The sequence below is a fragment of the Antarcticimicrobium sp. genome (assembly GCF_029212575.1).
Taxonomy (GTDB): Bacteria; Pseudomonadota; Alphaproteobacteria; order Rhodobacterales; family Rhodobacteraceae; genus Antarcticimicrobium.
This window is the reverse complement of sequence record NZ_JARGPK010000036.1, coordinates 1-91,900: the sequence shown is the minus strand read 5'-3', so window position 1 is coordinate 91,900 and position 91,900 is coordinate 1. Positions and strand designations below refer to the sequence as shown.

Below are 91,900 nucleotides of genomic sequence, written 5' to 3'. Positions count from 1 at the left end.
AGCACGCGAACCTCGGGGAACCGGGTGGCGAGGCGGTCCAGATCCTCCCAATGGGTGGTGGCGCCGTGCCCATCGAGCAGCCCGGCGGCGGCGAGCAGCCAAGGCCCGCCGTCGATGCCGGCCAGCGTCGCGCCGCTGGCGGCGATGCGGCGCAGGCTGGCGCGCAGGGCGGGGGTGTCGTGTCGCTCCAGCCCGAAGCCCGCGATCACCAGCAGCAGATCGCAGCGGGCGAGCCGCGCCAGCGGTGGCCCCGGCACCTCGATGCCGCTGGTCAGGCGTGCGGGCCGGCCGGTGGCGGTGACATAGGACCAGTCGAACAGGCGCCGCCCGGCCAGCCGGTTGGCGGCGCGCATCGGGTCGACCCCGGCGGCGAAGGACAGCGTGTTGCAATCGTTTAGAACCAGCACGGCGGTTGTCAGCGCGGCATCCGAGGGGGTGAAGATGTTTCTTGCGTTTTTCATCAAGTATATTTCGTACCATGTGAAGTCTTGCAGGCAAACCCGCGTCATTCTTGGCCCGGAACCAAAGGAGGGATCGAGATGCCGCTTGCCATGAACCGCGAGGTTTTCATCACCTGTGCCGTGACCGGATCGGGCAGCACCCAGGACCGCAGCCCGCATGTGCCGCGCAGCCCGGCCCAGATCGCCGAAAGTGCGATCGACGCGGCCCGCGCCGGGGCGGCGGTGGTGCATTGCCACGTGCGCGATCCCGAGACCGGCGCGCCGAGCCGCCGGTTGGATCTGTATCGCGAGGTGACCGAGCGGATCCGCGAGGCGGAGGTGGACGTGGTGCTGAACCTCACCGCCGGGATGGGCGGCGACATGGTGTTCGGCCCCACCGAAAGCCCTCTGCCGCTCAAGGACGAGGGCACCGACATGATCGGCGCCGCCGCGCGGGTGGAGCATGTGGCGCAATGCCTGCCGGAGATCTGCACGCTGGACTGCGGCACGATGAATTTCGCCGAGGCCGATTACGTGATGACCAACACGCCGGGCATGTTGCAGGCGATGGGCCGGATGATGACCGCGCTGGGGGTGAAGCCCGAGATCGAGGCGTTTGACACCGGGCACCTGTGGTATGCGAAACAACTGGTCAAGGACGGTGTCCTGGACAGCCCGGCGCTGGTGCAGCTTTGCATGGGGGTGCCCTGGGGCGCGCCGGATGACCTCAACACCTTCATGGCGATGGTCAACAACGTGCCCGACGACTGGACCTTTTCCGCCTTTGCGCTGGGGCGCAACCAGATGGGCTATGTCGCTGCCAGCGTGCTGGCCGGCGGCAACGTGCGGGTCGGGCTTGAGGACAACCTCTGGCTCGACAAGGGGGTGCTGGCGACCAATGCGCAACTGGTCGAGCGGGCGGTGACGATCATCGAGACCATGGGCGCGCGGGTGATCGGCCCGCAAGAGGTGCGCGACAAGCTGGGGCTGGTCAAGCGGGCGCCGGCGGCGTCCTGAGGCAGTGAATGGACGGGCCTGGGGGCATCGGGCATGCCCCCGGGGTCGCCAATGTGGAAACGAGAAACGGGGAGTACGGGCATGATACGGGTGGCAAGCATCATTGGCGGGGGCGTGATCGGCGGCGGATGGGCCGCGCGCTTTCTTCTGAACGGTTGGGATGTGCGGGTTTTCGACCCCGATCCGGAGGCGACGCGCAAGATCGGCGAGGTGCTGGCCAATGCGCGCCGGTCGCTGCCGGGGCTGAGCGACGTGGCGCTGCCGCCGGAGGGGAGGCTGAGTTTTCATGACAGCATATCTGACGCAGTTGCCGGTGCGGCCTGGATCCAGGAGAGCGTGCCGGAGCGGCTGGAGATCAAGCACAAGGTCTTCGCCGAGGTTCAGGCCGCTTGCGATCCGCAGGCGGTGATCGGCTCGTCGACCTCGGGGTTCAAGCCCAGCGAGTTGCAGCAGGGCGCGGCGCGGCCGGAACAGATCGTCGTCGCCCATCCGTTCAACCCGGTCTACCTGCTGCCGCTGGTGGAACTGGTGCCCAGCCCGGCCAATGCGCCGGAGCGGATCGAGGCCGCCAAGGCGGTGCTGCAAGGGCTCGGGATGTTTCCGCTGCATGTGAAGAAGGAGATCGACGCCCATATCGCCGACCGGATGCTCGAGGCGGTCTGGCGCGAATGCCTCTGGCTGGTCAAGGACGGGGTCGCCACCACGCAGGAGATCGACGAGGCGATCCGCATGGGGTTCGGGTTGCGCTGGGCACAGATGGGGATTTTCGACACCTATCGCGTGGCCGGCGGCGAGGCCGGGATGAAACATTTCATGGCGCAGTTCGGCCCCTGCCTGGAATGGCCCTGGACCAAGCTGATGGACGTGCCGGAGTTCAACGATGAACTGGTCGACCTGATCGCCGGGCAATCGGATGCGCAATCAGGGCATATGTCGATCCGCGAGATGGAACGCCACCGCGACGACAACCTTGTCGGCATCCTGCGCGCGCTCAAGGCGCAGGGGTGGGGCGCCGGCGCGGTGCTGGCCGAACAGGACGCGCGGCAAAAGGCGGGCAGCAACCTGGAGGGCTATGCCGAGGACATGGCGGATGTCTCTCAGCCCATCGTGACCATGCGCCGGGCGGTGCCGCTGGACTGGACCGATTACAACGGTCACATGAACGAGAGCCGCTATCTGCAGAGCTTCTGCGATGCCTCGGACCGGTTCATGGAACTGGTGGGATGCGATGCGGAGTATATCGCCTCGGGCGGCAGCTATTTCACCGCCGAGACCCATATCCGCCACCTGGCCGAGGCGCACGCGGGCGATCTGATCGAGGTGCGCACGCATCTGCTGATGGGGCAGGGCAAGAAGATGCACCTGTTCCACACCATGTATCGCGGCGACGAACCGGTGGCGACGGGCGAGCATATGCTGATCCACGTCAGCCTTGAAACCCGCCGCCCGTCGCCGCCGAGCGACCGGATTGAGGCCAACATGGCGCGCATCGTCGAGGCCCATGCCAAGCTGCCCAGGCCGGAGGGCGTGGGCCGGTTCATCGGCGCGCCCAGGTGAGCCAGCGGGTTCTGATCACTGCGGGGGCCAGTGGCATCGGTCGGGCGATGGCCGAGGGGTTCACCGCCGCCGGGGCGCGGGTCTGGGTCGCCGACAGCGACGCGGCGGCGCTGGAGACCTGCCCGGAGGCGTGGCGCAAGACCACCCTCGACGTGCGCGACGAGGCCGGGGTCGCCGCGCTCTTCGCCGAGGCGCGGCGGGACTGGGGCGGGCTGGATACGGTTTGTGCCAATGCCGGGATCGCCGGGCCGACCGCGCCGGTCGAGGAGGTGGCGCTAAAGGATTGGCGCGCCTGTCTCGCGGTGAACCTCGATGGGGCCTTTCTGACCGCGAAACATGCCGCGCCACTGCTGAAGGCCGAGCGGCGCGGCGCGATGGTCCTGACCTCCTCGACGGCGGGGCAATACGGCTATCCGAACCGGGCGCCCTATGCGGCGGCGAAATGGGCGGTGATCGGGTTGATGAAGACGCTGGCGATGGAACTGGGTCCGCACGGCATCCGGGTCAACGCGATCTGTCCCGGCGCGGTCGAGGGGCCGCGCATGGAGGGGGTGCTGGCGCGCGAGGCGGTGGCCAAGGGGATGACGCGGGACCAGGTTTATGGCGGATATGCCTCGGGCACCGCGATGGGGCGCTTTGTCGAGGCGCGCGACATCGCGGAAATGGCGGTGTTCCTTGCCTCGGACGCGGCGCGGCTGGTGTCGGGGCAGGTGATCGCGGTGGACGGGTTCACGGTGAACCCCGATCCGAAGCTTTAGGCGACGGTCGCGCCTCAGGCGACGTCGGCGCGCAGCCGGCGCAGGTGGCCGGGCAGGTCACGCGCGGTCAGCGCCGCCTCGCGCACCAGGTGGTCGAAATGGCGCGAAAACACCTCGATCCGGTCGCGGTCGCGAAAGGCCAGGTAATGCCCCCCGGCGTAGAACACGCACAGGAGCGGGCCGAAGATCGTCACCGGCGCGGAGTAGAGACGGCGGGAGTCGAACAGGTAGATGCGCAGGCGCGGGTAAAGCTGTTCGGCGAGATCGAGGAACCGGTCGATCTGTTCGCGGCGCAGGGCGGCGGGGATGCCGGTGTAATAACCGCTGGCATGAGCAAAACTGTCCAACTCGCTGAGCGGCATGGCAATTTCGTAATCCGATTGCGCGCTGCGCATCCAGTTGAGCCGGTCCTCTGACGCGCCGATCGCCTGATCGGCGGTGCGCCCCAGGTGCGGGGCGTATTCCCATTCCAGCATGGCGCGGGTCTTGAGCATGTCGGGCAGGGCGGCGGGAACGTGGCGGATCTTGTAACCCGCCGCCTCGCGGTGCCAGTCGAAGATCTGCTGGTCCACCAGCGCGCGGGGCGCCTCGCTGAGCGACAGGCTGGCCGAAAGCAGCTGGGCCGCGCTTTCGGGCCGGTCCGACAGGCTGAGCAACCAGTCGGCGGAGACCCCAAGTGCCGCGGCGCAGGCGCCGACCACATGGGCGTTGGGCAGGCGCGCGCCCTCGTCTGTCAGCAGTTGAGAGATCGTCGAGCGGTCCACCCCCACGGCGCGGGCCAGCGCGCTCTGACTCAACCCGCCGTGGCGCATGGCCTGTGCCAGGCGGTCGCGGAACTGGGTGGCCCGGAGGCGTTTGTCGATTTTAATTAGCATATGTAGATAAATATCACAGTCCGTGAGTTTTGTTAATCATATTCCGAATGGTCACAGGCCGCGCCGCAGCGGTAACACGGTCGTGAACCAACCAATCGGAGGCGGCATGGAGACGCGCGGGAGATCCCTGGTCAAGGCGGTGATCTGGAACCTGATCGGGCTGGCGGTCATGGCCCTTGTCGGGCTGGCCGCCACCGGATCGGCCGCGGTTGGCGGTGCGATGGCGCTGATCAACACGGCGGTCGGGCTTGTGATGTACCTGCTCTACGAGCGGATCTGGGCCAATATCCGCTGGGGCCGCCATGTCTGAGCCGCGCGTATCCACGCCACCGGCCCCGGAATGGGGCACATTCGCGCTGATCCTGGCCTGCTACGGGCTGTGGCTGGCGCTGCTCTTCGCACCCTTGCCGGCCTGGCTTTCCGCGCTGCTTCTGGTTCCGGTGCTGACGCTGCACTCCTCGCTCACGCATGAGGTGCTGCACGGCCACCCGTTCCGCTCGCGCGCGCTGAACGAGGCACTGATGGTGCTGCCCTTGACGCTCTTTATCCCCTATGGCCGATTTCGCGACCTGCATCTTGCGCATCACATGGATGCGCGGCTCACCGATCCCTATGACGACCCGGAATCGAACTATCTCGATCCCGGTGTCTGGGCGGGGTTACCGCGATGGAAACGTACAGTTTACGCGGTAAACAACACGCTTCTGGGCCGCATCCTGCTGGGACCGGCGATCGGGCAATTGCGGTTCATGGCGCAGGATTGGGCGCAGCGGCGCGACCGGGCGGCCTGGCTGGCCTGGGCGCTGCACCTGCCGGGGCTGATCGCGGTTCTGGCGCTGGTGGCGGTCGCACCGCTGCCGGTCTGGGCCTACCTGCCCGCCGCCTACGCCGCGCTTGGCGTGCTGAAGATCCGGACCTTTCTGGAGCACCGCGCGCATGTGGCGACACGCGCCCGCACGGTGATCATCGAGGATCGCGGGCCGCTGGCCTTTCTGTTTCTGAACAACAACCTGCACGTGGTTCATCACATGAACCCTGCGGCACCCTGGCACCGGCTGCCGGCGCTCTACCGGGCCGGGCGCGACCGCTACCTGGCCTGCAACGACGGGTATCTTTTCCGATCCTACGGCGAGGTGTTCCGGCGCTACCTCATCAAACCCAAGGACCCGGTTGCGCATCCGCTCTGGCACCGGGGCTGATTTCGCGCCATAGGGGAAACCATGGCTTTATGGATTCCCGTCACCCTGGCCGCGGCGACCTTCCAGACCGCGCGCTTCATGCTGCAAAAGGTGTTGAGTTCGACGCGGCTGTCGCCCGCCGGCGCCACCTTTGCGCGGTTTGCCTATTCCGCGCCACTGATCCTGGTCGCGCTGGCGGTCTACCTCTGGGCCACCGGGCGCGGGCTGCCGCCGCTCGGGGGGCGGTTCTGGCTGTTCGCGGTGATCGGCGGAACCGCGCAGATCCTCGCCACCATCTGTGTCGTGGCCCTGTTCAAGCAGCGCAACTTCGCCGTCGGCATCACCTTCAAGAAGACCGAGGTGATCCAGACCGCGCTGGTCGGTCTGGTGGTTCTGGGCGACCGGATCAGCGCGGGAGGCTGGGTCGCGATCCTGCTGGGGCTGGCAGCGGTGCTGGTGCTGTCCCGCGCGCCCGACAGCGACGGCGCCTGGTGGCGGCACCTGACCAACCGCGCCGCCGGGCTCGGGCTGGGCTCGGGCGTGCTGTTCGCCTTTTCGGCGGTGGGCTACCGCGGCGCCTCGCTGCAACTGTCGGACCCCGACCCGGTCTTCCGCGCCAGCGTGACGCTGGCCTGCGTGGTGACATTCCAGATGGTCTCGATGGGGCTCTGGATGGTCTGGCGTGACCGCGACGAGTTGCGGGCGGTCTGGGCGGCGCGCCGGACGGCGGTGTTCGTCGGGCTGACCAGCATGGGCGGATCGTTCTGCTGGTTCCTCGCCTTCACCTTGCAGAACGCGGCCTATGTCAAGGCGCTGGGGCAGGTGGAGCTTATCCTGAGCCTGCTGGCCTCGGTGCTGGTGTTCCGCGAAAGGATCGCCGCGCGCGAGATCGCGGGCATGGGCCTGTTGGGGCTGTCGATCCTGGCGCTGGTGATGGCGATCTGAGCGGGCAGGCGCCGCTCAGCTTTCCGGCATGGGATGGCCACGGAGCTGCAGGAACCGGCTTTCTTCGTCGCTGTTGCGGAAAAAGGGCACCGACTGGGGCGGTGCCGGGTCGTCGGCGCGGGCGGCGACCTCGGCCAGCACCACCTCGGTGATGAACGGCAGGTCAAAGCGGCGCGCCTCGGTCAGCGGAATCCACTGCAGGTGCGAAAGTTCGTCGCAAGCATGGGTGAAATCGTCCAGATCGCTCTGGATCGCGTCGGCATCGACAAGGAAGAATCGCGCATCGAAACGGCGCGGCCGGCCTGGCGGGGTCAGCGCGCGAAACACGAACTGCAGCGCCTCGGCCGAGGGGACGTGCCCGGTGTTCGCGAAGCTGTGCCAGTCGGCGGGGATCTCGCCCGGCCAGTGGCCCGGTTCGCCCAGCACCAGGCCGGTCTCCTCCCACAACTCGCGGATCGCGGCGGCGGCGAGCGCGGTCTGCATGCCGCTTGGGGCGTTTTCCTCTAGACGCTCGTGGCAGACCCGGGGCAGGGGCGTGGCCAGCGGGATCGCCGCGTCGGCGGCATCCACCGCGCCGCCGGGGAAGACGAATTTGTTGGGCATGAAGGCCGCCTTGGCGCCGCGCTGGCCCATGAGGATGGCGGGATTCTCCATCCGGTCGCGCAGCACGATCACCGTGGCGGCGTTGCGGATCGCGGTCTTGTCCAGTGTTTGTTTGCTCATGTCCTCACCGTTTCGTGTTGGAAGGGTCAGGCGGGTTGGTCGAACCCGTGCATGCGCCGCGCCCATTGGAAGGCAACGACCGCACCCTTCAGTCTGGGCAGAAGGTAAAGCGAGAGGCTGAGACATCCAACCGCAAAAATGCCGAACAACACCAAAGGCTCGGGACGGAAGGCCTCGAACACGATCAGCAGCAGCGGAGCCATCAGGTGGCCCACGATCAGGATGGTCAGATAGGCCGGCCCGTCGTCGGCGCGGTGGTTGCGGAAGGATTCGTTGCAGACCGAGCAGGTGTCGTTCACCTTGAGATAGCTGTGCAGAACAGCGCCCTCGCCGCAGTGCGGGCACTTGCGGCGGAACCCGCGGAACAGCGAGGTCCACATCGGGCGATCAGTTTCGGGTACTGCGGTTAGCGTCTGGTCGGTCATGCGCGCGTCTTTCTTAACTTGTTCGGGATAATTTGGGGGTTTTGCCTCCGAAGCGTAAGGGGAAGACGCCCCCTTGCGTCCCGATGTCGCAAACCCTGGCCCAGGATGATGTCGCAGATTTCGGGCGTGGAAGAAACTTTAAAATTCTGCGACGGATTACGCACGGCGCCGCGTTTGAAGTGTATGAACGGCGGCAAAAGGGCCCGCCGGAATACGAAAGGAAGGCAGTTATGAAACATCGTGACTTCATCACGGGTATCGTTTTGGCGGCAGGCGTTCTGGGGGCCGGCGCGGCATTGGCACAGGCAAAGGGGCCGATGAGCGGCCCGATGGAGGGGATGGGCATGCATCAGCGCCCCAGCTTCGAGGAACTGGATGCCGATAAGGATGGCGCAGTCACCGCCGAAGAAATGATGGCCCCTGCCAAGGCGCGCTTCGGTCAGGCCGACGCGGATGGCGACGGCAAGCTGAGCCTGGAGGAAATGCAGGCACAGGCGCGCCAGCGGGCCGACGAGATGGCCAAGAAGATGCTGGAGCGGATGGACCGTGACGGCGACGGAACGGTGAGCTTCGATGAGATGCCGGGCCAGCGCCGGATGACCCAGGCGGAACGCATGTTCGCCCGTGCCGATGCGGATGACGACGGCACCCTGTCGAAGGAAGAGTTCGACCGCGCCGGTGACCGGATGGGCCGCCATCATGGCAAGCGAGACGGTCGTGGCGATGGGCACCGTATGGGCCATGGTCACAAGAAGGGTGGCGACAAGGACGGTTGCGACGGTCCGATGCGCCAGCGGATGCAGGACAACAACTGATCCTGTGGCCCGGGCCGGGATCATATCCGGACCGCCGGGCGCGCGCGGTGTAACCGCCGCGCCGTCCGGGGGAGAGGATGCGGAGCTGTCCGACGATGCGCTGGTCGCGCTTTTCGCCAATGGCGACGAGCGGGCGGCGCGGGTTCTGACTGCGCGACTCGGTCCCAAGGCTTACTCGGTTGCCCTGCGCGTGCTGGGCAACCGGGCCGAGGCAGAGGATGCGGCGCAGGAGGCGATGTTGCGGCTCTGGCGCATGGCGCCGGACTGGCGCCCCGGAGAGGCGCAGGTTTCGACCTGGCTGTACCGGGTGGTGATGAACCTCTGTCTCGACCGCAAGCGGCACGGCAAGCGCGCCGGGGCGGTGCCGCTCGACGCGGTGCCCGATCCGGCCGACCCCGGGCCGGGCGCGGCAGAGCGGATGCAGGACGGGGCGCGAACGGATGCATTGCAGGCGGCGCTTCTGACCCTGCCGGAACGGCAGCGACAGGCCGTGGTGCTGCGCCATATCGAAGAGCTTTCCAACCCCGAGATCGCGGGGATCATGGAGATCAGCGTGGAGGCGGTCGAGAGCCTGACCGCGAGGGGCAAGCGGACATTGGCCGCGGCCCTGGCGGGGCGGCAAGCGGAATTGGGGTATGACAATGGTTGATAAAGACATCGAAGACAGCATTCTCGAAACCCATTTCGCGGCCGCTCGCTGTGCGAATACGGTCCTGCCCGCCGGGCTTGCGGCGCGCATGCTCGCCGATGCCGACAGGGTGCAGGCCGAAAGTCTGCGGGTCGGTGAGGGCGCCCTGGCCGGTGCGGGCCGCTGGCGCCAGCTTCTGGCGCTGCTGGGCGGCTGGCCGGCGATGGGCGGGCTGGCAACAGCCTGTGCCGCCGGGGTCTGGATCGGTGTCTCGCCGCCCGATTTCCTGCCCGATCCGGTCGGGTTGATGGCCGAGCAGAACAGTTCCGTGAACCTGTTGGACAGCTATGCGCTGTCCTCGGTATTGCCGGAGGATGGATAAGATGACCGATATGACCGATCGCAAACCGCCGCGGATGCGCATGTGGATCCGGGTCGCGTTGGGTGTGTCGCTGGCGCTGAACCTGGCGGTGGCCGGGATGGCGGTGGGGGCGGCGATCCGCTTTGGCGGGCCGGACAAGGCGCGCGCGCCGCTGCCGCTGGGCGCGATGCTCTACCGCGAACTGCCGCGCGAGGACCGTCGCGCGTTGCGGGACGAGCGTTTGGGCCCGCGGGATGAGCGCGCCGAACGGCACCGCGCCGAGGCCGCAGAACTGGACGCGGCGCTGCGGGCGGTGCCCTTCGATCCGGCCCCGATCGAGGTATTTCTCGCCGCGCAGTCCCGGCAGCGCAACGATCTGGAGCAGGCGCTGCGCACCGCCTGGCTGACCCGGGTTGCGGGGATGAGCGACGGCGAACGCGCGGCCTATGCCGACCGGCTGGCCGAGGCGATGGCGCGTCATTCTCACCATCGCGACCGCTAGGGCGGACGGTGCCGGTCAGGCCGGCTCCGATGCGATGGAGTACCGATTGCGCCCCTCGGTCTTGGCGGCATAGAGCGCCCGGTCGGCACTGCAGATCAGCGCCGCGGCTGGGTCGGCGCACCGCCCCCCCTGCGCCGGGCCGACAGCCAGGCCGATACTGGCGGTGACATGCAGCGGCGGAGTTGGGCCACCTGGTCCGATCAGCGCCTTATCCAGTGCGCGGCAGAGCCGCCCGGCAGCCTGTCGGGCCGCCCGAAGGCCGCTGCCCGGCATCACGACCAGAAATTCGTCGCCGCCAAAACGCGCAATCATGTCGGGGGCCCTCACGGCCCCCTGCAGCCGCCGCGCTGCCTCGATCAGAACTGCATCGCCCACGGGGTGGCCGTGGCGGTCGTTGACCCGCTTGAAATGGTCGAGGTCGGCCAGAAGCAGCGCGGCGGTTTCGCCGGTCCGCGCCGCGCTGCGCAGCGCGGCGTCGAGATGCGGCAGCGCGTGGCGTCGATTGAACAGACCGGTCAGCGGGTCGCGCAGGGCATCGCGCAGCCCGTTCTGGACCGTATTGCGCAGCCGGTCCGCGCGTGCCTTGCGCCGCAGTTGCGCTTCGAGCCGGAGCGCCAGTTCGGCGGCGTCGAAGCCCGAGGGCATCACGTCATGGGCGCCCCGGTCCAACGCCTCGACGGCGAGCCGGTTGTCCCCGGCGGCGGGCACCGCGATCACCGCGGTGTCGCGGGTCGCGCCGCCAGCGCGCAGCCCGGCGAGCACATGCAGCTCCGCGCCCGCCTCTGGCTCCGCGCCGACCTCGATCACCACGGCGTCGGGCCGGGGGGAAAGCGGGCTGTGCGTCGCGCCGATCCGGTGGCAGGCGATCGGGTGCGCCATGTGCCGGGTCAGCGCGGTCCGCCAGGCCCGCGCGGTCCCCGCGCGGCCGGTCAACAGCGCGATACGGGCGCTCTGGGGGCGCAGGGCGAACACCGCTTTGGGCTCTGCAAGGCCGGCGATGTCCGGCGCGCCGCCGGCAAGGCATAGCCCCTCTCCGCTGAAGCCGGTGCGCAACAGGCTGCGGATACGGGCCTGCAGCAACCGGTCGTCGGCCGGCAGCGCGAGCGCGTCATCGATCCCGGCCCGCAGCGCCCGCAGCCGCGCCGCACGGTCGTTCCGGGCGGTCAGTGCAATCATCGGAACCTGCGCCAGCGCCGGATCGCGGTCGAGCTGAGACCGGAGCGCCGGTGCGTCACCATCGGGCAACGCCATCGCCGCGATGACAAGGTCGGGCCGGATCCGGGGGGCCATCGCCAGAGCGTCGGACAGCCGCGTTGCCTGCACCACCCGGTACCACGCGGCGCCCAGTTGCACCTCCAGCATCACACGCCGGATCGCGTCGGCGTCGGCGATAAGAATGGTTTCGTGCAAGGGGTCGCCTTTCGTCCAGCACCGGTGAAACTGTGGCAAAACTGTGGCGGGGAGTGGTTAACATTCGGTTTCGAAGGCTAGGTCCGGAGGCATGAAAAAAGCCCGGCACACAGGTGCGCCGGGCCGGGGATTTTCAGCGACCGGGCCGGATCAGGCGGCGGCCTTGGCCTCCGGGTTGAAGCGGCCATAGAAGGTCTGGCCCTTCTCCGCCATCTCGCGCAGCAGCGGCGGGCAGGCGAAACGCTCGCCATAGGCTTCGGTCAGCTGGTCGCAGCGTTCCGCGGCATAGGGGGTGCCGATGATGTCGATCCAGCTCAGCGGGCCGCCCGACCAGGGCGCGAACCCCCAGGCCAGGATGGCGCCCACGTCGCCTTCGCGGATGTCCATCAGAACGCCTTCCTCCAGCGCACGGACCGCTTCCAGAACCTGCGCGAACATCAGACGTTCCTGCACTTCGATCAGGTCGGGCTGCGGATCGGCCAGCGGGTATTTGTCCGCCATGCCTTTCCAATAGCCCAGCCGCTTGCCGCTTTCGTCATAGTCGAAGAAGCCGGCCTTGGACTTGCGGCCAAGGCGCCCTTCCTCTTCCAGCCAGAAGATCAGATCATCGGCCGGGCTGTCTGGATAGGCATTGCCCATCGCCGCCTTGGTCGCCCGGGCGATCTTGGCCCCCAGATCGATCGAGGTCTCGTCAGTCAACTGGATCGGCCCGACGGGGAAGCCGAGCTGTTGCGCCGCGTGGTCGATCAGCGGCATCGCGACGCCCTCGGTCACCATCCGCATCGCTTCGTTCATGTAGGGAATGATGCAGCGGTTGCAGTAGAAGAACCGCGCGTCGTTCACCACGATGGGTGTCTTGCGGATCTGGCGCACGTAATCCAGCGCCTTGGCCACGGCCCGGTCGCCGGTTTCCTTGCCCTTGATGATCTCGACCAGCAGCATTTTCTCGACCGGCGAGAAAAAGTGGATGCCGATGAACTGCTCGGGCCGCTTGCTGGCCTTGGCCAGTTCGGTGATCGGCAGGGTCGAGGTGTTGGAGGCAAAGATGCAGTCCTCGGGGATGATCGCCTCGACCCGCTGGGTCATCTCGGCCTTGACCTTGGGATCCTCGAACACCGCCTCGATGATCAGGTCACAGCCATTGAGGTGATCCAGATCGGGGGTGGCAGTGATCAGGCCCAGCATCGCCTCTTTCTTCTCGGCCGTCACCTTGCCGCGCTTCATCCCCTTGTCGAGATAGGCCTCGGTATAGGACTTGCCCTTGTCGGCGGCGGCCTGATCGCGGTCGATCAGCACCACCTCCATGCCCGCCTGGGCCGAGACCAGCGCGATGCCCGCGCCCATCATGCCGGCACCGAGCACGCCCAGTTTCTTGACCCGCTGGTCGGGAATATCCTTGGGCCGCACCGCGCCTTTTTCCAACGCCTCCTTGTTCAGGAACAGCGACCGGATCATCGCGCCCGACGACGGGTTCATCAGCACATGGGTGAACCAGCGTGCCTCGATGCGAAGGGCGGTGTCGAAATCGACCAGCGCGCCTTCATAGACCGCCGACAGCAGTGCCTTGGGCGCGGGGAAGGCGCCCTTGGTCTTGCCGTTCACCATGGCATTGGCCCCGACAAAGGTCATGAAGCCCGCCGGGTGATAGGGCGCACCGCCGGGCATCTTGTAGCCCTTGGCATCCCACGGCTTGACGATATCGGCATCCTTGGCGGTCAGCACCCAGTCCTTCGCGGCGGAAAGCGGATCGGCGACCACCTCGTCGATCAGTCCGGCGGATTTGGCCTTGGCCGGCTCCACCATCTTGCCCTCGAGCAGGAACGGCGAGGCGCCCATCGCACCCAGCTTGCGCACCAGCCGCGTGGTGCCGCCGGCGCCGGGGAAGATGCCGACCATGATCTCCGGCAGGCCGATCCGCGCCTTGGGGTTGTCGGCGACAAAGGTGCGGTGCGTCGCCAGCGGCAGTTCCAGCCCGATGCCGGCGGCGGTGCCGGGCAGGGCGGCGGCGATCGGCTTGCCGCCCTTCTTGGTCTTGGGGTCCATGCCCGCAAGCTCGATCTTCCGCAGCAGGGCGTGCATCTGCATGATGCCGTCGAACAGCCCGCGCGCGGGATCGTCGCCGGCGTCTTCCTTCATCTTGGCCAGCAGGTTGAGGTCCATGCCGCCGGCAAAAGAGCCCGCCTTGCCCGAGGTGACGACGATGCCCTTGACGGCCTCATCGGCCAGCGCGTCGTCGATGCAGGCCTCCAACTCGGCCAGCCCGTCGAAGGACATCACGTTCATCGACTTGCCCGGCACGTCCCAGGTGATGGTGGCGACGCCCTCGGCGTCTTTGGTCAGGGTAAATTCAGCCATATTTCCAGTCTCCCGTTCCGTCGCTTACACGCGCTCGATGATGGTTGCCGCGCCCATGCCCGACGCAATGCAAAGGGTGGCAAGGCCCACTTGCTTGTCCTGGCGTTCCAGCTCGTCCAGCACGGTGCCGATGATCATCGCCCCGGTGGCGCCCAGCGGGTGACCAAAGGCGATGGCGCCGCCGCCGACGTTGACCTTGTCGGCATCGACGTCAAACGCCTGCATGAAGCGCAGCACCACGGCGGCAAAGGCCTCGTTCACCTCGAAGAGGTCGATGTCGGAAATGGTCATGCCGTTATCCCTGAGGATCTTCTCGGTCACCGGCACCGGACCGGTCAGCATGATTGTGGGATCGGTGCCGATCTTGGCGGTGGCGCGGATACGCGCGCGCGGCTTGAGCCCGTATTTCTCGCCGAATTCCTTGTTGCCGATCAGCACGGCGGCAGAGCCATCGACGATGCCCGAGCTGTTGCCCGCGTGGTGCACATGGTTGATCCGCTCAAGATGCGGGTATTTCAGCAGCGCGATCTTGTCGAACCCCGGCATCTGCTCGCCCATCATCTGGAACGAGGGGTTGAGCGCGCCCAGCGTCTGCATGCTGGTTTCCGGGCGCATGTATTCGTCGTGATCGAGGATCGCCAAGCCGTTCTGGTCGCGCACCGTGATCACCGACTTCGCAAAGCGGTCTTCTTTCCAGGCGATTTCGGCACGGCGCTGGCTTTCCACCGCCAGCGCGTCCACATCCTCGCGGCTGAAGCCGTACTCGGTGGCGATGATGTCGGCCGAAATGCCCTGCGGCACGAAATAACTGTCCATCGCCAGCGTCGGATCGACCGCGATGGCGGCGCCGTCGCTGCCCATGGCGACCCGGCCCATCATTTCCACGCCGCCGGCGATATAGGCCTCGCCGGCGCCGCCGCGCACCTGGTTGGCGGCCAGGTTCACCGCCTCCATGCCGGAGGCGCAGAAGCGGTTGATCGCCAGCCCGGGGATCGACTCGTCCAGATCCGATGCCAGAACGGCCGAGCGCGCCAGGCAACCGCCCTGTTCCATCACCTGGGTGACATTGCCCCAGATCACGTCCTCGACCGCGTGGCCGTCGAGATTGTTGCGCTCCTTGAGCGCGTTCAGCGTCAGCGCGCTGAGCCGCAGCGAGGTCACCTCGTGCAGGGCGCCGTCCTTGCGGCCCTTGCCGCGCGGGGTGCGCAGCGCGTCATAGATATAGGCTTCTGTCATGGTCGTCTCCTTATGCGCGGTCCGACGGGTTGCCGGGCATCAGATCATAGGGGTGTTTCCAGCCGGGCTGGTCGCTGAGGCGCGTCAGCCAGGCGTCGATATGGGGCCATTCGGTCCGATCGAAGCCGAAAGGCTCGGGATAATAGAGATAGCCGCAGCAGCTCAGGTCGGCGTTGGTCACGCCCTCGCCGACGATCCAGTCGCGGCCCTCCAGATGGGCGTTCAAGAGCTGGTAGGCGGCCTTGAGCCGGCCCTGGTTGAAGCCGATCACCTCGGCCGGGCGCTTGTCCTCGGGCAGGAAGTTCATCAGGAACCGGGTCATCCCCGCCATCGAGCTGAGCTTGTGGTTGTCCCAGAGCACCCAGCGCAGCACGTCGTATTTCTCGGCCTGCGTGGTGCCGCCGAACTTGCCGGTCTTGTCGGTGACGTATTGTTGGATCGCCCCCGACTGGCTGAGTTTGAAATCGCCGTCCACCAGCACAGGCGCCTCGCCCATTTCGTTGATTTCGTTGCGGTACTCGGGTGTGCGGTTGGCGCCGGCGAAGAAATCGACGAACACCGGCTCCCAGTCCAGCCCGCTGAGTTGCAGTGCCAGCGCCGCCTTGTAGGAATTGCCGCTTTCGCCGAAGCAGTAGAGTTTGATGGTCATCTGTCATGCCCTCCCTGGGCGCGTTTGGTTGATGTCGGATTCGAGTATTTTGGACGAGAAGAAGCGGGGGACGCCAGTGCCCGGTAACCCGTGGTTAACCAGGGTCGGCGCATCCTGCCTTTGCGGTACAGGCTGGAGAGCCGATGACCGCACGAGGAGAAGCCCCGCCGTCCCGCCCGGCCGCCACTCAGCGTGATCGGCGCCGGATGGCGGGGTGGACCTGCGCTTCTTTTCGTCCCAAATACTCCCGCCGGAGGCCTCCGAGATCGGCCACCAGGCGGTGCGTTGCAGGTTCATTCCCCCTCCGTTTCCCCGTCACCCCTTTCGCGCGTCCAACTCGGAATTGAACCGGCGCAACCGGTGGGCCAGGTGCTCTTCGTCGGTGATCGCGTCGAAATTCTCGAACAGGAAGGACAACGCCTCGCCCTCGTCCAGCCCGGCCTCGGCGGCAAAGGATTTCAGCCGCCGGTATCCATCCTCGGTCATCGCGACCGGAAAGCGGCGGGTCAGTCGGAAGCGTTTTGCCATTGCTTTCTTCCCTGCGGATGGCGGGGCCGGGCGATGTGCCCGGCACCCGTTTAGGCTTCAGAAGTTGGCCGCGTCCAGACCCATCACCGTTTCCGCACCGCTTTCGATCCGGCGCAGGTGCAGGGCGGTGGCGGGCAGGCGCCGCGCCATGTAGTAGCGCCCGGTCATCAGCTTGGTCTGGTAGAACACCGCGTCCGAGGCGCCCCCGGCCAGCGCCGCATTGGCCGCCTTGGCCATGCGCGCCCACATCAGCCCGAGGCAGACATGACCGAACATGTGCATGAAGTCATAAGAGCCGGAGAGCGCGTTGTTGGGGTTCTTCATGCCGTTTTGCATGAAGTACATACCCGCCGCCTGCAGATCTTTCGACGCGGCCTTCAGAGGCTCGATGAAATCGCGGTCATAGTCTTCGTCCGCGCCGGCGTTCTCCTTGCAGAAGCTCTTGACCAGGTCGAAAAAGGCCATCACGTGCTTGCCGCCGTCCTGTGCCAGCTTGCGGCCCACCAGGTCGAGCGCCTGAACGCCGTTGGCACCCTCGTAGATCATCGCGATGCGGGCGTCGCGGGTGTATTGCGACATGCCCCATTCCTCGATGTAGCCATGACCGCCATAGATCTGCTGCGCCTGCACCGTCATGTCATAGCCCTGGTCGGTCAGAAAGCCCTTGATTACCGGGGTCATCAGCGAGATCAGCCCGTCGGCCGCCGCGTCGCCGCCGCGATGGGCCTGGTCGATCAGCATGGCGCCCCACAGGATGAAGGCGCGGGCGCCCTCGGTGAAGCTTTTCTGATCCATCAGGTTGCGGCGGATATCGGGGTGCACGATCAGCGGATCGGCAGGGCCGTCGGGGTTCTTGACGCCGGTGACGTCGCGGCCCTGCAGCCGGTCCTTGGCGTATTCGACCGCGTTCTGATAGGCGGCCTCGGCCTGCGCCAGGCCCTGCATGCCCACGCCCAGGCGGGCCTCGTTCATCATGGTGAACATGGCGCGCATACCCTTGTGTTCCTGCCCCAGCAGGTAGCCGACAGCACCGTCATAGTTCATCACGCAGGTGGAGTTGCCGTGAATGCCCATCTTTTCCTCGATCTTGCCGACCGAGACGCCGTTGCGTTCGCCAAGCGAGCCGTCTTCGCCCACGAGGAACTTGGGCACGATGAACAGCGACACGCCCTTGATCCCCTCGGGGCCGCCGGGGATCTTGGCCAGCACCAGGTGCACGATGTTGTCGGCCATGTCGTGATCGCCCGACGAGATGAAGATCTTCTGACCCGTCACGCGATAGCTGCCGTCATCCTGTGGCTCGGCCTTGGTGCGCATCAGGCCCAGGTCGGTGCCGCAATGGGGCTCGGTCAGGTTCATGGTGCCGGTCCATTCGCAGGACACCATCTTGGGCAGGTAGGTCGCCTTCTGCGCGTCGGAGCCATGGGCGAGGATGGCGCTGGCGGCACCATGGGTCAGGCCCTGGTACATGGTAAAGGCCTGGTTGGCCGAGGAGAACATCTCGCCCACCGCAGTGCCGATCACATAGGGCATGTTCTGGCCGCCGAATTCCTCAGGCATGTCGAGGCCGGTCCAGCCGCCCTCCTTCATCTGCTCGAAGGCCGCCTTGAACCCGGTGGGGGTGTAGACCACGCCGTTTTCCAGCCGACAACCCTCTGTGTCGCCGATGACGTTAAGCGGATGCAGCACCCCGGCGCTGATCTTGCCGGCCTCCTCGAGAATGGCGGATGTGAAATCGGCCTCCAGCTCGGCATAGCCGGGGATGTCGCTCGCACTCAGGGCGAGCACGTCGTGCAGGATGAACTGCATGTCCTTGGTGGGTGCGGTGTAGCTGGGCATTTCAAACCTCCCTCAGAGTATCGGTACGCGTGCGTTTGAACGGGGCAGGGGGGCTATTCGGCCACCTTGCGGGTTTCGGTCATCGAGGCGATCATCCGTTCGCCCCATTTCAATTGCGCCTTGAGATCGTCGATCGCCTCGTCAAGCTCGGCGCGCTGGTTTTCCATATCGGTCAGCCGGTCGCGCGCGATGTCATAGGTGCGCGACAGCTGGGTCAGCTGCTGGTCGCCGACATAGTAGAGGTCGAGCAGCTGGCGGATCTCTTCGAGGCTGAAGCCGAAACGCTTGCCGCGCAGGATCAGCTTGAGCCGGGCGCGGTCGCGCTTGGTGAACAGGCGTTTCTGTCCCTCGCGGTGGGGGAACAGAAGCTCTTTCGATTCGTAGAACCGCAGGGTGCGCGGTGTGACGTCATAGGCATCGCACATCTCGCGGATCGTCATCAGGTTTTCGGTCATCATCGGTTGCTCATCGTCGGCTTCGGGTCATGTCTCTGCCTCAGAGGTGACCCCTTGCTCGACCGTATACAACAAGAAGTTGACGTTTACGTAAGCTGAACGTTGCGTCACTCTTCGGGGTGACGTAGGATCACTCCTCCGGTGCCCGGATTGCGGGGCGGAGCGACCCCGGGATCATCGCCTGAGCCCTGAGTTTGTTAATGAAAAAGGCGTTGGGTCCGCGGCAGGATCACGCCAGATGGCGCAGGATATCCGCGCGCAGCTGCGCAAGCTCGTCCAGGGCTTCGTCGATCTGCACGCGCTGCAGGTTGAGGGCCTCGGATTGGCGGTCGGCCATCTCGACAAAGGCCTTGAGCTGGGCCTCGGTGCCCTCGTTCTCGTAGATCAGGAGCCATTGACGGATCTCTTCGAGCTGGAATCCGAACTTGCGACCGCGCATGATCAGGGTCATCCGCGCCCGCTCGCGCGGGCCATAGAACCTTGCGCGCCCCTCGCGGTCGGGCTCCAGCAACTCGATATACTCGTAATACCGAAGGGTGCGCGGCGTCACGTCGAATTCGGCGCACATTTCCTTGAACGACAATCGCTGATCGGACATTCCGGCTTCTCCCACGCGGCGCAACTTATGGCGACGGCGCGACAAGCGCAATGCCCGGGCTTGCCCTTTGGGGGTGGGGCGGATCATAAAGGCGGACAACCGGAATAGGAGCGTCCACCGTGATCGACAAGGTCAAGTTCGCGCGTCAATTCATCGAGGCGATTCCCCACGCCAGCGCCCTGGGGCTGGAGTTGACCGAGATCGGCGACGGCCGCGCCGTGATCACAATGCCCTACAGCGACCACCTGATCGGCGATCCGGAGACCGGGGTGATCCACGGCGGCGCCGTCTCGGCGATGATGGACACCTGCTGCGGCGCCGCGGTGATGAGCCACCCCTCGGCCCCCGGGGCGACCGCCACAATCGACCTGCGCATCGACTACATGCGCGCGGCCACGCCGGGGCAGCGGCTGACGACAACCGCGGATTGCTATCACGTCACCCGCAACGTCGCCTTCGTGCGCGTCTTCACCGTGGATGATGACACCGACCGCCCGGTCGCCACCGCCGCCGGTGCCTTTACCGTGGAGCAACGCTGATGGCCCGCTCCCGTCCGGAACCCGTGCAGGTGGTCAAGCAACGCCGCGACGCCGCGCTGCGCGCACTGGTCACAGGGGTGCCCTATGCCCGGTTCCTCGGGGTCGACTTCGACCGCCGCGGCGACGAGCTGACCGGTGTGATGAACTTCAACGAGAAACTGATCGGCAACCCGTTCCTGCCGGCACTGCATGGCGGAGCGACGGCAGCCTTTCTCGAGGTGACGGCGATCATCACCCTGGGCTGGTCGCAGCTCTGGCCCGACATCGAAACGGGGGCACTGGACCCGAAGGAAATGGCCGTCGGTAACCTGCCGCGCCTGCCCAAGACCATTGATTTCACGGTCGATTACCTGCGCTCGGGCCTGCCGCGCGACGCCTATGCGCGGGCCACGGTCAGCCGCTCGGGGCGGCGCTATGCCTCGGTGCATGTGGCGGCCTGGCAGGACCATCACGACAAGCTCTTCGCGCAGGCCACCGGGCATTTCCTGATGCCGCAGCCGGCGGCGGCGCCGGACCGGGGCGCGTGACGCAGCTGACCGCTCCGCGTGCCGCGATCACCCATCGGCGCATCCTGCGCATCGCGGTGCCCATCGTTCTGTCGAACATCACCGTGCCGATCCTCGGCGCCGTCGATACCGGTGTGGTGGGCCAGCTCGGCCTGCCCGAACCGATTGGCGCGGTCGGGCTGGGGGCGATCATCCTCTCGGCGGTCTACTGGGTGTTCGGGTTCCTGCGCATGGGCACGGTCGGGTTGACCAGCCAGGCGCTGGGCGCGGGCGAGCACGGCGAGGTGGCCGCGCTGCTGACCCGGGCGCTGCTGATCGGCGGGGCGGGGGGCATCGCCCTGATCGCGCTGCAGGTGCCGCTGTTCTGGGGCGCGCTGCAGGCTTCGCCGGCGACGGCGGATGTCGAGACGATGACCACCGGCTACATGCGCATCCGCGTCTGGTCGGCGCCCGCGGCCATCGCGATTTACGGCATCACCGGCTGGCTGATCGCGCAGGAGCGCACCCGCGCCGTGCTGATGATGCAGCTCTGGATGAACGGGCTGAACATCGGGCTGGACCTGTGGTTCGTGCTCGGCCTCGGCTGGGGCGTGCAGGGGGTCGCCTTTGCCACCTTTCTCGCCGAATGGTCCGGTTTGGCGCTCGGGCTGTGGTTCTGCCGCGCGGCTTTCGTGCGCCCGGAGTGGTTCGACCCCGCCCAGGTGTTCGAACGCACCCGTCTGACCCGCATGCTGGCGGTCAACGGTGACATCCTGCTTCGCTCGCTGCTGTTGCAGGCGATCTTCGTCAGCTTCCTGTTCATCGGCTCGGGCTTCGGCGACGTCACGCTGGCGGCCAACCAGGTGCTGATGCAGTTCCTGACCTTTTCCGCCTTCGCGCTGGACGGCTTCGCCTTTACCGCCGAAACGCTGGTCGGTCAGGCGTTGGGCGCGCGGGCGCGCGACCGGCTGCGCCGGGCCGCCGTGATGAGCAGCGCCTGGGGCCTGGTGATCGTGCTGGCGCTGTCGCTGGCCTTTGCGCTGGCGGGCGGCGCGATCATCGACCTGATGACCACCGCGCCCGAGGTACGGCAGGCGGCGCGCGGATTTCTGCCCTATGCGGTCGCGGCTCCGCTGCTGGGGGTGGCGGCCTTCATGCTCGACGGGATCTTCATCGGCGCCACCGCGACGCGGGACATGCGCAACATGATGGCGGCGAGCTTTGCGGTCTATGCCGTGGCGCTGGCCCTGCTGGTGCCGGTCCTTGGCAATCACGGGCTGTGGCTGGCGCTGCTGATTTCCTTCGTCGCGCGGGCGATCACGCTGGGCCTGCGGTACCCGGCCCTGGAGGCGCGAGTCACCTAGGGAATGTTCGAATTTGACGGCAGTCTGCAGTTCAAAGAGAATTAATAAAGATAAATAAATTACTGATTTAAATAGTAAAAAAGTAAAAGACTGGTTCTGTTCTCCACAGGGTTATCCTCAAGGAATATTGAAAAAGTATTATTCGCCTTGAGGCTCCAATAAGCCCAACAAGCGTTCTGGCGGCCGACCGATCACCGCGCGCGCGCCTGAAATGGCCAGCGGGCGCTCGATCAGCCTTGGGTGTTCGACCATCGCAGCAATCAATTTTTCATTGCCGTCGCTCCGGGCCAGCCCCAACTCCCGGAACAGCGCCTCGCCGGGCCGCATCATCTCGATCGCCGGCGGGTTGCCCAGGGCCGCGCGCGCGGCGGCAAGCTCCTCGGCGCTCGGCGCGTCCTCCAGGTAACGGCGCACCGTCACCTCGGCGCCGTGCTCTTGCAGCAGGGCCAGCCCGGCGCGGGATTTCGAACAGCGTGGATTGTGCCAGTATTCGATCATAGCCAGTCCTCTCGTTTCGTTCCCACCGCCTCGGCCACGGTGGCAAAGCCGTCGCGTGCCAACAGCGTCTCCAACCCGGTCACGATCCGGGGCACCAGGCTCATGCCCTGGTAGACCAGCGCGGTATAAAGCTGCACCGCGCTGGCACCGGCGCGGATCTTGGCATAGGCATCCTCGGGCGAGGCGATGCCGCCCACGCCGATCAGCGGGATCTCCCCCCCGGTCAGGGCACTCAGCCGGGCCAGAACCTGGGTGGATTTTTCGAACAATGGCACCCCGGAGAGGCCACCGGCCTCCCCCCGCTGCGGGCTGGTCAGCCCGTCGCGCGACAGCGTGGTATTGGTGGCGATGATCGCGTCCACCCCGGTGTCGCGCGCCACATCGGCGATATCGGCCAGCTCGCCCTCGCTGAGATCCGGCGCGATCTTCAGAAACACCGGGATCGGGCGAACCAGCGCATCCCGCGCCGCCATCACCCCGGTCAGCAGCGCCGAAAGCGCCGCCTTGCCCTGAAGGTCGCGCAGTTTCTCGGTATTGGGCGACGAGACGTTGACCGTGGCGAAATCCAGATGCGCGCCGCAATGGGTCAGCACCCGGGCGAAATCGCCGGCGCGATCCTCGCTGTCCTTGTTGGCGCCGAGGTTGAGGCCGATGACAGCCTCCTTGGGCCGTTCGGCCAGCCGCGCCGCGATCGCCTCCATCCCCTCGTTGTTGAAGCCGAAGCGGTTGATCGCCGCGCGGTCCCCGGTCAGGCGGAACAGGCGCGGTTTCGGGTTGCCGGGCTGCGGGCGCGGGGTGGCCGCGCCGACCTCGACAAAGCCGAAACCTGCGCGCGACAGCGGCGCCAGAACCTCGGCGTTCTTGTCGTATCCGGCCGCCAGCCCCACCGGGTTGGGCAGGTCGAGCCCGGCGATCCGGCACCGCAGCCGGGGCGAGGTGATCGCGCCGGACCCGGGCACAAGGCCCATCTTCAGCGCCCGGATCGACAGCCCGTGCGCGACCTCGGGATCGACCCGGTGCAACAGCGCCAGCCCGGCCTGTTCCAGCAGGCTCATGCCATCTCCTCGGGAAAACGGTGGGCACCGTTTTCCAGCGGCAGCGGCCTCGCCCAGAGCACGTCGCGCATCCGCAACACACGGTAAAGATGCGGGAATTTCGCGCCGCCCCGCGATACCTCCCATTTCAGCTCCGCGCCCAGCGCACCCGCGTCGCAGGCCAGCAGCATCAGCCCCTCTTCGCCCGCGAAATGCTTGGCGGCGGTCTCGGCGGCCTGTTCGGCGGTCGAGAAATGCACATACCCGTCGGCCAGATCGACCGGCGCCCCGGCGGTTTCGCCCGCCTGTTGCAGCGCCGCCCATTCGTCGGCGCGGAATATCTTGAATATCAGCATGGTTGGGTGATGCCCCGGCAGGATCGCGGAATCAAGCGCGATTGGCGCAAGGTCAGCGCGCAAGAGACTTTGACAGGATGCGATTTGCGGCGCACCATCACTGAAAAAACCAACCGGGAGTTGTTTCATGAAGACGCGTTTTCTTACCCCCTTTGCCGCGCTGGCGTTCAGCGCCGGGGCGGCCTCGGCCGATTACAGCCTGACCATCCTGCACACCAACGATTTCCACGCCCGGTTCGAGCCGATCAGCAAGTATGACAGCGGCTGCTCGTCCGAGGACAACACCGAGGGCAAGTGTTTCGGCGGCTCGGCGCGGCTGGTCTCGGCGGTGGCCGAGGCGAGGGCCCGGTCGAACAACTCGATCCTCGTCGATGGCGGCGATCAGTTCCAGGGCACGCTGTTTTATACCTATTACAAGGGCAAGGTCGCCGCCGAGATGATGAACAAGCTCGGCTATGACGCAATGACCGTGGGCAACCACGAATTCGACGACGGGCCCGAGGTTCTGCGCGGCTTCATGGATTCGGTGGGCTTCCCGGTGCTGATGTCCAATGCCGATGTCTCGGGCGAGGAAATGCTGGCGACCAAGCTGCTGAAATCCACCGTGATCGAACGCGGCGGCGAAAAGCTGGGCCTGATCGGGCTGACCCCCGAGGATACCGACGAATTGGCCAGCCCGGGCCCCAACGTGCATTTCACCGATCCGGTCGGCGCCGTGCAGGGCGAGGTCGATCGGCTGACGGCGCAGGGGGTCAACAAGATCATCGTGCTCAGCCATTCCGGCTATCGGGTCGATCAGCGGGTCGCGGCCGAGACCACCGGCGTCGATGTCATCGTCGGCGGTCATACCAACACCTATCTCAGCAATGTCTCGGACCGCGCCGAGGGGCCTTATCCGACCATGGTCAACGGCGTGGCGATCGTCACGGCCTATGCCTATGGCAAGTTCCTGGGCGAGCTGAACGTGACCTTTGACGACGCCGGCGAATTGATCGAGGCCAAGGGCGAACCGCTGATCATGGATTCCGGCGTGACCGAGGACAGCGCCACGGTAGAGCGGATCGCGGCGCTTGCCGTGCCGTTGGAGGAGATCCGGCAAAAGGTGGTGGCCGAGGCCGCCGCGCCGATCGAGGGCGACCGCAACACCTGCCGGGTTGAGGAATGCGCCATGGGCAACCTGGTGGCCGACGCCATGCTGGAGCGGGTCGCCGATCAGGGTGTCACCGTCTCCATCGCCAACTCCGGCGGACTGCGCGCCAGCATCGACGCGGGTGCGGTGACCATGGGCGAGGTACTGACGGTGCTGCCGTTCCAGAACACGCTTTCGACCTTCGAGATCTCGGGGCAGGGCCTGATCGACGCGCTGGAGAACGGCGTCAGCCAGGTCGAGGATGTGGCGGGCCGTTTCCCGCAGGTCGCCGGCCTGACCTTCGCCTGGGATTCCGCCGCACCGGCGGGCGCGCGGATTTCCGAGGTGATGGTGGCCAGCGAGGACGGTTACGTGCCGCTCGATCCCGCGGCGACCTACCTGGCGGTGACCAACAACTACGTGCGCAACGGCGGCGACGGCTACAAGTCGTTCTCGGGCGATGACAAAAACGCCTATGACTACGGCCCCGACCTGGCCGATGTCACCGCCGAGTACCTGGCCGCGCATTCGCCCTATCAGCCCTATACCGACGGGCGGATCAGCAAAAAGTAACGCTGGTGCCGGGGAGGGGGGGCACACCTCCTCCCCCTGTCACCCCGGGTTTGACCCGGGGCCTCCTCGGGACCGGCCGATCCCGGATCAGGTCCGGGAGGACAGCGCGGCTTTCGCGGTCCTGTTCCTTGTGAGGGGGGCGGTCGGCCTTACCCGTCCAACCCGGGCCAAAGCGCCGGATTGAGCCCGGCAATGAACGGGGCCAGCGCCTCGGCGTGGGTGCGCCAGGCCCCGACCGAGCGGCGGTGCACCGGCTGGCGCAACTGTCCCGCGCTCGAGGTCAGCACCGCCTCGGCGGTCTCATCGGGCCGCGCCATCTGCGGCACCCAGTCCAACCCGCAATGGGCGGCGAGGGTTCGGCTGGCGACCTCCGGATCGGCGGTCATCTCCTCATAGGGCAGATCCAGGATCTGCCCCGGCAACAGCCGGTGCCAGAAGGCCATGATCTCGGCATAGAGGTTGAACCGATGCGCCATCGCCCGCAGGTCGTAGGTATAGTTCAGCGCGCTGCCCGAGAAATGGCCGCGCCACATCGACAGGGCCACGTCGCGCGGGTCGCGGCGCAAATGTACGAAACGGGCCCCGGGATGTACGGTTTTCAGGAATCCGATCAGCCGGTAATTCTCGGGCATCTTGTCGGTAAAGGCGCTCACCCCCGCAGGCAGTTCCGGAAGCATCCGCCGCTCCGCGCTGAGGTAATCCTCGATCTCCGCCGCGCCGAAGGCGCGCTCGGATTCGATCAACGGGTACAGCTGGCGGCCGGCGACGATCTGTTCGCCCAGTGGTTTGACCGCCGGATGCGCGCCGAGCATCGCCTCGACCAACGTGGTGCCCGAGCGGGGTAACCCCAGCACGTAGATCGGGATCACGGGCTGATCCGGGTCGGCCCCGTCCGGCGCGGCGGGAAACCGCGCCATGATCGCGTGGTTCAGCGCGCTGTCGCGGATCGCGTCATAGGGCAGGGCGCGGGCCATGTCGCGGTTGGCCTCGCTGAGATAGCGCGCCTCGGCCAGGGAGTCGCCGGCCTGCTGCGCGATGCGGGCCAGTCCGAAATTCAGGCTGACCCGTTCCTGGTGGCGCGATCCGGCCCGTTTCAGCGCCGCCCGCGCGGACTCGCAGAGAGAGGCGTTCTGCTCGCGGCTTTGCAGCGCGGCCAGACGTTCGATGGCCTCGGCGTTCTGCGGTTCCAGCGTCAGGATCTCGCGATACTCCTCCTGTGCTGCCGCCTGGTCGCCGGACTCCAGGTAACTGGCGGCAAGGCGCAGATGCGCGCCGATATGGGCCGGGGCCAGGGCCACCGCGCGGCGGGCGGCGTCCAGCGCCGCGTCGTAGCGGGTCTGGCGGGCCAGCGGCAGGCTGATGTTGATCAGCGTGTCAATGTTGGTGGGGTCGAGCCGGAGGGCGGTCTCGAAATCCTCCAGCGCCCGGTCGGTCAGGCCCAGCGTGTTGCGCAGAACCCCGCGCAGGTTGAAGTTGCGCGGCTGACCCGGCGCCAGGTCGATGGCCCGCGATGCGGCGGCCTCGGCCGCCTCGGTCAGGCCCAGGTTGGCCAGCGCCTGCGCCTGCAGGTAATGGGCCCCCTCGTCCTCGGGGTGGATCGCGACCATCCGGTCGAGCAGCGTCAGCGCCTTCTCGGTCATGCCCAGCAGGATCAGGGTTTGCGCCAGGTTCCGCTGAGCATCCGCGAAATGGGGATCCAGCCGGATCGCCTTCTGGAACATCGGGATCGCGGCACGCTGCTGGCCAAGCCCGCACATGGCCAGCCCTGCAAGGTTAGGAAAACGTGCATCCTTGGGATGGCGCGCCATGGCGGATTTGACGGTCTTCAGTGCGCCCTTGTGGCGACCCTGCTGAAGCTGCACCTGGGCCACGGCAATCGGGTTTTGCTTGGGCATGATGGGATACTCTTGAACCGCTTTACCTATGTCACATAAACTTCACAAAGGCCGAGGCAACTTCCGTCGCCGGCAAAGGCGAAAATTCGCCCGGTCCGGTTTTACATGCGCCCGGATTTTGATCATTGGTGGGATGAAATGTGCGGACGCTTTGCAATCACCCTGCCCAGTGACGCAATGGCGCGGCTGTTCGCGGCGCAACCGGCCAACGACCTGCCGCCGGTGCCCAATTTCAACGTTTGCCCCACCAACCCGGTTCACGTGGTGCGCGCGGGAGAAGGCGCGCGGCGGCTGGTGCCGATGCGATGGGGGTTCCTGCCGCATTGGTACAAGAGCGCCACTGGCGGGCCACTGCTGATCAACGCACGGGCCGAGACCCTGGCGGAAAAGCCCGCCTTTCGCGCCGCCTGCCGCGAGCGGCGTGGCATCGTGGTGGCAAGCGGGTTCTATGAATGGACCAATACCGACGAGGGCCAGCGCCTGCCGTGGTATATCCACCGCAGCGATGGCGCACCGCTGGCCTTCGGCGCGGTCTGGCAGGACTGGGGCAAGGACGATCCGCAGCCCACCTGCGCCATCGTCACAACGGCGGCAAGCGCCGCCTTGTCCGGCATCCACCATCGGATGCCGTTGGTCCTGGACCCCGCCGACTGGCCGCTTTGGCTGGGCGAGGCCGGGGCTGGGGCGGCGCGGCTGATGCACCCGGCGGGCGAGGATGTACTGGCGTTCCACCGGGTCGGAACGGCCGTCAATTCCAACCGCGCCTCGGGGCCGGATCTGATCGCGCCGCTGGCGCGGACCTGACCCCGTCTAGGAGCGCAGGCGCGTTGGCCGGGTCGCCGGGGCCTTGAGCGGCGCGCGGCTGTTTTCATTGCCGGCCATCGTGGCTTTTTTCAGCAGCGCGACAAAGGTCTGCGCCTCCTCGGCGTCGAGCCCGGCGAGGATCTCGGGTTGCAGCGCCTCCACGCGGGACCGCGCCTCTGACAGAAGCTGGGCGCCCTCGGCAGTCAGCGAAAGCGCCTTTGCCCGCCGGTCGCTGCGCGAGGTGGTGCGCCGCACCAGCCCGCGCGCATCCAGCCGGTCGATCACCTTGCCCAGGGTGGCGCGGTCATAGGCCACCAGCCCGGCAACCGTGGCCTGGTCGATTCCCGGATGATTGCGGATCGCACTGAGCGCGGCGTATTGCACAGGGGTCAGGTTCAGTGCGGCCTGGGCCATGTGGTCCATGAACAGGGCCGTGGATATCTGGTTGAGCCGCCGGATCAGGTGTCCGGGCATGGTGTGGATGTCCATGTCGCCTCCGGTTCTAAGCGCAACGGCGATGATGGATCGGGAACGGAAAATTGGCAAGTATGCACATAGTGTTCCGCGCGGTTATTCGTCAGCGCCGGTCCGTGGTGCTTTTCCTTGCCATCCCGGCGCGGTAGAGAGGCCCATGCCGAGAGAGTTCCAATCCCTTGCCGAGCTGCTCGACCACGGGTTCGATACCGTGATCGACGTGCGCAGTCCGGCCGAATACGCCGAGGATCACCTTCCCGGGGCGATCAACCTGCCGGTTCTCGACAACGAGGAGCGCGCCCGGGTCGGCACCATCTACAAGCAGGAGAGCCCGTTCCGCGCCCGCAAGATCGGCGCGGCACTGGTGTTTCACAATGCCGCGCGCCACATCGAGACCGTGCTGCAGGACAAACCTGGCGGTTGGCGCCCGCTGGTTTATTGCTGGCGCGGCGGGCAGCGGTCCGGGTCGTTCGCCTGGATGCTGGGCCAGATCGGCTGGCGCGCCGACAGCATCAAGGGCGGCTACCAGAGCTATCGCCGCCTGATCTATAGCGCGCTCTACGAGGGGCGGGTGCCGCACCCGCTGGTGCTGCTTGATGGCTATACCGGCACCGCCAAGACCGAGCTGTTGCAGATCCTCGACCGGCGCGGGGTGCAGGTGCTGGACCTGGAAGGGTTGGCGGCGCATCGCGGATCCCTGCTGGGCGAGATGGCAGATCCGCAGCCCAGCCAGAAGGCCTTCGAGACGGCGCTGGCCATCGAGCTTGACCGTCTCGATCCGACGCGGCCGGCGGTGGTGGAGGCGGAATCGAGCAAGGTCGGCGAGCGGATGGTGCCACCCGCGCTCTGGGCCGCGATGAAGGTGGCACCGCGGATCGAGGTCGAGGCGTCGCTGGCGGCGCGCACCGCCTACCTGGTGCGGGCCTATGACGATATCCTGTCGGATTCCGGGCGGTTGCGCGAAAAGCTTGACGCGCTGCGCCCCCATCGCGGCCACGCGGTGGTGGATGGATGGTTCGAGCTGATCGCGGCGGGGGACAAGCCGGGGCTGACCCGGGCACTGATGGCCGAACACTATGACCCGGCCTATGCCAAGTCGCGAAAGGCGATCGGGGCCGAGGTGCTGGCCCGGGTTGCGGCGGCGAGCCTGGATGCGCCGGGGCTGGAGGCGGCGGCGGGCGAGATCGCGCGCGTGGTCGAGGGCTGGGCGCCGCGACCGCAGGGCTGAGCGCGGCGGTTGTGACGGGCAGGGCTGGGGGCTCTGCCCTCGTCGCCTTCAGCCGGCTCCGCCGGAGTATTCTCGCAAAGATGAAGGGCCGGGAAGAAGGGCCGTGGCGTTACCCCAGGCTGAGGCGCGGCGGGCCTTGGGTGATCTCTCCGATCCGCGCCGCCTGGTGGCCTGCGGCGCGCAGCCTGGCGACCAGATCGTCGGCCTGCTCCGCCGCGACTGTGGCGAGCAGCCCGCCGGCGGTCTGCGGATCGAACAGCAGATCGGTATGCGGATCGGCGGGCAGGTCCGGCGCCAGCGCCTTGTTGTCCGGGTAGAGCGTGGAGCGGTGGCCTGCCCGCGACAGTTCAAGCGCGCCGGCCATCCACGGCACCGCGCCGAGGTCGAGCCGCGCCGCCACCCCGGAGGCCTCGCAGATGTTCAGCAGGTGACCGGCGAGGCCGAAGCCGGTCACGTCGGTCATCGCATGGGCGCCCGCCAGCAGCCGCGCCGCATCGCCTTGCGGGCGTGTCATCAGCTCAAAGGCCGCCGCGACCCAGTCGCCGCGCGCCGCACCCAGCATCTCGGCCGCCATCAGCACGCCCGAGCCGACCGGTTTGGTCACGATCACCGCGTCGCCGGGCTGTGCGCCCGCCAGGGTGATCGGGTCGCGATCGAGCAGGCCGGTCAGGGTGAATCCGATGGTCAGTTCGTCGCCCATGGAGCTGTGGCCACCGGCGATCTCGGCGCCCGCCTCGCGCAGCACTTCTCCGGCGGCGGCCATGATCTCGGTCATGGTGCGGGCCTGCAATTCGGGCGTCATGCGCGGCAGGATCAGCGTCGCGGTGGCCGCCTGCGGCGCCGCGCCCATCGCCCAGATGTCTCCCAGCGCATGTACCGCCGCGATTCGCGCCATCAGCACCGGGTCCTCGGTGACCGCGCGCAAATGGTCGGTGGTGATCACCTGTTGCACGCCACCCACGGTCAGGACCGCCGCGTCGTCGCCGGGCAGCGGCGTGATGTCGGCGCGTGTCCCGGTCGGCAGCGCGGCGAGCGCGGCCCGCAGCGCCCCGCGTCCCAGCTTGGCGCCGCAGCCGCCGCACATCGGCTTGTCGCCCGGCATCTCCTCCAGCCCGGCGGCGCGGTGGCGGGGCGGTGCGGGCGGTTGCATCGTGGGCAACTCGCGGAACTTGTCCATGAATTTCTGGTCGATCCGGTCCTTCCAGCGCCAGATCAGCGGGCCGGAGAACGGCAGGCCGAACCGTTCGCCAAGCGCCGACTTGCCGCCGAGCGAGATCAGCTTGAGGTAATCTTTCTGCGGGTGGTAGCGGCGGCGCAGCGGGGCGCCCTCAAGTGCTGCGCGCAGGTTGTCGAAAAGGACCGGCGCCTCGCGCACCGCGTAGACCCCCGCCTTCGGGCGCGGGTCGTGCGAAAGATGGGCACAGTCGCCGGCGGCGAAGACCGACGGATCGCTGCTGCGCAGATGCGCGTCGACGGTGATGAAACCGTCCTGCAGCGCCAGCCCGCTTTCGGCGATCCACGGGTAGGCGCGTGCGCCGGCGGCCCCGGTGGTGAAGTCTGATGCGATGGTGGAGCCGTCGGCTATTACCACCCCCTGCGCGGTGACTTCGGAAACCCCGACGCCCTCGCAAAGGGCGATGCCGAGCGCCTTGATCGCCGCGCGCACCCGGCCTGCCGCACCATTGCCTAAGGCAGAGAGCGCCCGGGCACTGTCGATCAGGCTCAGCTCGGCCAGCCGGCCGCGCGTTCGCAGCGCATGGGCCATTGCCATGACCAACTCGGCCCCGGCCACGCCGCCGCCGATCACCGCCACGCGGACCGGCCCATCGCCCGCCAGGTAGCTTTGCCAGCGTGCGGCGAAGGGACCAAGCGGCTTGGCCGGGATGCCGTGCTCGGCAAAGCCGGGCAGGGCGGGCATGTGGGAGGTGATGCCGACGTTGACCGAGCAGACGTCATAGGCGATCGGCGGCCGACCGGGCACACGCACCAGCCGCGCCTTGGAGTCGATCCCGGTGCATTCCCCCAGAACCACCCGCGCCCCGGCGAAACGCGCCAGCTTCACCAGGTCTATATCCAGCGCATCGCGGTCGTAGTGCCCCGCGACAAAGCCGGGCAACATGCCCGAATAGGGGGCCGTGGGGCCGGGGTTGATCACCGTCAGCCGTGCGCCGGGCAGCGGACGCATGCCCCATTTGCGCAGCACCAGCGCGTGGGTATGGCCGCCGCCCACAAGCACGAGGTCGCGGGTCAGGGGATGCGGGGGCTGGTGCACGGGCGGGGTCCTCTTTGTGCCGGATCAGCCGCGGTCGGCGGGGGAGGCGGCCTCCTGGTCCTCCGGCGGGATATCGTGGGTGGCCCATTTGCGGTCGCCGCCGGCCAGCGGCAGGGTGCCCGGCGTCTCGTGCCGGTGGATATGCGCCTTGGCAATGAAATTCGCCGTGATCGGGGCAGTCAGAAACAGGAACAGCGTGATCAGAAGCTCGTGCCACGACAGGTGCCCCTCATAGGCATAGGCATGCAGCATCGAGGCGATCAGCACGCCGCCCACCCCCAGCGTGGTCGCCTTGGTCGGGGCGTGCAGCCGCGACATCGGATCGTTAAGCTTGATCAGCCCGAAGGACCCCACCAACCCGAACACCCCGCCGATGACCAGAAAGAAAGTGATCAGAAGATCGAGAACCTGCTCCATGACGTTCCCCTATTCGATGATGTTGCCGCGCAGCATGAAGCGCGCATAGGCCACGGTCGAGACGAACCCCAGCATGGCGACGATCATCGCCGCCTCGAAAAAGATCTCGGTGCCGTTGGCCAGTCCGTAGAGGATCATCAGGGCGATCGCGTTGATCACCATGGTGTCCAGCGCCAGAACCCGGTCGCCGACGCCCTCGGCGGTCGCGATCTTCCACAGGTTCATCAGGAAGGCGAGGCCGAAACAGCCGGCGGCGAAGTAGATGGCATAGGCGATCATTCGAAAATCTCCATCAGGCGGCGTTCGTAGCGGTCCTTGATCTCGTCGCGGACCGCCTCCGGGTCTGGCGCGTCGAGGCAATGGACCAGCAGGAAATGCCCCTCGGCCGACAGGTCGGCGCTGACCGTGCCCGGCGTCAGGGTGATGGTCCCGGCCAGCACGGTAATCGCCTCGGGGCTGCGCAGCTCCATCGGGATGCAGATCCAGGCCGGATGCCGGTCGGCGTTTCGCTTGAACAGAACGATCCGGGCCACGGTGACATTGGCCACGATGATGTCCCAGATCGCGATCAGGATGTACCCGGCGATCTTCAGCGGGTGGCGCAGTTCGGGCCGGTCGGGCCAGTAGGGGCGGGTGAGAAAGGGAATCACGATACCCAGCAGAAAGCCGAACAGCAGCGAGTTCAGCGAAAAGCTGTTGACCAGCAGCAGCCAGACCAGCGTCAGCAGGCCGGTCAGGTAAGGGTGCGGGAAGATGCGGGACAGCAGCCTCATGATCCGGGCCTTTGCAGAACGGTTTCGATGTAGCCCGCCGGGGCGAAGAGCTGGGCGGCGGTCGCCTCGGTATAGCGCATCACCGGGCCGGCCAGAACCGTCAGCGCGACCAGTGCCGCCAGCAGCGCGAAGACCGGCACGAAGGCCAGCCCCGGCACCGGTTCGGGGGCGTGATCGGGCGCCTCGGGCGCGCCGTCATCCTCGTCTTCCGGCAGGTCGGGCGGCCGCAGGCTGTGGTCATGCGATTTCCAGAACAGGATGCTGCCGGCCCGCGCCATTCCGACGATGGTGATCAGCGAGGTGGTCAGGATCACCGCCCAGACGGTCCAGACCTGGGCACTGGCGCGGGACGCGTCCATCACCAGCAGCTTGCCGATGAATCCCGACAGCGGCGGCATCCCGGCCAGCGCGATGGCCCCGGCAAAGAACAGCGCCGCGACCACGCCGCCCTGCGGCATCGGCGGTGTCGGTGCCAGCCGTCCGCCCCGGCGTTCGATCACAAGGTCGGCAATCAGGAACATCAGCGCCGTGGCAAAGGTCGAATGGATCACATAGTAGACCGCCGCTGTTGCCGCCTGCGGCGTGAACAGCGAAATGGCGATCAGCAGCGTGCCCATCGAGGCGATGGCCGAAAAGGCGACCAGCCGCCCCAGCTCGCGCGCGCCGAGGATGCCGATGGAGCCGACCGCCAGCGTCAGCAGCGCGGCGGGCAGCAGCCAGTCCCCCACCAGCCCGGCGGTCACCGCCACCTCGGGGCCGAAGACCAGCGTGTAGAGGCGCAGGATGGCATAGGCGCCCACCTTGGTCATGATGGCAAAAAAGGCTGCCACCGGCATCGGCGCGTTGGCGTAGGAGGCCGGCAGCCAGAAATGTAGCGGCAGCACCGCGGCCTTGATGGCAAAGACCAGCAGCAGCAGCACCGCCCCCACCCGCAACAGCGCGGTGTCTTCAGCCGGAAGTTCGGCCACCCGCACCGCCAGATCGGCCATGTTCAGCGTGCCGGTCACCGAATAGAGCGTGCCGAGCGCGAACAGGAACAGGGTCGAGCCCAGCAGGTTGTAGACCACGTATTGCACGCCGGCCCGCAGCCGCGTGGCGCCGCCGCCGTGGATCATCAGCCCGTAGGAGGCGATCAGCAGAACCTCGAAAAAGACGAAGAGGTTGAAGGCGTCGCCGGTCAGGAAGGCGCCCAGAACTCCCATAAGCTGGAACTGGAACAGGGCATGGAAATGCCGCCCGCGGGTGTCCCAGCCCGAGCCGATGGCATAGAGCACCACCGCCAGCGCCAGAAGCGTGGTCAGCAGCACCATCAGCGCCGACAGCCGGTCCAGCACCAGCACGATGCCAAAGGGGGCGGGCCAGTCGCCCAGCTCGTACACCCCGATGGTGCCGTCCATCGCCTGGGACAGCAGCACCAGCGCGACCAGGTTCAGTGCCACCACCGAGGCGACCGAAAACACCCGCTGCAGGTCGCGGTGATAGCGGATCACCATGATGATGAAGGGCGCGACCACCGCCGGCAGGACGATGGGCGCGATGATCCAGTGGTTCATGCGTCCTCTCCCGTCTCGCCGGTCATGTCGATGCGGTCATTGCGGGCCGCCAGATAGGCGCTGAGCGCGATCATCACCACAACAGCCGTCATCCCGAAGGAGATCACGATGGCGGTCAGCACCAGCGCCTGCGGCAGCGGATCGGTATAGGCGACCTCGGCGTATTTGTTCAGGATCGGCGGCTGGTTCAGCGCCAGCCGCCCGGTGGCGAACAGGAACAGGTTCACCGCGTAGGACAGCAGCGACAGTCCGATGATCACCGGAAAGCTGCGCTGCCGCAGGATCAGGTAGATGCCGCTGGCGGTCAGGATGCCGACCGCGCTGGCCAGAAGGATCTCCATGTGCTCAGTGCCCCTTGATTACAGCCGCCGCGTCGTCGCGCTCGGGGTTGATGTCCATCGGGTGCTCGCTTGCAATGCCGGGTTGCCACGCAAAGCGCGCCAGGCTTTGCAGCGCCAGAAGGACCGCGCCCAGAACCGCCAGAAACACACCCAGGTCAAACAGCGCCGCAGTCGCCAGTTCGAATTCCTCCAGGTAGGGCGGGTGGACATAGCCGAAGGCGCTGGTCAGGAACGGCAGCCCGTTGAACCAGGCCCCCATGCCGGTGACGGCGGCCACCAGTACGCCGGTGCCGATAATGCCGTGATAGGGCAGGCCCTGCCGCTCGGTCGCCCAGGAGAAGCCCGAGGCCATGTATTGCATCACCACCGCGATCGCCGCGATCAGCCCGGCGATGAAGCCGCCTCCGGGCATGTTGTGACCCCGGAAGAAGATATAGGCCGCCACCATCAGCGCGATCGGCATCATCACCCGGGTCGCCACCACCATCATCAGCGGGTGCGCATCGCCGGCCAGCGGATACCACGGCTTGCGGTTCAGCAGGCGCGCGCGCACCCGGCTGCCCAGCACCGCCTCGGTGATGGCAAAGATGATGATCGCGGCGATGCCCAGCACGATGATTTCGCCAAAGGTGTCAAAGCCGCGGAAGTCCACCAGGATCACGTTGACCACATTGGTGCCGCCGCCACCCTTGTAGGAATTGGCAAGGTGATATTCCGAGATCGACGGCAGGGCGAAATCGCGCGTCATCAGCGCATAGATCAGCCCGCCGGCGCCCAACCCCGCGCCGACGGAGAGCACCGCATCACGCAGCTTGCGGCCCGCGCTGCTTTCGCGCGGGGTTTCCTGCGGCATGAAGTTCAGCGCGAGCAGCAGCAGGATGATCGAGACCACCTCGACCGAGATCTGGGTCAGCGCCAGGTCGGGGGCCGACAGGTAGTTGAAGCTGAGCGAGACCATGAGCCCGGTCACCCCGATCAGCACCAGCGCCAGCAGCCTGTTGCGGTGGAACGCCACCACACAGAGCGTCGCGCCCACCAGGCAGATCCATCCCACAACCGGCATCACGGTGATCGGCAGCATCGCGCGGGTCTGCGGTCCGGTGTCGCCCGACGCATAGGCGTAATAGGCCAGCGCCAGGGTGAACAACAGGAAGATCGCGGCATAACGTGTCAGCGCCCCGTCATGTAGCGCGTCGGTGATACGGCGGCTGGCGCGGGTGGCGGCCCCGACGATCGCGTCATAGATCACCTTGGCCTCGGGGCGGGGCAGGGCGTTCCACAGGCCCTCGGCCGGACGGTGCAGCATCAGCAGCAGCGCGCCGCCGGCGACCGCCACCACCGACATGTAAAGCGCCGGGGTCAGCCCGTGCCAGAGCTTGGGGTGGAAATAGGAATGATGATCGCCGGTCACCGCGTCGGCCGCGGCCACCACGATGGGGGCGGCAATCGCCTCGGGGAACAGCCCGATCAGCACCACCAGCGCAACCAGCACCGCCGGCGGCAACCACAGGCCGGGGCCGGGATCATGCGGCAGGGTTGGGTAATCGTGCCGCTTGGGCCCGAGGAAGACATGGGCGATGTAGCGCAGCGAATAGGCCACCGAGAACAGCGCGCCACCCACCGCCACCGCCGGCAACAGCCAGGGCACGCCGGCCCAGACCGCATGGGTGGCCTCCTCCAGCATCATCTCCTTGGACAGGAATCCGTTGAACGGCGGGATACCGGCCATCGACAGCGCCGCGATCCCTGCCAGCGTGAAGGTCAGCGGCATCAGGTGGCGCAGCCCGCCCAGTTGACGGATGCTGCGGGTATGCGCGGCGTGATCGACGATGCCCGCGCTCATGAACAGCGCGGCCTTGAAGGTGGCGTGGTTGATGATGTGAAACACCGCCGCCACCGCCGCCGGTTTGGTGCCAAGGCCCAGCAGCATGGTGATCAACCCCAGGTGGCTGACGGTGGAAAACGCCAGCAGCGCCTTGAGATCGTCCTTGAACAGCGCGATCACCGCGCCCAGCACCATGGTGACCAGCCCGGTGGTGGCCACGAGGTAGAACCACAGATCGGTTCCCGACAGCACCGGCCACGTCCGCGCCATCAGGAACAGCCCTGCCTTTACCATGGTGGCCGAGTGCAGATAGGCCGAGACCGGCGTCGGCGCGGCCATCGCGTGCGGCAGCCAGAAGTGGAACGGGAACTGCGCCGACTTGGTGAAGGCCCCGATCAGAATCAGGATCAGCGCCGGGGCGTAGAGCGGCGACGCCTGGATCAGATCCTTGTGCTGAAGGATCACGCTGAGGTCATAGCTGCCGGCGATATGGCCCAGGATCAGCATGCCCCCGATCATCGCCAACCCGCCCGATCCGGTGACGGCCAGCGCCATGCGCGCGCCCTGCCGCCCCTCGGGCAGGTGTTTCCAATACCCGATCAGCAGGAAGGAGGAGAGAGAGGTCAATTCCCAGAATACCAGCAAAAGCAGGATGTTGTCGGACAGGACGATCCCCACCATCGCGCCCTGGAACAGCAACAGAAAGCTGTAGAACTGCCCCATCGGGTCCTCGCGGCTGAGATAGAATCGCGCGTAGATGATGATCAGCAGGCCGATGCCCAGGATCAGTCCGGCGAACAGCAGACCCAGCCCGTCAAGCTGGAAATTCGCGTTCAGTCCCAGATCCGGCAGCCAGTCGAGCCGCGCCGAGACGGTCTCGCCGCGCAGCACCGCGGGGGCGTGCAGCAGAAGACCGATCAGCGCCAGCAATGTCACGGAACCGGTCGAGGCGGCGGCGGCATTGCGCCCGGCACGGATCAGCAGCGCGGGGAACACGGCGCCGAGAAAAGGCAGGGCCGCGATCAGGAAAAGGGACAAGGTATCGACTCCGGTTCTGACGTGCCAAGGATCTGGGTATTGCCTAAGGCTTTTTGCTCCACTGTCCAGTCCACCGGCGGCGCAACCCGGTCATTTGTTGAGAAAACCGGCAATTTTTTCGGTTCCGCGGCGGGCGCGGAACGGACGAGGAACGGGCTGGAGGGTGGCACCGGCGACTCGTCCCGTGGCGCAGCCCGGCAACGAAAAACGCGCCGGCGGGACCGGCGCGTTCGTGTGCGGGGGAGGGATGTAGCTCAGCCGCCGTGTTTGCGGATCAGCGCCTTGGCCTGGTCGATCAGCGCGGCGCCGTCGATCCCCTTGGCATCCATATCGGCGACCCAGCGTGCGATCACCGGCTGGGCCTTTTCCTTCCAGCGGGCCACTTCGGCCGCGTCCAGTTGAACGATGGTGTTACCCTTGTCGACGGCGATATCGCGGCCCGGCTTGTCACGCTCAAACATCACCTCGGCGGCGAAGGTGGCCAGTTTCTGGCCCGACTCGGCGTCCAGCGCGGCCTTGATGTCGGCGGGCAGCGCGTCGTATTTCGCCTTGTTCATCACCAGAACGATGGTGGCGGTATAGAGCGCCTCGTCGCCCGAGAACTCGGTGTGGTTCCCGACCAATTCGGCCAGCTTGATCGCCGGCGTCACCTCCCAGGGGATCACGGTGCCGTCGATCACCCCCTTGGACAGCGCCTCGGGGATCGCCGGCAGCGGCATGCCGACCGGGGTCGCGCCCAGTTCCTTGAGCAGGTCGGTGATCACACGGGTCGGCCCGCGCATCTTCTTGCCTTCCATGTCCTCGAGCCGGGTGACGCCGGTTCCGGTGTGGATCACCCCGGGTCCGTGCACCCAGGCGCCCAGAACCTTGACGTCGGAATATTCGTTCTCCTGCAGGTCGGTTTCCACCAGTTCCATGAACGCCTGCGAGGCGGCGACCGGATCGGTCATTATGAACGGCAGTTCGAACACTTCGGTGCGCGGGAACCGGCCGGGGGTATAGCCGACCACGGTCATGATGATGTCGGCGGTGCCGTCGATCGCCTGGTCCATCAGGCTGGGCGGGGTGCCGCCCATCGACATGGCGTCGAAATGCTGGATCTCCAGCTTGCCGCCGGTCGCCTCTTCGACCCGCTTGGCCCAGGGCTTCAGGATCAGTTTCGGCACCGTGGCCGGCGGCGGCAGGAACTGGTGCAGCCGCAGCGTGACCTCTTGCGCCGACAGCGCGGCGGGGGTCAGGGCAGCGGCCAGAACGGCGGCGGCCATGCCTTTCAGGATCGAGCGTTTCTTCATGGTATCCTCCCAGTTGCGGGCCTGTGCCCCTTGTCGTTCATTGCGGGCAGAGTGCCCGACGCCGCCCCGGTATTCCTCCCGGTGGCGGTGCCGGATCAGTTGACCGGATCAGTTGAGCGTGACCGGCAGGTTCAGCGGCCCGCGGAAACCGAAGCCCCAGAATGTCACCTGCGACGGGTCCGGCAGGGTCATGTCGGGGAACCGGTCGAACAGCATCGGCAGCAGGATGTCGGCCAGCATCCGGCGGGCGATATGGGTGCCCTGGCAGAAATGCGGCCCGTTGCCGAACGCCTGGTGCGGCTGTTTCGGTCGGAAGATGTCATAGCGCTCGGGCTGCTCGTAGAGGTCCTCGTCATGGTTGGCCGAGGCCTGCGCGGTCATCACGGTATCACCGGCGGGAATCAGGTAGCCGCCGATCTCGATATCTTCCTTGACCCGGCGCGAGCTGACCTGAATCGGAGCCACCCAGCGCACCCCCTCCTCGAAGGCCGCGGTCCAAAGCCCGTCGGCCTTGCAGGCGGCCAGTTGATCGGGGTTGGTCAGCAGCCCGAAGAGGATCGTCAGCAGCGCGTCGCGCGGCTCGTTGATGCCGCCGCCGATGGCGATCTTGACGTTGGCATGGATCTGGCTGCTCGGGATCGGGTCCTCGGCATTGACCATCATCGACAAGGCGCTGGGGTTGGGCTCGGCCAGGTGGCGCGGAATAACCCGCTCGAACAGCGCATCCATTTCGGCGTTGGAGCGGTCACTGCGCACAAAGGGCTCGTCGCGCCAGCCGAAATTGCCGGCGCCGTCGATCAGGTGCTGGCTCCAGCGTTGCATCTCTTCGTCGCTGGCCTCTTCGATGCCCAGCAGGTGTTTCAGGCAATGCGCCGCGAACGGACCGGCCAGGGCCGGGAACAGATCGACGGTTTCGCCGCGGGGCAGGGAGGACACGAACTGCTTGGCGATCCGGGTATAGATCGGCGTCCAGCAATTCTTGATGTTGCGTCCGGAAAAGGTCGGCGCCATCGCATCGCGCTCACGCTGATGTTCGGCGCCGTCCTTGCGCATCAGCGTATGGGCCAGAAACGCCCGCTGCATCGGCGTGTCGGGATCGTCGGTGCTGAAGATCTCGGGCGTGCCCTTGGCGTGTCTGGTGTGTTCGGCCCTGGTCAGCAGGGTGCGGCCCAATGCCTTGATCCGCAGCACCGGCGCCTCTGCCCGCAGCCGCCGATAGATCGCGTAGGGATCTCGGGTCAGCTGGTCGATGGTGATCCTGTCGTCGATCGGCGCGCGGTCGCGCGTGGCGGTCGTCATGGTCGGTCCTCCCCCCGGTAGGTAAGACGCCCGATCCTAGTCGAAGCGAACCATCTTGCAATCCGATGGAGCCGATTCATAATATCGAATTATTCAATGTTATTGGAGGTGCAACATGCCGGGACCGGATTCGCTGTCGATCGATTTCGCCGCGTTGCGCACGCTGCGGATGGTGCATGCGCATGGGTCGTTCTCGCGGGCGGCGGAGAGCCTCGGCGTGAACCAGTCCACCGTCAGCTATACGATCGAGCGGCTGCGGCGGGCGTTCTGCGATCCGCTGTTCGTGCGGCAGGGCGGCGGCGTGGTGCCGACAGAACGCTGCAACGGGATCGTCAGCGCCACGGCGCGGATGCTGGACGAGTTCGTGGCGCTGTCGCAGCCCACCGCATTCGAGCCGGCCGAGGCGCGGGCCGAGGTGACGATATCGTGCAATTTCTTCGAGCGGATCAGCCTGGTGCCGGGGCTGATGCGGACCCTGCGCGGCCGGGCGCCGGGATTGAAGGTGAACGTCCTGTCCTCGACCGTGCAGGGCAAGGCGCAACTGGACCGGGGCGAAACCGATCTGGTCATCGGCCCGGTGCGGATCGACGACAGCAGCTATTACAAGCGGCACCTGTTGCGTGACCATTACGTCTGCGTGATGGCGCCGGACAATCCCCTGTCGGCCCGGGGGCTCGATCGCGACGCCTATCTGGCGGCGCCGCATGTGACCGTCACCTATGGCGGCTCATGGCGGTCGCGTTTCCTCGTCGAGATCGAGGCGGCAGAGGCGGCACTCAACACCCGTATGGAGGTTCCGAGCCCGGCGGCCCTGCCGGAGACGCTGGCCGGCACCGATCTGATCTCGACCGTGCCGTCGCGGGTGGCCCGGGCCTTTGGCGCGGCGGTCGCGGTTCTGGACTGCCCGTTCCCGGCGCCTTTCGACGTGGATCTCTACTGGACCCCGCGCAGCCATCATTCGCCGATGTTCCGCTGGCTGCGGGAGCAGCTGGTGCAGGTGGCGGCGGGCGGGGACTGAGCCGTGTTCAGCGACTCAGGAAATCGCCCATCCGCGCCAGCGCGCGGCGGATGTTCTCCTCGCTGTTGGCATAGGAGATGCGGATGAACCCCTCGCCCAGGATACCGAAATCCGGCCCGCCGATGGTGGCGACGCCGGTTTCCTCCAACAGCGCCGAGGCCAGCGGTTTCGACGCCCAGCCGGTGCCGGAGATATTGGGAAAGGCATAAAAGGCGCCCTTGGGCACGGCACAGCTGACGCCGGGCATGGCGTTGAGCAGGTCGACCACCACCCGGCGGCGGCTGTCAAAGACGGCGACCATTTCGGCCACCGCGTCCTGCGGCCCGGTCAGCGCCGCCAGTGCCGCGTATTGTGCCGGGGTATTGACGCAGGACCAGGCATTGACCGCCAGCTTGCGCGCCTTGTCGAAGAGCGTATCGGGCCAGACCGAATAACCCAGCCGCCAGCCGGTCATGGCATAGGTCTTGGACCAGCCGTTGAGCAGGATCAGCCGGTCGCGGATCTCCGGGTAGTCCAGCAGGGTGACATGGGATTCGCCGTCATAAAGGATCTGGTCATAGATCTCGTCCGACAGCACCGCGACCCCGGGGTGATCGGCCAGCCCTGCGACCAGCCGGTCGATCTCCGTCTTCGGCGTGACCCCGCCGCAGGGGTTGGCGGGGGAGTTCAGGATCAGCAGCCGGGTGCGCGGGGTGATCAGCGACAGCGTTTCCTCGGCAGAAATGGCAAAGCCGGTCTCCTCGCGCACCGGCACCGGGACCGGGGTGGCGCCGGTGAACTCGATCATCGAGCGGTAGATCGGAAACCCCGGATCGGGATAGAGGATCTCGGCCCCCGGTTCGCCGAACATCAGGATCGCGGTGAACATGGTGACCTTGCCGCCGGGCACGACCAGCACGCGCTCGGGGCTGACCTCGGCGCCGAAGCGGCGGTGAAGGTCGGCGGAGACCGCAACGCGCAGCGGCGCGATGCCCTCGGCGGCGGTATAGCCGTGCTGGCCGTCGCGCATCGCCTTCACCGCGGCCTCGACGATATGCGGGGGCGTGGGAAAATCCGGCTGTCCGATGCCAAGGTTGATCACGTCCATACCGCCCCCGGCCAGCGCGGTGGCGCGGGCCAGCACGGCAAAGGCGTTCTCCTCGCCGATACGGTCGAAATTGGCGACGGTTCTCAAGGCGGTCCTCCCCGGTCGTCTGTTGCCGCCTTTGTGCGGGATTGGGCGGGAAAGCTCAATTGGCTGTTTCTATGGCGGAACGATGCGACGGCGGACCCGTAGGGCGGGCATTCTGCCCACCATTGCACAGGGGTCGGATGCCCAAATTGGCGGTGGGCAGAATGCCCACCCTACGGAGGCTGTCGAACAGATCTGGAACACGTCGTGCATCCACTGTCAGGAGGTTGGAGCGTGACTGTTCTTTCGTCCAGAAACGGCGAGCAACGACTTCTCAGGCCCGTTTGTTTTCGAGAGCAGGAATTATCTGCGCGCAGAAGCCTGTAGAGAAAAAGCGTTAAGCCTTGACCTTGCGTCCCTCATAGTCGAACTTTCAAGTGCTCAACTTAAGGGGAAATCTGATGCGCAGACTTTTTCTTATGCTTGTATTTCTTTTTCACGCGAATATGGCATTTGCGGACGAGTGTGAAATTGAAGACTTCACGTACCAGAAGAAGTCGAAGTACCTGTTTATCAGCGGTGCCACGACATGTCGGGAGGGCCTCCTTACTATACGGTTTTATGACGGAGATACCGACGAGTTCCTCGCGAGTGATTTCACATTCATTAAAGGTTACAGTTTTCAGGCGTATGTTGATGCGCGCGTTCCGGCCAAGCTGAGCATCAAGTATACCGTCGACTGATCGCTATGTGCTGGTACGAAGGCGGGTCCGTAGGGTGGGCATTCTGCCCACCATTGCACGGGGGGCGGTTGCCCATTTCGGTGGTGGGCAGAATGCCCACCCTACGGGACCATTGTTGATTGCTCTCAGAGTCGCGCCGGGAAATCCTGACCTTCGGATTGACCACGCCGGGCGCGGGCCTCAGCCCCCTTTCAGCCGCATCATCAGCACCACCTCGCTGTCGGGGTGGACCGGTTCGGTCAGGCTGGCGGCGATCACCCGGCCGTCCACCACCACCGAGACGCCGGCGTCCAGCGTCGGACCCAGCGCCGGGTGATCCCGGCGCAGGGCGGTCAGGATCTCGCCCACGGTGCCGCCTTCGACCGTCACGCTGTCCCGGCCCCCGACCAGAGGCCGCAGGCCGGACCAGAGCGCGACGTCAACCATCCGCCGCGCTGTCCAGGGCCTCCAGAATGCGCGAGGGGCGCATCGGCAGTTGCCGCATCCGCACACCGGCGGCGGCCGAGACCGCGTTGGCGATGGCCGCCAGCGGCGGGCAGATCGAGGTTTCCCCGACCCCGCGCACGCCAAAGGGATGGCCCGGGTTGGGCACTTCGACGATCACCGTGTCGATCATCGGCAGGTCCGAGGCGACGGGAATCCGGTAATCGAGGAAGCCGGCGTTCTGCAGCCGCCCGTCCTCGCCATAAATGTATTCCTCGTTCAGCGCCCAGCCGATGCCCTGCGCCGCGCCGCCCTGGAACTGACCCTCGACATAGGTGGGGTGCACCGCCTTGCCGGCGTCCTGCACCACGGTATAGCGCACCACCTTGGTGGAGCCGGTCTCGCGGTCGACCTCGGCATCAACGATATGGGTGGCAAAGCTGACGCCGGCGCCCTCGGGCGTGGCCTCGAAGTGGCCGTTGATCGGCCCGCCTGTGGCGCCCATGGTCGCGGTGATCTCGGCGATCGGCAGCGGCTCGAAATCCCCGGCGTTGGGGCCCGACGGCTTGGCACATCCGTCCTCCCAATAGACCGCGTCCTCCGGGATGCCCCATTTCGCCGCCGCCCGCGCGCACAGTTCTTCGACGGCGGCCTCGGCCGCCTTGATGGTGGCGAGGCCCGAGGCATAGGTCACCCGGCTGCCATGGCTGATCTCGTTGTAGCCGAGCGAGGCGGTGTCGGCGATGGTGCAGCGGATGTTCTCGTAAGGGATGCCCAGAACCTCGGCCGCCATCAGCGCCATCGAGGCGCGGGAGCCGCCGATATCCGGCGTGCCGACCATGATCTGCGCCGAGCCGTCCTCGGACATCGCCAGCGAGACCGAGGTTTCGCCGCCGTGGTTGAACCAGAATCCGCAGGAGATCCCACGCCCCTGGCCCGGTGCCAACGGGGCCGTGTAATGCGGATGCGCCTTGGCCGCCTCCAGCGTTTCCACCAGCCCGATGCGGGGCCATTTCGGGCCGAAGCTGGCGCGGGTGCCCTCGTGCGAGGCGTTCTTCAGGCGGGTGTCGATCGGGTCGAGGTCGAGTTTCTTGCAAAGCTCGTCGATCACCGATTCCACTGCAAAGGCTGCCATCGGCGATCCCGGCGCGCGATAGGCCGCCTGTTTCGGCCGGTTGGTCAGCACGTCATAGCCGACCTGGCGCACATGCTTGAGGTCATAGGGCGCAAAGGCGCACATGGCGGTGAACTCCATCGGCGCGCCGGGAAAGGCACCGCCCTGCAGGCGGAACACGCCCTCGGCGGCGGTGATGGTGCCGTCGGTCTTCATCCCGATCCTGACGTCCATCGAGGTCGAGGAGGTCGGGCCGGAGGCCTTGAACACCTCGGCGCGGGTCATCACCAGTTTCACCGGGCGGTTGGCCTTGCGCGACAGCGCCAGCGCGACGGGTTCGATGAACACCGTGGTCTTGCCGCCAAAGCCGCCACCGATCTCGGACGCGGTGACGCGCAACTGGCTGGTCTCCAGCCCGAGCAGCGCGGCGCAGACCTTTTGCACGTTCCAATGCCCTTGCGTGCAGCACCAGAGCTCGCCCTTGCCGTCGGCGCCCAGCGTGCCAAGGCAGGCGTGCGGTTCGATATAGCCCTGGTGGGTGGCCTCGGTGACAAAATGATCCTCGATCACCAGATCCGCCTCGGCAAAGCCCGCCTCGACGTCGCCGTGACCGCTTTTGTGGTAGCGCACCACGTTGGGATGCAGCCCCTCGGGCACCGAGGCGTCCGCCGCACCGGTGCGGATCACAGGGGCGCCCGGTTCCATCGCCTTGTCGACATCGGTGACATGCGGCAGGATCTCGTATTCGACCTCGATCGCCTTCATCGCGTCGCGCGCGGAGAGCGCCGATGTGGCGGCAACGGCGGCCACCGCGTGACCGTCATAAAGGGCGGTGTCGCCGGCCATGACGTTTTCCAGGATGTTCCAGTTCTCACCGGTCAGCCCTGTGGCGAAATCGGCGCGGGTGACCACGGCCTTGACCCCCTCCATCGCCAGCGCCTTGGTGGTGTCGATCCGCAGGATGCGCGCATGAGCATGCGGGCTGCGCTTGATCGCGGCGAACAGCATGCCCGGCGCGGTGGCGTCGGCGCCGAACTTGGCGCGGCCGGTTACCTTGTCGAACCCGTCGGGCCGGTCGGGGCGGGTGCCGACATATTTGAAACCGGTGGTTTTCGAACTGTCCAGCGCCATCACGAGGCCTCCCGCATTTCGGCGGCCGTGTCCATCACGGCGCGAATGATCTTGTCATACCCGGTGCAGCGGCACAGGTTGCCCGCCAGCCAGTAGCGGACCTGTTCTTCGGTCGGGTCCGGGGTCTTTTCCAGCAGGTTCTTGGCCGCGACCAGGATGCCGGGGGTGCAGATGCCGCATTGCAGGGCGGCATATTCGATGAACTTCTTCTGCAGCGGATGCAGGGCCCCGCCCTCGGCGATGCCCTCGACGGTGGCGATCTCCTTGCCCTCGGCCTCGGCGCCCAGCATCAGGCAGGAACAGACCAGCCGTCCGTCGACGGTGACCGAACAGGCGCCGCAATCGCCGGTGCCGCAGCCCTCCTTGGCGCCGGTCAGGCCGAGCCGGTCGCGCAGCACGTCCAGCAGGGTTTCGCGCGGGTCGCAGAGAAACTCGACCGTGTCGCCGTTCACTTTGGTGGTAACGTGCAGCTTGCTCATTTCGCGGCTCCCTTCGCGCGGTCATAGGCGATCTTGGCGGCGCGGCGGGCCAGCACGCCGGCGACATGGGTGCGGAACCTGATCGTGCCGCGCTTGTCGTCGATCGGGTTGCAACTGGCCTCGGCCAGGTCGGCCAGCGCGGTCAGCGCCTCCTCGTCCAGCGTCCGGCCCACCAGCGCGTCCTCGGCGGCATGGACCAGCACGGCGGTGGGCGCGACCGCGCCCAGCGTCACGCGGGCATGGGTGATGGTGTCGCCCTCGACCACCAGGTTCACGCCGCAGCCGACCACGGCGATGTCCATCTCGGTGCGGGGAATGAACCGCAGGTAGGCATCGCCGCCCCCGGTGCCGCGCGGCGGCACATGCAGGGCGGTGATCATCTCGCCCCGCGCAAGGCTGGTCTTGCCCGGCCCGGCGGGGATTTCCTCGACCGGGGCGGTGCGGCTGCCGTCCGGCCCGGTAATGGTGGCGGTGACCCCGGCGGCGATCATCGCCGGGACCGAGTCGGCGGCCGGCGAGGCGTTGCAGAGGTTGCCGGTCAGCGTCGCGCGCCCTTGCACCTGGGTCGAGCCGATCAGGTCCATCGCCTCGACCAGCCCCGGCCAGTCCCGGTCCAATTCGGCATGCTCGCGCATCTCGGCGCCGGTGACGGCGACGCCGATGCGCCAGCCGCCATCCTCCTGCCGGGTAATGTCGTGGGTGCCGGGGATCGCCTTGATGTCGATCAGCGTGTCCGGGGTGACGATGTCCGAGCGCATCTGCACCAGAACATCGGTGCCCCCCGCGAGAAAGCGTGTCACCCCCTGGGCCCCGGCGGCAAGCGTCACGGCGTCCTCGAACGTGGCGGGTCGGTGGTACTGCATCTGCATTCCTCGCGATAGGCTGGGCCGGGCAGGGCGCGGCGGTGCCAGCCCCTGCGAGTCGCGACTTTATCGAACATGCGGGGTGACGCAAGCGCAGTGACAGCGGCGCGTGGGGCGGTTTTGCGCCCGCCGGACGCGGGCGCGCGCAGGCCGGTCAGCCGATCTTAGTTCCCTCTGCCGGGCGCATCACTGCGAACAACTCGGCAACCTTGATCCCGAACTTGCGCAACTGCGACCGGTTGAGGATCACGCCGCCCTCAGAGAGGTAGAGCCAATCGGTGACCGACAGAATGTGACCGCCCGCCTCAGCGGGCAGGCGCAGCCGGTATGTCATACGGATCGTCGCGCCCGAGATCACGCCCCGCGCCTCTCCGATCACGTCCTCGGCGGTGGCGGTGAAACGTCCGTCATTGCCGATCCGCAGATCCCAGGCCCGGTCCTGACGCGATCCGGTGGAATAGACGAAGGCCTCGGTCAGCCTCCCGCTCTCGCCATCCCAGCGCCCCTCCATCCGCGCGGAAAACCGCGAGGTGACGCGCCCGGTGGGCCCGTAGATCATGCCGTCGCAGGTCAGCGGACCGTTCAGGTGGCGGCGCAACTCGAAGGCGGGGCCGGCGGCGGCGTAGTCAGCCGGTTTCTGCGCCGGAAAGGACAGCAGCCGTCGCGCGATCAGCGCCAGCAGGAGCACGGCCAGAAGGATCGTGAGTACGGCGGTCATCAGCGTGTCTCCTTATGTCATGTGCCGGCCCGGTTGAAGCGGTCAACGCCTCGGGCACGGGGGCGGGGCGGCGGCGCCAGCGCGCGCCCTTGAGTTTCAGCTTCAGCGCCTGCCAGTGGATCAGCACGATGGTGCGAACCGCCCCCGCCGGGCGTCGCAGAAGGCCAGAGAGCAGGCCAGGGCTGGTCGCCGGTTTGCGCGGCCCGGACAGGGTGGCGATCACCCCTTCCGTGCCGTTCGTGTGGGTAATCCGGATGGCGATCCGGTCAGACCGGATGTCAAAGCGAAAGCTGTACTGGCCCTCGCGGTCCTGGAACGGCGAGACATGCAGCCGCTTGGGCGCCTCGATCCGGGCCCCGGGGGTGATCGGCGCGAACCCCGGCAGGTGGCACAGGTAACTGTGGCGGTCGCCGAAGGGGGTGTTCACCTCGCAGATCACGGCGGCAAGGTCCGATCCACGATAGGCCAGCCAGAAGCTCACCGGGTTGAACTGGTAGCCCAGAAAGCGCGGCTGGGTCAGCAGCAGGATGCGCGCGTCGCGCAGCCCCTGGTCGGCCAGCACCTCACGCGCCCAGACCGCCCCGCGCCCGGCCTTGAGCGACCCGCCGTGGTCGCAGTCATGCACCGAGGCGAGGTTGAAGCGGTTGCGCGCGAAGAGCCACGGCCCGCACCGTGCCTCGGGGTCGATCAGCACGTAATCGACACCATAGCGAAAGGCGTTGCGGATCGCGCCGCGCCGCGCATGGGTGGTGACCCCCGCGATATGTTCCGGCCAGCGGGTCATGCCGCCTGCGTCTCGGTCTCGGGCGTGCCCTCCAGCGCGCGGGCGATCTTCACCGCGCTCAGGATGCCGTCCTCGTGAAAGCCGTGGCGGGTATAGGCGCCGGCGAACCAGGTGTTGTTGTCGCCCTGGATCGTGGTCAATTCCCGCTGAGCGCGCAGGGCGGCGTGGTCGAACACCGGGTGGCGAAAGGTGGTCTGGTCATAGATCAACCGCGAGTCCACCGGGCGGGCCGGGTTCAGGGTGACGAAAAGCGGATCATCCTCGGGGATGTTCTGCAGCCGGTTCATCCAGTAGGTGACGCCGATCCGGTCCCGCACGGTTGCGCTGTCGGCCTGGTAAACCCAGCTGGACCAGACCGCTCGGCGGCGCGGCATCTGTTCGGTGTCGCGGTGCAGCACCATGTGGTTGTCCTGGTAGGTGAGGTTGGACAGCGCCGAGGTCTCGGCTCCGGTCGGGCGCTCCAGCAGGCGCAGCGCATCGTCGGAATGGCAGGCGAAGATGACGTGATCGAACCGCTCTTGCGGGGCGTGCGCGGTGCGGATCGTGCTCTGCGTGCCGTCGCGCGTGACGGCCTGCACCGGGGTGCCGCTGCGGATCGCCACGCCGCGCGCGCGCAGGTGCGCCTCGAGCCGGCGGACATATTCGATCGACCCGCCCGAGACGGTCTTCCACTGGTGCTGGTTGCGCGTCGAGAGCAGGGCGTGGTTGCGAAAGAACTGCACCAGAGACCGCGCCGGAAAACTGCGGATCTGTTCCGTCGGCGTCGACCAGATCGCGCCGCAGAGCGGGGTCAGGTAATACTCCTGGAACCAGCGCCCCAGCCGTAGCTCTTGCATCAGATCGCCCACGGTGGCGCTGTCATCCATCGCCGCGCGCTCGGAATGGGCGTTGAACCGCAGGATGTCGCGGATCATCCGGGCAAAGCCGGGCCGGGTAATGTTGCGGCGCTGGGCAAAGAGGGCGGACAGCGTTTTCAGCCCGTATTCGATCCGGCCGCCGTCGATGGTGGCGCCAAAGCTCATGTCGCTGTTCTCGACCGGCACGCCCAACGCATCGAACATGGCGGTCAGATGCGGGTAATTGGCATCGTTGAACACGATGAACCCGGTATCGACCGGCTGATCGCCGTTGCGGCCCGCCAGGATGGTGCGGGCATGGCCGCCCAACCGAGGCGCTGCCTCGTACAGGGTGACCGCGTGGCGCGGGGCCAACAGATAGGCGGCGGCCAGCCCGGAGATCCCGCCGCCGATGATGGCGATCCGCTGCGCCGCGATCCGATCGTCGTGAAATGTCATCCTGCCCTCGCCCTGGTTTACATGAAAGGAGTACGCGGCCCTTGAAGAACCGGATCATTTTTTGATCCGGCTGTTTCAAAGCCGCGTATCCGGGGTATGCTGATGCAAAGTGAAACCCTCGACAGGCCGTCCACCCCGCCCGCACCCCCTGCGCCGGGCCGGGCGGGGAAAGATCGCACCGCGGTGAAAGCCGAGCCGAAGATGTCCGAGCAGACCCTGTGGATGATCGCCGTCCGGGACAATCGGGACAAGGCGGCCTTTGCCGCGCTGTTCGATTTCTTCGCGCCCCGGCTCAAGCATTTCGTGATGCGCGGCGGCATCGGCTCGGGCCAGGCCGAGGAGGTGGTGCAGGAGGTCATGCTGACAGTCTGGCGCAAGGCCGCAATGTTCGACCCCGAGCGCGCCCAGGTCTCAAGCTGGATCTACCAGATCGCGCGCAACCGCCAGATCGACAAGATGCGGCGCGAGAACCGGCCGCTGCCCGAGGCGCTGGCGCATGAGCCCGAAAGCGAACCGGACGCAGGCCAGGTCGTCGCGCTGGAACAGGAAACGTCACAGCTCAAACGGGCGCTGGCACGGCTCAAGCCCGAGCAGCGCGAGATGATCGAAAAGGCCTATCTGGGCGAACTGACCCATCAGCAGATCAAACATCAGACCGGCCTGCCGCTGGGCACGATCAAATCACGGATCCGCCTTGGCCTGGACCGGCTGCGACACGAATTGAAGAGTATCCGAGAGCCATGAACACGATTACCCACCATATCCCCGAGCCCATTCTCGCGGCCTATGCCGCCGGGGCACTGGAGCATCCCTTTGCGCTGGTCGTGGCGACGCATCTGTCGCTTTGCGATGACTGCCGGGCGAGCTTCGGGGCGCATGAGGTCCTGGGCGGGGCCCTGCTGGAAGACACCGCGCCCGAGGCGCTGTCACCCGATCTCAAATCCGGGCTGATGGAACTGCTGGACACCCCTTTCGAGCCTGAACCCGTCTTCCGCCGCTCCGGCGCCTATCCCGGCCCGGTGATGGCGGCGCTGAAGGGCCGTCCACCGCGCTGGAAACGGCTGGGCGGCGGCGTGCGTCAGACCATCCTGAGCGCCGGAGAGGCCGGCAGCGCGCGGCTGCTCTACATCCCCGCAGGTCAGGCGGTGCCAGACCACGGCCACAACGGCCTTGAGCTGACACTGGTGCTGCAGGGCAGTTTCAGCGACGAGGCCGGCCAGTTCCGCGTCGGCGACGTCGAGATTGCCGACGATACGCTGGAACATACCCCGGTGGCCGGGGCGGGGGCCGATTGCATCTGTCTCGCCGCCACCGACGCGCCGCTGCGGTTCAGCAGCCTGATCCCGCGCCTGCTGCAACCGATCTTCCGGATCTGACCCGGCGGCGCGGTCAGCCCCCCAGCGCGGCCGCGATCAGCGCCGGCACCCCTGGGTGCTGGCCCAGCGGCGGCAGCAGCGCGCCGGCGAACCGGGCCGCCTCCAGCGCCTCCGGCACGTCTTCGCGGTAATGCCCGCCCTCGGCGGCAAAGAACGGCAGGCAGAGCGTGCGCGCGGGCAGATCCCGCGCCGCCTCGGCCAAAGTCGGGGCCTCCTCGACAAAGCCGAACAGGGGGGCCGATCCCGGCCAGAGTGCGGTCAGTGCTGCACCGAAATCCCGTGCCGCCGCCGCCGCGCGCGGCCCCCGCGCCGATCCATGCGCCGCGATCAGGAGCGAGGCCTCCTCCGGCCTCCAGCCGCGCGCCGCGCATTCCGCCACCAGATGTCGCGCCGCCAGCGCCGACAGGTTTGGGTCGCGCCCCAGCGGCGCCAGCACCCGCGCCGGATGCCCGCCCAGCCGCGCCGGCAGGGTCTTGCGCACGAAGATGCCGTCGGCCATGAAGAACGGGTAGATCGCCCCGCCGGGCGCCAGCCGCTCCAGCGCCACCTCCAGCGTGCCGGGCGCGGCCAGCGTGGCCGAGCCGACCGCACGGCCGGGCATGTGGGTTTGAACCCGCCCGGCCAGCGCGGCCAGCGCCGCCTCGGGCGGCTCCGGGTCCGAGGGTTGGCCATGGGAGACGATCAGGGCGCTCAGCGCGGGGGCATCTGTCATGGTCGGGGTATTCTCTCGCTCGCCGGGACCCACATTATAGCCCGCAAACGCACGGGAACCAGCGCCGCCATGGACGCCGGTTCCTTTTTCTGGCGCGAAATACTCCGGGGGAGGCGCCGCAGGCGACGGGGGCAGCGCCCCCAGTGCAATCCGCTCAGATCACTCGACGCATTCCAGCAGCATGGTGCCCGCCCCGGTGTTCGAGATCGGGATGTGATAGTTGGAATGCCGCCGTACCACCTTGTCGCCCAATGCGCCGCGCATCATCATCCACATCAGGAACTCGGTGCCCTGGGCGCCGGCCTTCTCGACCAGTTCCATCCGGCTGATTTTCGTCAGCGCCTCGGGATCGTCGACGATCTTTTCCATGCAGTACTGGTCGAATTCCTTGTTGATGAACCCCGCCCGTTCGCCGTCAAGCTGATGGCTCAGCCCGCCGGTGCCCAGCACCACCACCTTGAGATCCTCGGGGTAGCTTTCGATCGCCCGGCGCAGCGCCTTGCCGAAATCCAGCGCCCGTTTCAGCGTCGGGATCGGGTGTTGCACGGTGTTGGCGCTGATCGGGATGCTGCGCGGCATGTCCGAATTGCCCGGCGCGCCGGGCCAGAACAGCTGCATCGGCACCACGAACCCGTGATCCACCGCCAGCTCCTGGCAAGAGGTGATGTCGAACTCCTGCTCGACCATGCTCTCGATGATGTGCCAGCTCACCTCCGGCGCGCCGGGAAAGGGCGGCAGCTGCGGAATGCCCCAGCCCTCGTCCTCGTTGCGATACTCATGCGCCGCCCCGATGGCAAAGGTCGGCATCTTGTCGAGGAAGAAGCCAAGCCCGTGATCGTTGTAGATGTTGATCGCGAGGTCGGGCTTGTGTTCATCCAACCAGTCGCGGATCGGCGGATAGCCGTCGAAGAACGGCTTCCAATAGGGATCGTCGAACAGCCCGTTGTGGATCGCGTTGCCGACGGCGGGGATATGCGAGGTGGTCAGCCCACCCAGAATCTTGGCCATGGTCAGTCTCCCGCTTTCCGGAGTTTTTCCTTGAAGTCTTCCTTGGTCATGCCGGTCTGCTGGGCGCCGATGTCCTGCACGTCCAGCCGGTAGATGCCGGCAAACTTGGCAAGGTAGTAGATGTTGCCGCCAGCGGCGATCAGGGCCAGCACGTTCTTGTCGCGGCAGGCCTGCTTTTGCTCGTCGTTCAGGCCGAACTTCTCCATATAGGCCTCTGGATCGGCAAGGTATTCCTCCCGCGCTTCGGCCCCGTTGAAGGAATAGCACATCTTGTTCAGCGCATAGCCCTTCATCGCCATCCTGCCGTCGAACACCGTGGTGCCCGGGATCGGGCTGTGATGGTCGAACTCGGTAATATCCATCGTCTTTCCTCCGCTCAGGCCCGGTCCGGCCAGTAAAGCCGCATCGGGTTGTCGATCAGCAGCGCCTGTTGCAGCGCCTCGGTGGGGGCGATCCGGGGGATCACGTCCACCAGTTGCCCGTCGTCGGGCACATGCGATTTCATGTTCGGATGCGGCCAGTCGGTGCCCCAGAGCACGCGGTCGGAAAACCGCTCGACCAGGTGGCGGGCAAAGGGCACCACGTCGTCATAGGGCGGACCCGCGACGGTCAGCCGCTCCGGGCAGCTCACCTTGGTCCAGATGTTGTCGTTGCGCGCCAGAAGATCGACAAAGCGCTGGAAATCAGGATGATCCACGCCGTTGCTCACGTCCGGGCGGCCCATGTGATCGACCACGATCACGGTCGGCAGGCTTTCGAGGAAGAGGATCAACTCCTCAAGGTCGGGGGCCTCGAAATAGACCACGATATGCCAGCCCAGCCTGGCGATGCGTTCGGCAATGCCGGTGAACACCTCTTTCGGGGTGGCATCGACCAGCCGCTTGACGAAGTTGAAGCGCACCGCGCGCACCCCGGCGACATCCATCTCGCGCAGCTCCTCGTCGCTCACATCGGGCGAGACCACGGCGACACCGCGCGCCAGATCGCCGGCGGTCTCCAGCGCATCGACCAGCGCGGCGTTGTCGGTGCCGTGGCACGAGGCCTGCACGATCACGTTGCGCGAAAATCCCAGGTGGTCGCGCAGGGCGAACAGCTTTTCCTTGGGCGCGTCGCAGGGGGTGTATTTGCGTTTCGGCGAATAGGGAAACCTGTCGGCCGGGCCGAAGACGTGGCAATGGGCATCGACCGCCCCCGCCGGCGGCGTGAAATCGGGCACCTTGGGGCTGGGGTGGAAGGGCAGGTAATCGGGATCCATCTGGCGCTCTCCTTGGTCTTTCGGGGCCGCATCCGGGCTTGCCGGGACAATAGGCTGGCCGGGCCCGGATGCGCCAGTTGGAAGCTTGGAAACGGGGATTGGTTTATGTTATAGATGTTGTGGATTTCGAGGGCATTCCGTGGATTTTCTGTTTCCGAACGTGCGCCACCTTCTGGCGGTGCAGGAGGTGGCGGCGCAGCACCGCATCAATCTGGCCGCCGCGGCGGTCCACCTGTCGCAGCCGGCGGTGACCCAGGCCGTGGCCAAGCTGGAGGCGGCGCTGTCGGCGCGCCTGTTCGACCGCCGGCCCGAGGGGATGTTCCCGACCGAGGTGGGCGAGATCTTTCTGCGCCGGGTCGATCGCGCGCTCGATCTGCTGAAAGAGGGCGAGCGGCAGGCGCGCAAGAAGGCGCCGCGCCCCGGCCCCGCCGGGCGGCGGGATTTCCACCGGTTGACCACCTCGGTGCAGTTGCGCGCGCTCACCGCCGTGGCCCAGACCGGAAACTTCAGCCATGCCGCGCAACAGCTTGGCGTCTCGCAACCTGCCGTGCACCGCGCCGCCCGCGATCTCGAACGGCTTTCCGGTCTGGTGTTCTACGAACCGGTCCGGCGCGGCGTGATGCTGACGCCCGCAGCCGAGGCATTCGCCCACGACGTGCGGCTGGCCCGGGCCGAGATCCGGCAGGGGCATTACGAGGTGGGCGAATACCTCGGCCGCGACTCCACCCGGATCGCGGTCGGCGCGATGCCGCTGTCGCGCACCGCGATCCTGCCGGCCGCAATCGACGAGCTGCTCAGCGAGAGCGAGGGGCAGCTGCAACTGCACTGCGTGGACGGCCCCTATGGCACCCTGCTGCGCGACCTGCGCTTTGGCGAGCTTGACCTGCTGATCGGCGCCCTGCGCGATCCGGCACCGGCCGACGACGTGGTGCAGGAGCCGCTGTTTTCGGATACGCTCTCGGTGGTCGCCGCGCGCGCCCATCCGCTGGCGAGCAAGCCGAACCTCACGCTCGAGGATACCCTGGCCTATCCCTGGATCGCGCCGCCCCAGCCGACGCCCACCGGCAGCTATCTCTATGAAAGCCTGCGCATCCCGCAATTGCCCGACACGCCGGTGCGGGTGGTGGCCAATTCGCTGGTGCTGGTCCGGGGGCTGATGATGCGGGGCGACTACATCACCATCATGTCGCACAAGCAGATCGTGGTCGAGCAGCAATACGGCATCATGGCGCCGCTGCCCATCGACCTGGGCGACAGCGCCCGCCCCATCGGCCTGACATACAGGGCCAACTGGCGTCCGACGCCGACCCAGGCGCGGTTTCTCGATCTGATCCGCAAACAGGTGGCATAGGGGCCGCTATAACAGAAACGAATGAAATCTGGCGGCAAAGAATTTCTGCCCCGGGCGCGCGGCTGATAGGTCAGGGCGGAAGCTGCCGCCGGACCGGGTGCGATTCCGGGTCCGGCGCGCTAGAGTGAAGGGCGGGGCGGACAGGCCGTCCGCGTGCCGGAGGGAGTGGCAGATGACCGACCGACCAGAAAAACCCTATGAGGATATTCCGGGGACCTTCGTGTTCGACGCCGACCGCTCGCGCGAGGGGTATCACCTGAACCAGTTCTGCATCTCGCTGCGCCTGCAGAAAAACCGCGATGCCTTCAACGCCGATGAAGAGATCTATCTCGACAAATACCCGATGAGCGCCGAGCAACGCGCGGCGGTGCTGGCCCGCGACTGGAACCGGCTGCTCGAACTGGGCGGCAACATCTACTACACCTCCAAGCTCGCCGCCAACGACGGGATCAACTTCCAGAACCTCGCCGGGCTGATGACCGGCATGGGGGTCGAGGCCTATCGCGACATGATGCTGCACGGCGGCCGCCCGATCGAGGGCAACCGCACCAAATCGGAATGGGAGAAAGACTAATGGCACGGATCACCGCAGGTGTGGGCTGTTCCCATGTGCCGGCCATCGGCGTCGCGATGGACACCGGCATCACCGACCAGCCCTATTGGAAACCGGTGTTCGACGGCTTCAAGAAATCCCGAGAGTGGATGAAAGAGCAGAACCCGGACGTGATTTTCCTGGTCTACAACGATCACTGCACCGCCTTCGACGCCTCCTGCATCCCCACCTTCGCGCTGGGCTGCGCGGCCGAGTTCCAGCCCGCCGACGAGGGTTGGGGCCCGCGCCCGGTGCCGGTGGTCAGGAACCACCAGAAACTGGCCAGCCATATCGCCCAGTCGCTGGTGCTGGACGAGTTCGACATGACCATCATGAACGAGATGGAGGTCGATCATGGGCTGACCGTGCCGCTCTCGGTGATGTACGGCGAGGTGCCGCAGGACGGTGAATGGCCGGCGCTGGTGATCCCGCTGGCGGTCAACGTGGTGCAATACCCCGCGCCCACCGGCAACCGCTGCTATAACCTCGGCAAGGCGATCCGCCGGGCGATCGACGCCTATGACGAGGATCTCAACGTGATGATCTTCGGCACCGGCGGCATGAGCCACCAGTTGCAGTACAAGCGTGCCGGGCTGATCAACCCGGAATGGGACAACCGCTTTCTCGACATGATGGCGAACGACCCAGTCGCGGCCAGCCAGATCCAGCATATCGAATACCTGCGCGAGACCGGCTCGGAGGGCATCGAGATGGTGATGTGGCTGGTCATGCGCGGCGCGCTCGACGAACAGGTGACCGAGGTGCACCGCCACTATCACGTGCCTGCCTCCAACACGGCGGTCGGGCATATCATTCTGGAAAACCACGCGTAAACCGAGGCTATCGGAGGAATTGAGATGAGAATTTGCGTCGCCGGCGCCTATGGCGCCTTTGGCATCAAGCATCTGGATGCGCTGGCCAACATCGACGAGGTCGAGGTGACCTCGGTGATGGGGCCGACCAGGGCCAAGATCGAGGCCTTCGCCGCCGAACGCGGCATCGGCCATGCCGCCGACAACCTGGCCGACTGCCTTGCGCGCGAGGATGTCGATGCGGTGATCCTGTCCACCCCGACGCAGATGCACGCCGCCCAGGCGATCCAGTGCATGGAGGCGGGCAAGCATGTTCTGGTCGAGATTCCGATGGCCGACAGCCTCGCCGACAGCCAGGCGGTGGTGGCCAAGCAGCGCGAAACCGGGCTGACCGCCATGGCCGGTCAGGTCCGCCGCTTCAACCCCTCGCACCAGTGGATCCACAACAGGGTCATGGCCGGAGAGCTGAAGATCCAGCAGATGGACGTTCAGACCTATTTCTTCCGCCGCACCAACACCAACGCCAAGGGCGAGCCGCGCAGCTGGACCGACCATCTGCTGTGGCACCACGCCTGTCACACCGTCGACCTGTTCCAGTATCAGACCGGCGAGACCGCGTCCGAGGCCTTTGGCCTGCAGGGGCCGCTGCACCCCGATCTGAACATCGCCATGGACATGAGCATCGGCATGAAGACCCCCTCGGGCGCGATCTGCACCCTGTCGCTGTCGTTCAACAACGACGGGCCGTTCGGCACCTTCTTCCGCTATATCTGCGACAACGGCACCTATCTGGCGCGCTATGACGATCTGTTTGACGGCAACGAAAACCAGATCGACCTGAGCGGCGTGACGGTCTCGAACAACGGGATCGAGTTGATCGACCGCGAATTTGTCGCCGCGATCCGCGAGGGGCGCGAACCCAACGCCTCGGTTGCCCAGACCCTGCCCGCGATGGAGACGCTGGACCGGATCGAACGCGGCCTCTAGAATTCTTGGCTGGTGCCCCGCGCGGCGGCATGGAAAGGTGAGCGGCGGAGACCAACCGGTCCCCGCCCTTTTCATGTCCATAGATCCGGAGAGACCCGATGAACGGTGCCGAAAGCCTGGTGCGCAGCCTTCTGGCCAGCGAGGTCGAGATCTGTTTCACCAATCCCGGCACCTCCGAGATGCATTTCGTCGCTGCGCTCGACCACGTTCCGGGCATGCGCTCGGTTCTGGCGCTGTTCGAAGGGGTGGCGACCGGCGCCGCCGACGGCTACTGGCGGATGGCGCGCAAGCCCGCCTCGACCCTGTTGCACCTCGGCCCCGGCCTCGCCAACGGGCTGGCCAACCTGCACAACGCGAAAAAGGCCGGATCCGGCGTGGTCAATATCGTCGGCGAACATGCCTCGAGCCATATCGCGCTGGACGCGCCGCTGACCTCGGATATCGAGGGGATCGCGCGCCCCATGTCGCATTGGGTGCGCTCCTCGTCCTCCGCCGCCGACGTGGGCTTCGACGCCGCCCGAGCGGTGCGCGCGGCCTGCACCGCGCCGGGCCAGGTGGCCAGCCTGATCCTGCCGGGCGATACCGCCTGGACGATGGGCGGCGTGGTGGCCGACCGGCTGGCGCCCGCCGCGCCGAAACGGCCCGGCGACGCGCGGATCGAGCAGGCGGCGCAGATACTGACCGGGCCCGACAGCCTGCTGCTGCTGGGTGGCGGCGCGATGGCGGCCGGGGCGCTGGAGATGGCCGGTCGGATCGCCGCGAAAACCGGTTGCGGGCTGATGGCCGAATGGGCCAGCGCCCGCACCGCACGCGGCGCGGGCCGGGTGCCGGTGGCAAAGATCCCCTATCCCATCGACCTGGCGATGGAGGCGCTGGCGCCCTACCGCCGCATCGTCCTGCTGGGCGCCCGCGCGCCGATCGGCTTTTTCGCCTATCCGGGCAAACCGGCGCGGCTGACCCACCCCGAGGCCGAGATCCTCGAGCTGGCCGGGGCGGGCGATGACCTGCCCGCCACGCTCGACGCGCTGGTCCAGGCCGCCGGGGCAGGGGGCGCCGCCGCGCGGCTGGCACGACCGAAACTGCCCGACCTTCCCCCCCTCGGTCCGCTCACCCCGGACAGCATCGCGCCGGTGATCGCCCGCGCGATCCCGGAAAACGCCATCGTGGTGGACGAATCGGTGACCACCGGGCGCGGCTTTGGCCCGGCCACGGCGGGCGCGCCGCCGCATGACTGGCTGAACAACTGCGGCGGCTCCATCGGTTACGGCCTGCCGGTCTCGATCGGCGCCGCCATCGCCCGGCCCGGCCGCAAGGTGCTGGCGCTGATCGGCGACGGCAGCGCGATGTATACGCTGCAGGCGCTCTGGACGCTGGCGCGCGAGGGGCTGGATGTTACCGTGGTGATCTTCGCCAACCGGTCCTACCAGATCCTGCGCGGCGAGCTGACCAATGTCGGGGTGCAGAACCCCGGCCCGCGTGCCATCGACATGCTGTCGCTGGACCGGCCGACGCTGGGCTGGGTCGACATGGCTCGCGGCATGGGGGTTGAGGCCACCCGGGTGGAGGATACCGCCGCCTTCGCGCTTGCGCTGGAGGATGGGCTCGCCACCTCCGGTCCGGTGCTGATCGAAGCGGTGATGTAGACCGCATATGCGGAAAACAGCCCGCCGTAGGCCGGGCTTCAGCCCGGCGCCCCATTCTCGTCCGGGCTCAAGGCGCGAAGCGCCGCCGGTCGCCGCACTCTGTCACATTGCACGGCAAAACCAACAAACGCACCCGTTGACAATTCTGACTTAATCACTCAGTTATAACGCGCACAGCCACCCTGTCCCCGACATGGAAGCCCGCATTCCATCTCAAAGGGGCCTTCGATGCCGTGTGAAACCGATCTTCCGTCAATGCCGTCGATTCCGGCCGCGCCGCCGGCGCTGTGCTGCGCCGAGTGGTGCGCGCTGATGGAAACCTGCGGCGAGGGGGGCTGTTTCCAGCTTGATTGGCTGGACGACCTGCACAGCTGCGCACATCCGCGCCACGACGCGCCGGATCGGGCCCCGGAAAACCGAACCAGAGGACATGTGACATGAAAACCAAACTGCTGTGCGCGACGCTGCTTGCCGGATTCACCAGTACCGCCGCCCATGCCGTCGAAAAACCCGAGGTGATCGATACCTACGCCGACATCGCCGAGGCCGCCTATGGCGACAGCGCGCTCACCGCGCGCCGCCTGCTGGCCGCCGTCGATGCGCTGATCGCCGCCCCGTCTGCGGAAAACCTGGCCGCCGCCCGCGCCGCGTGGCGCGCCGCCCGCGTGCCCTATCAGCAGACCGAGGTGTTCCGCTTTGGCAACCCCATCGTCGATGAGTGGGAGGGCAAGGTGAACGCCTGGCCGCTGGACGAGGGGCTGATCGACTATGTCGATGCCGCCTATGGTGGCGCCTCCGACGAGAACCCCTTGGCGGCGCTGTACGTAGTTGCGCAGCCCCGGCTTTCCATCGGCGGCACCGAAGTGGATGCCACCCGGATCACCCCGGCGCTGATCGAAACCACCCTGCACGAGGCCGACGGGATCGAGGCCAACGTCGCCTCCGGCTATCACGCCATCGACTTCCTGCTTTGGGGGCAGGATCTGAACGGCACCGGACCCGGCGCCGGCATGCGCCCCTGGACCGATTACGCCAGGGGCGGGGCCTGCACCAACGGCAACTGCGACCGCCGCGGCCAATACCTCAAGGCGGCGACCGACCTGCTGGTCAGCGACCTCGACTGGATGGCGGCGCAATGGGCCGAGGGCGGCGCCGCCCGCGGCACGCTGGAACAGGACGAGAGCGCCGGGATCTCTGCCATGCTCACCGGCATGGGCAGCCTGTCCTACGGTGAACAGGCGGGTGAACGGATGCGGCTGGGCCTGATGCTGAACGACCCGGAGGAAGAGCACGACTGTTTCTCGGACAACACCCACAACAGCCATTTCTACGACGGCAAAGGCATCCAGAACGTCTATCTGGGCCAATATGTGCGGGCCGACGGCTCGCTGGTCTCCGGCCCCTCGCTCTCCGATCTGGTGGCCGAGGCGAACCCGGCACTGGACGCCGAGATGCGCGCCAAGCTGACCGCGACGATGGACGCACTGGGCCGCATCAAGATCGCCGCCGAGGCGGGGCTCGCCTATGACCAGATGCTGGCGCGCGGCAACGCGGCGGGCGAGGCCCTGGTGATGGGCGGCGTCGATGCGCTGATCGACCAGACCAGGACCATCGAGCGGATTGTCGCCACGCTCGACATCGACCAGGCGGAATTTGAAGGCTCCGACAGCCTGGATAACCCCACCGCCGTGTTCCAGTAACCCCACCCAATCCGGCCCAGCCCGCGCCCGCGCCAGCCCGGCCTTGCTCTCCAAGAAAGACCAAGACATGAGTAAGACCCTGACTGCGGCGCTGGCCCTCGGCGCGCCGATACTCCTGTGCGCGCCCTCCGTGATGGCGCAGCAGGCCAGCCGCTTCACCTGGGAGGGCGAGGTCGAGATCGGCTACGAATCCACCTTCGACTCGACCCTGCCCGCCAACGAGGGCGACAGCGCCTATGCCAGCGGCGAATTCAACGGCGGTTTTGCCCTGACCAACAGCCTGTCGATCTTCGGCGGGCTGACCTTCGAAGAGCTTGAGGACGCCGGTGGCAACACCGGATACGGCTTTTATTTCCACGAGTTTGGCCTGCAGTTCGAAACCGGCGCGGCCACCTTCCGGATCGGCAAAGTCTCGCCGGCCTTCGGCACCGCATGGGACGCGGCCGCCGGGTTCTATGGCGCGGCGCTGGCCGAGGATTACGAACTGGCCGAACAGATCGGCGCCCTGGCCGAGGTTGATCTCGGCGCCGCAGGCACGCTGGCGCTGGGTGTGTTCTATGCCGACGACACCGGGCTGAGCGATTCTGTCGGCTTCAACCGGGGCCGCAATTCCACCACCCTCGGCGGCGCCGGCAACACCGGAGAGTTGAACAATGCCGCGCTGCAATGGTCCAACGAATGGAACGACACCTTTGGCTATGTCGGCCTGCGCTATCTCTCGGCCGGGCTGGGCGACGTCAGCGACGAGACCGGCATCGTCGCCGGTCTGGGTCATTCGCTGGGCAACGGGCTCGACCTCTTTGGCGAGGTGGCGACCTTTGACGGCTACGGCGGCACTGCGGATGACGCCACCTATGCCACGCTGAACGCGGCCTATGCCATCGGCCAGCTGACCCTGTCGGGCACCTACGCCATGCGCGACCTGTCCAGCGCCGGGCGCACCGACCTGATCTCGGTCGGGGCCGAATACGAACTGGCCAACGGCATGACCCTGGACGGCGCGCTGGCCCGGGTCGATGATGCCGGCACCGAGGACACCATGTTCGGTGTGAACCTGGTGATCCCGCTGGGCGGCTAGGACAACCACGGCGGGCCGGGGACATTGGCCTTTGATCCCGGTCCGTCCCCGGTGCACCCTGCACCGCAGGACATCTTGGGGCAGAGGGCGCCCCTCGCTGAAAGAGGCAGCTATGCTGAAAATCATGTGGCGTTACAAGGGTCCGCCCGCCACGCGCCGTCTCTGGGGGCTGGCGGGTCTGTCGCTGATCGGGCTGGCGGCCTCTTCCTCCGGTCTGACCGGCAACACCGAAGATCCGCATCTCGCACCCGCGCCCCCCAGCGCGGCGCAGGCGCTGCGCGCCGCCCGTGCGGTCCGCCCGGCGCGGGATTTCTCCACCCCCGAACCCTTCGAGGCCAGGCTCGCCGGCGTCGGCACCGTGCAGCGCGCCGACAAACAGGCCTTTGCCCAGCCCGACACCACGCTCGATTTCGAGGAGGAGCTTGATTTCCGCACCGGCAAGGCGCTGTTCGAAAAGCTCTGGGTGTCGTCGCCCTCCTCGACGCTGGCCTCCGACGGTCTCGGGCCGCTCTACAACGCGCGGGCCTGCCAAAGCTGCCACATCCGCGACGGGCGCGGCCACCCGCCCACACCGGGCGAGGCGCCCGTCGGGTTGGTCCTGCACCTGTCGCAACCGGGCGCGGCGGCGGGGCCGATGGCCGAGATTCCGGGATACCATTTCGCCGCCCCCGACCCGGTCTATGGGCGGCAGTTGCAGACCCGCGCCTTGCCCGGCCTCATGCCCGAATACCGCCTCACGATCGACCATGACGCGATCGAGATCCCGCTCTCGGGTGGCGGGAGCGCAACGCTCCACGCCCCGCGCTATCGGCTGAACGACCTTGCCCACGGCCCGCTCGACCCCGCAACCCGGATCAGCGCCCGCACCGCGCCGCAGATGATCGGCCTGGGCCTGTTGGAGGCGATCCCGGCGCAAGAGATCCTCGCCGGCACCGATCCCGACGACCGCGACGGTAACGGCATCTCGGGGCGCGCCAATATCACCTGGTCGATGACGCACCAGCGCCCGATGCTGGGCCGGTTCGGACGCAAGGCCGCCCAGCCCACCCTGCGCGACCAAAGCGCGCGCGCCTTTGCCGACGACATCGGCCTTTCCACCCCTCTTGTCCCGGCGGGCTGGGGCGATTGTACCACCGCGCAAACCGCCTGCCGCGCCGCCCCGCACGGCGACGGCGACGCGCGGGTGTTCGAGGTGGACGACACCGGCCTCGATCTCGTCACCCGCTACACCCGCAACCTCTCGGTGCCCGCCCGCCGCGATCCGGGCGACCCGCAGGTGCTGCGTGGCAAGCGCCTGTTCTATGATACCGGCTGCACCGCCTGCCATCGGCCCAAATTCGTCACCCATGTGCTGCCCGAGCAATCGGCGCAAAGCTTCCAGCTGATCTGGCCCTATTCCGACATGCTGCTGCACGACATGGGGCCGGGGCTGGCCGATGACCGCCCAGAGGGGCGTGCGACAGGGCGAGAGTGGCGCACCGCCCCGCTGTGGGGGATCGGCCTGACCGAAACGGTCAGCGGCCGGGCGAGCTTTCTGCACGACGGGCGCGCCCGCAGCCTGATCGAGGCGATCCTCTGGCACGGCGGCGAGGCGCAGCCGCACAGCGACCGGGTGATTGCCATGCCCCCCGCCGACCGCGCCGCCCTGATCCGCTTTCTGGAGAGCCTGTAGATCATGCGATTCTTCGTTTCCCTCCTCCTCACCGGGTTCCTGACGCTGAGCGCGGGCGCGGCACAGGCGGGTGCCAAATCCGATGACATCCTCGACCATCACGTGCTGCCGGGAATGGGGGCCCTGGCCGAAACCACCGCCGCGCTCGATGCCGCCACCCGCGCCGATTGCACGGCGGACAGCGCGGCGCTGCGCAGCGCCTACGGAACCGCCTTCGACGCCTGGATCGCCGTCAGCCACCTGCGCTTTGGCCCCGCCGAAACGCAGGCGCGCGGATTTTCCCTCGCCTTCTGGCCCGATACACGTGGCCTGACGCCCAAGATCCTGCGCAGCCTGATCGCCGGCGAAGATCCCGTGGTCGAAACCGCCGGGGAGTTTGCCACCGTCTCGATTGCCGGGCGTGGGTTCTATGCGCTGGAACTGCTGCTCTACGATCCCGGGATCGCCAGCTTGGGCGACGCGGCCTATCGCTGCGCACTCACCCGCGCCGTCGCCGGCGATATCGCCGCGACCGCCGCCGACCTCTCCCGCGACTGGCAGAGCAATTACGCCGCGCTGATGCGCGCGCCCGGCGTGGGCGGCCCCTACCAGAATGACGCGGAGGTCCTGCAGGAGTTTTTCAAGGCGCTGACCACCGGGCTTGAGATCAACGCCGACCTGCGGCTGGGCCGCCCCATGGGCCAGGTCGGCAAGCCGCGCCCGCTGCGGGCCGAGGCGCGCCGCTCTGGCCGGTCGCTGCACCACGTGGTGGTCTCTCTCACCGCGCTGCGCGACCTGGCCGCGCGTCTTGCCGCCGGAGAGGCGGATCTCGCCGCGCGGCTGGATCACGGCTTTGATACCGCGCTGGCCCGGGCAGCCAAACTCGACGATCCGGTCTTTGCCGGGGTCGCCACGCCGCAGGGGTGGCTGCGCATTGAGGTGTTGCAACAGGCGATCGCGGCAATCCGCACCGAGGCCAGCCAGAGCCTCGGCCCGGCGCTGGGCGTTGCCGCCGGGTTCAATTCACTGGACGGAGACTGATCATGACATCGCGGCGCGGATTTCTGGTGGGGATGCTGGCCACCGGGCTGGCCCCGGCGGCGACATGGGCCGAGGCGGGCGCGCCCGATTACCTCTCGGCGGGGCAGGGGGCGGATGGCACCCATGCGCTCTACGGGCTGACCGGGGATGGCGCGATCCGCTTTCGCCAGCCGATCCCCGGGCGCGGCCATGCCGCCGCCGCCCACCCGCACCGGGCGCATGCGGTGGGCTTTGCCCGCCGCCCGGGCACCTTCGCCTTTGTCCTCGACTGCGTCACCGGCCGCACCGTGGCCGAGTTCTCCGCTCCGCAGGGGCGGCATTTCTACGGCCACGGGGTGTTTTCCCGCGACGGATCGCTGCTCTACACGCCCGAGAACGATTACGACGCCGCGCGCGGCGTGATCGGGGTCTGGGACGTGGCAGCGGGTTACCGGCGGCTGGGCGAATTCGCCTCGCACGGGGTCGGGCCGCATGACATCCGCCTGATGCCCGATGGCGCGACGCTGGTGATCGCCAACGGAGGGATCGAAACCCACCCCGACAGCGGACGGGCCAAGCTGAACATCCCGGTGATGCAGCCCAACCTGGTTTACCTTGGCCTTGAGGGCGCGTTGCGCGAACTGGTCGAACTCCCCCCCGCGTTGCACATGAATTCGATCCGCCACCTCGACCTGCGCGGTGACGGGCTGGTGGGCTTTGCGATGCAATGGCAGGGCGGGCAGGGTGCTCTGCCCCCGGTTCTGGGCACCCACCACCGGGGTGCCGCGCCGCGCCTGCTGGGCGCAGGCTCCGCGGACCAGATGAACGGTTATGGCGGCAGCGTCGCCTTTTCCGGCGATGGTAGCCTGCTCGCGGTCTCCTCGCCGCGCGGGGGGCGGGTACAGACCTTTGACGTGGAAACCGGCGCGCTGGCGCAGAGCCTCGCGATGGAGGATGTCTGCGGTCTCGGTGCCGCGCCGGGGGGCTTCCTGCTGTCGTCCGGGACCGGGCGGCTGGCGCGGCTGGACCCTGCGGGCGAAACCCCGGTCACCCGCGCCCCGGTGCGCTGGGACAACCACCTGGTGCGGTTCTCCGGCGCCTGAAACCGGGCGTCGTGCGGATCGTACAATTCGGCGCGAAAATTCCCCAAACTGCACGACGGCGCGGCGCGGAACGCGCGGTGCCGTCGGTGCCGGAATCTGAGCGGGAAGCACTGGTAGCCCGTAGGGGAATCGAACCCCTCTTTCCAGGTTGAAAACCTGGCGTCCTAACCGATAGACGAACGGGCCACGGCGTGGTGAGCGCCTGACTATGCAATTGCGCGACGGGACGCAAGGGGGGCCGGGGGAAATTCCGCCGGCCGGCACGCGCCCCGCATGACGCGGCGCACAGGGGCCAAGCCCTTGGCGTTCATGAAACTTTTCGGAGGCGTTTGGGATGTGGTAGCCCGTAGGGGAATCGAACCCCTCTTTCCAGGTTGAAAACCTGGCGTCCTAACCGATAGACGAACGGGCCACGCTGTGGTGAGCGGTTCTTTAGGCAATCGCGCCGAACCCCGCAAGTGAAAATCCGCGACGGGCTGCAGAATTTTCACCCCCCGAGCGCCTTGGTCCGCCTCAGGCCTCCGCGGCGTCGTCGAGGCGCAGTTGCACGCTCTGCCGCCCGCCCCATGTGTTGATCTCCAGCCGCCCGGCAAAATGGAACCGCGCGCCGCCATGCGCCTCAAGCCGGGGGCCCAGATCGCTGTCATAGGCGCCGAAGGCGATCGCCTCCAGCCGTCCCTGCATGCCGTCGCTGAGCGACAGTTTCAGGTGCGCGGCGCCGACGCGCTTGGCAAAGCGGACCTGCAGATCGGGCAGGGCAAAGCGCGGGGCGGGGGCCCCGGCGCCGAACGGGCCGGCCTGTTCGATCCGCTCGATCAGCTCCACCGTCGCTGCGCCGGGCATCAGCGCGCCATCAAGTTTCAGATCGGCGCGCCCGGCCTGTCCCGCGCCCTGCCGCGCCAGCAGATCGGACAGGCGCGCCATCGCCTCCTCCAGCCGGTCGCGCGCCACGGTCAGTCCGGCGGCCATCTTGTGCCCGCCGCCCTTGAGCAGCAGCCCCTCGCCGGCCAGCCGCTGGATCGCAGCACCCAGGTCGACGCCCGAGACCGAGCGCCCCGATCCCTTGCCCTCGCGGCCCTCCAGCCCGATCACCACGGCGGGGCGGTTGGCGGCTTCCTTCAGGCGCGAGGCGACGATGCCCACCACGCCGGGATGCCAGCCCTCGCCCGCCGCCCAGACCAGCGGTGCGTCGAAGCCGCGCGCCTCGGCCTGCTCCATCGCGGCGGCGCGTACCCCCTCTTCGATCTCGCGCCGCTCGGTATTGAGCTGGTCCAGCCGTTCGGCCAGCGATTGCGCCTCGTTCGCATCCTGCGTCGCCAGCAGCCGCGCGCCCAGATCGGCCTTGCCGATCCGTCCGCCCGCGTTGACCCGTGGCCCGAGCAGGAACCCCAGGTGATAGCTGCTCGGCGCCGAATCCATCCGCGCCACGTCCGAAAGCGCCACCAGACCGGGCCGCTTGCGCTGGGCCATCACCCGCAGCCCCTGGCGCACCAGCGCCCGGTTGGCGCCGATCAGCGGGGCGACGTCGGCCACCGTGGCCAGCGCCACCAGATCCAGAAGCGCCATCAGGTCCGGCCCGGTGCCGCCGCCGCCCTCGCGCAGCTGTCGCCGCGCCTCGACCAGCATCAGGAACACCACGCCGGCGGCGCAGAGATAGCCCAGATCGCCGCTTTCGTCCTGCCGGTTGGGGTTCACCACGGCGACGCAACGGGGAAGCGTCTCGCCGCCAAGGTGGTGGTCGAGCACGATTACGTCGGCGCCCCTGGCCGCCGCGATCGGCCCGTGGCTGAGGGTGCCGCAATCGACGCAGACGATCAGGTCGTGCTGCGCCGCCAGATCGCGCATCGCAGGCTCGTTGGGGCCATAGCCCTCGTCGATCCGGTCGGGCACGTAGAGCGTGGCATCGCGCCCCATTCCCCGCAACCAGGTCAGGAGCAGTGCCGCCGAACTGCCGCCGTCGACATCGTAATCGGCAAAGACCGCGATGCGCTGGCCACGTTTGACCGCCTCGACGAAGCGGGCGGCCGCCGCCTCCATGTCCTTCATCTTGCGCGGGTCGGGCAGAAGGTCGCGCAGCTGCGGGGTCAGGAACGGTTCGGCCTCTTCCGGTGGCACCCCCCGGCGGGCCAGAACCTGGCAAACCGGGCGCGGCAGGCCGGTGGCCTGGACCATTGCCTCGGAGGCGCGGTCCAATTCGACCGAGGGGCCGGTCCAGCGCCGCCCGGTCAGAGAGGTCTCGACCCCCAGGAATGCCACCTGCTTACCTCCAATGACTCAAGGTCGGACCACGGTGGACCCACCCCTTTTTCTGGCCGAAAATACTCCCGCCGGAGGCACCGGCGCAAGCCGGGTTGCCCGGGGCGCGGACCCGGTCTCAGACCGGCGTGCGATACTGCATCCGCCGCACCGATCCGGTCTTGGAGCGCATCAAGAGCGTCGTCGTCTCCAGCCATCCCGGCATCCGCTTGATCCCCGGCAGCAGGGTGCCGCCGGTGACCCCGGTGGCGGCAAAGATCACGTCCTGCGTCACCATCTCGTCGCGGGAATAGATCCGGTCGAGATCGGTGATCCCGGCCTTGGCGGCACGGGCCTTTTCGTCGTCGTTGCGAAACAGCAGCCGGCCATAGATCTGACCGCCCATGCATTTCAGCGCCGAGGCCGCCAGCACCCCCTCGGGCGCGCCGCCGGACCCCATGTACATGTCGATCCCGGTCAGGTCGCTCTCGGCGCAGTGCATCACCCCGGCGACATCGCCATCGGTGATCAGCCGGATCGCCGCGCCGGTGCCGCGCACCTCGGCGATCATCGCCTCGTGGCGCGGACGCTCCAGGATGCAGACGGTGATGTCAGTGGGCTTGCAGCCCTTGGCGACGGCCAGCGCCTCGACCCGCTCGGTCGGGCTCATGTCCAGGGTGACGACGCCCTCGGCAAAGCCGGGGCCGATGGCGAGCTTGTCCATGTAGGTGTCGGGCGCATGCAGCATCGAGCCGCGCGGCCCCATCGCGATCACGGTCAGCGCGTTGGGCATGTCCTTGGCGGTCAGCGTGGTGCCCTCCAGCGGATCGAGCGCAATATCCACGCCCGGGCCGTTGCCGGTGCCCACTTCTTCGCCGATGAACAGCATCGGCGCCTCGTCCCGTTCGCCTTCGCCGATCACTACCACGCCGGCGATGTCCAGCTTGTTCAGCTGCTCGCGCATGGCATTGACGGCGGCCTGGTCGGCGGCCTTTTCATCGCCGCGTCCGACCAGCGGCGCCGAGGCGAGCGCGGCCTGTTCGGCGACCCGGGCAAGGCCCAGCGACAGCATCCGGTCTTCGAAGGCGGTGGAGGTATCCTTGGCGGTCATGGCAAAGTCCTTTGTCAGAAATCCTGCGGGTCGCATAGCCTGCCCGGGGCAGGGGCCGCAAGGCCCTGCCGGTCGCGCGGGCTCAGAGGTGTTCGATCCGCAGCGCCACCGGCTCGCCCGCCATCACGTCGGTCTTGCCCATGGCCTCCAGCGCCTGATTGAGCGCGGCGCGGGTTGTCTTGTGGGTAACGATCAGCACCGGGGCGGCGGCCTCGGAATGGCCGTACTGGCGCATCCGGTTGATCGAAACCCCGGCCTCGCCGAGAATGCTGGCGATCTTGGCCAGCGCGCCGGGCTTGTCCAGCAGCGACATGCGCAGGTAATAGGGCGCGGGCAGGCCGGTCTGTGCCGCCTTGGCCTTTTCCAGCGTCGTGGCCGGCTGGCCGAAGACCGGCATGTGGCAGCCCCGCGCCAGGTCGCAGATGTCACCCAGGACCGCGCTGGCGGTCGGCCCCTCGCCGGCGCCGGGGCCGCGCAGCACGATCTGTTCGACCGCGTCGCCCTCGATCACCACCATGTTGGTGCCGCCTTCGAGCTGGCCCAGCGGAGAGTCGGCCGGCACCAGGCAGGGCTGCATGCGCTGAACCAGCCCGCGCGGGCTGCGTTGCGCCACACCCAGAAGCTTGATGCGATAGCCCATGTCGGCGGCCTGGCGGATATCCTCCAGCGTCACCCGCTGGATGCCCTCGATCTCGACCCCGTCGAAATTCACCCTTGTGCCAAAGGCGATTGCCGCCAGGATCGCCAGCTTGTGACTGGCGTCGATGCCGCCGACGTCGAGGTTGGGGTCGGCCTCGAGATAGCCCAGCTTGTCGGCCTCTTCGAACAGGGCGTTGTAACCCTGGCCGGTGGCCTCCATCCGGGTGAGGATGTAATTGCAGGTGCCGTTCATCACCCCCATCACGCGGGTGATCTCATTGCCTGCCAGCCCCTCGGCCAGGGCTTTGATCACCGGGATACCGCCGGCGACCGCCGCCTCGTAGCGGATCGAAAGCCCCGCCGCCTCGGCCTGTTCGGCCAGCGCCTGACCGTGCAGGGCCAAGAGCGCCTTGTTGGCGGTGACAACATGCTTGCCGCTGGCGAGCGCGGCCTCGGTCGCGTCCTTGGCGGCCCCTTCGGAGCCGCCCATGAGCTCGACGAAGACATCGATGTCGTCGCGCCGGGCCAGCGCCACCGGGTCGGTTTCCCAGGCGTAGGCCGACAGGTTGACGCCCCGGTCCTTGCCCGAGTCGCGGGCGCTGACGGCGCTGATCTCGATCCGCCGCCCGGTGCGGGCCTCCAGCAGCCTGGTCTGCTTGCGCAGGATGCGGACCACGCCCACACCGACTGTTCCCAATCCGGCAATCCCCAGGCGCAGAGCGTTCGTCATCGTGTTTCGATCCCTTGGTCAGTCGCGAAATGCTGCGCCGTGCCTTAGCCGGTTCGGCTAGGCGGCGCAACGGCGCAGGCCGCCGTGCGTCACTCGGACTGCGCCGCGCGCAGCCGCGCCGCTCGGGCCTCGAGCCGGGCGCGGCGCCAGCCCAGTTCGCGCTCCAGCCGCTCGGCGCTGTCGGGCTCGGCGGCGTTGATCGCAAGCGCCGGTTCCAGCGGGATCAGGGTGGGGTAGGGGGCGTGACGCAGCGCATCGCCGCGCGCGGAGGCCAGCTCCGGCACCCGGTTGCAACCCGGCAGGAACAGCACCACGGCAACGAGCAGGCCAAGACAGGCAGGGGCGGTGAAAAATCGGCGAGGCTGGAACATGGGCAATCCGGTGCAGGGCGTGGCCTTTCATGCCCGTTCGGCGCAAAAGGCGCAAGCAGGGGGTTTTTTCTGAACATCTGTTCAGATAGCGTTTCACCCATGGCACGCACAGCAGGTTCTCATTCCGATATCACCGGGCCGCGTATTCAGCAGGCGGCGCAGCGGCTGTTCGCGCGCCACGGCTATGCCGCGGTGTCGATGCGCCAGATCGCGGGCGAGGTCGGGGTGCAGGCCGGTGCGCTCTACAATTACACGAGGGACAAGCAGAGCCTGTTGTTCGGCCTGATGCAGGACCACATGCAGGAATTGCTGGCAACCTGGGGCGCGCGCCCGCAGGGCAATGGCCCGGTCGCGGCGCTCGAGGCATTCACGCGGTTTCACATCCGGTTCCACCTGGAGCGCCCGGAGGAGGTGTTCATCGCCTACATGGAACTGCGCAACCTCACGCCGGAGAACCACGCCGCCATCAGCGCCCTGCGCGGCCGCTACGAGGATGGGCTGGAGGCGATCCTGAAGCGCGGGGTCGCAGGCGGCGTCTTCGATGTCGCCGATACCAAGATTGCGACGCTGGCGGTGATTGCGATGCTGAACGGGGTTAATACCTGGTATCGCGCCGGCGGGCGGCTGTCGCTGGACGAGGTCGAGACGGTCTATTGGGACATGGTGCGCAAGGCGGTGGCACCGGCGGCTATTTCCACTGCTTGAATTCCTTGAGCAGGGCCTGGCGTTCCTTCTCGTGCGATTTGTACTTTTTGACCGCGGATCTGTACGCATTCAGCGCCGCATCGGCCTGTTTCTGAACCTTGGCAATATCGGTTTTCCAGTTCGCGGTGGCGCGCGCCAGCCGGTCATATTCGGTGGCAACGGAGTTCAGCTTCTTGCGAACCTCCTTCACGATCTTTTCGGCCTGCGCGATCTCGTCGGTGTCCATCTTGAGCGTGATCACCGCCGAGGCGGCGCCGGTCAGCTTCTTTGAGCCCTTGGACAGCTTGTCGGCAAGCTCGACGGATTCGCCCGCCACCGTGTTGGCCGCGCCCAGCGGGCTGCCCGAACTGGGGCCCAGGGCGCCATCGATCACCGAATGCACCGCGACACCGCCCAGGGCCACACCGATCCGGGCGCCCCAGCCGACGGGTCCGAGGCAGAAGGACACCGCGGTCACCGCGATGTTCAACCCGGTCTGCCACTTGGCCTCGGTCACTTCCTTCTGGGCCTTTTTCAGCAGTTTTTCGAGATCCTTCAGATCCTTTTCCAGCGCCTTGCAGCGCTTGTGCATTTCCTTGATCCAGTCCGCCAGAAGGCTGAGCAGCGTCGCGGCAAGCGCCGCGAAGCCGGCATTCATCATCGCTTCATGTTTGGCGTTGGCCTCTTCCAGCGCGGTCAGGGCGAGGACATACTTCGTATAGGTCTTGATCAGTTCCTTCGAGTCCCTGGCCTTTCCGAACATGACCTTGTTCCAGGCCCCGTTGAACTCGCCCCAGCATTTGTCGAGGCGGTCGCGGTCGGCCTTGTATTCGCTGAGCGTTGTCGAGGAATAGAGTTTTACGGTGGATGAGCCGAGCACGGTCTTGGCGGTTTTCAGGGCCTTTTCCGAGTCACGGTCGATGTTCTCGATGTATTTCTGTACGACGGAACTGTTGACGAGATCCTGAGCGGTCTTGGCTGACATGGCAGCCCCCTTTTTCTTGAAAAAATGTATTCATTCAAAACTGTGGTCTCCGGGCCGGGGCACCGGATCGGAAAAACTATACATCGAAAAACGGATTTGCCTTCAAGAAAATCGACCGCATCCCGCGCCATGGTATAACCAAGGCGCGGGATGCGGTCGGGAGGGGCGGCGCGGCGGATTGCCTGGTGTCAGTGCGCCGGTCTGATGAAATTGCCGTTGCGCAGGTCGCGCATCGCCTGCATCAGCTCTTCCTGCGTGTTCATTACGATCGGGCCGTGCCAGGCCACCGGCTCGGCGATCGGCGCGCCCGAGATCAGCAGGAACCGCACGCCCTCGGGGCCGGCCTGCACGGTGATCTCGTCACCGGTTCCAAAGCGGACCAGGGTACGGTCGCCGGAGAGGTCGCGGATATTGACCTCCGCGCCGGCCACTTCCTTTTCCAGCAGCACGCCGGAGGGGGAGGAGGCATCGGCAAAGGCACCGGCCCCGTCGAAGACATAGGCAAAGGCCCGGCGATAGGTGTCGATCCGGAATGTCTTTTTCACCCCGGCCGGCACAAAGATGTCGAGGTATTGCGGATCGGCCGCGATGCCGTCGACCGGGCCGGTCTGGCCCCAGAATTCGCCCACGATCACCTTCACGCGGGTGCCGTCATCGTCGATCACCTCGGGGATCTCGCTGCCCTGCACGTCCTGGTAGCGCGGTGCGGTCATCTTCTGGCTGCTGGGCAGGTTGCCCCAGAGCTGGAACCCGTGCATCTGCCCCTGCGCGTTGCCCTTGGGCATTTCCTGGTGCAGGATTCCCGACCCTGCGGTCATCCATTGCACGTCGCCCGCGCCCAAGGTGCCGGTGTTGCCGAGGCTGTCGCCATGCTCCACCGTGCCCGAGAGCACATAGGTGATGGTCTCGATCCCCCGGTGCGGATGCCAGGGAAAGCCCTTGAGGTAATCCTCGGGCCGCTCGTTGCGGAAATCGTCGAACAGCAGGAAGGGATCCAGCTCGCTCGGATCCTGGAACCCGAAGGCACGGTGCAGTTTCACACCGGCGCCTTCCAGCGCGGGCACGGCACGGCGGGTCTCGATGGTGGGTCTCAGCGACATGGGGTTGCCTCCTGGCTGGTGGGTCGATGCTCAGATAGGGGGGCGGCGGCCTCGGGCAAAGGTCGCTGGGGTCACGCATGCTGTGCGCCAATGCACGGATGCGTGCGTCAGGGCATGTCGCAAACAGAGGCGACGGTCGGTTTCCGCCCCCTAGGGTGATCCAGGCGGATGGTGCAGGAGGGATAAGCATGGACGTCGGATTTATCGGGCTGGGGAACGTGGGCGGCAAGCTGGCGGGCAGCCTGTTGCGCAACGGCGTCGATCTGAGCGTTCACGATCTGAACCCCGATCTTGTGCAGGATTTCGTCGCGCGCGGGGCCACGGCGGGCGGCGATCCGGCGGCGATGATGCGGGCCTGCGACGCGGTGATCACCTGCCTGCCCAGCCCGGCGGCCTCGGACGCGGTGATGCGGCAGATGCTGGACGAGGTGACCGAGGGCAAGATCTGGATGGAGATGTCCACCACCGATGCCGCCGAGGTGCAGCGGCTGGGCGCGCTGGTGATCGCGCGCGGCGGCGCGGCGGTGGATTGCCCGGTGTCGGGGGGCTGCCACCGGGCCGACACCGGCAACATCAGCATTTTTGCCGGCTGCGACCGTGCCACCTTCGAGCGCATCCTGCCGCTGCTGACGATCCTGGGGCGGCGCGTCCTGCACACCGGCGATCTGGGCAGCGCCAGCGTGCTCAAGGTGGTCACCAATTACCTGGCCACCGCCAACCTGGTCAGCTGCGCCGAGGCGCTGACCGTCTGCAAGGGGGCGGGGATGGACCTGGGCGTGGCCTATGAGGCGATCCGCATTTCCTCGGGCACCTCCTTCGTGCACGAGACCGAAAGCCAGGTGATCCTGAACGGCAGTCGCGACATTTCCTTCACCATGGATCTGGTGGCCAAGGATATCGGCCTGTTCCAGGAGGTCGCGGACCGCGCCGGGGTTCCGTTGGAGCTGAGCCCGCTGCTGATCGGGATCTTCGCCGACGGGATCGCGCGGTTCGGCCCGCGCGAGCTGTCGCCGAACATCATCCGGCGGCTGGAGGAGGCCACCGGTCTCGACATCCGCGCGCCGGGCTTTCCGGCCGAGATGACGGATGACGAACCCGAGGCGTCCGGCACCGAGGTCCTGCCGATGCGCGGGGCGGCGGAATAGGCTGTTCGCGGTCGGGGAATTCGGGTAAGCCCGCCGGCGCAGGCAGGCGGAGGGGCCCATGGAGGACGATATTCTGGCGACGGTGCGGGTCTCGGCGATACGCCGCTGGCTGGGCGTCGGGGTTCTGGCCGCCATCGGCGGGCTGGTGATCTATGTCGCGCTGGCCCGGCCGCCGGCGCCGCAATGGCAGGGTTTCCTGCTGCTCACCGGGGCCGCAGCGCTCTGGACCGCCGAGCGGATGCGGCGCGCCACCGCGCACCGGATCGAGCTGACCCGCAACGAATTGCGCGCCAGCGACGGCACCCGCATCGCAGCCGTTGATGAGATCGAGGCGCTGGATCGCGGGCTCTTTGCCTTCAAGCCCTCCAACGGGTTCCTGATCCGCACCCGCGCGCCCGGCGGACGGGCCTGGCGGCCCGGAGTGTGGTGGCGGCTGGGGCGGCGCATCGGCGTCGGCGGGGTAACCTCGGCGCCGCAGACCAAGGCGATGTCGGAAGTGCTGGCGGCGCTCTTGGCCGAGCGGGCCTAGCTGTCCGACCAGACCACCTGCGGCGCGAACCTGGGCCGGGTGAACACGAAGTTCTCGATCGACCGGGTGCCCAACCCGATATCGAACACCGGCTCGTAACTCGCCTCTGTCTCGATCAGGATGACACGTTCGTTGTCGGGCATTACCGGCAAGTCGGCGGCGATATCGGCCATGTCGGCATTGGTGCGCGCGGCGTCGAATCCGCGGCTCTCGGACCAATCGACGTAATAGCGGTCGTCGTCCTCGTCCCAGCGCACCACCGTGACCATCAGCTTGATCGGCATGTCCGACCGGGTCATCAACCGCAGTACCGCCTCCATGCTGTCGAGGTAATCGTCGTCGATCGCCTGGGTTTCGCGCGAAATCATGTCGCCGATCGAAAAGGCCGCCTTGAGATTCTGCGCGCTCTGCCGGTAGCCGTCGAAATAGACGTAGGTGGCCATGAACGCCCAGAACAGGAACGGCATGACGATCACGAATTCCACCGCGACGCTGCCGCGGGTGTCGCCGGCGAAGCGGCGCAACAGGGAACGGAACCGATCCATCATCGCCATCACCTCGGTTCCTGAACGAAGATCGAGGTCGAGGTCAGCGCATACTGCCCGTATTCGTCCTTGACCATGTTCTTGCCCAGTCCCGAGGTGGGAAAGACCGGATCGATCTTGGCGCAGGCGCGCAGGATCATCAGCTCGTTCTCCTGCCCGTTGACAAAACTGCGCACAGGCGAGACCTCTTCGGATTTGTCGGTGCAGTCGGGATCGGTCGAGATCTCGCTCCAGGCGCGCGGATCGACCTGGATCATCTCCAGCCGCAGGCTTGTGTCGCAATCGGGAATGAACCCGGCGCGGGCGCAGATCATGTCCTTGATGTCGTCGTGCTGCGGCGCGGTGCCGGTGCCCAGGCGGATGTCGCGCACCGTCATGTCCATCGCGCGTTCCAGCATTGAATGCTGCATGGTGACAAAGCCCAGTTCCAGCCCCGACAGCAGGATGGTGATGATCGCCGGAAAGGTGATGGCAAACTCGATCGTCGCGTTGCCGTCCTCGGCCCGCCAGAACCGGCGCAACCGCCCTAGCGCCCGCGCGATCATTGCGTCAGCCTCAGCTTGCGGATCGACGAGGCGATCGAGGCAAAGGCATCGGCGATCTCAAGCCCGTCCACGTCAAAGAAATGGCTGTCGGAACTGGCGCAGTCCTTGAGCACCTGAAGCCCGCTCCAGGGCGCCTCGAATCCGATGGTGAACACGATGATGTTTTCCGCCTTGGCGGCGTCGCAGATCGCCTTGGTGCGGGCGTTCTTGGTGGAGCTGTTCACATAGACATAGCGTGTGCCGTAGTACCATTTGTCGCGCGCATCGTCCTGTCCCATGGTCGGCGCGAAAATATTGTCGGCAATCTCCAGCGCGGTTGTATAGGCGAACAGGTCCCCCATCGACAGTTCTACCGCCGTGCCGTCCTCTTCGACGGCCGTCGTGACTTTGACTGTCTTGTATTTCTTGCAGTCGCCGGTTTTTTTGTCGTACTTCTTGCAGACCTCGCCCTCGCCCTCGCCCTCGTAAGTGCCGTTGCCATAGGGGTGGTCGCCCCATTCCTCCAGTTCGTTCCAGTAGTACATGTCCTCGGAGGTGTTGCCATCGTCGTCGCGGTCGTAGGTATCCGGGCCGGTGTTGACCGAATAGACCTGTTCCTCGGCGTTCCACCAGGCGTTGGTCGGATCGGAGCGATAGTCGTCGGGCAGGTAGTACTGGCTGGTGTTCTGTCCGTCGGTCATCAGCACCAGCACCTTCAGCGTTTCGCCGTCGGTGTAATCGTGCGGACGGTCCGAGAAATCGCCCGAGACATCGCCGCTGGCGATCATCGCGTCGATGACCGGCTGCAGGCTGGGGTCGAGCAGCGCGGTGCCCCATTTCATCCCGATGTCGATCGAGGTGTTGCCGTCAGCCGACAGGTTGCTGATGAAATCCTTGAGCGTATCGCGGTCCTTTTCCAGCACCACCAGTTCGCGGCTTGCCTTGGCTTCGCAGACCGGCGAGGGGACCAGTTCCGGCGGGTCGTTGTCGCGCCCCTCGAACCGGCTGGTCCAGGGATCGAAATGCATGGTCCGTTTCAACTCGGACGACGGGCTGATCGCGGTTGAGTCGAAATCGCTGCCGTCGAAGTTCACGCAGTTGGAATAGCTGTGCTCGTCGGTGACGTTGAACTGATCGAGAAAGACCGCCGGGGTCGAAACCTGGGTGGCATAGGGCACAATCGAGATCGACATGTCGCCGTCCTTGGTGTTGTCCACCATCTGGTCGACGAAGTCCTTGGCGGCGATCTTGAGGTTCGTCAGGCGGCTGTTGCTGTTCATCGACCCCGACACGTCGAGCACGAGCGAGATTTCCACCCCCTCGATACGTTCCTCGGCGGTGCTGGCAGCCGGCGCGGTCAGGGTATCGACGCCGGTCATGTGCATGAACTGGGTCTTGATGTCGCTCGAGGCGGTGGCCGACACCGTGCGATAGCTCAGCCCCTCGTCAACCGTGACGCTGGTGAGGAAATCGCGCATCCCGGCCTTGTCGAGGTAATCCTTGACCACGTCCTCCGGGGCGAGGGTCTGATCGAGGTCGGCGGCGGCCAGAACCGCCCGATCCATGGTGTATTGCAGGTTGGCGCGGTCCCGCTCGTAGCGCATCAGGTCGATGCCGATGCCGCCGAACATCAGGATGATGATGAAGATATAGACGGCGAAGACGATCAGCGAGCCATCCTCGCGCGCCGCAAACCGGCGGGCGTGGGTGGAAAGCCAGTGCACCGAGACGCGCCCGAGGCAGGGGCGCGCGCTGCGGGAGTCGATCCGGTTATCAGGTCGCTGACACATCAGGTCCTCGTTACGCTCAATCGGTGTGCCGCAGACTGCGGAACACAACTCACCGTCGTCCTTATCGGCCCGGATCGTGGCTGAAGTTTGGCGAATGCACGGTATTTCGCGGGAAGCGGCGGCAGCGGGCGGGGTTTCCGGGGGTATTCCGGCCCTCTGCCGCCGGTCGTGATCCGCGATGGCGGGTTCGGGAATTGCCGGAAAAAACGGCTGCAAGAACGCGAATGCTTAAAAAGGTCGCGGCCTGCTGGCGAAGATCATAGTCTGACGGACAAGTGGCCGCCGACGGCGAGTCGCGTATGCACGGGGAACGGTATGAGGAGGCTTACCCATGGTCCTGCAGGAACCGAGTTTTCGCGAGAGCGTGGATCTGATGTTCAACAGGGCGGCGGCGATCATGGATCTTCCGCCCGGGCTTGAGGAAAAGATACGGGTCTGCAACGCGACCTACACGGTTCGGTTCGGGGTGCGGCTGCGGGGGAAAATCCAGACCTTTACCGGCTATCGCTCGGTGCATTCGGAGCACATGGAGCCGGTCAAGGGCGGCATTCGCTACGCCATGGCGGTGAACCAGGACGAGGTCGAGGCGCTGGCGGCGCTGATGACCTACAAATGCGCGCTGGTCGAGGCGCCCTTTGGCGGCTCCAAGGGCGGGCTGTGCATCGACCCGCGCCAGTACGACGAGCACGAGCTGGAGATGATCACCCGGCGTTTCGCCTATGAGCTGGCCAAGCGCGACCTGATCAACCCCTCGCAGAACGTACCGGCGCCGGACATGGGCACCGGCGAACGCGAGATGGCCTGGATCGCCGACCAGTACGCGCGGATGAACACCACCGACATCAACGCGCGCGCCTGTGTGACCGGCAAGCCGCTGAACGCCGGTGGCATCGCCGGGCGGGTCGAGGCCACCGGGCGCGGCGTGCAATACGCGCTGCGCGAATTCTTCCGCCATGCGGTCGATGCGGAAAAGGCCGGGCTCTCGGGCGGGCTCGAGGGCAAGCGGGTGATCGTGCAGGGGCTGGGCAACGTGGGCTATCACGCCGCCAAGTTCCTGGCTCGGGAGGACGGCGCGCGGATCACCGGGATCATCGAACGCGATGGCGCGCTGTTCAACGAGGAGGGGCTGGACGTGGAGGCGGTGCATCACTGGATCACGCGCCACGGCGGCGTCACCGGGTTCCCCGACGCCACCCATACCGCCGAGGGGGCGGCGGTGCTGGAACATGACTGCGACATCCTGATCCCGGCGGCGCTGGAGGGGGTGATCAACCTCGCCAATGCCCACAGGATCAAGGCCCCGCTGATCATCGAGGCCGCCAACGGTCCGGTCACCGCCGGGGCGGACGAGATCCTGCGCGACAAGGGCACGGTGATCATTCCCGACATGTACGCCAACGCTGGCGGCGTGACGGTGTCCTACTTCGAGTGGGTCAAGAACCTCAGCCACATCCGCTTTGGCCGGATGCAGCGGCGGCAGGAAGAGGCGCGCCACCAGCTGGTGGTCGAGCAGCTTGAAACCCTGAGCGATGCCCTTGGCAAGACCTGGTCGCCGAGCCCGGATTTCAAACAGAAATACCTGCGCGGCGCCGACGAGCTGGAGCTGGTCCGCTCGGGGTTGGACGACACCATGCGCACCGCCTATCAATCCATGCGTGAGGTGTGGCACGATCGGTCCGATGTCCAGGACCTGCGCACCGCGGCCTATATCGTGTCGATCGGAAAGGTGGCGGCGAGCTACCGCGCCAAGGGGCTGTGATCCCGCACCGATGACGACTCAAGCGGCGCCGGATCGGGGAGTTCCGGCGCCGTTTCGTACACTCCGGGGCGCTGCGCGGGCGCCGACCCGCAAGGGGCCGCATCTTGTCGCTGGCAGACCGTTGCGTGTCGGGATTCTCGGGCTGGCCTCCGGCGGCTCTGGTGTTAGTGTCACAGCTGCCCGGCGCGCCGTCGGGCGCCGACCTGTCAGGAGACCGAGATGCGATTTTCCGGGCTGCGAGTCCTCAAGGAGGGATTGACCGGCAACAGGGGCTGGACCGCCCATTGGCGCGACCCGGAGCCGAAGCCGGCCTATGACATCGTCATCATCGGCGGCGGCGGGCATGGGCTGGCCACCGCCTATTACCTGGCCCGCGAACACGGGCTGCGCAATATCGCGGTGCTGGAAAAGGGCTATCTCGGCGGCGGCAACGTCGGGCGCAACACCACCATCGTGCGGGCCAACTATGGGCTGCCCGGAAACTCGGAGTTCTATTCGCATTCCCTGAAACTGTGGGAGGGGCTGGAACAGGAGCTGAACTTCAACGTCATGCATTCGCAGCGCGGCGTGATCAACCTGTTCCATTCCGACGGCCAGCGCGACGCCTATGCCCGGCGCGGCAACGCCATGGTGAACCAGGGCGACGATGCGATCCTGCTGGACCGTGACGGGGTGCGCAGGCTTGCGCCCTATCTCGACTTCGACAATGGGCGCTTTCCGGTCTACGGCGGGCTCTACCATCCGCGCGGCGGCACCGCGCGGCATGACGCGGTGGCCTGGGGTTATGCCAGGGGGGCGGACCAGAGGGGCGTCGATCTGATCCAGAACTGCGAGGTCACCGGCATCGACATCCAGAACGGCAAGGTGACCGGGGTGCAGACCAGCCGGGGCGCGATCCGGGCCGGCAAGGTCGGCATCGTCGTGGCGGGACGCTCCAGCCAGGTGGCGGCGATGGCGGGGATGCGGCTGCCGATCGAAAGCCACGTCTTGCAGGCCTTCGTCACCGAGGGACTGAAGCCGGTGATCGACACGGTGGTGACCTTCGGCATGGGGCATTTCTATATCAGCCAGTCGGACAAGGGCGGGCTGGTGTTCGGCGGCGACATCGACATGTATGCCTCTTACGCCGCGCGCGGCAACCTGCCGGCGGTGGAACATGTGATGGAGGCGGGGATGGCGCTGATGCCGATGATCGGCAAGGCGCGGGTGCTGCGCAGTTGGGGCGGCATCATGGACATGTCGCCGGACGGCTCGCCCGTGATCGACCGAACCGGGATCGAGGGGCTCTACCTCAATTGCGGCTGGTGCTACGGCGGGTTCAAGGCGGTGCCCGGTTCGGGCCATTGTTTCGCCCATCTGCTGGCGACCGGGCGGCCGCACGCGGCGGCGGCGCAGTTCCGGCTGGACCGGTTCCGCACCGGCGCGGGGATCATGGACGAGGAGGGCACCGGTGCGCAGCACAATCTGCACTGAGCGCCGGCGGAGAGGCCGGATATGAGTATTTGCAACGAGAAGAAGCAGGGGCGCGCGCGATGAGGATCACCTGTCCGCTCTGCGGCGAGCGGGACCGCCGGGAGTTCTATTACAAGGGGGCGGCCCTGGCGCTGGACAGACCGGAGCCCGATGCAGGCGCGGAGGCCTGGGACGAGCATGTCTTTCTGCGCGATAACCCGGCAGGCGAGACCCGCGATCTGTGGTATCACGCCGATGGCTGCGGCGCCTGGATCGTGGTCACCCGCGACACGGTGAGCCACGCGGTGCTGGAGACGCGCCTGGCGGGGGAGGCGGGGGCATGAGGGTTGCGGGCAAGGGGCTGCTGGATCGCTCGCGCTCGGTCCCGTTCCGGTTCGACGGGGTGCGCTATGCCGGGCTGGAGGGGGACACGCTGGCCTCGGCGTTGCTTGCAAACGGGGTGCGGCTGGTCGGGCGGTCGTTCAAGTATCACCGGCCGCGCGGCATCCTGACGGCGGGCAGCGAGGAGCCCAACGCGCTGGTCACGGTGGGGACCGGCGGGCGGCGGACGCCGAACACCCGCGCCACGGTGCAGGAAATCCACCAGGGGCTGGAGGCGCGCAGCCAGAACGCCTGGCCGTCGCTGAAACACGACCTGCTGAGCCTGAACAACCTGGCCGCGCCGTTTTTTGGCGCGGGGTTCTATTACAAGACCTTCATGTGGCCGAAAGCGTTCTGGGAAAGGATCTATGAGCCGGCGATCCGCCGCGCCGCCGGATTGGGGGCGCTGTCGGGGGAGCCGGATGCGGACCGCTACGAGCGCGCCTTTGCGTTCTGTGACCTGCTGGTGATCGGGGCCGGTCCCGCCGGGCTGATGGCGGCCCTGGTGGCCGGGCGCGCCGGGGCCGATGTGATCCTGGCCGACGAGGAGGCCCGCATGGGCGGGCGGCTTTTGGCCGAGACCGAGACGATCGAGGGGCGGCCGGGTCATGAGTGGGCCGAGGCGGCGCTGGCCGAACTGGCGGCGACGGAGAACGTGCGGCTGATGACCCGCACCACGGTCGCCGGAGCCTATGACCAGGGCACCTTTGCGGCGCTGGAACGGGTGGGGCATCACCGGGCGCCGCAGGAGGGGCTGCCGGTGGAGTGTTTCTGGCGCATCGTGGCGAAACGCGCTGTGCTGGCGGCGGGGGCGTTGGAGCGGCCGATCGCCTTTGCCGACAACGACCGGCCCGGGATCATGACAGCGGGGGCGGTGCGCGCCTATCTCAATCGCTGGGGGGTGAGCCCGGGGCGGCGGGTTTCGGTCTTTGCCAACAACGACGACGCCCACCGTACCGCGCGCGACATGGTTAAGGCCGGGGTCGACGTGGTCGCGGTGATCGACAGTCGCGCCGATGCGCCGGGATCGGACCTCTTCGAGGTGCATCGCGGCGCCCATGTGGTGGGCAGCGCCGGGCGGCTGGGACTGGAGGCGATCACCCTGCGCAGCGGCGCGGCGGAGCACCGGGTCGAGACCGATTGCCTGGCGATGTCGGGCGGCTGGAACCCGAGCGTGCACCTGAGCTGTCACATGAACGGGCGGCCGGTCTGGCGCGAGGACATCGTATCCTTCGTGCCCACGCCCGGCGCGGTGCCGGGGATGGTCGCGGCGGGGGCCTGCAACGGGGCGTTTTCGACGCAGGCCTGCCTGCGCGAGGGGGCCGAGGCGGCGCGTGGGGCTCTGGAGGAGTTGGGGATCAAACCGCCGAAGCCGGATCTGCCGATGGCCGAGGATACGGAGTATCGCATCGCGCCGCTCTGGGCGGTGGCGGGCAAGGGGCGCGCCTGGCTGGATTTCCAGAACGATGTGACGGTGAAGGATGTGCGCCAGGCGGCGGCGGAGAATTACCGCTCGGTCGAGCATATGAAACGCTACACCACGCAGGGCATGGCCACCGACCAGGGCAAAAGCTCGAACGTGGCGGCGCTGGCGGTGCTGGCGGATGCCACCGGGCGCGGCATCCCCGAGACCGGGACGACCACGTTCCGGCCGCCCTATTCCCCGATCGCCATCGCGGCGCTGGGCGCCGGCGGGCAGGGCAAGGGGTTTGCGCCCGAACGCCTCACCACCAGCCACAAGGCGAGCCGGGAGCGCGGCGCGCCGATGATCGAGGCCGGGCTGTGGTATCGGCCCAGCTATTTCCCGGCGCCGGGAGAGAGCAACTGGCGGCAGAGCTGCGACCGCGAGGTCACGATGGTGCGCGCGGCGGTGGGGATCTGTGATGTCTCGACGCTGGGCAAGATCGACATCCAGGGGCCGGACGCGGGGCGGTTGCTCGATTTCGTCTATACCAACATGTTCAGCACGCTGAAGGTGGGGCGGGTGCGCTATGGGCTGATGCTGCGCGAGGACGGCTATGTCATGGATGACGGCACCACCGCGCGGCTGGGCGAGGATCATTACCTGATGACCACCACCACGGCGGCGGCGGGCGAGGTGATGCGGCACCTGGACTTCGTCCACCAGGGGTTGCGGCCGGAGTGGGATGTGCGCTTTGCCTCGGTCTCCGAGCAATGGGCGCAGTTCGCCGTGGCCGGGCCGAAGTCGCGCGACTTGCTGAACGGGGTGCTCGATGCACCGCTGGAGGCGGACGACTGGCCGTTCATGGCCTGCGGCGCGGTGCGCGTTCTGGGGGTGGCAGGGCGGCTGTTCCGGATTTCGTTCTCGGGCGAACATGCCTATGAGCTGGCGGTTCCCGCACGTTATGGCGACAGCCTGTTCCGGGCGCTGGTGGCGCGGGCCGAGGGGATGGGCGGCGGCGCCTACGGCATGGAGGCGCTGAACGTGCTGCGGATCGAGAAGGGGTTGATCACCCATGCCGAGATCCACGGGCGCACCACCGCCTTTGACATTGGCATGGGGCGGATGGTCTCGGCGAAAAAGGACTGCATCGGCAAGACGCTGAGCCAGCGGCCCGGCTTGACCGATCCGGAACGTGAGCGGCTGGTGGGGCTGAAGCCCGCCGGGGCGGTGAAGCTGATCACCGCCGGCGGGCATCTCTTTGCGCAGGACGCCGCGCCGGTGCGGCAGAACGACCAGGGCTATGTCACATCGGCGGGCTTTTCGTCGACGCTGGGGCATGTGGTTGCGCTGGGCTTTCTGCGGCGCGGGCCGGACCGGATCGGCGAGGTGGTGAAGATGGTCGATCACCTGCGCGGGGTCGAGACCCTCTGCGAGGTGGTCGATCCGGTGTTCTTCGATCCCGAGGGAGGGCGCGTGCGTGGCTGAACTTGTTGCGAAATCCCCCTGTGACGGGCTGCTTCCGCTGACCCTGGGCGGGGTCACGGCCAGCGAGGCGGATCTGGGCACGCTGACCATGGTGCTGCCCTATTGCGGGCGGCAAAAGGCGCTGTCGCAGGCGTTGCAGGCGGCGCATGGCATGGCGTTCCCGGCGCCGAACCGGGCCACCGGCAAGGCCGGGGCGCGGGGGCTGTGGTTCGGCCGCGAGGGCGCGCTGCTGGCCGGGCCGGACCCCGATCCGGCGCTGGCCGAGCATGCGGCGCTGAGCGATCAGAGCGACGCCTGGGCGGCGGTGCGGCTGGAGGGGGCGGGCGCCGAGGACGTGCTGGCGCGGCTGGTGCCGGTCGATCTGCGCGCCGCGGTCTTCAAGCGGGGGCACACAGTGTGCAGCCAGGTGGCGCATATGTCGGGATCGGTCACCCGGGTGGGTGAGCGGGCGTTCATGATCCTGGTGTTCCGCTCGATGGCCGCGACACTGGTTCACGATCTGAAAACGGCGATGGAAGCGGTCGCGGCGCGCGGCTAGGGTGACGGGCGAACACCAACCGATTCAGGAGTTGCCCCGATGTTGATCCGCCTGACCCTTGTTGCAGCCCTTCTGGCCTCGCCCGCTCTGGCCGCCGACAGCAAGGAACAAAGCTGCGCCTATCAGGCCCAGGTGGTGGCGGCGATCCAGCAGGCGCGGCTGGACCGGGTCAAGGAGCGTGATGTGCCCAAGGCGATCGCGGCGACCGACCCGGAATGGCCGGAGAATTACAACAACGCGATTCCGCTGATTGCGCCCTGGGTTTACGAGCAGAAGATGCAGGTGATCCGCAACGAGGATCTCTCGGCGGCCTGGAACGAGCTTTGCCTGCAGCAATAGCCGGGGCGCCGATGCGTCTGTGACCGCCCCGCAGTGCCTGCGCGCGCCGCGGCGGTCTTTCGCTTTCCGTTCGGGCGGCGCGGTGCATGTGCCGCCGTCCGGCTCTGGACAGGCTTCGTCAATGCGAGGATACTTCACCCCATGTCACTGCCCCCCGGATTCCTCGACGAATTGCGCACCCGCACCTCGCTTACGCAGGTGGTCGGCCGCAAGGTGATCTGGGACAGCCGCAAGTCGAACCAGGCCAAGGGCGACATGTGGGCGCCGTGCCCGTTTCACCACGAGAAGACCGCCAGCTTTCACGTCGATGACCGCAAGGGGTTCTATTACTGCTTCGGCTGCCAGGCCAAGGGCGACGCTATCGGTTTCGTGCAGGAGACCGAGAACGTCAGCTTCATCGAGGCGGTTGAGATCCTCGCGCGCGAGGCGGGGATGGAGATGCCGGCGCGTGACCCCCGGGCACAGCAAAAGGCCGACCGGCGCGGGCAACTGGCCGAGGTGATGGAGCAGGCGGTGCAGTTCTTCCGCCTGCAGCTGAAAGCCGGGGCCGGGGCGGAGGCGCGCGACTACCTGGCGCGCCGGGGGCTGGACGCGGCCGCGCTGGAGCGCTGGGAGATCGGGTTTGCCCCGGCGGGCTGGCAGAACCTGTGGGACCATTTGCGCGGCAAGGGGGTGGAGGAGGAGCTGATCCTTGCCGCCGGGCTGGCGAAACCCTCGACCAAGGGCGGCAAGCCCTATGACACCTTTCGCCACCGGATCATGTTCCCGATCCGCGATGCGCAGGACCGCGCGATCGCCTTTGGCGGGCGGGCGATGGACCCCTCCGACAACGCCAAGTACCTCAACAGCCCCGAGACCGAGCTGTTCGACAAGGGCCGGTCGCTGTTCAACCACGGCCCGGCGCGGGCGGCGGCGGGCAAGGGCCAGCCGCTGGTGGTGGCCGAGGGGTACATGGACGTGATCGCACTGGCCGAGGCCGGGTTCGAGGCGGCGGTGGCGCCGCTGGGCACGGCGATCACCGAGACGCAGCTGCAATTGTTGTGGCGAATATCGGACGAACCGATCATCGCGCTCGACGGCGACAAGGCGGGGCTCGGCGCGGCGATGCGGCTGATCGACCTGGCGCTGCCGCTGCTGGAGGCGGGCAAATCGCTGCGCTTTGCGTTGATGCCCGAGGGCAAGGATCCCGACGACCTGCTGCGCGCCGAGGGGGCGGCGGCGGTGCAAAAAGTGCTGGATCAGGCCCAGCCGATGGTGCGGCTGCTGTGGCGGCGCGAGACCGAGGGCAGGGATTTCGACAGCCCCGAACGCAAGGCGGCACTGGACAAGGCGCTGCGCGAGCGGATCCGGGCGATCCGCGATCCGTCGATCCGAAGCCACTACGGGCAGGCAATCAAGGACCTGCGCTGGGACTTGTTACGCCCGAAGAAACAGCCGCGCCCGCGCGGGCAGGCGGCCTTTGTGGCGGGGGGCTGGAAGGGCCGGGGGGCGGTGCTGGAAGGACCGGCTCAGACGACCAAATCGTCGTTCCTTGTCGCCGCCGGAGAGGCCGCCGAGACCCATATGCGCGAGGCGGTGATCCTGGCGGCAGCGATTTCCGCGCCGGAGCTGATCGTGGAATTCGAGCACCGGATCGAGGCGATGAGCTGCGCCGATCCCGACCACGCGCTGCTGCGCGACCTGATCCTGCGCGACCCCGGCGCCGATCCGGCCGGTCTGAAGGACAGGATTACCGCCGCTGCCGGGCCGCATGCCCTTGAAAACCTCCAACGGCTGCGCCATGTGGCAATAAACCCCTGCATGCGCAAACCCGGCGACATCGATCTGGCCAGAATGACCCTGGCGCAGGAATTCGCGAAAATCGAAGCGCTGCGCGGGGGATATGCCGAGGTCGCCGAGGCCGAGGAGGAGTTGAGCGGCATGGCGGACGAGGCCATGACATGGCGGCTGGGACAGGCGGCAGAGGCGCGGTCGCGGTCCTATCGCGTCGAACTGGACGGAGGTGGAGAGTCGGTCGTGGCGGAAAACGGGCTGACCCTGGACAAGTCGGATGTCGAGTACCGCGACAAGGTCTTCGACAATATCGATTTCACCCGAGGTGGCCGGTCGCGCGGGTGAGACGGGGACACGCAGACACGAATCGGATCAGTTATTCCAAACCGGGCCGTTGAGGCGGCTTTTTATATCGAATAGAGGTGGACATTCAGGTGGTCGGGTGACCGAATCACCGGAACTTTCCAAATGATTCGCATCCGGACGAATCACCTCAAGCCCCTGCAGGAGCATTGAATGGCAGCCAAGGATACCGAGGACCAGAAACCCGAGGAGCAGGAACCGGAAATCACGCTGGACATGAGCCAGGCCCAGGTCAAGAAGATGATCGCCGAGGCCCGTGAAAAAGGTTACATCACCTACGACCAGCTCAACCAGGTTCTGCCCCCCGACCAGGTCAGTTCGGAACAGATCGAGGATGTGATGTCGATGCTCTCGGAGATGGGCATCAACATCATCGAGGACGAAGAGGCCGAGGAAGAAGAGCAGAAAGGCTCGACCGAGGTCGCCACCACCGAGAGCGCGCGCGAGGTCACGCTGGCCGGTCAGCAGACCGAGAAGCTGGACCGGACCGATGATCCGGTGCGCATGTACCTGCGCGAGATGGGCAGCGTCGAACTGCTGAGCCGCGAGGGCGAGATCGCCATCGCCAAGCGGATCGAGGCCGGTCGCAACACGATGATCGCGGGGCTGTGCAAGAGCCCGCTGACGTTCCAGGCGATCACAATCTGGCACGACGAATTGCTGTCCGAGGACATCCTGCTGCGCGACGTGATCGACCTGGAGGCCACATTCGGCAACCAGATGGGCGACGACGCCACCGCAGAGCCGCTGGTCGATACCTCGGCGGTGGCCGCGACCAAGACGCCGGAGGCCGACAACAGCCCGGAACTCGACGCCGACGGCAACCCCATCGCAAAGGATGACGACGACGACGAGGACGAGCAGGCCAACATGTCGCTGGCCGCGATGGAGGCCGCGCTCAAGGACCAGGTTCTGACCACGCTGGAGCAGATCTCGCTCGATTACGCGCAACTGTCGGAAATGCAGGACAGCCGCATCGCGGCGACCCTGGGCGATACCGGCGCCTTCTCGCAGCGGCAGGAGGACAGCTATCAGGCGCAGCGGGCGCGGATCGTCGAGCAGGTCAATGAACTGCACCTGCACAACAACCGCATCGAGGCGCTGATCGACCAGCTTTACGGCATCAACCGCCGGGTGATGGCGATCGACAGCGCGATGGTGAAACTGGCCGACCAGGCCCGGATTAACCGCCGCGAGTTCGTGGAAGAATACCGCGGGCGCGAGCTGGACCCGACCTGGCTGGACGAGATGGCCGAAAAGCCGGGCCGCGGCTGGCAGATGTTCATCGAACGCTCGACCGACAAGGTCGAGGAGCTGCGCGCCGACATGGCGCAGGTTGGCCAATACGTCGGTCTCGACATCTCCGAGTTTCGCCGCATCGTTCAGCAGGTCCAGAAGGGCGAGAAAGAGGCGCGTCAGGCCAAGAAGGAAATGGTCGAGGCGAACCTGCGGCTGGTGATCTCGATCGCCAAGAAATACACCAACCGTGGCCTTCAATTCCTTGATCTCATTCAGGAAGGCAACATCGGCCTGATGAAGGCCGTCGACAAGTTCGAGTATCGCCGCGGCTACAAGTTCAGCACCTACGCGACCTGGTGGATCCGCCAGGCGATCACCCGCTCGATCGCGGATCAGGCCCGAACCATCCGGATCCCGGTGCACATGATCGAGACCATCAACAAGCTGGTGCGCACCGGGCGCCAGATGCTGCACGAGATTGGGCGGGAACCGACACCCGAGGAACTGGCGGAAAAGCTGCAGATGCCGCTGGAGAAGGTTCGCAAGGTGATGAAGATCGCCAAGGAGCCGATCAGCCTCGAAACCCCGATCGGCGACGAGGAGGACAGCCAGCTTGGTGATTTCATCGAGGACAAGAACGCTGTCCTGCCGCTGGAAAGCGCCATTCAGGAAAACCTCAAGGAAACCACGACACGGGTGCTGGCCAGCCTGACCCCGCGCGAGGAGAGGGTCCTGCGGATGCGGTTCGGCATCGGCATGAATACCGACCACACGCTGGAAGAGGTCGGCCAGCAGTTCAGCGTGACCCGCGAACGCATCCGCCAGATCGAGGCCAAGGCGCTGCGCAAGCTCAAGCACCCGTCGCGGTCGCGCAAGCTGCGAAGCTTCCTCGATCAGTAAGGTTGAAAGGCGCCCCTTAGGGCGCCTTTTCTTCTTGGGCCGTTTGGCCTCTTGGTGCGGCTTGTCTTCTTCCCGGAGATCACGCCCGCGTGTACGCCCCTACCGCGCCCGGCCGATCCGCGCTAAACTGGCCCTGTTTTCCTTTCAGATGTTGAGCAACCATGTCCCCCCTTTCCCGATCCCTCGCGGCGCTGACCGCCCTTTGTCTCGTTTTGCCGATCCCTGCCGGGGCGTTCAACGGCCGGCGTGATACGCGGGCCTTTGCCATCGACGACACCACCTTCGAGGTGATCGCACGCACCGCCGGCTCGGCGGACGATTACTGGTGCGGCGCCTCGGACTATGCGCGGCGGGTGCTGAACGCGCCCTGGACGGCGCAGATCTATGTGCTGCGCAAGCGGGGCCCCAGCGTGACCACGGGGCGCCGCACGGCGGTGCAATTCACCCTGGATGCAGTGCCGCCCCAATCACAGGATCTGGCCCAGATTCTCAATCTGATGAAGCCCGGCAATCACCTGTCGCTGCAACTTGCGGCGATGTACTGCGCGCCGCCGCCGGTGCGGCGCTGAGTGCGTTGGCCCGACACGCGAATCTGGCGCTGGCGGCGCTGCTGATCGTCCTGCCGGGGGCGGCGCTGGCCTGGCGCGCGGTGAACGGACATGAGGTTCAGCCCCTCGGCGGCGGGGTGTACGAGGTGGTCGGCCGGGTCGGCTCGGGCGCGGCCGACTACTGGTGCGGCATCGGCGATTTTGCCACTGTCGTGCTGGGCGTCGCGGTGGTGCAGCGGATCTATGTCTGGCGACCGGTCGGCCCTTCGGTCGTGCGGCCCGGACGCAAGGCGGTTCACTTCGCGTTGTCGCCGCCGCCGGGGGCCGAAACCGCGACCGGCTATTCCCTGACGGTGCGGCGCGCGGGCGAGAACCTGAGCGCGGCGATTGCGCGGCAGTATTGCCATGACAGCCGGTTCGACGAGTTTCCCTGGCGGCGCTGGCCCTGAGGCGCGGACCGCCTGACGCGCCGGACGATTGGGGACTAGTTCAGGCGGTGCCGGCGAGGGTACAGCCAATCGCCTATTGCTGGGATGTGCAACGCTCGGTCGTACAGGCGTTGTTGCGCAACTCGCTCCTGAAGGATTCACAACGCGAATCCATGGGTTTAGAAGGGCTGCATGCGGAAACCTTTAGCCGCCCGCTACCGCACAACGAACTGGTCCGCTTGCAACGCCGCGCTGCGGAAGCGCGGCTCCCTGTTGATCTGGTTGGACAAGGAGATGATATGGCACGCTCCGCGTGATGGGGGGGGCCGGGCGCCCTCCGGTATTCTGCAATGCTGCCATCCGGTTCTGCCTGACGATCCAGGTTCTGTTCAAACTGCCCCTGAGACAAACGGCCGGGATGGTGGCGAGCCTGTGGCGGCTGGCAGGGCTGG

The 91,900-nt window shown here is 67.0% G+C and carries 90 protein-coding genes, 2 tRNA genes and 2 pseudogenes; 45 read left to right on the top strand and 49 right to left on the bottom strand.

Features of this window, described 5'->3' with window-relative positions; translation table 11 throughout:
* The coding region (locus P1U75_RS06830; protein WP_300241318.1) for an AraC family transcriptional regulator at positions 1–461 on the bottom strand (461 nt) is incomplete at its 3' end.
* Between the two features lie 78 nt (positions 462–539).
* On the opposite strand from P1U75_RS06830, the gene P1U75_RS06825 reads away from it, so the two are divergent.
* From P1U75_RS06825 to P1U75_RS06815, 3 genes are all read left to right on the top strand, one after another.
* Positions 540–1,457 carry a 3-keto-5-aminohexanoate cleavage protein gene (locus P1U75_RS06825; protein ID WP_300241315.1) on the top strand — a complete coding sequence of 306 codons (918 nt, stop codon included), beginning with the start codon at positions 540–542 and terminating at the stop codon, positions 1,455–1,457.
* A gap of 81 nt (positions 1,458–1,538) precedes the next feature.
* Complete coding sequence (locus P1U75_RS06820) at positions 1,539–3,014, top strand: carnitine 3-dehydrogenase (protein ID WP_300241313.1); 1,476 nt, start codon at positions 1,539–1,541, stop codon at positions 3,012–3,014.
* Positions 3,011–3,772, top strand: a complete 762-nt coding sequence (locus P1U75_RS06815; RefSeq protein ID WP_300241311.1) for an SDR family oxidoreductase — start codon at positions 3,011–3,013, stop codon at positions 3,770–3,772. The genes P1U75_RS06820 and P1U75_RS06815 overlap by 4 nt, the downstream gene beginning before the upstream one ends.
* Before the next feature lie 14 nt (positions 3,773–3,786).
* Here the strand turns inward: P1U75_RS06815 and P1U75_RS06810 are convergent, their stop codons facing one another.
* Entirely contained in the window at positions 3,787–4,647 is an 861-nt protein-coding gene (locus P1U75_RS06810) for a helix-turn-helix transcriptional regulator (RefSeq protein WP_300241308.1), read from the bottom strand.
* A 106-nt stretch (positions 4,648–4,753) separates the two neighbouring features.
* Between P1U75_RS06810 and P1U75_RS06805 the strand changes: the two genes are divergently transcribed.
* The 3 genes from P1U75_RS06805 to P1U75_RS06795 are packed head-to-tail and all read left to right on the top strand — an operon-like array spanning position 4,754 to position 6,770.
* Complete coding sequence (locus tag P1U75_RS06805; RefSeq protein WP_300241306.1) at positions 4,754–4,957, top strand: DUF2061 domain-containing protein; 204 nt, start codon at positions 4,754–4,756, stop codon at positions 4,955–4,957.
* Positions 4,950–5,846, top strand: a complete 897-nt coding sequence (locus P1U75_RS06800; protein ID WP_300241304.1) for a fatty acid desaturase — start codon at positions 4,950–4,952, stop codon at positions 5,844–5,846. Before P1U75_RS06805 ends, P1U75_RS06800 begins: the two co-directional genes overlap by 8 nt.
* Before the next feature lie 21 nt (positions 5,847–5,867).
* Entirely contained in the window at positions 5,868–6,770 is a 903-nt protein-coding gene (locus P1U75_RS06795; protein ID WP_300241302.1) for a DMT family transporter, read from the top strand.
* Between the two features lie 15 nt (positions 6,771–6,785).
* Here the strand turns inward: P1U75_RS06795 and P1U75_RS06790 are convergent, their stop codons facing one another.
* Positions 6,786–7,493: an NUDIX hydrolase gene (locus P1U75_RS06790; RefSeq protein WP_300241300.1), complete on the bottom strand. Its 708-nt coding sequence runs from the start codon at positions 7,491–7,493 to the stop codon at positions 6,786–6,788.
* A gap of 26 nt (positions 7,494–7,519) precedes the next feature.
* Positions 7,520–7,918, bottom strand: a complete 399-nt coding sequence (locus tag P1U75_RS06785) for a DUF983 domain-containing protein (protein ID WP_300241297.1) — start codon at positions 7,916–7,918, stop codon at positions 7,520–7,522.
* 230 nt (positions 7,919–8,148) lie between these two features.
* On the opposite strand from P1U75_RS06785, the gene P1U75_RS06780 reads away from it, so the two are divergent.
* The 4 genes from P1U75_RS06780 to P1U75_RS06765 all read left to right on the top strand — a co-directional run bounded on the left by P1U75_RS06780 (position 8,149) and on the right by P1U75_RS06765 (position 10,224).
* Positions 8,149–8,733, top strand: coding sequence for an EF-hand domain-containing protein (locus P1U75_RS06780; protein ID WP_300241295.1), 585 nt, complete (start codon positions 8,149–8,151; stop codon positions 8,731–8,733).
* Between the two features lie 85 nt (positions 8,734–8,818).
* Entirely contained in the window at positions 8,819–9,382 is a 564-nt protein-coding gene (locus P1U75_RS06775) for an RNA polymerase sigma factor (protein ID WP_300241325.1), read from the top strand.
* Positions 9,375–9,743 (top strand): hypothetical protein, encoded by a 369-nt coding sequence (locus P1U75_RS06770; RefSeq protein WP_300241293.1) that lies wholly within the window; start codon positions 9,375–9,377, stop codon positions 9,741–9,743. Before P1U75_RS06775 ends, P1U75_RS06770 begins: the two co-directional genes overlap by 8 nt.
* 1 nt (position 9,744) lies before the next feature.
* A complete protein-coding gene (locus P1U75_RS06765) occupies positions 9,745–10,224 on the top strand; it encodes a periplasmic heavy metal sensor (protein WP_300241291.1) in 480 nt (159 codons plus the stop codon).
* Between the two features lie 15 nt (positions 10,225–10,239).
* Here P1U75_RS06765 and P1U75_RS06760 read toward each other — a convergent pair whose 3' ends face one another.
* The 8 genes from P1U75_RS06760 to P1U75_RS06725 form a co-directional block, all read right to left on the bottom strand.
* Positions 10,240–11,634, bottom strand: a complete 1,395-nt coding sequence (locus tag P1U75_RS06760; RefSeq protein WP_300241289.1) for a diguanylate cyclase — start codon at positions 11,632–11,634, stop codon at positions 10,240–10,242.
* A 150-nt stretch (positions 11,635–11,784) separates the two neighbouring features.
* A complete protein-coding gene (locus P1U75_RS06755; protein ID WP_300241287.1) occupies positions 11,785–13,989 on the bottom strand; it encodes a 3-hydroxyacyl-CoA dehydrogenase NAD-binding domain-containing protein in 2,205 nt (734 codons plus the stop codon).
* Positions 13,990–14,013: 24 nt separating this feature from the next.
* Positions 14,014–15,225, bottom strand: coding sequence for an acetyl-CoA C-acetyltransferase (locus tag P1U75_RS06750; RefSeq protein ID WP_300241284.1), 1,212 nt, complete (start codon positions 15,223–15,225; stop codon positions 14,014–14,016).
* A 10-nt stretch (positions 15,226–15,235) separates the two neighbouring features.
* Positions 15,236–15,874 carry a glutathione S-transferase family protein gene (locus P1U75_RS06745; RefSeq protein WP_300241282.1) on the bottom strand — a complete coding sequence of 213 codons (639 nt, stop codon included), beginning with the start codon at positions 15,872–15,874 and terminating at the stop codon, positions 15,236–15,238.
* Positions 15,875–16,189: 315 nt separating this feature from the next.
* Positions 16,190–16,402, bottom strand: a complete 213-nt coding sequence (locus P1U75_RS06740) for a hypothetical protein (protein WP_300241279.1) — start codon at positions 16,400–16,402, stop codon at positions 16,190–16,192.
* Positions 16,403–16,459: 57 nt separating this feature from the next.
* Complete coding sequence (locus P1U75_RS06735) at positions 16,460–18,241, bottom strand: acyl-CoA dehydrogenase C-terminal domain-containing protein (RefSeq protein ID WP_300241277.1); 1,782 nt, start codon at positions 18,239–18,241, stop codon at positions 16,460–16,462.
* Between the two features lie 53 nt (positions 18,242–18,294).
* The gene (locus P1U75_RS06730) at positions 18,295–18,696 is read right to left on the bottom strand and encodes a MerR family DNA-binding transcriptional regulator (RefSeq protein ID WP_300241322.1); all 402 of its coding nucleotides are present in this window, start codon (positions 18,694–18,696) and stop codon (positions 18,295–18,297) included.
* A 229-nt stretch (positions 18,697–18,925) separates the two neighbouring features.
* Positions 18,926–19,294 carry a MerR family DNA-binding transcriptional regulator gene (locus tag P1U75_RS06725; protein ID WP_300241275.1) on the bottom strand — a complete coding sequence of 123 codons (369 nt, stop codon included), beginning with the start codon at positions 19,292–19,294 and terminating at the stop codon, positions 18,926–18,928.
* A 119-nt stretch (positions 19,295–19,413) separates the two neighbouring features.
* On the opposite strand from P1U75_RS06725, the gene P1U75_RS06720 reads away from it, so the two are divergent.
* From P1U75_RS06720 to P1U75_RS06710, 3 genes are read left to right on the top strand one after another with little or no spacing between them, the layout of a single operon-like run.
* Positions 19,414–19,833 carry a PaaI family thioesterase gene (locus P1U75_RS06720; protein WP_300241273.1) on the top strand — a complete coding sequence of 140 codons (420 nt, stop codon included), beginning with the start codon at positions 19,414–19,416 and terminating at the stop codon, positions 19,831–19,833.
* Positions 19,833–20,360, top strand: a complete 528-nt coding sequence (locus tag P1U75_RS06715) for a PaaI family thioesterase (RefSeq protein ID WP_300241270.1) — start codon at positions 19,833–19,835, stop codon at positions 20,358–20,360. The genes P1U75_RS06720 and P1U75_RS06715 overlap by 1 nt, the downstream gene beginning before the upstream one ends.
* The gene (locus P1U75_RS06710; protein ID WP_300241268.1) at positions 20,357–21,682 is read left to right on the top strand and encodes an MATE family efflux transporter; all 1,326 of its coding nucleotides are present in this window, start codon (positions 20,357–20,359) and stop codon (positions 21,680–21,682) included. Before P1U75_RS06715 ends, P1U75_RS06710 begins: the two co-directional genes overlap by 4 nt.
* A gap of 138 nt (positions 21,683–21,820) precedes the next feature.
* Here P1U75_RS06710 and arsC read toward each other — a convergent pair whose 3' ends face one another.
* From arsC to P1U75_RS06695, 3 genes are read right to left on the bottom strand one after another with little or no spacing between them, the layout of a single operon-like run.
* On the bottom strand, positions 21,821–22,180 hold the full coding sequence (arsC, locus tag P1U75_RS06705) for an arsenate reductase (glutaredoxin) (protein WP_300241265.1): 360 nt from the start codon (positions 22,178–22,180) through the stop codon (positions 21,821–21,823).
* Positions 22,177–23,235, bottom strand: coding sequence for a quinone-dependent dihydroorotate dehydrogenase (locus P1U75_RS06700; RefSeq protein WP_300241262.1), 1,059 nt, complete (start codon positions 23,233–23,235; stop codon positions 22,177–22,179). The genes arsC and P1U75_RS06700 overlap by 4 nt, the downstream gene beginning before the upstream one ends.
* Complete coding sequence (locus P1U75_RS06695; protein WP_300241259.1) at positions 23,232–23,570, bottom strand: DUF952 domain-containing protein; 339 nt, start codon at positions 23,568–23,570, stop codon at positions 23,232–23,234. Before P1U75_RS06695 ends, P1U75_RS06700 begins: the two co-directional genes overlap by 4 nt.
* Before the next feature lie 127 nt (positions 23,571–23,697).
* Between P1U75_RS06695 and P1U75_RS06690 the strand changes: the two genes are divergently transcribed.
* A complete protein-coding gene (locus P1U75_RS06690; protein ID WP_300241256.1) occupies positions 23,698–25,272 on the top strand; it encodes a bifunctional metallophosphatase/5'-nucleotidase in 1,575 nt (524 codons plus the stop codon).
* A 149-nt stretch (positions 25,273–25,421) separates the two neighbouring features.
* Here the strand turns inward: P1U75_RS06690 and P1U75_RS06685 are convergent, their stop codons facing one another.
* A complete protein-coding gene (locus P1U75_RS06685; protein ID WP_300241252.1) occupies positions 25,422–27,167 on the bottom strand; it encodes a tetratricopeptide repeat-containing sulfotransferase family protein in 1,746 nt (581 codons plus the stop codon).
* A 138-nt stretch (positions 27,168–27,305) separates the two neighbouring features.
* Here P1U75_RS06685 and P1U75_RS06680 point away from each other — a divergent pair, with 138 nt between their 5' ends.
* Positions 27,306–27,971 (top strand): SOS response-associated peptidase, encoded by a 666-nt coding sequence (locus P1U75_RS06680; protein WP_300241248.1) that lies wholly within the window; start codon positions 27,306–27,308, stop codon positions 27,969–27,971.
* 6 nt (positions 27,972–27,977) lie between these two features.
* Here P1U75_RS06680 and P1U75_RS06675 read toward each other — a convergent pair whose 3' ends face one another.
* Positions 27,978–28,460, bottom strand: coding sequence for a MarR family transcriptional regulator (locus P1U75_RS06675; protein WP_300241246.1), 483 nt, complete (start codon positions 28,458–28,460; stop codon positions 27,978–27,980).
* 142 nt (positions 28,461–28,602) lie between these two features.
* Here P1U75_RS06675 and mnmH point away from each other — a divergent pair, with 142 nt between their 5' ends.
* On the top strand, positions 28,603–29,673 hold the full coding sequence (mnmH, locus tag P1U75_RS06670; protein ID WP_300241244.1) for a tRNA 2-selenouridine(34) synthase MnmH: 1,071 nt from the start codon (positions 28,603–28,605) through the stop codon (positions 29,671–29,673).
* Between the two features lie 109 nt (positions 29,674–29,782).
* On the opposite strand, the gene selD is transcribed toward mnmH, so the two are convergent.
* From selD to P1U75_RS06625, 9 genes are all read right to left on the bottom strand, one after another.
* Positions 29,783–31,945: a selenide, water dikinase SelD gene (selD, locus tag P1U75_RS06665; protein ID WP_300241241.1), complete on the bottom strand. Its 2,163-nt coding sequence runs from the start codon at positions 31,943–31,945 to the stop codon at positions 29,783–29,785.
* A 24-nt stretch (positions 31,946–31,969) separates the two neighbouring features.
* The gene (locus P1U75_RS06660; protein ID WP_300241238.1) at positions 31,970–32,362 is read right to left on the bottom strand and encodes a Na+/H+ antiporter subunit G; all 393 of its coding nucleotides are present in this window, start codon (positions 32,360–32,362) and stop codon (positions 31,970–31,972) included.
* A gap of 9 nt (positions 32,363–32,371) precedes the next feature.
* Positions 32,372–32,641: a K+/H+ antiporter subunit F gene (locus P1U75_RS06655; RefSeq protein WP_300241236.1), complete on the bottom strand. Its 270-nt coding sequence runs from the start codon at positions 32,639–32,641 to the stop codon at positions 32,372–32,374.
* Positions 32,638–33,135 (bottom strand): Na+/H+ antiporter subunit E, encoded by a 498-nt coding sequence (locus P1U75_RS06650; protein WP_300241233.1) that lies wholly within the window; start codon positions 33,133–33,135, stop codon positions 32,638–32,640. Before P1U75_RS06650 ends, P1U75_RS06655 begins: the two co-directional genes overlap by 4 nt.
* Entirely contained in the window at positions 33,132–34,688 is a 1,557-nt protein-coding gene (locus P1U75_RS06645; protein ID WP_300241231.1) for a monovalent cation/H+ antiporter subunit D, read from the bottom strand. Before P1U75_RS06645 ends, P1U75_RS06650 begins: the two co-directional genes overlap by 4 nt.
* Entirely contained in the window at positions 34,685–35,029 is a 345-nt protein-coding gene (locus tag P1U75_RS06640) for a Na+/H+ antiporter subunit C (RefSeq protein ID WP_300241229.1), read from the bottom strand. The genes P1U75_RS06645 and P1U75_RS06640 overlap by 4 nt, the downstream gene beginning before the upstream one ends.
* Positions 35,030–35,033: 4 nt before the next feature.
* Positions 35,034–37,892: a monovalent cation/H+ antiporter subunit A gene (locus P1U75_RS06635; RefSeq protein ID WP_300241227.1), complete on the bottom strand. Its 2,859-nt coding sequence runs from the start codon at positions 37,890–37,892 to the stop codon at positions 35,034–35,036.
* A 254-nt stretch (positions 37,893–38,146) separates the two neighbouring features.
* Complete coding sequence (locus tag P1U75_RS06630) at positions 38,147–39,184, bottom strand: TRAP transporter substrate-binding protein (RefSeq protein ID WP_300241225.1); 1,038 nt, start codon at positions 39,182–39,184, stop codon at positions 38,147–38,149.
* Between the two features lie 108 nt (positions 39,185–39,292).
* Positions 39,293–40,483, bottom strand: coding sequence for a cytochrome P450 (locus tag P1U75_RS06625; protein ID WP_300241223.1), 1,191 nt, complete (start codon positions 40,481–40,483; stop codon positions 39,293–39,295).
* Between the two features lie 115 nt (positions 40,484–40,598).
* Between P1U75_RS06625 and P1U75_RS06620 the strand changes: the two genes are divergently transcribed.
* A complete protein-coding gene (locus tag P1U75_RS06620) occupies positions 40,599–41,501 on the top strand; it encodes a LysR family transcriptional regulator (protein ID WP_300241221.1) in 903 nt (300 codons plus the stop codon).
* Between the two features lie 7 nt (positions 41,502–41,508).
* Here P1U75_RS06620 and P1U75_RS06615 read toward each other — a convergent pair whose 3' ends face one another.
* Positions 41,509–42,675 (bottom strand): pyridoxal phosphate-dependent aminotransferase, encoded by a 1,167-nt coding sequence (locus P1U75_RS06615; protein WP_300241219.1) that lies wholly within the window; start codon positions 42,673–42,675, stop codon positions 41,509–41,511.
* A 398-nt stretch (positions 42,676–43,073) separates the two neighbouring features.
* Between P1U75_RS06615 and P1U75_RS06610 the strand changes: the two genes are divergently transcribed.
* Positions 43,074–43,355 (top strand): hypothetical protein, encoded by a 282-nt coding sequence (locus P1U75_RS06610; RefSeq protein WP_300241217.1) that lies wholly within the window; start codon positions 43,074–43,076, stop codon positions 43,353–43,355.
* Positions 43,356–43,535: 180 nt separating this feature from the next.
* On the opposite strand, the gene P1U75_RS06605 is transcribed toward P1U75_RS06610, so the two are convergent.
* From P1U75_RS06605 to P1U75_RS06575, 7 genes and pseudogenes are all read right to left on the bottom strand, one after another.
* Positions 43,536–43,781, bottom strand: coding sequence for a MoaD/ThiS family protein (locus P1U75_RS06605; protein WP_300241214.1), 246 nt, complete (start codon positions 43,779–43,781; stop codon positions 43,536–43,538).
* Positions 43,774–46,023, bottom strand: a complete 2,250-nt coding sequence (locus P1U75_RS06600; protein ID WP_300241213.1) for a xanthine dehydrogenase family protein molybdopterin-binding subunit — start codon at positions 46,021–46,023, stop codon at positions 43,774–43,776. Before P1U75_RS06600 ends, P1U75_RS06605 begins: the two co-directional genes overlap by 8 nt.
* On the bottom strand, positions 46,023–46,502 hold the full coding sequence (locus P1U75_RS06595) for a (2Fe-2S)-binding protein (RefSeq protein ID WP_300241210.1): 480 nt from the start codon (positions 46,500–46,502) through the stop codon (positions 46,023–46,025). The genes P1U75_RS06600 and P1U75_RS06595 overlap by 1 nt, the downstream gene beginning before the upstream one ends.
* Positions 46,499–47,365 (bottom strand): xanthine dehydrogenase family protein subunit M, encoded by an 867-nt coding sequence (locus P1U75_RS06590; RefSeq protein ID WP_300241208.1) that lies wholly within the window; start codon positions 47,363–47,365, stop codon positions 46,499–46,501. Before P1U75_RS06590 ends, P1U75_RS06595 begins: the two co-directional genes overlap by 4 nt.
* Positions 47,366–47,519: 154 nt before the next feature.
* Entirely contained in the window at positions 47,520–48,083 is a 564-nt protein-coding gene (locus P1U75_RS06585) for a DUF3833 domain-containing protein (RefSeq protein ID WP_300241206.1), read from the bottom strand.
* A gap of 40 nt (positions 48,084–48,123) precedes the next feature.
* Positions 48,124–48,867 (bottom strand): annotated as a pseudogene (locus tag P1U75_RS06580) (DUF1365 domain-containing protein); the annotation flags it as partial.
* Positions 48,864–50,162 (bottom strand): FAD-dependent oxidoreductase, encoded by a 1,299-nt coding sequence (locus P1U75_RS06575; protein ID WP_300241203.1) that lies wholly within the window; start codon positions 50,160–50,162, stop codon positions 48,864–48,866. The pseudogene P1U75_RS06580 and the gene P1U75_RS06575, both read right to left, overlap by 4 nt.
* A 201-nt stretch (positions 50,163–50,363) precedes the next feature.
* Here P1U75_RS06575 and P1U75_RS06570 point away from each other — a divergent pair, with 201 nt between their 5' ends.
* Together P1U75_RS06570 and P1U75_RS06565 are read left to right on the top strand one after the other, a co-directional pair.
* Positions 50,364–50,906 carry a sigma-70 family RNA polymerase sigma factor gene (locus P1U75_RS06570; protein ID WP_300241201.1) on the top strand — a complete coding sequence of 181 codons (543 nt, stop codon included), beginning with the start codon at positions 50,364–50,366 and terminating at the stop codon, positions 50,904–50,906.
* Positions 50,903–51,538, top strand: a complete 636-nt coding sequence (locus P1U75_RS06565; protein WP_300241199.1) for a ChrR family anti-sigma-E factor — start codon at positions 50,903–50,905, stop codon at positions 51,536–51,538. The genes P1U75_RS06570 and P1U75_RS06565 overlap by 4 nt, the downstream gene beginning before the upstream one ends.
* A gap of 13 nt (positions 51,539–51,551) precedes the next feature.
* Here P1U75_RS06565 and P1U75_RS06560 read toward each other — a convergent pair whose 3' ends face one another.
* The 4 genes from P1U75_RS06560 to P1U75_RS06545 all read right to left on the bottom strand — a co-directional run bounded on the left by P1U75_RS06560 (position 51,552) and on the right by P1U75_RS06545 (position 54,513).
* Complete coding sequence (locus tag P1U75_RS06560; protein WP_300241197.1) at positions 51,552–52,250, bottom strand: CbiX/SirB N-terminal domain-containing protein; 699 nt, start codon at positions 52,248–52,250, stop codon at positions 51,552–51,554.
* Positions 52,251–52,409: 159 nt separating this feature from the next.
* On the bottom strand, positions 52,410–53,258 hold the full coding sequence (locus P1U75_RS06555) for a class III extradiol dioxygenase family protein (protein ID WP_300241194.1): 849 nt from the start codon (positions 53,256–53,258) through the stop codon (positions 52,410–52,412).
* Between the two features lie 2 nt (positions 53,259–53,260).
* Positions 53,261–53,620, bottom strand: a complete 360-nt coding sequence (locus P1U75_RS06550) for a protocatechuate 4,5-dioxygenase subunit alpha (RefSeq protein WP_300241191.1) — start codon at positions 53,618–53,620, stop codon at positions 53,261–53,263.
* A 14-nt stretch (positions 53,621–53,634) separates the two neighbouring features.
* On the bottom strand, positions 53,635–54,513 hold the full coding sequence (locus P1U75_RS06545; protein ID WP_300241189.1) for an amidohydrolase: 879 nt from the start codon (positions 54,511–54,513) through the stop codon (positions 53,635–53,637).
* Between the two features lie 139 nt (positions 54,514–54,652).
* Here P1U75_RS06545 and P1U75_RS06540 point away from each other — a divergent pair, with 139 nt between their 5' ends.
* The 11 genes from P1U75_RS06540 to P1U75_RS06490 all read left to right on the top strand — a co-directional run bounded on the left by P1U75_RS06540 (position 54,653) and on the right by P1U75_RS06490 (position 66,450).
* Positions 54,653–55,864: a LysR family transcriptional regulator gene (locus P1U75_RS06540; RefSeq protein ID WP_300241187.1), complete on the top strand. Its 1,212-nt coding sequence runs from the start codon at positions 54,653–54,655 to the stop codon at positions 55,862–55,864.
* Between the two features lie 172 nt (positions 55,865–56,036).
* The gene (ligA, locus tag P1U75_RS06535; RefSeq protein ID WP_300241184.1) at positions 56,037–56,438 is read left to right on the top strand and encodes a protocatechuate 4,5-dioxygenase subunit alpha; all 402 of its coding nucleotides are present in this window, start codon (positions 56,037–56,039) and stop codon (positions 56,436–56,438) included.
* On the top strand, positions 56,438–57,289 hold the full coding sequence (locus tag P1U75_RS06530; protein ID WP_300241182.1) for a class III extradiol dioxygenase subunit beta: 852 nt from the start codon (positions 56,438–56,440) through the stop codon (positions 57,287–57,289). Before ligA ends, P1U75_RS06530 begins: the two co-directional genes overlap by 1 nt.
* A 24-nt stretch (positions 57,290–57,313) precedes the next feature.
* Positions 57,314–58,255 carry a Gfo/Idh/MocA family oxidoreductase gene (locus P1U75_RS06525; protein WP_300241179.1) on the top strand — a complete coding sequence of 314 codons (942 nt, stop codon included), beginning with the start codon at positions 57,314–57,316 and terminating at the stop codon, positions 58,253–58,255.
* Positions 58,256–58,353: 98 nt separating this feature from the next.
* Positions 58,354–59,898 (top strand): acetolactate synthase large subunit, encoded by a 1,545-nt coding sequence (locus tag P1U75_RS06520; RefSeq protein ID WP_300241176.1) that lies wholly within the window; start codon positions 58,354–58,356, stop codon positions 59,896–59,898.
* Between the two features lie 255 nt (positions 59,899–60,153).
* Complete coding sequence (locus P1U75_RS06515) at positions 60,154–60,339, top strand: hypothetical protein (protein ID WP_300241173.1); 186 nt, start codon at positions 60,154–60,156, stop codon at positions 60,337–60,339.
* The gene (locus P1U75_RS06510) at positions 60,336–61,598 is read left to right on the top strand and encodes an imelysin family protein (RefSeq protein ID WP_300241171.1); all 1,263 of its coding nucleotides are present in this window, start codon (positions 60,336–60,338) and stop codon (positions 61,596–61,598) included. Before P1U75_RS06515 ends, P1U75_RS06510 begins: the two co-directional genes overlap by 4 nt.
* 67 nt (positions 61,599–61,665) lie before the next feature.
* Positions 61,666–62,676 carry a porin gene (locus P1U75_RS06505; RefSeq protein WP_300241168.1) on the top strand — a complete coding sequence of 337 codons (1,011 nt, stop codon included), beginning with the start codon at positions 61,666–61,668 and terminating at the stop codon, positions 62,674–62,676.
* A 112-nt stretch (positions 62,677–62,788) separates the two neighbouring features.
* Positions 62,789–64,348, top strand: a complete 1,560-nt coding sequence (locus P1U75_RS06500) for a di-heme oxidoredictase family protein (protein WP_300241166.1) — start codon at positions 62,789–62,791, stop codon at positions 64,346–64,348.
* A gap of 3 nt (positions 64,349–64,351) precedes the next feature.
* On the top strand, positions 64,352–65,368 hold the full coding sequence (locus P1U75_RS06495; RefSeq protein WP_300241164.1) for an imelysin family protein: 1,017 nt from the start codon (positions 64,352–64,354) through the stop codon (positions 65,366–65,368).
* A gap of 2 nt (positions 65,369–65,370) precedes the next feature.
* A complete protein-coding gene (locus P1U75_RS06490) occupies positions 65,371–66,450 on the top strand; it encodes a DUF1513 domain-containing protein (protein ID WP_300241162.1) in 1,080 nt (359 codons plus the stop codon).
* Between the two features lie 111 nt (positions 66,451–66,561).
* Here P1U75_RS06490 and P1U75_RS06485 read toward each other — a convergent pair.
* The 6 genes from P1U75_RS06485 to P1U75_RS06460 form a co-directional block, all read right to left on the bottom strand.
* Positions 66,562–66,636: transfer RNA gene (locus tag P1U75_RS06485), tRNA-Glu, on the bottom strand.
* A gap of 151 nt (positions 66,637–66,787) precedes the next feature.
* A tRNA-Glu gene (locus P1U75_RS06480) sits at positions 66,788–66,862 on the bottom strand.
* A gap of 101 nt (positions 66,863–66,963) precedes the next feature.
* Complete coding sequence (recJ, locus tag P1U75_RS06475; RefSeq protein WP_300241160.1) at positions 66,964–68,706, bottom strand: single-stranded-DNA-specific exonuclease RecJ; 1,743 nt, start codon at positions 68,704–68,706, stop codon at positions 66,964–66,966.
* Between the two features lie 118 nt (positions 68,707–68,824).
* Entirely contained in the window at positions 68,825–69,796 is a 972-nt protein-coding gene (gene glpX / locus P1U75_RS06470; protein ID WP_300241157.1) for a class II fructose-bisphosphatase, read from the bottom strand.
* A gap of 82 nt (positions 69,797–69,878) precedes the next feature.
* Complete coding sequence (locus P1U75_RS06465) at positions 69,879–71,165, bottom strand: homoserine dehydrogenase (protein ID WP_300241154.1); 1,287 nt, start codon at positions 71,163–71,165, stop codon at positions 69,879–69,881.
* An 89-nt stretch (positions 71,166–71,254) separates the two neighbouring features.
* On the bottom strand, positions 71,255–71,536 hold the full coding sequence (locus tag P1U75_RS06460) for a hypothetical protein (RefSeq protein ID WP_300241152.1): 282 nt from the start codon (positions 71,534–71,536) through the stop codon (positions 71,255–71,257).
* A gap of 99 nt (positions 71,537–71,635) precedes the next feature.
* On the opposite strand from P1U75_RS06460, the gene P1U75_RS06455 reads away from it, so the two are divergent.
* Positions 71,636–72,241, top strand: coding sequence for a TetR/AcrR family transcriptional regulator (locus P1U75_RS06455; RefSeq protein WP_300241150.1), 606 nt, complete (start codon positions 71,636–71,638; stop codon positions 72,239–72,241).
* Here the strand turns inward: P1U75_RS06455 and P1U75_RS06450 are convergent.
* On the bottom strand, positions 72,225–73,205 hold the full coding sequence (locus P1U75_RS06450; protein WP_300241148.1) for a hypothetical protein: 981 nt from the start codon (positions 73,203–73,205) through the stop codon (positions 72,225–72,227). The two genes, P1U75_RS06455 and P1U75_RS06450, sit on opposite strands and share 17 nt — an antisense overlap.
* A 188-nt stretch (positions 73,206–73,393) precedes the next feature.
* A complete protein-coding gene (locus tag P1U75_RS06445) occupies positions 73,394–74,305 on the bottom strand; it encodes a pirin family protein (protein WP_300241146.1) in 912 nt (303 codons plus the stop codon).
* A 188-nt stretch (positions 74,306–74,493) separates the two neighbouring features.
* Here P1U75_RS06445 and P1U75_RS06440 point away from each other — a divergent pair, with 188 nt between their 5' ends.
* Both P1U75_RS06440 and P1U75_RS06435 read left to right on the top strand, forming a co-directional pair.
* Positions 74,494–75,450, top strand: coding sequence for an NAD(P)-dependent oxidoreductase (locus P1U75_RS06440; protein ID WP_300241144.1), 957 nt, complete (start codon positions 74,494–74,496; stop codon positions 75,448–75,450).
* A gap of 58 nt (positions 75,451–75,508) precedes the next feature.
* A complete protein-coding gene (locus P1U75_RS06435) occupies positions 75,509–75,979 on the top strand; it encodes a hypothetical protein (RefSeq protein ID WP_300241141.1) in 471 nt (156 codons plus the stop codon).
* Here the strand turns inward: P1U75_RS06435 and P1U75_RS06430 are convergent.
* From P1U75_RS06430 to P1U75_RS06420, 3 genes are read right to left on the bottom strand one after another with little or no spacing between them, the layout of a single operon-like run.
* On the bottom strand, positions 75,976–76,533 hold the full coding sequence (locus tag P1U75_RS06430; RefSeq protein WP_300241139.1) for a pilus assembly protein: 558 nt from the start codon (positions 76,531–76,533) through the stop codon (positions 75,976–75,978). The two genes, P1U75_RS06435 and P1U75_RS06430, sit on opposite strands and share 4 nt — an antisense overlap.
* Complete coding sequence (locus P1U75_RS06425) at positions 76,533–77,069, bottom strand: TadE family protein (protein ID WP_300241137.1); 537 nt, start codon at positions 77,067–77,069, stop codon at positions 76,533–76,535. Before P1U75_RS06425 ends, P1U75_RS06430 begins: the two co-directional genes overlap by 1 nt.
* Positions 77,066–78,838, bottom strand: coding sequence for a TadE/TadG family type IV pilus assembly protein (locus tag P1U75_RS06420; RefSeq protein ID WP_300241135.1), 1,773 nt, complete (start codon positions 78,836–78,838; stop codon positions 77,066–77,068). Before P1U75_RS06420 ends, P1U75_RS06425 begins: the two co-directional genes overlap by 4 nt.
* 331 nt (positions 78,839–79,169) lie before the next feature.
* On the opposite strand from P1U75_RS06420, the gene P1U75_RS06415 reads away from it, so the two are divergent.
* The 11 genes and pseudogenes from P1U75_RS06415 to P1U75_RS06365 all read left to right on the top strand — a co-directional run.
* Positions 79,170–80,597, top strand: coding sequence for a Glu/Leu/Phe/Val dehydrogenase (locus P1U75_RS06415; protein WP_300241133.1), 1,428 nt, complete (start codon positions 79,170–79,172; stop codon positions 80,595–80,597).
* A 219-nt stretch (positions 80,598–80,816) separates the two neighbouring features.
* Positions 80,817–82,070 (top strand): sarcosine oxidase subunit beta family protein, encoded by a 1,254-nt coding sequence (locus tag P1U75_RS06410; RefSeq protein ID WP_300241131.1) that lies wholly within the window; start codon positions 80,817–80,819, stop codon positions 82,068–82,070.
* Positions 82,071–82,129: 59 nt separating this feature from the next.
* A complete protein-coding gene (locus P1U75_RS06405) occupies positions 82,130–82,393 on the top strand; it encodes a sarcosine oxidase subunit delta (RefSeq protein ID WP_300241129.1) in 264 nt (87 codons plus the stop codon).
* Positions 82,390–85,320, top strand: coding sequence for a sarcosine oxidase subunit alpha family protein (locus P1U75_RS06400; RefSeq protein WP_300241127.1), 2,931 nt, complete (start codon positions 82,390–82,392; stop codon positions 85,318–85,320). Before P1U75_RS06405 ends, P1U75_RS06400 begins: the two co-directional genes overlap by 4 nt.
* Entirely contained in the window at positions 85,313–85,858 is a 546-nt protein-coding gene (locus tag P1U75_RS06395; protein WP_300241124.1) for a sarcosine oxidase subunit gamma, read from the top strand. The genes P1U75_RS06400 and P1U75_RS06395 overlap by 8 nt, the downstream gene beginning before the upstream one ends.
* A 42-nt stretch (positions 85,859–85,900) precedes the next feature.
* Positions 85,901–86,197, top strand: a complete 297-nt coding sequence (locus P1U75_RS06390; protein WP_300241320.1) for a hypothetical protein — start codon at positions 85,901–85,903, stop codon at positions 86,195–86,197.
* Between the two features lie 141 nt (positions 86,198–86,338).
* Entirely contained in the window at positions 86,339–88,315 is a 1,977-nt protein-coding gene (dnaG, locus tag P1U75_RS06385; RefSeq protein ID WP_300241121.1) for a DNA primase, read from the top strand.
* A gap of 171 nt (positions 88,316–88,486) precedes the next feature.
* Positions 88,487–90,472 carry an RNA polymerase sigma factor RpoD gene (rpoD, locus tag P1U75_RS06380; protein ID WP_300241119.1) on the top strand — a complete coding sequence of 662 codons (1,986 nt, stop codon included), beginning with the start codon at positions 88,487–88,489 and terminating at the stop codon, positions 90,470–90,472.
* Between the two features lie 161 nt (positions 90,473–90,633).
* Positions 90,634–91,041, top strand: a complete 408-nt coding sequence (locus P1U75_RS06375; RefSeq protein WP_300241117.1) for a hypothetical protein — start codon at positions 90,634–90,636, stop codon at positions 91,039–91,041.
* Between the two features lie 5 nt (positions 91,042–91,046).
* Positions 91,047–91,469, top strand: a complete 423-nt coding sequence (locus tag P1U75_RS06370) for a hypothetical protein (RefSeq protein ID WP_300241114.1) — start codon at positions 91,047–91,049, stop codon at positions 91,467–91,469.
* Positions 91,470–91,640: 171 nt separating this feature from the next.
* A pseudogene (locus P1U75_RS06365) lies at positions 91,641–91,900 on the top strand (transposase); the annotation flags it as partial.

Excerpts from the sequence above, each read along its gene's own strand:
- P1U75_RS06825 (WP_300241315.1), top strand. The coding sequence starts at position 540 with ATGCCGCTTGCCATGAACCGCGAGGTTTTCATCACCTGTGCCGTGACC.
- P1U75_RS06820 (WP_300241313.1), top strand. The coding sequence starts at position 1,539 with ATGATACGGGTGGCAAGCATCATTGGCGGGGGCGTGATCGGCGGCGGA.
- P1U75_RS06810 (WP_300241308.1), bottom strand. The coding sequence starts at position 4,647 with ATGCTAATTAAAATCGACAAACGCCTCCGGGCCACCCAGTTCCGCGAC.
- P1U75_RS06805 (WP_300241306.1), top strand. The coding sequence starts at position 4,754 with ATGGAGACGCGCGGGAGATCCCTGGTCAAGGCGGTGATCTGGAACCTG.
- P1U75_RS06800 (WP_300241304.1), top strand. The coding sequence starts at position 4,950 with ATGTCTGAGCCGCGCGTATCCACGCCACCGGCCCCGGAATGGGGCACA.
- P1U75_RS06795 (WP_300241302.1), top strand. The coding sequence starts at position 5,868 with ATGGCTTTATGGATTCCCGTCACCCTGGCCGCGGCGACCTTCCAGACC.
- P1U75_RS06790 (WP_300241300.1), bottom strand. The coding sequence starts at position 7,493 with ATGAGCAAACAAACACTGGACAAGACCGCGATCCGCAACGCCGCCACG.
- P1U75_RS06785 (WP_300241297.1), bottom strand. The coding sequence starts at position 7,918 with ATGACCGACCAGACGCTAACCGCAGTACCCGAAACTGATCGCCCGATG.
- P1U75_RS06780 (WP_300241295.1), top strand. The coding sequence starts at position 8,149 with ATGAAACATCGTGACTTCATCACGGGTATCGTTTTGGCGGCAGGCGTT.
- P1U75_RS06770 (WP_300241293.1), top strand. The coding sequence starts at position 9,375 with ATGGTTGATAAAGACATCGAAGACAGCATTCTCGAAACCCATTTCGCG.
- P1U75_RS06765 (WP_300241291.1), top strand. The coding sequence starts at position 9,745 with ATGACCGATATGACCGATCGCAAACCGCCGCGGATGCGCATGTGGATC.
- P1U75_RS06755 (WP_300241287.1), bottom strand. The coding sequence starts at position 13,989 with ATGGCTGAATTTACCCTGACCAAAGACGCCGAGGGCGTCGCCACCATC.
- P1U75_RS06750 (WP_300241284.1), bottom strand. The coding sequence starts at position 15,225 with ATGACAGAAGCCTATATCTATGACGCGCTGCGCACCCCGCGCGGCAAG.
- P1U75_RS06745 (WP_300241282.1), bottom strand. The coding sequence starts at position 15,874 with ATGACCATCAAACTCTACTGCTTCGGCGAAAGCGGCAATTCCTACAAG.
- P1U75_RS06740 (WP_300241279.1), bottom strand. The coding sequence starts at position 16,402 with ATGGCAAAACGCTTCCGACTGACCCGCCGCTTTCCGGTCGCGATGACC.
- P1U75_RS06735 (WP_300241277.1), bottom strand. The coding sequence starts at position 18,241 with ATGCCCAGCTACACCGCACCCACCAAGGACATGCAGTTCATCCTGCAC.
- P1U75_RS06730 (WP_300241322.1), bottom strand. The coding sequence starts at position 18,696 with ATGACCGAAAACCTGATGACGATCCGCGAGATGTGCGATGCCTATGAC.
- P1U75_RS06725 (WP_300241275.1), bottom strand. The coding sequence starts at position 19,294 with ATGTCCGATCAGCGATTGTCGTTCAAGGAAATGTGCGCCGAATTCGAC.
- P1U75_RS06715 (WP_300241270.1), top strand. The coding sequence starts at position 19,833 with ATGGCCCGCTCCCGTCCGGAACCCGTGCAGGTGGTCAAGCAACGCCGC.
- arsC (WP_300241265.1), bottom strand. The coding sequence starts at position 22,180 with ATGATCGAATACTGGCACAATCCACGCTGTTCGAAATCCCGCGCCGGG.
- P1U75_RS06700 (WP_300241262.1), bottom strand. The coding sequence starts at position 23,235 with ATGAGCCTGCTGGAACAGGCCGGGCTGGCGCTGTTGCACCGGGTCGAT.
- P1U75_RS06695 (WP_300241259.1), bottom strand. The coding sequence starts at position 23,570 with ATGCTGATATTCAAGATATTCCGCGCCGACGAATGGGCGGCGCTGCAA.
- P1U75_RS06690 (WP_300241256.1), top strand. The coding sequence starts at position 23,698 with ATGAAGACGCGTTTTCTTACCCCCTTTGCCGCGCTGGCGTTCAGCGCC.
- P1U75_RS06685 (WP_300241252.1), bottom strand. The coding sequence starts at position 27,167 with ATGCCCAAGCAAAACCCGATTGCCGTGGCCCAGGTGCAGCTTCAGCAG.
- P1U75_RS06680 (WP_300241248.1), top strand. The coding sequence starts at position 27,306 with ATGTGCGGACGCTTTGCAATCACCCTGCCCAGTGACGCAATGGCGCGG.
- P1U75_RS06675 (WP_300241246.1), bottom strand. The coding sequence starts at position 28,460 with ATGGACATCCACACCATGCCCGGACACCTGATCCGGCGGCTCAACCAG.
- mnmH (WP_300241244.1), top strand. The coding sequence starts at position 28,603 with ATGCCGAGAGAGTTCCAATCCCTTGCCGAGCTGCTCGACCACGGGTTC.
- P1U75_RS06660 (WP_300241238.1), bottom strand. The coding sequence starts at position 32,362 with ATGGAGCAGGTTCTCGATCTTCTGATCACTTTCTTTCTGGTCATCGGC.
- P1U75_RS06655 (WP_300241236.1), bottom strand. The coding sequence starts at position 32,641 with ATGATCGCCTATGCCATCTACTTCGCCGCCGGCTGTTTCGGCCTCGCC.
- P1U75_RS06650 (WP_300241233.1), bottom strand. The coding sequence starts at position 33,135 with ATGAGGCTGCTGTCCCGCATCTTCCCGCACCCTTACCTGACCGGCCTG.
- P1U75_RS06645 (WP_300241231.1), bottom strand. The coding sequence starts at position 34,688 with ATGAACCACTGGATCATCGCGCCCATCGTCCTGCCGGCGGTGGTCGCG.
- P1U75_RS06640 (WP_300241229.1), bottom strand. The coding sequence starts at position 35,029 with ATGGAGATCCTTCTGGCCAGCGCGGTCGGCATCCTGACCGCCAGCGGC.
- P1U75_RS06630 (WP_300241225.1), bottom strand. The coding sequence starts at position 39,184 with ATGAAGAAACGCTCGATCCTGAAAGGCATGGCCGCCGCCGTTCTGGCC.
- P1U75_RS06625 (WP_300241223.1), bottom strand. The coding sequence starts at position 40,483 with ATGACGACCGCCACGCGCGACCGCGCGCCGATCGACGACAGGATCACC.
- P1U75_RS06620 (WP_300241221.1), top strand. The coding sequence starts at position 40,599 with ATGCCGGGACCGGATTCGCTGTCGATCGATTTCGCCGCGTTGCGCACG.
- P1U75_RS06610 (WP_300241217.1), top strand. The coding sequence starts at position 43,074 with ATGCGCAGACTTTTTCTTATGCTTGTATTTCTTTTTCACGCGAATATG.
- P1U75_RS06605 (WP_300241214.1), bottom strand. The coding sequence starts at position 43,781 with ATGGTTGACGTCGCGCTCTGGTCCGGCCTGCGGCCTCTGGTCGGGGGC.
- P1U75_RS06600 (WP_300241213.1), bottom strand. The coding sequence starts at position 46,023 with ATGGCGCTGGACAGTTCGAAAACCACCGGTTTCAAATATGTCGGCACC.
- P1U75_RS06595 (WP_300241210.1), bottom strand. The coding sequence starts at position 46,502 with ATGAGCAAGCTGCACGTTACCACCAAAGTGAACGGCGACACGGTCGAG.
- P1U75_RS06590 (WP_300241208.1), bottom strand. The coding sequence starts at position 47,365 with ATGCAGTACCACCGACCCGCCACGTTCGAGGACGCCGTGACGCTTGCC.
- P1U75_RS06585 (WP_300241206.1), bottom strand. The coding sequence starts at position 48,083 with ATGACCGCCGTACTCACGATCCTTCTGGCCGTGCTCCTGCTGGCGCTG.
- P1U75_RS06575 (WP_300241203.1), bottom strand. The coding sequence starts at position 50,162 with ATGACATTTCACGACGATCGGATCGCGGCGCAGCGGATCGCCATCATC.
- P1U75_RS06570 (WP_300241201.1), top strand. The coding sequence starts at position 50,364 with ATGTCCGAGCAGACCCTGTGGATGATCGCCGTCCGGGACAATCGGGAC.
- P1U75_RS06565 (WP_300241199.1), top strand. The coding sequence starts at position 50,903 with ATGAACACGATTACCCACCATATCCCCGAGCCCATTCTCGCGGCCTAT.
- P1U75_RS06560 (WP_300241197.1), bottom strand. The coding sequence starts at position 52,250 with ATGACAGATGCCCCCGCGCTGAGCGCCCTGATCGTCTCCCATGGCCAA.
- P1U75_RS06555 (WP_300241194.1), bottom strand. The coding sequence starts at position 53,258 with ATGGCCAAGATTCTGGGTGGGCTGACCACCTCGCATATCCCCGCCGTC.
- P1U75_RS06550 (WP_300241191.1), bottom strand. The coding sequence starts at position 53,620 with ATGGATATTACCGAGTTCGACCATCACAGCCCGATCCCGGGCACCACG.
- P1U75_RS06545 (WP_300241189.1), bottom strand. The coding sequence starts at position 54,513 with ATGGATCCCGATTACCTGCCCTTCCACCCCAGCCCCAAGGTGCCCGAT.
- ligA (WP_300241184.1), top strand. The coding sequence starts at position 56,037 with ATGACCGACCGACCAGAAAAACCCTATGAGGATATTCCGGGGACCTTC.
- P1U75_RS06530 (WP_300241182.1), top strand. The coding sequence starts at position 56,438 with ATGGCACGGATCACCGCAGGTGTGGGCTGTTCCCATGTGCCGGCCATC.
- P1U75_RS06525 (WP_300241179.1), top strand. The coding sequence starts at position 57,314 with ATGAGAATTTGCGTCGCCGGCGCCTATGGCGCCTTTGGCATCAAGCAT.
- P1U75_RS06520 (WP_300241176.1), top strand. The coding sequence starts at position 58,354 with ATGAACGGTGCCGAAAGCCTGGTGCGCAGCCTTCTGGCCAGCGAGGTC.
- P1U75_RS06515 (WP_300241173.1), top strand. The coding sequence starts at position 60,154 with ATGCCGTCGATTCCGGCCGCGCCGCCGGCGCTGTGCTGCGCCGAGTGG.
- P1U75_RS06510 (WP_300241171.1), top strand. The coding sequence starts at position 60,336 with ATGAAAACCAAACTGCTGTGCGCGACGCTGCTTGCCGGATTCACCAGT.
- P1U75_RS06505 (WP_300241168.1), top strand. The coding sequence starts at position 61,666 with ATGAGTAAGACCCTGACTGCGGCGCTGGCCCTCGGCGCGCCGATACTC.
- P1U75_RS06500 (WP_300241166.1), top strand. The coding sequence starts at position 62,789 with ATGCTGAAAATCATGTGGCGTTACAAGGGTCCGCCCGCCACGCGCCGT.
- P1U75_RS06495 (WP_300241164.1), top strand. The coding sequence starts at position 64,352 with ATGCGATTCTTCGTTTCCCTCCTCCTCACCGGGTTCCTGACGCTGAGC.
- P1U75_RS06490 (WP_300241162.1), top strand. The coding sequence starts at position 65,371 with ATGACATCGCGGCGCGGATTTCTGGTGGGGATGCTGGCCACCGGGCTG.
- glpX (WP_300241157.1), bottom strand. The coding sequence starts at position 69,796 with ATGACCGCCAAGGATACCTCCACCGCCTTCGAAGACCGGATGCTGTCG.
- P1U75_RS06465 (WP_300241154.1), bottom strand. The coding sequence starts at position 71,165 with ATGACGAACGCTCTGCGCCTGGGGATTGCCGGATTGGGAACAGTCGGT.
- P1U75_RS06460 (WP_300241152.1), bottom strand. The coding sequence starts at position 71,536 with ATGTTCCAGCCTCGCCGATTTTTCACCGCCCCTGCCTGTCTTGGCCTG.
- P1U75_RS06455 (WP_300241150.1), top strand. The coding sequence starts at position 71,636 with ATGGCACGCACAGCAGGTTCTCATTCCGATATCACCGGGCCGCGTATT.
- P1U75_RS06450 (WP_300241148.1), bottom strand. The coding sequence starts at position 73,205 with ATGTCAGCCAAGACCGCTCAGGATCTCGTCAACAGTTCCGTCGTACAG.
- P1U75_RS06445 (WP_300241146.1), bottom strand. The coding sequence starts at position 74,305 with ATGTCGCTGAGACCCACCATCGAGACCCGCCGTGCCGTGCCCGCGCTG.
- P1U75_RS06440 (WP_300241144.1), top strand. The coding sequence starts at position 74,494 with ATGGACGTCGGATTTATCGGGCTGGGGAACGTGGGCGGCAAGCTGGCG.
- P1U75_RS06435 (WP_300241141.1), top strand. The coding sequence starts at position 75,509 with ATGGAGGACGATATTCTGGCGACGGTGCGGGTCTCGGCGATACGCCGC.
- P1U75_RS06430 (WP_300241139.1), bottom strand. The coding sequence starts at position 76,533 with ATGGCGATGATGGATCGGTTCCGTTCCCTGTTGCGCCGCTTCGCCGGC.
- P1U75_RS06425 (WP_300241137.1), bottom strand. The coding sequence starts at position 77,069 with ATGATCGCGCGGGCGCTAGGGCGGTTGCGCCGGTTCTGGCGGGCCGAG.
- P1U75_RS06420 (WP_300241135.1), bottom strand. The coding sequence starts at position 78,838 with ATGTGTCAGCGACCTGATAACCGGATCGACTCCCGCAGCGCGCGCCCC.
- P1U75_RS06415 (WP_300241133.1), top strand. The coding sequence starts at position 79,170 with ATGGTCCTGCAGGAACCGAGTTTTCGCGAGAGCGTGGATCTGATGTTC.
- P1U75_RS06410 (WP_300241131.1), top strand. The coding sequence starts at position 80,817 with ATGCGATTTTCCGGGCTGCGAGTCCTCAAGGAGGGATTGACCGGCAAC.
- P1U75_RS06405 (WP_300241129.1), top strand. The coding sequence starts at position 82,130 with ATGAGGATCACCTGTCCGCTCTGCGGCGAGCGGGACCGCCGGGAGTTC.
- P1U75_RS06400 (WP_300241127.1), top strand. The coding sequence starts at position 82,390 with ATGAGGGTTGCGGGCAAGGGGCTGCTGGATCGCTCGCGCTCGGTCCCG.
- dnaG (WP_300241121.1), top strand. The coding sequence starts at position 86,339 with ATGTCACTGCCCCCCGGATTCCTCGACGAATTGCGCACCCGCACCTCG.
- rpoD (WP_300241119.1), top strand. The coding sequence starts at position 88,487 with ATGGCAGCCAAGGATACCGAGGACCAGAAACCCGAGGAGCAGGAACCG.
- P1U75_RS06375 (WP_300241117.1), top strand. The coding sequence starts at position 90,634 with ATGTCCCCCCTTTCCCGATCCCTCGCGGCGCTGACCGCCCTTTGTCTC.